General features: G+C 72.7%; 68 protein-coding genes and 5 pseudogenes (2 of these 73 only partly in view). 40 read left to right on the plus strand and 33 right to left on the minus strand.

Features of this window, described 5'->3' with window-relative positions; genetic code table 11:
* Positions 1–294: the 5' portion of a DUF4232 domain-containing protein gene (locus tag ACH427_RS15685; RefSeq protein WP_398870106.1), read on the minus strand. It extends 222 nt beyond the left edge of the window; only the first 294 of its 516 coding nucleotides appear in the window; it begins with the start codon at positions 292–294; its stop codon lies off the left edge, out of view.
* Between the two features lie 507 nt (positions 295–801).
* On the opposite strand from ACH427_RS15685, the gene ACH427_RS15690 reads away from it, so the two are divergent.
* Positions 802–1,773 carry an alpha/beta hydrolase gene (locus ACH427_RS15690; RefSeq protein ID WP_398870004.1) on the plus strand — a complete coding sequence of 324 codons (972 nt, stop codon included), beginning with the start codon at positions 802–804 and terminating at the stop codon, positions 1,771–1,773.
* A gap of 105 nt (positions 1,774–1,878) precedes the next feature.
* On the opposite strand, the gene ACH427_RS15695 is transcribed toward ACH427_RS15690, so the two are convergent.
* The 4 genes from ACH427_RS15695 to ACH427_RS15710 form a co-directional block, all read right to left on the minus strand.
* A complete protein-coding gene (locus ACH427_RS15695) occupies positions 1,879–2,130 on the minus strand; it encodes a 1-deoxy-D-xylulose-5-phosphate synthase N-terminal domain-containing protein (RefSeq protein ID WP_398870005.1) in 252 nt (83 codons plus the stop codon).
* 503 nt (positions 2,131–2,633) lie between these two features.
* Complete coding sequence (locus ACH427_RS15700) at positions 2,634–3,095, minus strand: DUF2267 domain-containing protein (RefSeq protein ID WP_398870006.1); 462 nt, start codon at positions 3,093–3,095, stop codon at positions 2,634–2,636.
* Positions 3,096–3,127: 32 nt separating this feature from the next.
* Positions 3,128–3,523 carry a DUF2267 domain-containing protein gene (locus ACH427_RS15705; protein ID WP_398870007.1) on the minus strand — a complete coding sequence of 132 codons (396 nt, stop codon included), beginning with the start codon at positions 3,521–3,523 and terminating at the stop codon, positions 3,128–3,130.
* Between the two features lie 103 nt (positions 3,524–3,626).
* Positions 3,627–4,058: an Hsp20/alpha crystallin family protein gene (locus ACH427_RS15710; RefSeq protein WP_398870008.1), complete on the minus strand. Its 432-nt coding sequence runs from the start codon at positions 4,056–4,058 to the stop codon at positions 3,627–3,629.
* 128 nt (positions 4,059–4,186) lie between these two features.
* On the opposite strand from ACH427_RS15710, the gene ACH427_RS15715 reads away from it, so the two are divergent.
* Both ACH427_RS15715 and ACH427_RS15720 read left to right on the plus strand, forming a co-directional pair.
* Complete coding sequence (locus tag ACH427_RS15715) at positions 4,187–4,819, plus strand: type III effector protein (protein WP_398870009.1); 633 nt, start codon at positions 4,187–4,189, stop codon at positions 4,817–4,819.
* A 66-nt stretch (positions 4,820–4,885) separates the two neighbouring features.
* Positions 4,886–5,043, plus strand: a pseudogene (locus ACH427_RS15720) (IS701 family transposase); the annotation flags it as partial.
* 101 nt (positions 5,044–5,144) lie between these two features.
* Here the strand turns inward: ACH427_RS15720 and ACH427_RS15725 are convergent.
* Positions 5,145–5,411 (minus strand): annotated as a pseudogene (locus ACH427_RS15725) (macro domain-containing protein); the annotation flags it as partial.
* A gap of 293 nt (positions 5,412–5,704) precedes the next feature.
* Between ACH427_RS15725 and ACH427_RS15730 the strand changes: the two are divergent.
* Positions 5,705–6,133 carry an OsmC family protein gene (locus ACH427_RS15730; RefSeq protein ID WP_398870010.1) on the plus strand — a complete coding sequence of 143 codons (429 nt, stop codon included), beginning with the start codon at positions 5,705–5,707 and terminating at the stop codon, positions 6,131–6,133.
* 27 nt (positions 6,134–6,160) lie between these two features.
* On the plus strand, positions 6,161–6,493 hold the full coding sequence (locus ACH427_RS15735; RefSeq protein ID WP_398870012.1) for a hypothetical protein: 333 nt from the start codon (positions 6,161–6,163) through the stop codon (positions 6,491–6,493).
* A gap of 322 nt (positions 6,494–6,815) precedes the next feature.
* Here ACH427_RS15735 and ACH427_RS15740 read toward each other — a convergent pair whose 3' ends face one another.
* Positions 6,816–7,622, minus strand: a complete 807-nt coding sequence (locus ACH427_RS15740; protein ID WP_398870013.1) for a condensation domain-containing protein — start codon at positions 7,620–7,622, stop codon at positions 6,816–6,818.
* Between ACH427_RS15740 and ACH427_RS15745 the strand changes: the two genes are divergently transcribed.
* Both ACH427_RS15745 and ACH427_RS15750 read left to right on the plus strand, forming a co-directional pair.
* Positions 7,609–8,361 carry an asparagine synthase C-terminal domain-containing protein gene (locus tag ACH427_RS15745; RefSeq protein WP_398870014.1) on the plus strand — a complete coding sequence of 251 codons (753 nt, stop codon included), beginning with the start codon at positions 7,609–7,611 and terminating at the stop codon, positions 8,359–8,361. The two genes, ACH427_RS15740 and ACH427_RS15745, sit on opposite strands and share 14 nt — an antisense overlap.
* A 60-nt stretch (positions 8,362–8,421) precedes the next feature.
* Positions 8,422–9,231 carry a phosphotransferase enzyme family protein gene (locus ACH427_RS15750; protein WP_398870015.1) on the plus strand — a complete coding sequence of 270 codons (810 nt, stop codon included), beginning with the start codon at positions 8,422–8,424 and terminating at the stop codon, positions 9,229–9,231.
* A 59-nt stretch (positions 9,232–9,290) separates the two neighbouring features.
* On the opposite strand, the gene ACH427_RS15755 is transcribed toward ACH427_RS15750, so the two are convergent.
* Complete coding sequence (locus ACH427_RS15755; protein ID WP_398870016.1) at positions 9,291–9,800, minus strand: O-acetyl-ADP-ribose deacetylase; 510 nt, start codon at positions 9,798–9,800, stop codon at positions 9,291–9,293.
* A 53-nt stretch (positions 9,801–9,853) separates the two neighbouring features.
* Entirely contained in the window at positions 9,854–10,024 is a 171-nt protein-coding gene (locus ACH427_RS15760) for a hypothetical protein (RefSeq protein ID WP_398870017.1), read from the minus strand.
* 151 nt (positions 10,025–10,175) lie between these two features.
* Here ACH427_RS15760 and ACH427_RS15765 point away from each other — a divergent pair, with 151 nt between their 5' ends.
* The gene (locus ACH427_RS15765; RefSeq protein ID WP_398870018.1) at positions 10,176–11,117 is read left to right on the plus strand and encodes an NAD-dependent epimerase/dehydratase family protein; all 942 of its coding nucleotides are present in this window, start codon (positions 10,176–10,178) and stop codon (positions 11,115–11,117) included.
* A gap of 482 nt (positions 11,118–11,599) precedes the next feature.
* Positions 11,600–12,769, plus strand: coding sequence for a Cmx/CmrA family chloramphenicol efflux MFS transporter (locus ACH427_RS15770; protein ID WP_398870019.1), 1,170 nt, complete (start codon positions 11,600–11,602; stop codon positions 12,767–12,769).
* A 185-nt stretch (positions 12,770–12,954) separates the two neighbouring features.
* On the opposite strand, the gene ACH427_RS15775 is transcribed toward ACH427_RS15770, so the two are convergent.
* The 5 genes from ACH427_RS15775 to ACH427_RS15795 form a co-directional block, all read right to left on the minus strand.
* Entirely contained in the window at positions 12,955–13,680 is a 726-nt protein-coding gene (locus tag ACH427_RS15775) for a class I SAM-dependent methyltransferase (protein ID WP_398870020.1), read from the minus strand.
* A gap of 43 nt (positions 13,681–13,723) precedes the next feature.
* Positions 13,724–14,449, minus strand: coding sequence for a tRNA-dependent cyclodipeptide synthase (locus ACH427_RS15780; RefSeq protein ID WP_398870021.1), 726 nt, complete (start codon positions 14,447–14,449; stop codon positions 13,724–13,726).
* A gap of 22 nt (positions 14,450–14,471) precedes the next feature.
* Positions 14,472–14,792: a DUF6092 family protein gene (locus ACH427_RS15785; protein ID WP_398870023.1), complete on the minus strand. Its 321-nt coding sequence runs from the start codon at positions 14,790–14,792 to the stop codon at positions 14,472–14,474.
* Positions 14,761–15,303: a nitroreductase family protein gene (locus ACH427_RS15790; RefSeq protein WP_398870024.1), complete on the minus strand. Its 543-nt coding sequence runs from the start codon at positions 15,301–15,303 to the stop codon at positions 14,761–14,763. Before ACH427_RS15790 ends, ACH427_RS15785 begins: the two co-directional genes overlap by 32 nt.
* A gap of 487 nt (positions 15,304–15,790) precedes the next feature.
* Entirely contained in the window at positions 15,791–16,144 is a 354-nt protein-coding gene (locus ACH427_RS15795) for a putative quinol monooxygenase (RefSeq protein WP_398870025.1), read from the minus strand.
* Positions 16,145–16,272: 128 nt separating this feature from the next.
* Here ACH427_RS15795 and ACH427_RS15800 point away from each other — a divergent pair, with 128 nt between their 5' ends.
* Together ACH427_RS15800 and ACH427_RS15805 are read left to right on the plus strand one after the other, a co-directional pair.
* The gene (locus tag ACH427_RS15800; protein WP_398870026.1) at positions 16,273–17,466 is read left to right on the plus strand and encodes a saccharopine dehydrogenase family protein; all 1,194 of its coding nucleotides are present in this window, start codon (positions 16,273–16,275) and stop codon (positions 17,464–17,466) included.
* Positions 17,467–17,766: 300 nt separating this feature from the next.
* The gene (locus ACH427_RS15805; protein WP_398870027.1) at positions 17,767–18,273 is read left to right on the plus strand and encodes a carboxymuconolactone decarboxylase family protein; all 507 of its coding nucleotides are present in this window, start codon (positions 17,767–17,769) and stop codon (positions 18,271–18,273) included.
* Positions 18,274–18,416: 143 nt separating this feature from the next.
* Here ACH427_RS15805 and ACH427_RS15810 read toward each other — a convergent pair whose 3' ends face one another.
* Positions 18,417–18,719: a GNAT family N-acetyltransferase gene (locus ACH427_RS15810; protein ID WP_398870028.1), complete on the minus strand. Its 303-nt coding sequence runs from the start codon at positions 18,717–18,719 to the stop codon at positions 18,417–18,419.
* Between the two features lie 82 nt (positions 18,720–18,801).
* Positions 18,802–19,353: a GNAT family N-acetyltransferase gene (locus ACH427_RS15815; RefSeq protein WP_398870107.1), complete on the minus strand. Its 552-nt coding sequence runs from the start codon at positions 19,351–19,353 to the stop codon at positions 18,802–18,804.
* Between the two features lie 48 nt (positions 19,354–19,401).
* Here ACH427_RS15815 and ACH427_RS15820 point away from each other — a divergent pair, with 48 nt between their 5' ends.
* The 4 genes from ACH427_RS15820 to ACH427_RS15835 all read left to right on the plus strand — a co-directional run bounded on the left by ACH427_RS15820 (position 19,402) and on the right by ACH427_RS15835 (position 24,742).
* Positions 19,402–20,007: a TetR/AcrR family transcriptional regulator gene (locus tag ACH427_RS15820; protein WP_398870029.1), complete on the plus strand. Its 606-nt coding sequence runs from the start codon at positions 19,402–19,404 to the stop codon at positions 20,005–20,007.
* Positions 20,008–20,473: 466 nt separating this feature from the next.
* Complete coding sequence (locus tag ACH427_RS15825; protein ID WP_398870030.1) at positions 20,474–20,641, plus strand: hypothetical protein; 168 nt, start codon at positions 20,474–20,476, stop codon at positions 20,639–20,641.
* Positions 20,642–21,001: 360 nt separating this feature from the next.
* Positions 21,002–21,589 (plus strand): ALF repeat-containing protein, encoded by a 588-nt coding sequence (locus ACH427_RS15830; RefSeq protein WP_398870031.1) that lies wholly within the window; start codon positions 21,002–21,004, stop codon positions 21,587–21,589.
* Positions 21,590–23,191: 1,602 nt separating this feature from the next.
* Positions 23,192–24,742 (plus strand): FAD-binding oxidoreductase, encoded by a 1,551-nt coding sequence (locus ACH427_RS15835; protein WP_398870032.1) that lies wholly within the window; start codon positions 23,192–23,194, stop codon positions 24,740–24,742.
* 171 nt (positions 24,743–24,913) lie between these two features.
* Here the strand turns inward: ACH427_RS15835 and ACH427_RS15840 are convergent.
* A pseudogene (locus tag ACH427_RS15840) lies at positions 24,914–25,294 on the minus strand (SAM-dependent methyltransferase); the annotation flags it as partial.
* A gap of 162 nt (positions 25,295–25,456) precedes the next feature.
* Here ACH427_RS15840 and ACH427_RS15845 point away from each other — a divergent pair.
* On the plus strand, positions 25,457–26,236 hold the full coding sequence (locus ACH427_RS15845; RefSeq protein ID WP_398870033.1) for a type 1 glutamine amidotransferase: 780 nt from the start codon (positions 25,457–25,459) through the stop codon (positions 26,234–26,236).
* The gene (locus ACH427_RS15850) at positions 26,233–26,670 is read left to right on the plus strand and encodes a hypothetical protein (protein WP_398870034.1); all 438 of its coding nucleotides are present in this window, start codon (positions 26,233–26,235) and stop codon (positions 26,668–26,670) included. The genes ACH427_RS15845 and ACH427_RS15850 overlap by 4 nt, the downstream gene beginning before the upstream one ends.
* A gap of 272 nt (positions 26,671–26,942) precedes the next feature.
* On the opposite strand, the gene ACH427_RS15855 is transcribed toward ACH427_RS15850, so the two are convergent.
* Positions 26,943–27,176: a hypothetical protein gene (locus tag ACH427_RS15855; RefSeq protein WP_398870035.1), complete on the minus strand. Its 234-nt coding sequence runs from the start codon at positions 27,174–27,176 to the stop codon at positions 26,943–26,945.
* Positions 27,177–27,341: 165 nt separating this feature from the next.
* Entirely contained in the window at positions 27,342–27,752 is a 411-nt protein-coding gene (locus ACH427_RS15860; RefSeq protein WP_398870036.1) for an SRPBCC family protein, read from the minus strand.
* 1,511 nt (positions 27,753–29,263) lie between these two features.
* Here ACH427_RS15860 and ACH427_RS15865 point away from each other — a divergent pair.
* Positions 29,264–30,391, plus strand: a complete 1,128-nt coding sequence (locus ACH427_RS15865) for an FAD-dependent oxidoreductase (protein WP_398870037.1) — start codon at positions 29,264–29,266, stop codon at positions 30,389–30,391.
* Between the two features lie 133 nt (positions 30,392–30,524).
* On the opposite strand, the gene ACH427_RS15870 is transcribed toward ACH427_RS15865, so the two are convergent.
* Positions 30,525–31,790, minus strand: a complete 1,266-nt coding sequence (locus tag ACH427_RS15870; RefSeq protein ID WP_398870038.1) for an MFS transporter — start codon at positions 31,788–31,790, stop codon at positions 30,525–30,527.
* A 95-nt stretch (positions 31,791–31,885) separates the two neighbouring features.
* Here ACH427_RS15870 and ACH427_RS15875 point away from each other — a divergent pair, with 95 nt between their 5' ends.
* Complete coding sequence (locus tag ACH427_RS15875) at positions 31,886–32,338, plus strand: winged helix-turn-helix transcriptional regulator (RefSeq protein WP_398870039.1); 453 nt, start codon at positions 31,886–31,888, stop codon at positions 32,336–32,338.
* A 99-nt stretch (positions 32,339–32,437) separates the two neighbouring features.
* On the opposite strand, the gene ACH427_RS15880 is transcribed toward ACH427_RS15875, so the two are convergent.
* Both ACH427_RS15880 and ACH427_RS15885 read right to left on the minus strand, forming a co-directional pair.
* Positions 32,438–33,130, minus strand: a complete 693-nt coding sequence (locus tag ACH427_RS15880; protein ID WP_398870040.1) for an SDR family NAD(P)-dependent oxidoreductase — start codon at positions 33,128–33,130, stop codon at positions 32,438–32,440.
* Complete coding sequence (locus ACH427_RS15885; protein WP_398870041.1) at positions 33,127–34,026, minus strand: NAD(P)H-binding protein; 900 nt, start codon at positions 34,024–34,026, stop codon at positions 33,127–33,129. The genes ACH427_RS15880 and ACH427_RS15885 overlap by 4 nt, the downstream gene beginning before the upstream one ends.
* A 68-nt stretch (positions 34,027–34,094) precedes the next feature.
* Here ACH427_RS15885 and ACH427_RS15890 point away from each other — a divergent pair, with 68 nt between their 5' ends.
* The gene (locus tag ACH427_RS15890) at positions 34,095–34,904 is read left to right on the plus strand and encodes a LysR family transcriptional regulator (RefSeq protein ID WP_398870042.1); all 810 of its coding nucleotides are present in this window, start codon (positions 34,095–34,097) and stop codon (positions 34,902–34,904) included.
* Positions 34,905–34,978: 74 nt separating this feature from the next.
* Here ACH427_RS15890 and ACH427_RS15895 read toward each other — a convergent pair whose 3' ends face one another.
* Entirely contained in the window at positions 34,979–36,172 is a 1,194-nt protein-coding gene (locus ACH427_RS15895) for an FAD-dependent monooxygenase (RefSeq protein WP_398870043.1), read from the minus strand.
* A 162-nt stretch (positions 36,173–36,334) separates the two neighbouring features.
* Positions 36,335–36,526 (minus strand): hypothetical protein, encoded by a 192-nt coding sequence (locus tag ACH427_RS15900; protein ID WP_398870044.1) that lies wholly within the window; start codon positions 36,524–36,526, stop codon positions 36,335–36,337.
* 656 nt (positions 36,527–37,182) lie between these two features.
* On the opposite strand from ACH427_RS15900, the gene ACH427_RS15905 reads away from it, so the two are divergent.
* A complete protein-coding gene (locus ACH427_RS15905; protein WP_398870045.1) occupies positions 37,183–39,165 on the plus strand; it encodes an ATP-binding cassette domain-containing protein in 1,983 nt (660 codons plus the stop codon).
* Positions 39,166–39,283: 118 nt separating this feature from the next.
* Positions 39,284–40,468, plus strand: coding sequence for a bifunctional class I SAM-dependent methyltransferase/NUDIX hydrolase (locus tag ACH427_RS15910; RefSeq protein ID WP_398870046.1), 1,185 nt, complete (start codon positions 39,284–39,286; stop codon positions 40,466–40,468).
* Positions 40,469–40,687: 219 nt separating this feature from the next.
* Here the strand turns inward: ACH427_RS15910 and ACH427_RS15915 are convergent, their stop codons facing one another.
* Positions 40,688–41,581 (minus strand): NADP-dependent oxidoreductase, encoded by an 894-nt coding sequence (locus ACH427_RS15915; protein ID WP_398870048.1) that lies wholly within the window; start codon positions 41,579–41,581, stop codon positions 40,688–40,690.
* Positions 41,582–41,651: 70 nt separating this feature from the next.
* On the opposite strand from ACH427_RS15915, the gene ACH427_RS15920 reads away from it, so the two are divergent.
* Both ACH427_RS15920 and ACH427_RS15925 read left to right on the plus strand, forming a co-directional pair.
* A complete protein-coding gene (locus ACH427_RS15920; protein ID WP_398870049.1) occupies positions 41,652–42,245 on the plus strand; it encodes a TetR/AcrR family transcriptional regulator in 594 nt (197 codons plus the stop codon).
* Positions 42,246–42,382: 137 nt separating this feature from the next.
* Positions 42,383–42,745: a cupin domain-containing protein gene (locus tag ACH427_RS15925; RefSeq protein WP_398870050.1), complete on the plus strand. Its 363-nt coding sequence runs from the start codon at positions 42,383–42,385 to the stop codon at positions 42,743–42,745.
* 558 nt (positions 42,746–43,303) lie between these two features.
* On the opposite strand, the gene ACH427_RS15930 is transcribed toward ACH427_RS15925, so the two are convergent.
* Both ACH427_RS15930 and ACH427_RS15935 read right to left on the minus strand, forming a co-directional pair.
* A complete protein-coding gene (locus ACH427_RS15930; RefSeq protein ID WP_398870051.1) occupies positions 43,304–44,965 on the minus strand; it encodes an L-lactate permease in 1,662 nt (553 codons plus the stop codon).
* Positions 44,966–45,175: 210 nt separating this feature from the next.
* Positions 45,176–45,919 carry an IclR family transcriptional regulator gene (locus ACH427_RS15935; protein ID WP_398870052.1) on the minus strand — a complete coding sequence of 248 codons (744 nt, stop codon included), beginning with the start codon at positions 45,917–45,919 and terminating at the stop codon, positions 45,176–45,178.
* A 97-nt stretch (positions 45,920–46,016) separates the two neighbouring features.
* Here ACH427_RS15935 and ACH427_RS15940 point away from each other — a divergent pair, with 97 nt between their 5' ends.
* The 4 genes and pseudogenes from ACH427_RS15940 (at position 46,017) to ACH427_RS15955 (ending at position 50,105) form a co-directional block, all read left to right on the plus strand.
* The gene (locus ACH427_RS15940; protein ID WP_398870053.1) at positions 46,017–47,183 is read left to right on the plus strand and encodes a pyridoxal-phosphate-dependent aminotransferase family protein; all 1,167 of its coding nucleotides are present in this window, start codon (positions 46,017–46,019) and stop codon (positions 47,181–47,183) included.
* A gap of 138 nt (positions 47,184–47,321) precedes the next feature.
* Positions 47,322–47,732, plus strand: a pseudogene (locus tag ACH427_RS15945) (FAD-binding oxidoreductase); the annotation flags it as partial.
* A gap of 339 nt (positions 47,733–48,071) precedes the next feature.
* Positions 48,072–49,097, plus strand: a pseudogene (locus ACH427_RS15950) (FAD-binding and (Fe-S)-binding domain-containing protein); the annotation flags it as partial.
* Between the two features lie 12 nt (positions 49,098–49,109).
* Positions 49,110–50,105 carry a heterodisulfide reductase-related iron-sulfur binding cluster gene (locus ACH427_RS15955; protein WP_398870108.1) on the plus strand — a complete coding sequence of 332 codons (996 nt, stop codon included), beginning with the start codon at positions 49,110–49,112 and terminating at the stop codon, positions 50,103–50,105.
* A gap of 321 nt (positions 50,106–50,426) precedes the next feature.
* On the opposite strand, the gene ACH427_RS15960 is transcribed toward ACH427_RS15955, so the two are convergent.
* Positions 50,427–51,014, minus strand: a complete 588-nt coding sequence (locus tag ACH427_RS15960) for a TetR/AcrR family transcriptional regulator (RefSeq protein WP_398870054.1) — start codon at positions 51,012–51,014, stop codon at positions 50,427–50,429.
* Positions 51,015–51,109: 95 nt separating this feature from the next.
* On the opposite strand from ACH427_RS15960, the gene ACH427_RS15965 reads away from it, so the two are divergent.
* Positions 51,110–51,853 carry an SDR family oxidoreductase gene (locus ACH427_RS15965; protein WP_398870055.1) on the plus strand — a complete coding sequence of 248 codons (744 nt, stop codon included), beginning with the start codon at positions 51,110–51,112 and terminating at the stop codon, positions 51,851–51,853.
* A 265-nt stretch (positions 51,854–52,118) separates the two neighbouring features.
* Positions 52,119–52,256, plus strand: a complete 138-nt coding sequence (locus ACH427_RS15970) for a hypothetical protein (protein WP_398870056.1) — start codon at positions 52,119–52,121, stop codon at positions 52,254–52,256.
* A gap of 92 nt (positions 52,257–52,348) precedes the next feature.
* Here ACH427_RS15970 and ACH427_RS15975 read toward each other — a convergent pair whose 3' ends face one another.
* Positions 52,349–53,806, minus strand: a complete 1,458-nt coding sequence (locus tag ACH427_RS15975; RefSeq protein ID WP_398870057.1) for an RICIN domain-containing protein — start codon at positions 53,804–53,806, stop codon at positions 52,349–52,351.
* Between the two features lie 253 nt (positions 53,807–54,059).
* Positions 54,060–54,692: an HD domain-containing protein gene (locus ACH427_RS15980; protein WP_398870058.1), complete on the minus strand. Its 633-nt coding sequence runs from the start codon at positions 54,690–54,692 to the stop codon at positions 54,060–54,062.
* 70 nt (positions 54,693–54,762) lie between these two features.
* Here ACH427_RS15980 and ACH427_RS15985 point away from each other — a divergent pair, with 70 nt between their 5' ends.
* A complete protein-coding gene (locus tag ACH427_RS15985) occupies positions 54,763–55,704 on the plus strand; it encodes a GlxA family transcriptional regulator (RefSeq protein WP_398870059.1) in 942 nt (313 codons plus the stop codon).
* A 118-nt stretch (positions 55,705–55,822) separates the two neighbouring features.
* Here ACH427_RS15985 and ACH427_RS15990 read toward each other — a convergent pair whose 3' ends face one another.
* Together ACH427_RS15990 and ACH427_RS15995 are read right to left on the minus strand one after the other, a co-directional pair.
* A complete protein-coding gene (locus ACH427_RS15990) occupies positions 55,823–56,152 on the minus strand; it encodes a hypothetical protein (RefSeq protein WP_398870060.1) in 330 nt (109 codons plus the stop codon).
* 110 nt (positions 56,153–56,262) lie between these two features.
* Positions 56,263–56,613 carry a hypothetical protein gene (locus ACH427_RS15995; RefSeq protein ID WP_398870061.1) on the minus strand — a complete coding sequence of 117 codons (351 nt, stop codon included), beginning with the start codon at positions 56,611–56,613 and terminating at the stop codon, positions 56,263–56,265.
* 216 nt (positions 56,614–56,829) lie between these two features.
* Between ACH427_RS15995 and ACH427_RS16000 the strand changes: the two genes are divergently transcribed.
* The 3 genes from ACH427_RS16000 (at position 56,830) to ACH427_RS16010 (ending at position 59,151) form a co-directional block, all read left to right on the plus strand.
* Entirely contained in the window at positions 56,830–57,378 is a 549-nt protein-coding gene (locus ACH427_RS16000) for a hypothetical protein (protein WP_398870062.1), read from the plus strand.
* 87 nt (positions 57,379–57,465) lie between these two features.
* Positions 57,466–58,812: an FAD-binding oxidoreductase gene (locus ACH427_RS16005; protein ID WP_398870063.1), complete on the plus strand. Its 1,347-nt coding sequence runs from the start codon at positions 57,466–57,468 to the stop codon at positions 58,810–58,812.
* Between the two features lie 48 nt (positions 58,813–58,860).
* Entirely contained in the window at positions 58,861–59,151 is a 291-nt protein-coding gene (locus tag ACH427_RS16010; RefSeq protein WP_398870065.1) for a helix-hairpin-helix domain-containing protein, read from the plus strand.
* A 55-nt stretch (positions 59,152–59,206) separates the two neighbouring features.
* Here ACH427_RS16010 and ACH427_RS16015 read toward each other — a convergent pair whose 3' ends face one another.
* On the minus strand, positions 59,207–59,905 hold the full coding sequence (locus ACH427_RS16015) for a helix-turn-helix domain-containing protein (RefSeq protein ID WP_398870066.1): 699 nt from the start codon (positions 59,903–59,905) through the stop codon (positions 59,207–59,209).
* A 375-nt stretch (positions 59,906–60,280) separates the two neighbouring features.
* Here ACH427_RS16015 and ACH427_RS16020 point away from each other — a divergent pair, with 375 nt between their 5' ends.
* The 6 genes from ACH427_RS16020 to ACH427_RS16045 all read left to right on the plus strand — a co-directional run.
* The gene (locus tag ACH427_RS16020; RefSeq protein WP_398870067.1) at positions 60,281–61,318 is read left to right on the plus strand and encodes a GDP-mannose 4,6-dehydratase; all 1,038 of its coding nucleotides are present in this window, start codon (positions 60,281–60,283) and stop codon (positions 61,316–61,318) included.
* Positions 61,319–61,559: 241 nt separating this feature from the next.
* Complete coding sequence (locus ACH427_RS16025; protein WP_398870068.1) at positions 61,560–90,059, plus strand: type I polyketide synthase; 28,500 nt, start codon at positions 61,560–61,562, stop codon at positions 90,057–90,059.
* Positions 90,060–90,070: 11 nt separating this feature from the next.
* A complete protein-coding gene (locus tag ACH427_RS16030; protein WP_398870069.1) occupies positions 90,071–95,419 on the plus strand; it encodes a type I polyketide synthase in 5,349 nt (1,782 codons plus the stop codon).
* A gap of 37 nt (positions 95,420–95,456) precedes the next feature.
* On the plus strand, positions 95,457–107,573 hold the full coding sequence (locus ACH427_RS16035) for an SDR family NAD(P)-dependent oxidoreductase (RefSeq protein WP_398870070.1): 12,117 nt from the start codon (positions 95,457–95,459) through the stop codon (positions 107,571–107,573).
* A gap of 94 nt (positions 107,574–107,667) precedes the next feature.
* Positions 107,668–108,858: a cytochrome P450 gene (locus ACH427_RS16040; protein WP_398870071.1), complete on the plus strand. Its 1,191-nt coding sequence runs from the start codon at positions 107,668–107,670 to the stop codon at positions 108,856–108,858.
* A gap of 209 nt (positions 108,859–109,067) precedes the next feature.
* Positions 109,068–115,343, plus strand: the start of a protein-coding gene (locus ACH427_RS16045) for a type I polyketide synthase (RefSeq protein WP_398870072.1). The gene runs 19,140 nt beyond the window's last position; only the first 6,276 of its 25,416 coding nucleotides appear in the window; it begins with the start codon at positions 109,068–109,070; its stop codon lies off the right edge, out of view.

Here is a 115,343-nt window from a genome sequence, read left to right on the forward strand (position 1 = left end):
GGTGACGCCTTCCGGAGAACCGTGGTGGTAGAACCGCACATCGGTCGGTGATCCCGCCAGCCTGCACGGCTCGTACCCGGGCGCCGCGGTCAGGGTGACGCGGTAGTGGCGATGGCCCGAGGTCGCGGGGCCTGTGGTGATCTTGGCGATGTGGTTCGCCGGGCGGCACGACGAGGGCGCCGTGCCGCCGTGGGGCGACGACGCGGAAGCCTGCGCCGGCCCTCCTCCCAGCGCGGTCGCCAGCACGGCGACGGCAGCGGTGGTGGCGGCCTTCCCAGCGGTCGTACGCATCATGAACTCTCCCTTGTCGCTCACCGGTTCACGGTCACCTCCACTCCTCCCCGCACCGGCCTGCCGCATGCCACGAGACCGTCATGCGAATGCCCCGTTCTTCCTTCTCCTCACGCTGGTTCGAGCGGCGTCGGCCGGTTGGGCGCTGATGCCGTCGGCGAGGCGGCGCGCGATCGGCCCCTACTCCGGGCGGGGGAGGGCGAGGGCGAACCGGGCGATGAGGCGGGCGGTGGGGCGCCCCGCCGGGACGCGTCGGGTCCGTGCTGTGCGCGGCAGGGCCTCGGGCGGCTCGCCGAGCGGGCGCCAGGGAGCGGCCGCCCGCCCCGGATCCGGCCGTGCCGGGCTCCGGGGCGGTGACGACGCGCGCGCCGTGGGTCAGCAGAGTGCGGAGGCACGCCGGACCGAGGCCGGGACCGGGGTGGGCCGACTGACCGAAGTGACACCGGAGGGCACCGCGCCGGTACTACCATCAAGCGTCGGAAATCCGGTTGGGCTCAGATCGGGGGTCGGATGCCAGTGATGAGACGCCTGTTTCGAGCACTGCCCCTGCTGGGCATCACCGCCGCCCTCTCACTGTCCGCCCTGCCCGCCCACGCCCAGGGCGGTCAGGCCCGGGTGGTGGCCGAGCGGCGGATCACCGCACGTCAGCTCGATCTGACCGTCGCTTCCCCCGCGCTCGGCCGCTCCGTCAAGGTCCGGCTGCTCACCCCCGACGGCTGGACGCCCCGGCCGCACCGCGCTTGGCCCACGCTGTGGCTGCTGCACGGTTGCTGCGACGACTACACCAGCTGGATCGCGAACACCGACATGGCGAGCATCCCGGCGCTGCGCCGGGTACTGGTGGTGATGCCGGAAGCGGGCGCGGCCGGCTTCTACAGCGACTGGTGGAACCACGGAGCCGGCGGCGCGCCACGCTGGGAGACCTTCCACCTCACCGAGCTGCGGCGGCTTCTGGAGCGCTCCTACGGTGCCGGGCAGGACCGGGCGGTCGCCGGACTGTCGATGGGCGGTTTCGGAGCGCTGTCCTACGCCGCCCGGCACGCGGGCATGTTCCGCGGCGTCGCCTCCTACAGCGGGGTCGCCGATCCGCTCTATCAGCAGGGCGGTCCGGCCAACGTGCTGGCCATCGCGCGCGGCCAGGGCGCCGATCCGTACGCGTTGTGGGGTGACCCGCTGGCCGACCGGAGGATCTGGGCGGAGCACGATCCGTACGTGCTCGCCGGGGCGCTGCGGCGGCTGCCGGTCTTCCTGTCCTGCGGGGACGGCACCGCGGGCCCGTTCGACCCGCCGGGCGAGACCAGCTCGTACGAGACCCTCTTCCTGGCCGAGAGCCGCCATGTGGCCGACCGGCTGCACGCGCTCGGCGACCACCGCCTGGTCACCGACTTCTACGGCCACGGCACGCACAGCTGGCCGTACTGGCAGCGTGAGCTGCACCGTTCGCTGCCGCTGTTGCTCGGTGCGATGGGTGTGCGGAGCTGAGGCCGGCCGCCGGGCGTGGTGGATGGCGGTGCCTTCGCCTCGTGTCGTCTTCGCCAGATGCCGTCGGGGCTGCTCACTCCGGAGCCCCGGTCCGCCGGATCGCGGCTACGCCCTGATCGATGGATCGACGCCCGGTACCAAGGGCTGCTCCACGACGCCGAGATTCGGCCCCAGGCGTCCGCCTGTGGCACTCACCTTCGCGATCAGGAATGCCCGTATCTGCCCTGCCGGCGCCGGTAGTTCGCCCGGGGCGAGCTCACGCAGCACCTGCGGAGAGGTGACATCGTGCAGCGACATCGGAGAGGACGGGGAGGCGGTTCCTGTGGGAGTGCTCATGGGATCCCGCCAGGGGATCATCCAGAGGGGGCGTCCCGCCGGAAAGAGAGCGGGCGGGACCGGTCCGCAGCCTCACACAGGCGGGGGGAGCGCCTCACACCACGTTCCCGGGTTGCGGCGGCCTAGGGCTGCTTCTGGCCATTGTGCAACGCCCCAGGCTTGAAATCGCCTCCTGGGCGGAGGGCGCGCGGAGTGTGGAACTCTGCTCGGTGGCACAGCCTTCACCACTGCACGCCGCAGGAGCAGTCTCTGCGAAAACCTTGAGGAGCATGGGGCGTGTTTTCCGGACCAACTCGATACTGTCTCCTGCGCACAGCCGGGGCGCGGTGGACTTCGCCGGTGCTGGAGTCGCAGGTGCGGCGAGCGGTGATGGACGCCGGCAACGCGCCGTCAGCTCCGTGGCTCGACAGGGGGCCGGCCGGTGGCCGTCATGCGTCCCGGCGGCGCCGGCAAGGGCGCCGGGCGCGTGGGGCGGGCGGCGACGCGGCGGTCGTCGTTCCCGCCCTGAGCACGCACGTCTCCGGCTACGCGGCCTGGGTGAGTTCCGCGCGGCCGAACAGCAGGGCGTAGCCGGTGGGGAGTTGGTGGAGGATGCGGGTGATCAGGTCGGTGTCGGCATAGGCGGCGACGGCGGAGAAGACGGAGCCGGTGTCCCAGCGGGTGGTGGCCAGGGAAGCGCCGGTGCGGGCGGCGAGGTCCTTGACGAAGGCCCAGCCGGTCAGCGGCTGGGTGTCGGGGATCTGCGCGGTCAGCACGCGTGCGGCTTCCAAGGGCAGGCAGCCGGCCAGGTCGACACGTTCGTCGCCGGTCAGCTGGCGCCCCAGTCCGGCCAGAACCAGGCGGATGGCTTGGTCGGCTCTCTCGCGGGTGGGGTAGGCGCCCTCGTAGCGGACCTTCTCCAGCATCTGCTCGTATGCCGTCCCGTACGGCTGCTGGGGCAGTGCGTGCCGGTCGGAGATCACTTGGGTGGTTGCCTTTCTTGCCATGGCCGGTGTGCGGGCACCGGCGTGCGGGATGGTCAGGTGGCTTGGGGGCGGCCGAAGAGCAGGTCGTAGCCGACGGGGAGCTGGAGCAGGATCTGGCCCAGCAGGTCCTCGCCGGCCGCATCGGCGGCAGTGGACAGCACGGCGCTGACGTCCCAGGCCGCGGTCTGCTCGGTGGCCCCCTCGACCCACGCGGCGGTCGCGCGGACGAACCGCTGCGGGGACAGCGGCTCGGCGCTCTGCAGCGGGTTGAGCAGGATCAGGGCGAACGCCTCCGGCAGACGCGCCGCCAGCTGGGCGCGGACGTCGCCGACCAGGTGTGCGCCGAGGAGGGCGAGCACGACACGGGCCGCGCGCTCGGCTTCCTCCAGAGTGCCGTACTCGCCGCGTTCCTTCACGTGGCCGAGGAACGCTTCACGTCGCAGAGTCATGCCGGCCGCCACCCCTCATCTTCATCGGACTGCCCACGGGGGTGCGGAGAGCAGAGCGAGGGGGGAGATCAGGTGCCCGCCCTCCGCACCCGTCCGGCCGGTGTCAGCCGGAGATCTCCTTACGGCCGGAGCCGACGCCGATGGAGATCTTGCGGGGCTTGGCGCGCTCGGCGATCGGGATGCGCAGGGTGAGCACGCCCGCGTCGTAGTCGGCCTTGATGTGCTCGGTGTCGAGGGTGTCGGCGAGCACGATCTGGCGGGAGAAGACACCCAGCGGCCGCTCGGACAGCTCCATCTGCACGTCGTCGGCCTTCGCCACCGGCCGGCGCTCGGCCTTGACGGTGAGCATGTTCCGCTCGACGTCGACGTCGATCGCGTCCGCGGCGACGCCCGGAAGGTCGAAGGCCACCACGTACTCGTCGCCCTCGCGGTAGGCGTCCATCGGCATCGCCGACGGCTTCGACCAGGTGCCCGGACCCATCAGCTGCTGTGCCAGCCGGTCCAGCTCACGGAAGGGGTCAGTGCGCATCAACATCGTGAAAACACCTCCAGCGAGTTCAGGCAGTCTCTGCCAATGCGCCTTGCTGCTACCGTTGTAACATGTCATCCAATGGATGACAAACATGATGTCGTCCGCCTGATGACAACCAGAGGGAGGTGCCCGTGACCGCAGCCGATCAGCCGTCCACGACCAGCACGAATACCCACGTCCCGGCGTCGTTTCCCGCCGCCTCGGCGGCGCTGCGCGCCATAGACGACGCCCTCCGCGACGCCCAGGGAAAGTCCCCGGAGGCCCGGGATGCGCCCGGCCCCGGGCCGGAGCAGGCGCTGGCCTCCCTGATGCTGCTGCGGCAGGTGCGCGAACAGCTCGCCGGATGGGAGACCGGCCTGATCGAAACCGCCCGCGACGCGGGAGCCAGCTGGGCCGACCTCGCCCACCCTCTCGGCGTCGCCAGCCGCCAGGCCGCCGAGCGCCGCTACCTGCGCGGCCGCCCGGGCCCCGCCGGAACCACCGGCGAACAACGCGTCCAGGCCACCCGCGAACGCCGCGCCGCCGAGCGCACCACCGCCATCTGGGCCCGCGACAACGCCGCCGACCTGCGCCGCATCGCCGGCCGGATCACGGCCCTCACCGACCTGCCCGCCACGGCCCGCCTCCCACTCAGCCAGCTCCACACCGCCCTCGGCCATGACGACCCCGCCGCCCTCATCCACCCCCTCAACGCCACCCGCCCCCACCTGACCGCCACCCACCCCGACCTCGCCGCTCAACTCGACACCCTCACCCCACCCTGACCCCACCGGTTGTCCCAGGACGTGGGCGTTCCACTCGCGCGCGAGCCCATGACAACCGGCGTGCCCTCCGACGTCTGCCACGCCATGGCCGCCACCCGGCACGACACCGTCGTCACGCGCTGGTCCGTCGGCCACCCCGTCCACGACTGTGCCCCGGCCTGCCACGGCAGAAGCGGAAACGCCACTCGTGCGGCCAGGGCGCACCCGGCCCAAGCGTCTATGACCGGGACCATGCCGGCACCGCAGGTGTGCGATTCGCAGAGGGCAGGACTTCGCACTTGGCTGAGCTGCCCTTCGACGGTCTCACCGATTCGGGGCTCGCTGTTCAGCGGTTTCGCGCGGTGAAGGCCGCGTAGGCGCGTTCGTCGAAGAGGACGAAGCGCACCTCTTCGACCGCTGTCTCCGTCGCTTCGACCGTCTCGACGGCGATGCGCGCGGCGTCGTCCACGGGCCAGCGGTAGATGCCGGTGGAGATGGCCGGGAAGGCCACCGTCCTGGCTCCCAGCTCGTCCGCCACCCGCAGGGATTCGCGGTGGCAGGATGCCAGCAGGTCGGAGCGGTCCTCGTCCTGGGAGAAGACCGGTCCCACGGTCTGAAGCGTTGACCCACTCCTGGGTCCCCGTCTGTGAACCGGCGCCCGCCGCTCCTTGGGTCGCGGCGGCCGCCTCGCAGCCGTGGATGTGGGGAGTCGGGGTCCGATTGGAGGCACCCGGGCTTGCAGGGCGGGTTCCTTCGCCGTATGGCGAGGAGAACCGGTGGGTGCTGTCTCGGGCTGCGGGAGTCTGAACTGACCGGGGTGGCTCGAGACCGCCCCTCACGGCGGCTCGCCGCGGTGCAGGCGCGACATGCGGGGCGCCGGTGCAGCGCGTCGCTACTCTCGTTGCCATGACTTCCGACTTGCTGCGTTCCGTCACCGTCGAGCGGACCGGCGCCGGCCAGTTCACCGCGACCAACGCCCGCGGGGGCGCGGTGGACTTCGGCACCGGCTCGGGCGCTGACTTCACCCCGGTCGAGCTCCTCCTGGCCGCGATCGGCGGCTGCACCGCCGCCGACGTGGACGCTGCCACGAGCCGCCATGCGGAGCCTGCCACGTTTCGGGTGACGGTGACAGGCAACAAGGTCGAAGACGAGCTCGGCAACCGGCTGGCGGACCTCGAGGTCACCTTCACCGTCGAATTCCCCGCCGGGGAGTCCGGCGACCGCGCCCGGGTGATCCTTCCCCGGGCGGTCAAGACCTCCCACGACCGGCTCTGCACGGTCAGCCGCACCATCGAAGCGGGCACACCGGTCACTACGACCGTTACCGATGTCTGACCTGCGTGCAAGGACCGCCGCACCAGCGTGTACTGCACCGGCGGCGTGCGCCAGGAACTGGAGGCATACCTCGGCATCATCAACGTTGCGGGGGTTGTACCGGGCGTCTACCACTACAACATGCTCGAACACAGCCTGGAACTGCTCGCCGAAGGCTTCACCCACGCCGGAGCCCGCAGCCTGCTCCCCGACCAACCCGCCGCCGAACAAGCCGCGTTCGTGGTCTTCGTCACCGCCGTGCTGGACCGAGTGCCGGCCGCGTACGCCGCCAGCCGCGGCCACACCGGGCACGACTCGGTGATGGACGCGGTGGTCTGGCCGGACACCGCGCACCCGTCGATGCCGCCGCTGGTGCGCTGACGGCCCCGAGTAGTAGGAGGGCAGCCGGAATACGCCAGAAATAGGCAGCAGGGGGCTTCACCGCAGCTCAGAAGATGCGGCGTTGGCCGGGTACGAGTCGCCAGCGGCCCGGGTACTCGGCGTTCCGCCGGGTGGGCGCGCAGCAGCACGCCCTCGGTGACGGCCACCAAGTCCTCCTACGGGGCCGGGCGCTGCATACGTCTGGACGGCGAGCGCCACGTTCCCGACCGCAGTCTTTGCTGACGGGTGGTCAGGTTTTTGGTCCGGCCCTGAGCGGATGCCGTAGAGCTCTGTGAGGGCAGGGCGAAGCGGCAGGCGGTGATTACGGAGTGTGACACGGGGGAGGTCGCCTCAGCGCCGTCCCGAGCCGTTCGACCACCTCATCCTGCAGTGCCCGCAGTGTCCCCTCCGCGTACGGGCCGCGCATGATCAGCTCATAGCCGTTCAGCGACTGCTCCACCCAGAGCTCGAGCGTGTCGGCTGACCGGGTGCCCTTGCGCGCCACCCCTCTCACGTCCAGGCCGTCCAGGACGAGCCGGTCCTGCCACGACTCGTTGAGGGCGAAGTACGGCACCTCCGGATCCGCGTCGAGCAGGGGGTGGCTGTCCGGCCACGCAGCCTTCCTGATCCAGGCGTAGGGCAGCCGGCTGCGCTCCAGCGCGTCCCACAACCGCCGCTGCACCGTCAGAGTGGTGTCCAGCGATTCGGCTCCGTCCAGATGCACCGGGATCAGCGTCCGGGACGTCAGGCATCCGACCGTCGCATAGTCGTCCATCGTGAGCCGGTGCCCGAAGCTCGTGGTGACGACGAGATCGTTCTGGTCCCGGTCGCCGCGCAGCGTCGCGGTCAGGAGCAGTGAGTAGCTCGTGACGCGGTCCTTCTGGTGTGCTCGCCGCACTTGTGCGGCGAGGTCGTCCGGCAGCGTGCGCCTTGTCTCGTGCGAGGTGCCGCGTTCCAGGCCGGACAGGACCGACCGGCGCGCGGAGCCGTGGTTCAGCGCGCCCCGCCACCACTCGGCGTCCTCCTCGGCCTCGTCGCTGCGCAGGTACCTGCGCTCCTCGGCGGCCCATGCGGTGAAGTCGGTCGCCTCGCCGAGGCCGGCCCAGGTGCGCGCCGTGACCGTGGCCAACGAGGGCTCGGCGGACCTGGTGTACGCCCGGCGCCTGACGGACGAACTCGGTGTCCCGCTGGACATCGTGCCGGCACCCGAGCCGGAGGAACTCCTCAAGGAGCTCGACGCCATGGTGGCCCGGCTCGAGACGTGGGAGTCGCAGGTGCTGACGCACGCCTTCCCCACGTGGGCCGCCCTGTCGGCCCTCGCGACGCTGCCCGGACGGAGCAGGACAGTACTGACCGGCGAGGGCTCCGACGAGCTCTTCGGCGGGTACCGCAGCGGCACGGAGAGCCCGGCCGACGTGCTGCGCCACCGCCTCCGGGAACTGGGCAACCTGCACCGCACGAGCTGTCAGCGCCTGGACCGGCTCGCCGCGGCCACGGCCATCGAAGTGCGGACCCCGTTCCTCGCCCCGGAGGTGATCCGCGCCGCGCTCGGCTTCGGCCCGCAGGACCTGGTCCGCAACGGCCTGTCGAAGGCCGCACTGCGCGCGGCCATGCGGGACGACCTGCCCGACTACGTGCTCGAACGGGAGAAGATGACCTTTGCCCGGGGTGCCGGTTACCACTACGGTCGGCAGGACGCGGGCCACGGGTTGCTCGGCGAGGGCTTCGACCGGGACGCGGTCGTGCCGCCGGACTGGGACGACACGGTGAGCCGGCTCGCCACCGGTCCGCTGGAGCGCTACACGCTGGCGCGTTTCCTCCAGCTCGGCTATGGCAAGGCGTCCTACCTCCTCTCCCGGACGCTGTGACGGGCCCGCACCCCGGAGCACAGCCCGTGAACGACCCTGGAAGGAAGAACGAGGCCACGCATGACGGATCCGTCGGTACCACAGGGACCGGTACACCAGGAAACCGAGCTGACCGGTGGGGGCACCACCCGGGTGGTGCGGGCCGGAGAAACGGTCCGGCGCCCGGTGCGCCCCTGGACCCCCGCGGTGCACTTGTTGCTGGACCACCTCGCCCGGCGGGGCTTCCCCGGAGCGCCACGCCAGTACGGCGTCGACGAGCAGGACCGGGAAGTGCTGGACTACCTGCCGGGTGAGGTCGGCAACTACCCGCTGTCTCCCGCCGTCCGCGGTGAGACCGCCCTCGTGACTGCCGCCCGCCTGCTGCGGTCGTTCCACGACAGCACCGCCGAACTCGCCGCGCGGCCGACCGCAGGCTGGCAGTTCCCCGCCATGGAGCCGGCCGAAGTCATCTGTCACGGCGACTTCGCCCCGTACAACTGCGTCTTCGGCGACGGTCGCGCCGTAGGAGTGATCGACTTCGACACCGCCCGGCCGGGCCCGCGCCACTGGGATCTCTCCTACGCCCTGTACAGGTTCGCGCCGCTCACCGATCCGTCCAACGGGGACGGCTTCGGCGACGCACCGCAACAGGCCCGCCGCGCGAGGCTGTTCCTGGACGCCTACGGATGCACCGCTCCGGAGCGCGCCGAGGTCGTCGAGTCGGTGCCCGACCGGCTCCGCTGGCTGGTCACGTTCATGCACGAGGCGGCGGACCGGGGCAACACCGACTTCGCCCGGCACATCGAGGAAGGGCACGCAGACCTCTACCTGCGGGATATCGACCACGTCGAACGGCACCGCGACCTCTGGCAACACCGGGTGGTCGACTGAGGTTCCGCCTCTGGAATATCCGCAGCCTGTACGTGTTCTCACACGACGACTCTTTGGTATCAGTGCGCCTGCGCGGTGAAGGCCGCGTAGGCGGCCTCGTCGAAGAGGACGAAGCGGACCTCTTCCACGGTCGTGTCCGTGGTGCGGGCCGTCTCCACGGCGATGCGTGCCGCGTCCTGTATGGGCCATCCGTAGATGCCGGTGGAGATCGCCGGGAAGGCGACCGTCCGGGCGCCCAGTTCGTCGGCGACCCGCAGGGATTCGCGGTAGCAGGAGGCGTGGAGCTCCGAGCGGTCCTCGGTGGCGGACCACACCGGGCCCACCGTGTGGATGACCCACCGGGCCGGCAGCCGGCCCGCCGTCGTGGCGACGGCACGGCCGGTGGGGAGGCCCTTGCCGTAATGGGAGGCGCGCAGGTCGCGGCACGCGCTGAGGATCTCGGGGCCGCCCGCGCGGTGGATGGCGCCGTCGACGCCTCCGCCGCCGAGGAGGGAGGAGTTCGCCGCGTTGACGACGGCGTCCACGGCCTGCCGGGTGATGTCGCCGTGCACAAAGGTGAGAGTGGTCATGGGGCGATCCTCTCCGATGCATAGTGGCCGAAGAGGCGGCGACCGGCTCCTGATCAGTGCGAGCTCGGCACCCTGGTGGTGAAATGCGCGAGCCGGTCCCGCAGTTCCTCGCGCGGTACTCGCTCATGGCGGACGAGGTGTTCGCCGAGGTCGGCCCGGGTGGCGGCGAGCAGCGCATGGGCGGTGAAGCCGCTGTCGGCGAGCCAAGGGAGCCGCTCCAGCACCGCCCGCGGCAGGGCCCGGCATCGCGGAGGGGGCCGAGCGCCGCACCACCGGCACCGTCCAGCGCACGGCTTCCGCACATGGCCGAACGGGAGACGGCACGAAGCAGCTGACGGTCTCGGCGAGGCACCGACTCTCGGCTAGTGTGCGCGCGTGAGCTTCAACGTCGTCATAGGATTCGGGCCCGCAGGGGCGGCCACCGCCCGGCTGCTGGCCGAGCAGGGGCACTCCGTACGGGTCGTCACCAAGTCGGGCCGGAGCCCGGAGCCCGGCATCGAGCACGTCGCGCTGGACGCGACGGACAGCGAGCGGCTGATCGAGGCGGCGCGGGGCGCGACCGCGATCTACAGCTGCGCCGCGCCGCCCTACCACCGCTGGGCCGGTGAATGGCCGCCGCTGGCCTCGTCGCTCTGCGCGGCGGCCGAGACGACCGGGGCCGTCCTGGTCATGCTGGGAAACCTCTACGGCTACGGCCCGGTGGACGGCCCCATGACCGAGGAACTGCCGCTCACCGCGACCGGCCCCAAGGGAAGGGTGCGCTCTGCCGTCTGGGAGCAGGCGCGGAGACTGCACGAGCAGGGCCGTATCAAGGCGGTCGAAGCGCGTGCCTCGGACTTCTTCGGGCCCGGTGTGACCGATGGCGGACATCTGGCCGCGCGGGTCATGCCCCGCCTGCTGCGCGGCAAGCCGGTCTCCACGCTCGGGGACCCGGACGCCCCGCACAGCTGGAGCTACCTCCCCGATGTGGCCAGGTCCCTGGTCGAGCTCGCGGGCGAGGAACGCGCCTGGGGCCGTCCCTGGCACATCCCGACGCAGCCCCCGCTGTCCACCCGTCAGATGATCGACCGCCTTGCCGCCAAGGCGGGCACGGGACCGGTCACGGTGCGCGGTCTGCCGTCGGCCGTGCTGGGCCTCGCGTCGCTCTTCTCGCCGCTGCTCCGTGAACTGAAGGAGATCCGCTACCAGTTCGACCGGCCGTTCGTCGTCGATTCAAGCGCCTACGAAGCCGAGTTCGCGGTACGCGCCACCCCCGTCGACGAACAGGTCGAGGCGACGGTCGACTGGTGGCGCGAGCACTTGGGCGCCAAGCGATGACATCCGGGGCGGCAGCTTCGCCGGACAACGGACGCCACGTCCGGTCGTGAGGTGGGTGACAGGGGAGACACACCGCACGAGACCGGCACATGGCACCAGGGACGCGACCCGTGGCGCCGGGGGACCGGGGTCGTCGGCTGGGCGCTGCTGGGCCTGATCGCGGTCGCGCTCTTCACCCTCGGGCCGGGCTGGCGGGCCGTAAGGCGACCTGCCTCAAATCCGGTTGATCACCGGCGAGGCGATGACTAACCTGCCTCGGGTGACGACCCCTGAATCAGACAGAGCGGAGCCGCCGGTCACTCGGCGGCGGTCCTGCGCCTGACCGGCACCCCCTCGGTTTCCCCGGTCGGCCCCGCTTCCGGTGACCGGACACGATCCGTGTGTCCGGTCCTCTTCGGGTTCTCGTCCCCGTCACTGGCGACGCAGGCCGACGTCCGGCGCGCGGATGCTCCTGTTCGCAGCTGATTGCCGGAGTCGACCTCTTGCCTCTGTTCATCTACGTCCTCGGCCTTGCCGTCTTCGCGCAGGGAACCTCCGAGTTCATGCTGTCCGGCCTCGCCCCGGACATCGCCCACGACCTGTCCGTGCCGATGGGTGCCGCGACGAGCCTGACGTCCGCGTACGCCATCGGGATGATCATCGGTGCGCCGGTGATGGCGGCGCTGAGCGCGCGATGGCCACGTCGGCGGGCACTGGCGGGTTTCCTGGCCGCGTTCGTCGCCGTACACGTCATCGGCGCGGCCGCGACGGACTTCTGGTTGTTGTTCGGCACGCGGATCGTCGCCGCGATCGTCAATGCCGGTTTCCTCGCGGTCGCGATGTCGGTCGCCGTGGCCCTGGTGGGCCCGGCCGCGCAGGCCAGGGCCACGGCGGTCCTGCTGTCCGGGGTGACGCTGTCGTGTCTCGCCGGCGTACCCGCGGGCGCGGTGCTCGGGGACTGCTCCGGCTGGCGGGCGGTGTTCGGGGCCGTCGCCGTCCTGTGCCTGCCCGCGCTGGTATGGGTGTTCAGGGCGGCGCCCGCTGACACGGCCGGCCGTGGCGATGTCTCGGTCAGGCGGGAAGCCCGTGCGCTGAGGTCGCGGACCGTGTGGCTGGCGTTGGTGCTCGCCGCCGTGGTCAACGGCGCGACCTTCGCGACCTTCGCCTATCTCGCCGTCATCGCCACGGATGTCACCCACCTGCCCGGGGGCGCGGTGCCCGGGCTCCTGGCCGCGTTCGGCGCGGGCGCGTTCGCCGGAGTCACCGTGGCGGGTCGCCGTACGGGCGGCGGACAGCTGGGACGGGGAGCGGCCCTCGCTCTGTGCGCCTTGGCCACCGGATGGGCGGTGCTGGCCGCGAGCAGTGCCCACGCGGTTCCGCTGTTCGCCGTGACGGTCGTCCAGGGCGGGCTGTCGTTCGGCATCGGCTCTGCCCTCGCCACCCACGTCCTGCGCGTCGCGACCCAAGCCCCGTCGCTCAGCGGCTCGTTCGCCACCGTCGCGCTGAACGTCGGCGCGTTCCTGGGACCGCTGCTCGCAGGCACCGCGACCGGGGCGACGGGCGACTACCGGGGGGCCGCGTGGGTCAGCGCCGCCCTGGCGGCGACGGCGTTCGCTCTCCTCACCGTCGTACGTACGCGGGCCGCGCTCGGACGTGTGAGGGAAGCCCGTTGAACCACCGCGCCGCCCTCTCTCGCCGAGAGAGGGCGGCGCGGTGTGCGGGAACGCCGGAACCGCGTCAGCCACGCGTTCCCCACGGTGGAGGCGTGGGGGCTCGCGATGGCCGCGCGGTTCCGGCGTACGACGCCGTCGGTGTGGCCTGACAGCCGGCGAGCGGCCAAGCGCGTCCGGCCCCTCGACTACGCCTTGCGCGCGCTCAGGAGAAGGTTGACGGGGTTCTTGGTGCAACGCCGGGCGCGCTCCGGGTCGTCGCCGGTGGGCGAACTCTCCATGGGCTCCCACGTGACGGCGGTGAAACCCGTGGCTTCGAGCACCCTCGCGACCGTCTCGCTGGGCCAGTAGTGCACCTTGAACGAGGTGAGCGGGGTCGTCCGGATCGACATCGTGTAGGGAGCCCCCTCGCACGGCTGGTCAGGGCGGTCGATCAGGAAGCCGCTGGCCTCCTGGGCGTCCTCGCCGGCATGCACGTTGCCCACGAAGGCGAGCAGCCGCCCGCCGGGAGCGAGGTGGGCGAACAACCGCTCGCTCATGTTCTCCAGGCTCGCCCTGCTGTCCGCGTAGTGCAGGACATGGGCGGCCGCGACCACGTCGAACGTGCCCAGCGCGGGCATCGTGGCGACGTCGTGCACGTGATACTCGATGCCGAGCGGCTGCCGGGCCTCGATCTCCCGGGCCCGCCCGACCATGCCGTCGGACAGGTCGACCCCGAGGACTTCCGAGGCACCCTGCCGCTTGATCATGCGGGTGTAGCTGCCTTCACCGCAGCCCACGTCCAGCACCCGCTCGCCTCGCACCGATCCCAAGGCGCGCCGGAACGAGGGGTATTCCACCTGTTCCCGGTAGAAGCGGACGACGTCTTCCGCGTCGTCGTAGCTCTTGGCGACCTCGTCGTACTGCTGCGTCATGCTTTCTCCTCAGTGTCGCCGTGAGTGAATGCCCAGTCCTGTCTCACACCCCGGCGAGCACCATCGAGGACGGTTTGACGACGACGAACGCCTGACCCGGCGCGGCACGGAATCCCGTGGGCTGCTGGGCGAGATATTCGGAGATCGGCGTCTTCATGTGATAAAGGACCACCGAGGTCGAGACCCCGAAAATGCTCGGCGAGTCCGCGAACAGCGGGGCCTCCGCCTGGACATAACTCAACCCCGCGCGCAGGTGCTCCGGAGTGACCTCGCCCTCCGCGCCGGGCCGGCTCTGGACGATCTCCTGGACCATCGCCTCACAGATCGAGGAGAACGTCCGGTCGTCCTCGATGGCCTGGTCCGTCCGGTCCCGTACGGCCTGGTAGACCGGCAGCTCCATGAGCTCGGACAGCGCCCGGACGCGGAACCTCGCGGCCTTCGGACCCAGCCTCTCCAACGCCCGCCGTATTCGGCGGCGCACGTCCTTCAAGGTGGTCTTCACCGACCGCAAGGCACTTTCCGGAGTGCGGCCGTCCGCGATGAGCATCGTGTCTATATGTGTGTCCACATAGACGACATCGATCTCACGGAAGGAATTGCCCGCCCACTCCATCAGCGCGGTGAGGCGCTCCTGGTTGAAATAGCTGTTTCCCGCGCTTATCCCGATGAGGGCGTGCTCCCCACGCTGCCAGATGCGCTGACAGCCGTCGCTGAGCGGTACCGCGTGCATAGCCAGGGGGATGTTCTCCGCAAGCGAATCGGGCTGCATGCCGGATCTCCTTCCACTTCGCTCAGGAGGACTTGGGGTCCTTCAGCGCGCCTGCCATCTTCAGGCACAGCTCGTCGAGAATTTCGGAAATCTTCAGGTCGCCCCCCATCGGGGCGTACATGACGCCGTCCAAGCGCTGGCGGACATCGGAGAGTTCGGGCGTGCTCGCCCCGGCCCGCTCCAGGATTTCCAGCGTCCGGCGAGCGGCATCCGCGCAGCGGTACGGACCGTAGTCCGCCGGCTCGTCCAGCAGCCCTCGCCCACTGCTCAGGAGGTAAGTGGCGAGAAGAGCGATTTCCTCACGCAACTGGTCATGCGGCAGTGCCGTGTCCCCAGACTTCATAGCTGATCACCTCGTTCTTGTTGCGACGGTCGGACGGCGTGGGAGCTTCTGCGGGACGGCCGATGGGCACCAGCAGGACGGGCTCGATCGGCTCCGGCAGATCGAGCAGGACCCGCAGGGCGTCCTCGCGGTAGCTGCTCACCGGGCAGCCGCCCAGGCCGAGGGCGTGCGCGGAGAGCAGCAGGTTCTCCACGGCCATGGCCACGCAGAGCTTGGACGTGTCGTAGATCTTCTGGGAGACCTCGCCGGACAGACCGTCCGTCATCCGCCGGTCGACGCAGGCGATAACGACGAATGACGGAGTTCCGATCATTCCCGGGGAGAACGCCCGGACGCGCCGCACGGTTTCCGGCTTCCGTACCACGACGAAGGACCACGCCTGCTTGTTGGAGGCGGTGGGTGCCGCGAGCATGCACTCCAGCATCTGGTCAATGAGCGAGTCATCGAGCTGCTCGGGCGCGTAGTTCCGGAGAACGGTCCGCGAGCGCAGGACCTGCAATGTCTCGGGCAACGTTTCCGGCAGTGATTTCGACAAGGGGCTGCTTGGCATCACTTACCTTTCTCTTGGCTCTTGGGTCACAAGCGCCACATGTGTACCGCATGGGGTTTTGGCCGTACAAGGCTGTGGCGGAGCAATAACCCTTGACATCCAGCGGAGTTCACCGTTCGGCAATGAGGCGGACGAACGGCCGGATCCGCGCTACTGCTGTCCGTGGACAGCTGGTAGCGCACCCGCGCCACCGGGCGTAACGCCTCAGGAGCCCACGGTCAGGGGCATGACACAAGAGAAAGATGGCCTGCCCTGCGATCCTTTTCGGCCGCGGGGCAGGCTGGATCGACGCCTCCGCCTACGCTGATACGTGTGTATTTGTCAGGCCGTGCGCCCTTCCCGTCTCGGGATGTGGGATTGATCTCGGCGACGGCCGCCCCCCGCTCAGGCCGACGGCGACGACGGTCTTCGGCCTCACGCGGCCGAGCCGCGGGGCCGAGGGCGCCTCTCAGTCCTCGGTGCCGTGACCGGGGAACTCCGGGAACGCGATCGCTTGAGGGTGCGCCTCGACCCATTCCCTGACCTCGGGCCCGAGCGGACCGTACAGTTCCGCGGACACCATCTCCGCGCACTCGTTGAGGTGCGCCAGCAGGTGCGCTCCACGCGCGTTGTGGGCCATGGCCGCGGCGGAGTCGACGTACTCCTCGATCACCAGATAACTGCCGGCACCGGCCGAGAACCACCGGTAGTTGAGCGCCCCGGGCTCCTCGCGGGCCTGGTCGCGCAGGGCGAGCGCCGCTTCCTCGAAGTCATGCTGCCGCTGGTCACGGACCTCGAACCGGGCACGGACAAAGAAACTCATGCTCACCTTCCGATTGATCGCTCGTTCGTTCGGTGCTTACCCTGCACGTCCTTCCTGCAAGCGGGCGGCAGGGCATCAGCCGCCGGGGCAGAGACAACACGGACGCGATCCCAGCAGTCGGAGGCGCCATGAACAGGCAGACAGACCCGCAACGGCCCTATGACGTCGTGCTCTTCGGGGCGACAGGGTTCGTCGGGGAGCTCACAGCCGAATACCTGCTGGCGCACGCGCCGCTAGGGTGCCGGTGGGCCATGGCCGGGCGTGACCGGCGGAAGCTGGAGCGGCTGCGTGACCGGCTCGCCGCGCTCGACCCGGCACGGGCCGCCGAAGTGGCCCTGGTGACCGCGGACGCGAGCGACGGGAGCGCGATGCGCGCGCTGGCGGAGTCGACGCGGGTCGTCGCCTCGACCGTCGGCCCGTACATCTGGTACGGCGAGGAACTGGTGGCCGCGTGCGCGGAGGCCGGTACCGACTACACGGACCTCACCGGCGAGCCGGAGTTCGTGGACCTGACGTATGTGCGCCACGACGCGCGAGCACGGGAGACGGGAGCGCGGCTCGTCCACGCCTGCGGCTTCGACTCGATGCCGCACGACCTCTGCGTGTATTTCACCGTCCGGCACCTGCCCGAAGGGGTGCCGCTGACGGTCGACGGGTTCGTCCGGGCGTCGGGGCTCATCTCCGGCGGCACGCTCAGCACGTCCCTGACGATCGCCGGTCGCCCGCGCCAGGCGCAAGCTGCGGCCCGGGAACGCCGCCGGCGTGAACCGCGGCCGGCCGGGCGCCGGGTCCGGGCTCCGCTGGGGGCACCGCGGTTCAGCAAGGAGACAGGCACCTGGGCGCTGCCGCTGCCGACGCTCGACCCTCAGGTCGTACGCCGCTCGGCCGCCGGTCTGGAGCGGTACGGCCCCGACTTCCGTTACCGCCACTACGCGTCGGTGAAAACACTGCCCATGGCCCTGGCCGGCCCGATCGGCGTGGGCGCACTGGCCGCCGCCGCGCAGGTGCCTCCCCTACGGTCCTGGCTGATGAACCGCTACGAACCGGGCCGGGGCCCGAGCCGCGAGTGGCGGGACCGCTCCTGGTTCCAGGTGCGGGCCGTGGGCGAAGGGGGCGGCCGGCGCGTGTTCGCCGAGGTCTCGGGCGGCGACCCGGGTTATGCCGAGACGGCGAAAATGCTGGCGGAGGCGTCCCTGTGCCTCGCCCTGGACGACCTGCCGCCCACCGCCGGGCAGGTCACGACGGCCATGGCGATGGGCGATGCCCTGATCAGGCGCCTGGACTCCGCGGGCCTTCGCTTCCGCGTCCGTCACGCGGGCTGAGGAGCGGGCATGGTCCTGGATCGCTCCAGGACCATGTTCAGCACTGCGGTCGCTTGCCGTGATTGGCGGCCTTGCGGCTGCGTGCCTTCTTCTTACGACGTCGCTTCGAGGACATGCCGACTCCTCTCTCGTGGGTTCAGCCAATTTATCCCTTATGAGCGTGATGCGCTTGGCGAGCTCGGCACTCCTGACGCCGGGGGGATCGGCGGGCGCGGAACCGGCCCGGGGCCCGCGGTCACACTTCCGTGCCGTGATCCGTCAGTGGAGTGAAAGCACTGCGGAAGCCCATAGGAGATGGCCATGGAAGCACGATCGATCACTGCCGAGATCCCGATGACGCCGCGGATGGCGGACGACCCGGTGGAGCTCGTCCCGGAACTGGCCGACGTGTCGGCGGCGTTGTTCAAGGCCACCGGCAACCACTCCGTGCCGCGGACCACGATCAGCCTGATCCAGCTGCGCGCCGGCCAGATCGTCGGCAACACCTACCTCACCGTCCTGCACACGGGCTTCCTGCGCAAGGCGGGGGAGACCGAGGAGCGGATCACGTCGGTGGCGTCCTGGTGGGACTCGCCGTACTTCACCGGTGCCGAGCGAGCCGCGCTGGCGCTGGCGGAGGCCGTTTTCCAGCCCGCCGCACATGGCGAGAGGGTCTCCGACGAGCTCTACGCCGAGGCGTCCGAGCACTATGACGCCAAGGCGCTTGCCACCCTGATGATCGCCATCGGCCAGGTCGGCTTCTTCATCCCCGTGGCGCTGATCGCCAAGCCGGTCCCCGGCAAGTCGTTCAGCGACCCCTGGAAGTAAGGCGGCACATGCCTGGTCCCGTAGGTGCCTCGCTTCCCTCAACGGTGCGGGAAGCGAGGCACGTCGCGCGTGCCTTCGAGCGCACGGAGGCTGAGCTCACGGCCGCGAGACGGCCATGAGACGTCAGAGCGGAGCGAAGAGCATCAGGACCTCGTCCCGGGTGTCGTCTCGGGCCCGAAGCGGAGAGCTCCGGGCCGGCGGCCGGTCTCGCGCCGGCCGAGCCGCTCGTAGAACTTCTCCAGCCCCTCGCCACCACGGGCCGCGAGACGGAGCTGTTCGAGCCCCAGCTCGTCGCGGGCGATCCTCAGCAGTTCCCGCATGAGGCCGGAGCCGAGGCCGCGGCCGCGGAAGCCGGGGTGGGTCTGGAAATGGTTGGCCGTCCCCCAGTGCCCGGCCAGCCGGCCGGGGATCGCGGGTGAGGACGACCCACCCGGCGAACACCCCACCGGCCTTCGTGGTGACCAGCCGGCTCCGCCGTGGGATGTCATCGACGTCTGACATCGCCCCGCCCCGGCGTGGCCGGTGGTGTCACCGGCGGTGGGCGTGCCACTCGGGGGCGAGGACGGCCCAGACCTGCTTGTCGTGGCGGACGCCGTCGAAGGGCCATGCCTGGCGGCGTACGCCTTCGAGTGTCATGCCGAGCCGTTCGGCGACCGCCGCGCTCCGGTCGTTGTCGGCGCGGCAGTGCCACTCGGCGCGGTGTGCTCCGCGGTCGGTGAAGGCCCAGTCCAGCAGGGTGCGGCAGGCGTGAGTGATCAGGCCGCGGCCCTCGGCGGCCGGTTCGAGCCAGCAGCCGATCTCGCAGGTGCCGGCGGTGGCGTCGAAGTCCGTGAACATCACGCCGCCGACGAGTGTGCCGTCGAGCCAGATGCCGTAGAGGCGGCCGCCGTCCGCGGCCTGGCGCTCGGCGTAACGGCGCAGTGTGCCCCGTGCCCCGTCGAGGCCGTCGGTGACGAACGCGGGCCCGACCCAGGGCCGGATGTGCTCGCGGGCCCTGTCGAGGTGGGCGGCGAACTCTTCGGCATGCCATATCTCGAGCGGGCGGAGGCTGGCGCCGTCCCGCAGGGGGAGCGAGAACATGAGGACCTCATTCACATAACAAGCGTTACGGTTATGTACCGTAGCAGCATGCCACGTACCAAGGGTGATCACGAGGCCCGCCGCCGCGACGTGTCCGAGGCGGTGTGGCGGGTGCTGGCCGCGCACGGCTTCGGCGGGCTGACTATGCGTGCCGTCGCCACCGAACTCGGTGCCACCACCGGCCTGCTCACCCACTACTTCCCCGCCAAGCGCGACCTGGTCACGTATGCCCTGGACCTGCTCGCGGAGCGCACCGCGGCCCGTCCCCGACGCGCCGCGGGGGAGGGCCTGCCCGCCGTGCGGGCCGCCCTGCTCGACATCCTGCCGCTGACGGCCGAGGCCACCGCGAGCAACCGGATCTGGGTGTCGTCCTGGGACACCGCCCTCGCCGACCCCGCCCTGAGCGACGACTACGCCCGCAAGTACGCCCAGAGCCGCGCCAAGCTGCGCGGCCTGGTCGCCGCCGCCCAGCGCCTCGGCGAGCTGCCACCCGGAGACCCGGAGCGCGTCGCGGCCGCCGCCCAGTCGTTCGTGCTCGGCTTGGTGGTACAGGCTCTGTTCAACCCGACGGCGTTCCCACCCCACCGCCAGACCGAGCTCCTCGACGACTACCTGGCGTCATTGGCGTCTGGCGGGCACGCGGTCATGGAGTGAACCGACGTGTTCAGGGCGTCGGCGCGCACTGCCTGGACGTCGGCTGATATCGGCCGATGCTCGGGCGAGCCCGCACTGATGGATCCGGAGGGCGATCACGGTCATCCTTCACTCGGCTTCGACGTCGAGGCCGATCGGGTCGTCGTTCCGGCTGAGCCGATGGTCAGGTGACGGCGAGAATCCCCGGGTGCGCGGGAGGAGACCGACTGGGCGGAGCGGGAACTCGGTGCCAGGGTCCCCGCCGAGCTGAAGGCTCTATGGGGTCCGCGCCGTGGTGTCCGTTCCGGTCCGGGTGCGGCGTTCTCGCACGGCAACGGGAGGCTCATGACCATCGCCGAGACCGTCGACCTCAGCGGTACTGGAGGCAGGTCTACGACGAACTGTGGGACCGCCGTTGGATACCCGTGTGCACGCTCGGCGAACACAGTTGGCCGACCGGCCTCTACTTGGACGCCGGGGCGGGGAAGTGTGGTCGTGGGATGAGCCGGCCAACCGGCAGATCGAGTTCGAGTCCTTGGCCAGCTACCTGGAGGAGATGGCGGATGCCCTTGAGGCGCCGTCCCTTGCCGGGCCGGACAAGCCGGGGGTGGTGGACGGCGCCCTGGTGTGGGGTGCGGGTGACGGTCCGGTCTGACCGCTGGTGGGCTGGTTCGGCTCGGGCGCCGCCGTAGTTGCTGTGTCGAGGATTCCACCGAGCGGGACACGGGTGCTTCGCCGCTGCTCGCCCATGTGACGGGCGCTGTACCTGCGAGCGAGTACCCGCCGCCAGCCCCGGTGGTCGTGCAGTTCTGTGTGTGGGGGTATGCGGCGGCTGCCACTCGAAGCCCGAAGTCCGAAGCCGAGCAGGCCGGAGAACTTCCGGCTCCCTCGCGCGGCATGTCGGTTCCTGCCGAATCCTGACGGGATCCATACGGGGGTGGCCGGTCATGTCGCCCTGGGGGTGTTTACGCTGTCCCAGCATTGTTGATCTTTCTTGCGAAGTAGGTGCGCCTTTATGAAGCCGGTCCGTGTTTCGGCCGTTGCCGTGGCAGCCGTCCTGGCCCCGGTTGTTCTGCTCTCCTCCCCGGCGCTGGCGGCCACGGCCGCCGGCCCGGGAACGGTCGCCTCCGCAACCGCCTCCCCGGCGGCGAAGGACTACTCGCACATGTCGATGGACGATCTGCGGGTCGAGGTCCTCTCCCTCATGGCCAAGAGCCCCCAGAACTCCTCGATGCGCTCCTACGGCGACGCCGCCCTCAAGCAGGGCACGGCCGCGGCCCTCATCGAGTTCCTGCAGGTGACCCAGTACAAGGCGCAGGAGGAGGACGACCGCGTGGCGGTCCTCGTCATCCTGGGCAAGCACCCCGGTCGTGGGGTGACGGATGCGGCCAACGAGGCCCTGAACGGCAGCGCCGCCGATGTGCGTCACTTCCTGGAGGTCGGCCAGTACCAGGCGCAGGAGGAGGACGACCGCGTCGAGGTGCTGCGCCTGATGGCCAGCCACCCGAGCGAGAAGTTCCGTGCGGCCGGCAGCAAGGCGCTCAACGGCGGCCCCGCCGCCGTGCGCCAGTTCCTCAAGGTCGGCCAGTACCAGGTCCGCTGACCGGCCCTGCCGGCCAGGCATGCCGGGGGGCGGCGCCCGTGGGCGCCGCCCCTGGCGGGCTCGGGCTGTTCCCCACAGGTCTGCCCGGTGGACGGGCGGGGCCGCCGCGAACACCGCCCCGGCGAGGGCCGCTGCCTGATCCCCGCCGTCACCGCCCCCGCTGTCACCCCCGTCATGCCTCCGCCGCCGTCCGCCCCCCAGCCGTCGCCCCCGCCGGGGTCGTTGTCCTCGCTTCCGCTTCCGAGGTCGCTGAACCAGGGGCGGTCCCAGTCGTCGACGGCGGCCGGCTCGGCCGCGCCTGCCGGGCGCGGCTGCGTACGGAACCGCGCCAGACCCGTTGTGTCCCCGAGCCCGAAGGCGACGGCGAAGACCTGAGCCATGACGGCGTCCAGCGGGTCGGCACTCTCCTACCGCACCGGGGCCAGCGGCAGCAGGACCGCCCCCGGCTCGACCGCAGGCCGGCGCGCGGGACGCGTCAGGAGGGCGACGCGGCCCGTCGCGCAGCAGCCACGAACTCCACGCGTTCTCCCGCCGCGACACCCACTGCTGCCCAGGCACCGCTGCCTCCACCGAACTCCGGGACTTGCGCAGCCTCTTCTTGAGGGTGAGCTGGGCCGTCGCGTCGCCGACGGCCAGGCGCAGGCCGTGGGGCGCGTACGGGGAGTCGCGGTGGAAGCCGTACGGCGCCCGGATCCGTACGACGGGTGCGTGCGGCCCCCACACATCCACGCGTACCAGACCCCGGTCCACGGCGACGGTGACCGGACCGGCGGGTCCCGGCGCGGTGCGCCGCGCGATCCACAGCGGTACGCCTTCGGCGTGAGCCCTGGCCGCCAGAGCGGCGCCCTGCTCCGGGCCGCCGCACTGACGTACGGCCAACTCACCCAGGTTCCGGGCGAATTCGGCGGCCTGACGCACCTTCACCGGTGTGGCCGTTCCGGTCACGTGCGTCACCGGGACGATGCCCGCCTCGTCCGGCAGCCGCTCCAACGGGCGCTCGGCTCCGCCACCCCCGAGCCGGCGGCCGCGCTGGAACGCCTCGGCCATGGCGCCGAGATTCAGCTCGTCCAGCGGCGTGGTCCTGCCACCTCTGCGCAGACCGGCCCCGGTCAGCTCCACGGTCCGTGCCAGCGGATTCCACGACCGCTCGCCATGGAGCACCTGGCTCACTTCAACCCCCATACCTTGTGCGGTTCACCGCGCCCGCCGGACCCGGTGACGTACTACGTGCCGATGGCGAAGCGCATGTGTCTCTGCCCACCGCCCTGCTCGGTCTTCTCTGTCACATGGATCGCTTCGGGCTTCCAAGTGCCCCGGTACGCATGGCCTTGGCGATCGCGTCGCCGTCCCATGTGTTTCGCCGCGGCAGGCTCCCATGGTCGCGCATGGGCCCATGGCCTGACCTGGGGACCAGGCCATGCGGCCCCACCCGAGAGGCGATCGGTCGGGAGGGTGCGGAGGTAGGTGGGACGGGGCGGCGGTGCGCGTATTCCGTCGGGCGTCCGGGAACCGCCTGCCTTTATCGGTCATCTGTGTGATCAGCGGGGGTTTTCGGTAAGGCGCACCGCGTACACGCAAGGGCACCAAAGGGGCGGAATCGGCATGGCTATCGGCAGGCGCACACTACTCGCGGCAGGCACCGGGCTGGCGGCGGCCGCCACCTGGGGCGGCACGGCCTCGACGAGCACGGCGGGGGCCGCCTCGAAGAAGGCCGGCGGCAGTGACTGGACCGCTCTCGGCAAGGGCCTCGCGGGGAGCCTCGTGCGTCCCGATGACGCCGATTACAGCGCTGCCCGCCGGCTGTACAACACGCGTTTCGACGCGCTGCGCCCGGCCGGGATCGCATACGTGGCGGGGAGCGCGGACATCTCCGCGGCCCTGACGTTCGCCCGCCGCTTCTCCATACCCGTCTCCATACGGAACGGCGGTCACAGCTACGCCGGGTGGTCCAGCGGCAACGGCCGGTTGGTCATCGACGTATCGCGGCTGAAAAGCATCCGCACCCCCTCGGCGTCCACCGCCGTCATCGGCGCCGGTGCCAAGCTCATCGACGTCTGCACCGGCCTCGCCGCGCGCGGTGTGACCGTCCCGGCGGGCTCGTGCCCCACTGTCGGTGTGTCCGGGCTGACGCTGGGGGGCGGGCACGGCATCCTCTCCCGTGCCTACGGTCTGACCTGCGACAGCCTCACCGGCGCGTCCCTGGTGACCGCCGACGGCAAGAGCGTCGACTGCGATGCCACCCACAACCCCGATCTGTTCTGGGCCCTGCGGGGCGCGGGCAACGGCAACTTCGGTGTGGTCACCGAACTCCGCTTCCGTACCCACGCCGTGGGCGAGGGAGTGACCGGTTATCTCTCGTTCCCCTGGTCCAAGGCCGCGGCCGTCGTCCAGGTGTGGCAGGAGTGGGGGCCGGGCCTGCCGGACGAGATCTGGTCCGCCTGCGACCTGTCCGCCGCGGCGGGCGGCACTCCCCGGATATCCGTCGCCGCGTTCTCGATCGGCTCGCAGCAGGATCTGGAGAACGCCTATGACCGACTGATCGGCAAAGTGGCCAAGGCGAGCGGCGGCCGTACCGGCATCGGGGCGGTCAGTCTGCGCCGCCACTCCTACCTCGACACCGTTCGTGCCTACGCCGGCTGCGGCGACAAATCCACCGGTCAGTGCCACCTCCCCGGTAGGACACCGGGCCGTGAGCCCGCGGGACAGCTGGAGCGCGAGACGTATGTGGCCCGTTCGGACTTCTTCGACCGCTCCCTAAACGCCGGGGGCATCCGCACCCTGCTCGGACAGGTGGAAGGTTTCGGGCGCGGGGTCAAGGGCGGTGGCGCGTCGGTGCAGCTGACGGCGCTCGGCGGCGCGGTCAACCGCGTACAGCCGCTGGAGACGGCTTTCGTCCACCGGCGCCAGCGCGTCCTGGCGCAGTATCTGACGTCCTGGGCGGCGGGCGGGTCCGGCCAGGCACAGACCGCCTGGCTCGACGGCCTGCACACGGCCATGCGCCCGCACGCCTCAGGGGCCGCGTACCAGAACTACACCGACCCGGGCCTGAAGGACTGGCGCACGGCGTATTACGGGGACGCGGCGGGCCGGCTGGCGAAGCTGAAGCGGCAGTACGACCCCCAGCGCGTCTTCGACTTCCCCCAGGCGCTGTGACACCCACGCCCGGAACGGGGTGTGGCCCACTTGGCCGCGCCACGTGGAGGGCGGGCCACTGACCGGCGTGCCTGCCTTCCCGGCCCGGGCCATATCACCGGCGCCGGGCTCGGTGTTGCACGTGCGATCGTGCGACGGCGGGGGGAGGGGATTCCTCCCCCCGGGCGAGCGTTACGGGCGGCGTCCCCACATGGAGGTCGTCGGGGCGGTGGCCAGGTCCAGGCGTCCGGTGGCGATGTTCGCCAGGTGGCGGTCGATCTCCTCGTCGGTGGCGAGCCCCTCCGCCACCAGGCGGTGCCGCGTCTGCCGCACGGTCGCGGCCTCGAGGGCGGCACACGCCGGCGAGGTGACCGGGAAGTACGCGTCGGCCTGGACGCCCTCCAGCCCGTCCTCGCCCAGCAACCTGGGCAGGGTCTGCCCGTGCGTGAGGTCCGCGCCGCGGGCCGCCATCAAGGCGCGGAAGCCGGCACGCGACCGGTTGGCGAGCCACTGCTCGGGGCCTCACTCGTCCGGACACGGCAGTGGCTGCAACCCGGGGCCGGCATCCTCCAGGTTTCATGGGGTGATTGTGGGGCGATCGGCGGTCCGGTGTGGCCAGGTGCCGTATGGCACGGGGCTCGGGGCGTCCGGGCCCGTCCTCTCTCTGACCCTGGCCCCATTAGGGTCTTCAACGAACCGCCTCCGCAATTCTCGTTCCTCCCAGGAGACCGCCCCATGCCCGCGCGCACCGTTCTGATCCTTCAGCACGTCGAGGTCGAGAAACCCGGCCTGATTCTCGACGCCTTGGACGGGAGCGGGCTGGATGTGGACATCCGGAATCTGATCGGCGCACCGGGTGCCTCACTGGACGATCTGCCGGCGGCGTCGGATCTGGCGGGGCTTGTCGTGATGGGTGGTCCGATGAACGCCGATGACCTGGCCGGCCATCCTGCGCTGAAGGTGGAACGGGACCTCCTGGCCGACGCGTTGCGGGCCGGGACGCCGACGCTGGGCGTGTGCCTCGGTGCCCAACTCCTCGCCCGGGCCCAGGGGCTGACGGTCCGTACCGGTGCGGAACTCGGTCGGGAGAGTGAGATCGGCTGGGCCCCGCTGCGCGACGTGGACCGTGACGATCCGGTCGTCGGCCCGCTGGCTGACGCCCCCGCCGTGCTCCACTGGCACGGTGACCGCATTGTGCCCGGCCCCGGCACCCGCGTGCTGGCCCGTACCGACACCACCGAGTGTCAGGCATTCCGTGCCGGTCCGCTCGCCTGGGGCCTTCAGTTCCACCTGGAGGTCACGCCCGGCCTCCTCGACGACTGGCTCGCCGAGCCCGCATTCGCCACCGAGGCCGGGGAAGCCCTCGGCCCCGACGCCATCGACCGGCTGCGCGGCGAAGCGTGCGCGGCCGCCCCGGCGCTGCGCCCGTTGGCCGAACGGAGCCTGGCCCACCTGCGAAGCCTTTTCGAGGCGCGCGCCAACCGGCATGGTGAGCAGGCTGTGGGAGGTGGGTGAAGGCACTGGTCAGGGTAAGGGCCGATGATGTACCCGGCGGCCCCGGGGAGCCTTCCGTCGCCCTGGCCCATGTCAACGGCGAGTTCGCCGCCGCGGTCACCGAGGGGCTGGGGCTGCCGGCGCCACAGCCCGAGACAGGTATCACCGAAGTTATTTGCCCCGCCCTGAGCCAGGAGAACCTGCGCGGCGACGGCATCCGGACCCGCAAGGTCACGGTGCTGGCCGCCGACGGCTCGGACGCAGCTCAAGTCCCCTCGGTACGTGAGTGGTTGACGGATGCGGGCGCGGTGGTGGAAACCCTGGCCGCCACGCACGGCGAGGTCCGGGGGAGCGGCGGGCCGCCGGTGAAGGTCGACCGGGCGTTGCCCGGCGCACATACAGCGCCGCGAACGGTGCCCGGTGGTCACAGCCCGGCCTGTCACGGACCCCGGTGAGTGCCCGCTCCCCGGACCGCCACACACCCCGCGACCGGCCCGTCGCACGACGCCGGGAGCTGTCCCGTCGCACCGGCCGGTGCGACGGTCCCGGACCGCGGCACGACCGCGGCCACCGCGGTCGCGACCGCCCGAACGGGTTCGCTCCCGCGCATACCGGAACCCTCCGACGCCGGGCGGGGAGGAGCTGAGGTCCGCTCACTTCCTTGCCCAACGAGAGGGCGCCGATGGGCGATGCCCACTGCGGGGGAGCCGTAGGCGCCCGGCGGGGATCAGGCGTGGTCGGCCAGCTCCGAGTAGCCCTTGGCCCGCGCGCAGTGGGCGCAGCAGAAGAACATCCCGTCGGTCTCCAGGCCGTGGCCCAGGATGCGGCACCCGCAGGTGTCGCAGATCGGCGCGAGCTTGTGGGCGGCGCACTCGAAGCTGTCGAAGACGTGCACCGCTCCCGCGGCGCGTACCTCGAAGGCCATCTCGTAGTCGTTGTCGCAGACCTCGCACACGGCCATGTCGTTCATCCCTTTGCTGATCGCCCGCCGCGAACGCGTCGTCCGCTGTCCGGCACTCGGCCGCCAGGATGCAGCACGACGGCCCCCGGTGGTCGGCAGCGCCACGGCCACACGGGCCGATCAGGGCCTGCGCGTCGCCCGCCGGGAGCAACCACCGGCGTCCGTTCAGCCGCCGTTGTCGACGCGCAGCCGCACCTGTTCCTCCAGTCTCGCCAGGCTGTCCTCCAGCGCCGAGCGCACGGTATCGGCGCCGGGGTCGTGGCGCTCGTCGAAGAACGACAGATGGACCGTCACCTCGCTGGAGCCGCTGCCGGCATCGACCACTTGCAGCCAGCCGGCGTAACCATGGCTGTCGCGCGTGCCCCACTCCAGGCGCAGTCGCTCCGGCTGAGCCCGGAACAGCGCGGCCGCGTCCTCGCCGGTGGTGTCCTCGTGCACGGTGACGGCCGGCAGGTCCTCGGCCTTCACATGCAGCTCCGAAGGCAACCAGCTGTCGAGCCGACGCACCTGACTGGCCTGGTCGAAGATGTGCTCCGGCAGCGCGGGCATCGTACGGGAACGCTCGTATTCGCTCATGCGCAAACCCCTCCTCACGTCAATGGCCTGCCTCTGGTGAGCCCCTGCCCGGTGGCGGCGCCCGGCAGCGCACAACCACCCGTTCGCCGCCGGCCGGCTCCGCCCATCGGCCCCAAGCGGCCCGTGCGTCGGCCTCCGGCCGAGTCACCGTCCGCACCGACGGTGCACCCGGCCCACCCTGCGCCCCGCTCGCCACATGGAGGAGTTCGGCGTGTCAGCGCTGACCCGCATCCCGCGGTGCGCTCCGGCCATTTCCCCAGGTCAGCACCCTCATTGGCGGGCCGGCCCAGCTGCGGCCACGCGTGGTGATGCCTTTGACAGTGCCCCGGGGGCGGTGTTTAGTGGCGGTGTCGGAAGACATGTTCCCCTCGTACCGTCCCGGCGGCGGCACGCCCGGGGAAATGCGAGAGCCTCACCCCCTCCGTGCCGGCCAAGCGCTCGGGGATGAGGCCCTCTGCAACTACGGCGGGGCCTCGACCACCGGGTCGGGGCCTTTGCTACAGGCGGTTCGGTCAGGTCAACAGCTCCCGCACGGCTCTGGCAACCGTGTAGAGCGGGCCGACCCAGCGGATCCAGCGGTAGAGCCGGTCCCACCTGTCGCCGTGGTGGCCCTTTGGAGCTCCCTCCATGAGGTCACCTCCCTCCCGGAGCCCGGTGTTGTTCGTGGACCCCATGGGCGACGCCCGCGAAGCACCGAACGGTCCCGGAATGGGAGTTGGTAGTGGTAGGTTACCGGGCCCGCGCGATACCCACATGACCCCGGGATACCCGCGATCCGCCCGAAACCTCGCACAGGCAAGCGATCTGAGGGGCCGCCAGGTTTCGCTTCGCGCCCTGGCTCGCCCGACGTGGATCTCCGCACACCGCTGCCACCAGCGGCTTTCCCCCTGGAGTCGGTCGCGGGGGCGTCGGTGGGGGAGCGGTGTGGCAGGCGGTGACGGCGGCGTGTGCGAGCGCGGTCCGATGGATGAAAAGTCATCCTCTCGTACCAACGGAACGCCGCGCGGAACACCTGCTGGAGGGGCGGAATCCGGGGTTGTGGTAATGACGTCCGGCCGGTGAGCCGGGCGCCGGCCGATCTCCGGAAGTCCCCCCGGAGGGCGTCCAGGGCCGCCTGCCACTCGGGCACGGCGCGCTCCGCCAGGTGGGCGTTGTGGCGTACGACGACCGGGCCTTCCGGCTCACCCGTCGCCCTCGCCCCGTACAGCGCGGCGATTTCCCGCCCGTGGTGCGCGGGCGGCTGCCGTGCCCGGGGGCGTCTATGACGGCGCTGTGGAAACCGCGGTCGGTCTTGAGCCGGTGCGCACGGCCAAATTCTTGTGTGTGCCGCCACCGTGACCCCTCGGAGCCACGTGCGCGCGATCGTCAACACCCATGTCCGCGGTTACGCGGCGATGTGTCGGGAGCCTGTCGGCGGTGTGTCGGTGGGGGCTGCGACCTTGGGTGGACCGGCGCCCCTCATGAGTATGTCACCGCCCCGTATCCGACCCTCCTCCGACAGGAGCCCCATCATGTCCACCACTCCTCGTATCGCGATCGTCGGCGGCGGCCTCGGCGGTCTCGTCTGCGCGCGTGTCCTTCAGCGGCACGGCGTATCCGTCACCGTCTTCGAGCGCGAGGCCACCGCTGACTCCCGCTCGCAGGGCGGCACCCTCGACATCCGTGAGGACACCGGCCAGGTGGGCCTGCGCGCCGCCGGCCTCTTGGATGAGTTCCTCGCGCTCTCCCGGCCCGAGGGGCAGGAATCGCGCCTCATGGACCGCTCGGCCACCCTGCTGCGTCACCACCTGCCCGAGCCCGGAGACACCGGTGCCCCCGAAATCGACCGAGGGCACCTGCGCACCCTCCTCCTCGACTCCCTCACCCCGGGCAGCGTGCGCTGGGACCACGCGGTCGAGAAGGCCGTGCCGCTGCCCGAGGGCACCGCCCGCCTGGAGTTCGCCCACGGCGGCGCTGAGGAATTCGACCTGGTCGTCGGCGCGGACGGCGCCTGGTCGCGGGTGCGTCGCGCGCTCTCGGACGCTCAGCCCGCCTACAGCGGCGTCATGTTCGTCGAGGGCCGCTTCAACGACGTCGACCGGCGCTTCCCCGCCATCGCCGAGCAGGTCGGTCAGGGCATGATGTGGGCCAAGGCGGGGCGCCTGAGCGTGGTGGCCCAGCGCAACGCGGGTGCCCACATACGTGTCTACTCCGCCTTCCGCGGCCCGCTCGACTGGCACGAGGGCCTCGACCTCGCCGACACCGCGGCCGTGCGCGCCCGACTGCTGGGCATGTACGAGGGCTTCGACGAGAGCTTGCTCGACCTGATGCGTGCCAACGACGGCGCGTTCACCCATTGGCCGGTGTACGTCCTCCCGGTCCCGCACACCTGGAACCGCGTCCCCGGCGTCACCCTGCTCGGTGACGCCGCCCACCTGATGCCTCCTGTCGGCGTCGGCGCCAACCTCGCCATGCTCGACGGCGCCGAACTCGCCCAGGCCGTCATCGACCGGCCCGGCATCGACGAGGCGGTCGCCGCGTACGAGAAGGTCATGCTGGCGCGCTCCGCCGACCAGGCCGCCGTGACCGCGGACATGCTCGCGACGCTGGTCCCCGACACCGACTCCACCGAGGCGGACTTCCCGGACTTCCTCGGCTGAGGCAACGCATGCTGCCCAGCTCCCTCGGCCAGGACGCCTTTGGGGCAGGGCAGTTCATCCCTGACGCCGCGGGAGCGGGGCGTGTATTCCGCCCGCCACGCGCAGTGCGGGCGGAAGCCGTGTCACCGGCCGCTCATCCTCCGCTGCGGGCGGCCGCCTTGGCCGTGGGGTCCGGGGTGCTGTGCCGTGTGAACGCCCACAGTGCGAGCCCGAGGCAGCTGAACGTGGCGCCCAGTGCGCATACGGCACCCCAGCCGGCCACTGTGTAGAGGGAGGTCGCGGCGATGGCGCCGGTGGCGCTGCCGATCGAGTAGAAGACCATGTACCCACCGATCAGCCGGCTGCCCGCGTCCGGGTGCAGCGCGTAGATCAGGGTCTGGTTGGTGACATGCACCGCCTGCACGGCGAGGTCGAGGAGGATCACCCCGGCGAACAGGGCCAAGAGCGAGCTGCGGGTGAAGGCCAGGGGCAGCCACGAGACGGCGAGCAGTGTCAGGGCGATGCCGGTGGTCCGACGGGAGAGTCCGCGGTCGTTCAGGCGGCCCGCCACGGTCGCGGCCAGGGCACCGGCGACACCGATCAGTCCCAGCGCCCCGATCGCGCTGTGGGAGAAGAAATACGGGGCTTCGCTGAGCGGGAGCGCGACGCTGCTCCACAACGTGCTGAAAGCGGCGAAGACCAGCAGGCAGAACAGGGCCCGGAGCCGCAGCAGCCGTTCCCGCGCGAACAGGGTGATCGTGGAGCGCAGGAGCTGGCCGTAGCGCAGGGGTGCCGGGGGAGCGGCGTTGTGGCGCGGCAGCACCCTGTACAGGACCAGGGCGAGCAGGGCGGTGAGCGACGCCGACGCGAGGTAGACGGAGCGCCAGCCCGCGAGGTCGGCCATGAGGCCGGACGCGGTGCGGGCGAGCAGGATTCCGATGACGACGCCGCTGGTGACCAGACCGACGACCCGTCCGCGTTCGGCGGGGGCGGCCAGTGATGCCGCGAAGGCCACCAGTGTCTGCGTGACGACCGCGAGCAGCCCTGTCGCGGCCATGCCCGCGAGCAGGACCGCCGCCGTGTGAGCGACGGCGACCACGGTCAGCGCCACGACCAGGAGCAGTAATTGGGCCACGACGATCCGTCGGCGGTCGGCCACGTCGCCCAGCGGTACGAGGAAGAAGAGCCCCAGCCCGTATCCGGCATGCGTGAGGGTGACGACGCTGCCGACGAGCGCCGGGCTCATGGCGAGGTCGTGACCCATGGTCACCAGGAGTGGCTGGGAGAAGTAGACATTGGCCACCGCGGCCCCGCAGGCGACGGCGAACAGCATGACGACACCACGTGACAGGGCGGGCGCGGGCCCCTCCTCGCTGCGGGCCTCGGTCCGTCGCGTCACAGCCTCACCGTTGCCGGGCATCGGCACTCCCTCCGATTATGGTTTCATCTTGCTACCAGTGGTGACGGTAACTTCCTTGGTAGCGTGTTGCAACCGATGTGAGAGTGAGGGACGCCATGGTGACCAGGACGCGCTTCGACGACAGCGAATGCCCCGTCGCCCGGTCGGTGGACGCGATCGGCGACTGGTGGTCCCTGCTGATCGTGCGGGACGCCTTCGACGGAAGCCGCCGCTTCGGGGAGTTCCAGCGCAGCCTCGGCGTGGCCAAGAACATCCTCACCGCGCGTCTGCGCACCCTGGTCGCCGGCGGTGTCCTCGAATCCGTCCCGGCCTCGGACGGCAGCGCCTACCGCGAGTACGTACTGACGCCGAAGGGAAAGGCGCTCTTCCCCGTCATCGTGGCGCTGCGGCAGTGGGGCGAACAGAACTTCTTCGCTCCAGGTGAACCGCACTTGGAACTGGTCGACCGGCGGCAGGGACATCGCCTGCGCACACTGGAGGTGCTGGCCGCGGACGGGCGGCGGCTGGACCCCGACGACACGGCCGTCCACAAGGTCTCCGCTCAGTGATGCCGGCCGGAGACTCGGAAACATCCGCGTGGAGCGGCACCCGAGGGGTGCCGCTCCACGCGGGGTCGGGCAAGGCGAAGCGCTCGCCGCCAGCGGCCGTCACCAGGGCACGCGCTCGTCCAGGTAGTTGAGGAATTGCAGGCCGGGTTCGCCGCTGTGGCGGTCGATCGTGTCCACCACGCCCGGGATGGACTGATCGATGGTCAGCGGCGCGTCCGGCCCGCCGAGTTCGGTGCGGACATGGCCGGGGTTGATGAGCAGGAGGGTGTGCGCGGCCTCGGCGTACCGGGCGGCGTAGCTGCGCATGAGCTGGTTCAGGGCGGACTTGCTGGCGCGGTAGAGGTCCTGACCGCCCCTGGTGTTCAAGCTGATGCTGCCCTGGCGCGAGGACATGACGCCGATGGTCCCGGTCGGCGTGACCAGCGAGCGGAAGGACTCGACCACGCGCATCGGGCTGAGCGCGTTCGTGACCATGACCTCGGTGAACATCTCCTCCGGGACCTCGCCGATCGGAAGGTCGCCCCGCGTGACGGCGGCGTTGACGAACAGCAGGTCGAGGGTGGTGCGCCCCGCCAAGCGGTCGCGCAGCGCGGTGATCTGTTCCGGCTTGGTCATATCCAGCGACTCGACGGTGACCCGGCCTCCGGACGCCTCGGCCAGGTCGTGGAGGCCGGTGCGGCGACTGCCGCGGACGGTTCCGATGACGTTCCAGCCGCGCCGCGCGTACTCGGTGGCCAGGCCGAGCCCCAGGGCGCGGGATGCCCCGACGATGAGGGCGGTCCTGGTGCTCATGCCTGGACCTCCGGCTTCAGAACCTCTTCACACCATGCGCGGAAGGTCGTCGGGCTCGGGTGATGAGGGGTGCGTCGTACGCCGTCGTCGAGGCCGTTGTCCTTGGAGCGCATCATGTCGACGTAGCCTTCCACGACCGCGTCCCCGAAGCCGTGCCCGGTGAGCGTGGCGCGCAAGTCGCCGAGCGACTGCCGTTCGTAGCGGACCGGGCGGCCGAGGACCTCGGACATGACGCGGGCGACGTCGTTCGCCGAGAGGTCCTCCGGGCCCAGCACCGGGACCTCGCCCGTTCCCGTCCACGAGCGGTCGAGCAACAGGCGGGCGGCGGCAGCGGCGATGTCCCGGGTCGCGGCCAGCGGCGCCTTGCGGCCGGCGGCGACGGTGCCGGTGAACACGCCGTGGTCGCGGATCGAGGCCACCTGCTGCAACAGGTTGTCCATGAAGGTGGGGTTCGCGAGCGCCCGGTAGGCCACGCCTGTACTCGCTATGAGGTCGTCCATCGCCAGCGACGCCGTGACGTGTCCGGCGCGGCCGGCGAGGGGGGTGCCGCGGCCGAGCGCCGAGACGCCGACGACGTGGCCCACTCCGTGGGCCGTGAACGCCTTCGCGGCGGCGCCGGTGAACCCGGAGTACGCCGCGTCCAGGCTCGGTGCCCGCGGCGGAGCCGGCGGGACCAGCCAGAAGACGGCGTCCGCGCCGGCGAAGGCCCGGTCGACGACCGCCGCGTCACCGTGCGAGCCGGTGACGACATCGACGCGATCGCGCACCGCGTCGGGGAGCTTCCCGGGGTCGCGCACGATGACGCGCAGTTCTTCGCCGCGCGTGGGCGCCTCCTCGAGCAGGGTGTTCAGAAGCCGGCCGCCGATCTGGCCGGTTGGGGCGGTGATGACAATCATGCGTGGAGTCTCACGGCGGGCCGTCCACGGCGTCCAATACCCTTCCTGGCGATTGATACCTTGAAGGCATGGACCTCGACCTGCGCAAGCTCCGCTACTTCGCCGCGGTGGCCGAGTGCCGGCACTTCGGCCGCGCGGCGGAACAGCTCTACATCACTCAGCCGGTGCTCAGCCGTCAGATCAAGGCCCTGGAGCAGGAGTTGGAGTGCGCGCTGCTGGTGCGGACCACCCGCAGCGTGGAGCTGACCTTCGCCGGGAAGCAGCTCTACGAGGAGGCGCGGGGGATCCTCGCGGCCGTCGACGCGGTGGTGCGGCGCGTGCACGACGCCGACCGGGGCATCCAGCGGCTGGTCGTCGCCTTCTCTCCCGGGCTGCGTGTGTCGGAGGCGATCCGGGCGTTCGCGGCGCGGCACCCGGACATCGAGACCGACCTCGTCCCCTCACGCTGGTGGGAGAAGGACGCGCCGCTGCGGGACGGCCGGGCCCAGGCCGGCTATCTGCGGCGGCCGTTCGACGACTCCGGGTTGCACACCATCCCCATCGGCCGCGAATCCAGGGTCGCCTGCATGCCCGCGTCGCACCCGCTCGCCTGCCGTGACGAACTCACCTCCGCGGATCTCGCCGACGAGCGGATGCTCGACACACCGACACGGCGCACGTCCTCACTCGAGGAGAAGTTCGAGCTCGTCGCCTCCGGGCACGGCATCGCGCTCGTCCCGCTGAGCGTCGCGCGCTCCTACTCCCGCCCCGACCTCGCCCACCTCCCCGTGACGGACGTCCCGGGGCTCGAGACGTGCCTGGCCGTCCCCGCGGACCGGCGCGAGAAGCTGCTGCGTGACTTCCTGGAGATCGCCACGGCCACGCTGCGCCACGCCTGAGCGGCCCGACGGCACCCGCGTCGCCCCGCCGTGGGGGGGAGAGGCGGGTGACGGCCGGATCAGCCGACGCTCGCTCATGCCGAACGGCGGGCGTGTGGTGTGTGGTTCGGCGCCTGGGTGCCGCTGTCGCGGCGTCGGGCGTGGCCGGTGTAGTCCTCGAGCGAGATGGCGCCGGCCGCGTGGGCGATGTCGGCGGGCGTGACCGTCCTGCCCTCGGACCTGTCCTGCGCGAGTCGCTGGTTGGTGCGGACGTAGCCCCGCATGACCTGCTCGTAGCGTGCGAAGGCTCGGCGGTGGTCGCCGTGGCTCTTCGCGAGTTCACCGACGAGTACGTAGGCGCCGACAAGGGCCAGGCTGGTGCCCTGGCCGGAGCGCGGCGAAGCGCAGTAACCCGCGTCGCCCACGAGGACCACCCGCCCCTTCGACCAGCGATCGAGGCGGATCTGGCTCATCGAGTCGAAGTAGAAGTCCGGCGCGTCCCACATGTCCGCCAGCAGGCGGGGCGTTTCCCACCCGACATCGGCGAAGCGCCCGGCCAGGATGCTCTTCTGCTGCTCCAGGTCCCGATGGCTGTAGTCGAGCGCCGGGGAGTGGAACATCAGCATCGCCCGCGCCTCGGTGTTCTGCCGCGCGCTGTAGACGCCGACCAGGCGGTCGCCGGGAGTGTGGTACATCTGCCAGCGGTCGAGGCCGAGAAAGTTCTCCACGCTGAAGATCGCGAGATAGCTGCCGAGGAAGTGGACGAACTCCGACTCCGGACCGAAGACCAGGTGGCGGACGCCGGAGTGCAGGCCGTCCGCGCCGATCACCAGGTCGAAACGGCGCGGAGAGTTGCTCCGGAAGCCGACCCGCACGGTGTCGTCTTCCTGCGCGATGGAGGTGATGACATCGTCGAAGAGATACTCGGTTCTGGAGCGGCTCGTGGTGAACAACAGGTCTGCCAGGTCGTCGCGCATGATCTCAACGTCATCATTGTCGATCAACCCGCCGGTCAGGGTGGCCTCGGTGGACCTGGACAACTCCTCACCCCGGCTGTCCACGAATGACATCCCGCGTATGTCGGTCTTCGCGGCCCGGATCTCGTCGAGCAACCCCATCCGCTCCACGACCTGTAACGCGGCGCCGCGGATGTCGATCGCCTGCCCACCCTTGCGCAGGCCGGGCGCCCGTTCCACGACCGTCGGCTGGAAACCCGCGCGCCGCAACCAGTAGGCCAGCGCCAGCCCCGTCACACTCGCTCCGGAGATCAGAACACTCTTGTTTTGCACGACACTCTCCCAGTACTGCCGACGTGTGTCTCGGTGACCGCGTTGTCCGCGCTCGCGGACAGGTCGAGTCTCGACAGGGGGAGCCGGGACGGCAATGCAAAGTTCGGCACGCAATCATTGCGTTCTGAGCAATACCTGGGAAGCGGCTGATCGCCCGGGAGTTCAGCTGATGATGTTGTCGGGGGTGCCGAGCCGGACGTGCTGCCCCTCGGAGGTGACCGTCAGCCCGGCCCGGTCGCGTTCCGCCCGTCCCCGCTCCTCCCGGGGCCGGAATGCCGCTTCCACCTCGTCCCCCAGGCAACGCGGCCCGTACTGCTCGACGGTGAAGGTGTCGCATCCGGGCACGTAGTCCACTGACGCCCACGGTTGCCGGTCGTCGCCGAGGAGCCACAGGGCGGCCTCGTCGCTGCCGTCGTCGGCTTCCGCGGCGAGAAGCTACAAGGAAAGCCGTGGGCGGTGCCAGGCCACGTAAGGGGCCAGTCGCATGTCACGCTCAGGTCGCGGCCCTCCCGGCATCGATCATCCCGCCGATGACTCGGCACCCTCCGCGCTTCGTGATGCGAGGACGGCGGCGGGGGAGGGCCATTTCCTATGGCAACGCAACCCCCGGAACGGGTGACGGGCCACGGCCGGGTGAATCGCACAAGACCGCCGCGAGCCCCCTGCCCTGTGCGGACAGGCGGATTGACGCGATGTCGAACTTCCACGCGACAAAGCGCCCTCTGGGGGCCGTGACAAACCCGATCGGGGGTCGTTTTTCCGATCGCCCGTCCGATCCACGCGTCAAAGAGGAGGCGCAGTGCCTCACCGTCACGCCCGCCGTGCCCCCGGGACGAGGACGGCCGTGCCGTTCGAACCCGGTACCTCTGCGGCCCCCTTGGGAAGGCACGCATGAACCATGGGGCCCGCTACCGGGGGTGTGGTCGACGGCGACCGGAGAGCGCGAGTGAACGAAGCACCGTAAACCAAGCCCACTGCCCATCATGCGAATTTCTCCTTCCGGAGGTGTGGTGTTCAACCGATTCGGAAAACCGGCCGGCAAGCCGGCCCTCTCCCGCAGTGAACAGCTGCTGTTCAGCGGGGCGTTGAGGCATGACAAGTCATGGGCGCAGTACGAGAACCCGTTGCTGCGAGTGTCGTTCTGGTCGATGGCGAAGCAGTTCCCGGCGATGATGGCGATCGTCGCGCGGGCCGCGTGGCGTGAGGACCGCCGGGCTCTGCTGGTGCTGCTCGGGGCGGAGCTGGGCATCGGGCTGATGCGGGCCTTCACGCTCGTGGCCACCAACCAGATCCTCGTAGCGATCTTCTCCGCCGGTCCCACCGCCGACCGGCTCATGGACGCCGCCCCCGCACTCGGCGCGGCGGCCGCGGTGACGGTGGCGTCCTCGGCGCTGTCCGCGGTGAGCGTGGCGGCGTCCGGGCGTCTGGAGCCGAAGATCGAGCGGGCCTGCACGGCGCGGTACTACCGGGGCCTGGCCCGGGTGGAGCTCGCGACGCTGGAGAACAAGGAGACCCAGCGGGCCCTGGACGCCGGCCGGTACGGCATCCGCTCCATCCGCTCGATGCTCGGCTCGGCCATCCAGGTCATCAACACCGTCATCGGTCTGCTGGCGGCGGCCGGGGTGCTGGTGCTCCTGCATCCCGTCCTCGTGGCCGCGCTGCTGCTGATCGCGGCGCCCAAGGCATGGGGCGCGGTGGCGGTCGTCCGCCGGAACTACGCCTCGCGCCGGGTCTGGCTCGACCACGTCCGGGCGACCGACATGATCACCTATCAGCTCTCCCGCCCCGAGGCCGGCCCGGAGATCAAGGCCCACAAGGCCGGTGATCTGCTGGCGGGAGCCTACGAGGACATGGCCGCCACCTCGGCTCTGGAGAAACAGCGCCTGGCCTACGCCGAAGCCGGTACCGACCTCGCGGCCTCGGCACTCTCCGGTGTGGCCGCGCTCATCTCCTACGGCGCCCTGTGGGCGTTGCTGTGGTACGGCCAGATCCCACTGGCGGCCGCCGGTACCGCCGTGCTCGCGGTGCGTACCTCGAGCCAGAACCTCACCGGGCTGGTGATGACCATGAACCGGCTCTACGAGGAGTCGATGTACCTGTCCGACCTGGAGACCTCCTACGAGCTGGCCGACCGCCACGCCATCCCCGCCGGCGGGCTGTCCCTGCCCGACGGCCCGGTCGAAGTGCGCTGCGAGAAAGTCACCTTCTCCTACCCGGAGGCCAAGCTGCCGGCCCTCGAAGAGGTCTCCTTGACGATCCCCGCGGGGAAGGTGGTGGCCCTGGTCGGCGAGAACGGCAGCGGCAAGACGACGCTGTCCAAGCTCGTGGCCGGTCTGTATCTGCCCTCACAGGGCCAGGTCTTCTTCAACGGCATCGACGTGCGCGAGGCCGACCGCGACGCCGTCTTCGGCCAAGTGGGTCTGCTGTGCCAGGACTTCCCCCACTGGTCCATGACCGCCCGGGCCAACATCCACATCGGCCGCTCCGACCAGGACCTCGACCAGAGCCGGATCGAGCAGGCCGCCGCCGACGCCGACGCTCTCGACGTCGTCGACTCGCTGCCCGACCGGTGGGACAGCATCGTCGTCAGCGGGTTCGAGCGCAGCACCCAGCTCTCCGGCGGGCAGTGGCAGCGCCTGGGCAGCGCCCGGGCCCGCTACCGCCGAGCCCCACTGATGATCGTCGACGAGCCGACCTCCGCCCTGGACCCTAAGGCCGAGATCGAAGCCTTCCAGGCCCTGCGGTCCCTGACCGACGACGGCACGACCGTGCTGCTCATCACCCACCGGCTCGCGGCCACCGCGACCGCCGACCTGATCTACGTCCTCCACGACGGGCGCCTGATCGAACACGGCAGCCACGCCGACCTGATGGCCCTCGACCAAGGCCATTACCGGACGCTGTACGAGTTGCAGGCCCGGCAGTACCAGGATGCCCCGGTGCCGGGGCCGCGACGGCCGGGCGACGCGGTGAAGAACGGCGGTGAGCGGTGAACGGCGCTCCGGCGGAGCCGTGTCGGAGGGCCGAGGCCCGCATCGCAGGTGTCGGCACCGTGCCCCACCACGCCCTGCGAGCCTGGGGCGGCATCAGTACCGAGACGAGGGGATGTCGATGAACGACATGACCGCCGAGCGCCAGGTGTGGACGGACTTCGGGCGCTTCCACCTCGACCGGGGGACCAACCCGCCCGAACCCGCGCGCGTGGACTGGGGGTTCTGGGGCGGGGGGCCCGGCGATGAGGTCCTCGGCGACCTCGCCGGCCGCCGGGTGCTCGACATCGGCAGCGGCACGGGCCGTTACGCCGTGCACCTGGCCCGCGCGTACGGCGCGGTCGTCGACGCGGTCGACGGCTCGCCCACGCAGCACCGGCGGGCACTCGACCGCTACGGCGTGGAAGAGCCGGGCGTGCGCTTCGTCCTGGCCGACATCCTCGATCACCTCCAGCGGGAAGCGGAGCCGTACGACGTCGCGTACGCGACGCACGCCTTCGGCTTCATCGACCCGCACCGGCTCCTCCCGGCCCTCGCCCCTCGTATCCGTCCGGGCGGCCGCCTGGTGTTCTCGGTGCTGCACACCAACCGGGACGGCCTCGGCCCGTCCCCGACGGTCGGTTCGCGCCCCGAAGACGTGCGCCTGGCCGACGAGGGCATGCTCACGACCCCGATGTGGGTCCTCACCCCCGCGCTGTGGGAGGACCTGCTCGTCGAGGCCGGCTTCCTCGTCGAGAACGTCACCCTGCTGCCGTCGCCCGTGGCAGACGACCCGGTGGTCTGCCTGTTGATCACCGCGCGCCGTCGGCAGGCCGTTCCGCGCGCCCGGGTGGCAAGCCGGCCGCGCGGTACGAACCCGCCCGTCGCCCAGACCGCTCTGGGGGTGTGCGTGATCGTCACCGACGACGCCGGGCGGGTTCTGCTGGGCCTGCACCGGTCCGGGGTCTGGGAGTGCCCTGGCGGGAAGGTCGACCCGGGGGAGTCCATCGAGGAGACCGCGGTACGTGAGCTGAAGGAGGAGACCTCGCTGTCCGCGCGAGCGGAGGACGTGGAGGTGGTCGCGCTGCTGCTGGACGAGGTCGGTGGCACGAACCGGGTGACAGCCGTCGCCGTCGTCGCCGCTCACACGGGGAGTCCGGTGGCAGCGGAACCGGAGCTGGTGGGCCGGTGGGAGTGGGCGGAGTTGAACACGCTGCCGAGCCCGCTCTTCGTCCCGTCGGCCCAGGGCCTCCGCGCGTGGCGGCCGGAGCTGCCTGTCGACCACCCGCGTGCCCACGTCTACCGGATCGGGTCGACGCGGGCATAGCCGGGGCCGGCGGCCATGTCTCCAAGGCCCCCGTGATCCAGTGGGGCTGCGACTGCGGGCCCGAGCGGACCGTGTACCAGCCGTAGCTCCGATCTTTCGTGACGGCCCGTCTGATGGGGCGAATCCGGACGGGCCGTTTCGACTCGCTCACGGGTGGGCCCGGCAGGCTCTGGAAGAAATGCGGCGCCTGCCGGGCCGTACGACTCCGCGCGAAACGGCTCAGATGACCAGGACGCGGCGTCCGCGCGTATGGCCGGCCTGGCTGTCGATGTGTGCCGCCGCGGCCTCGGCGAGCGTGTACGACTTCTCGACCGGGATGTGGAGCTTTCCCCGGGCGATGAGGCCGACGGCCTCGGCGAGCGCCTCCGGCACATTCCCGGTCACCCCGGCGAACCGGACACCGAGCTCCGGCGCGCCGAGATCGGCGATGGAGATCACCTTCCGCGGATCCCCGGTCAGTTCGACGAGGTCGCGGATCACGCCCGAGCCGGCCAGATCGAGAGCCGCGTCGACTCGGCCGAGCTGCCGCACCCGCTCGGCCCACCCCTCGCCGTACGTCGTGGCGAGGGCACCCAGGCCGCGCAGATAGTCCTGGTTCGCGGCCCCGGCCGTGCCGATCACCGTGATGCCACGGTCGCGGGCGATCTGCAGCACCGCGGATCCGACTCCCCCGGAGGCGCCGCTGACCAGCAGTGTCTGCCCGGGCCGCACGCCGACCAGGCCGATGACGCGCAGCGCGGTCTCCACCACGGAGGGGTAACCGGCTGCCTCTTCGAATGTCAGGCCCTCGGGCATGCGGGCCCAGGCCGACAGCACGGCGAACTCGGCGTAGGTGCTCGAACCTCTGCCGAATACGTGGTCGCCGACCTCGATCCCGTCGACGCCCTCGCCGACCTCGTCCACCACCCCGGAGGCGTCCTGCCCGACTCCGGCGGGCAGTTCGACCGGATGGGCCTTCAGGGATTGGCCTTCGCGGACTCTCCAGTCGACGGGATTCACGCCCGCCGCCCGTACCGCGACACGTATCCGGCCGGGGCCCGCGTGGGGCTCCTCGGCATCCAGGAGTCGCAGAACGTCCGGACCGCCGAACTCGGCGAAGCTCACCTTCTTCATGCGGCCGACCGTAGCACTAACGGTTAGTGTTTTGAATCGGTTATTGATTTGCACCTGGTAGCGTGAGGGCATGACCGTGCCGCCCGGACGCCGTGAACGCAAGAAGGCCGCGACCCGCCAGAAGATCGCTGACACCGCGCTGCGGCTCTTCCTGGAACGCGGGTACGGCGCGGTGGGCATCCGTGACGTGGCCGCCGAGGCCGATGTGGCTGTCACCACGCTCTTCTCCCACTTCGCCTCGAAAGAGGCCCTGGTGTTCGAGCAGGACGAGGACTTCGAGCAACGCCTCACGCGGGCGGTGACCGGCCGGGCGCCGCACGAGCCGCTCATCCCCGCGCTGCGCCGCGAGATCCAGGCCCTGGTGCGCCATTGCACGGGGGACGGCGCTGCCCCGATCTGGAGCATGATCGTCGAAACGCCCGCCCTGCGGGAGTACGAGGAATCGATGAGGCTGCGTCATGCGGAGTCGCTGGCGACGGCCCTCGCCGCCGACCCCGGCCTGCCGCAGACCGCGACGGCCTGCCGGGCGATCGCGAGGTTCGCGGTCGACGCCTATTCGCTGGCCCGTGAGGCGGCCGATCCGGAGGCCGCGGTGGATGAGATCTTCGAGATGATCGATGCGGCCTGGGAGGCCGCCACTCCCGCCTCGGCCACTCGGGCCTGAAGCCATCTGTTTCACAGAGCCCCGGTGCTCCGGTTGTGTGCCACGGGCGATTACGTAACGTAGTCGAACCTGGTGAGTGTCACCATCCGCGACTAAAATGGGGGATTGCTGACCCCTGACACCGCACTGGAGGAGCCATGTCTGGTCTGGTCCGGGTGAGCTTCGACAGCCCCGACGAAACGCGGCCGTTCGAAGAGGGGAAAGGGGAGCTCCAGGTCATCAATTCCGAGACCGGCCCGGTGGGCCGGGCGACATTCGAGCCTGGCTGGCAGTGGTCCAAGCACGTCAAGCCCATCGCCGGGACCGACAGCTGCCAGGCCGCGCATGCCGCGTACTTCGTCACCGGCCGTATGAAGGTCGTCATGGACGACGGTGAGGAGAGCGAGTTCGGGCCGGGAGACCTGATGGTCTGCCCGCCTGGTCACGATGCCTGGGTCCTCGGTGACGAACGGTGCGTCGTCGTCGACTGGCAGGGCTACGGCGCTTACGCCAAGAGGTAGGAGCTCCGGGGGCGGCGGCCCCCGTCGAGCCGCTGCCCGGCCGGCACGAGAGGGATCGCCGCCCGGGTTCAAGGCAGCATTGGGTCAATCCATGCCGGTGAGCCCGTAGTTGACTCCATTGAGGAGAGCGTTGACCCCCCTGCCCAAAGAGCCGCCGATGACGCCGTCAGCCTCAGCAGGTGCGGCTAGAACGACGAGCGTCAAAGCAGCGATCACACTTGCTGCGAACGCGGTAACGGCCCGTCGGACACCTGTCATTGCGCCTCCTGGATCGAGCTCAGCGGCTGACCGCCTTTGCGTTGGAGGCATGCTTCCCCGCCATCGGGTCTGTAGGCACAAACCACCCGTACGACTGACTTGTCTCGGGGTGTGCGCCGGATCGAGCAGGCCGCCGCCGACGCTCTCGACGTCGTCGACTCGCTGCCCGACGCGTGTGCTCCGGTGCTGCTCGCCCTGGCCGGCTGCGCCGGTCACGCCGGGTACCTGGCCGTGATCGCCGCAGGAGCCATGGCACCCCCTTCCGGGGCGACCGCCCCACGGCCCCGGCTCCCGGTCCGTTCACCCGCCCGGCACCATCCAGCCCAGGACCGATGTCGACTGCAGCCACGCGAGCAGGCACAGCGCGGCCAGTACGCCCAGGCTCCAGCCGATCACCTTGCGGAGGATCTCGCCCTCGCGGCCGGAGATGCCCAGCGCGCCGGCGGCGATCACCAGGTTCTGCATGGCGGCGGCCTTGCCCTGGACGCCGCCGGTGCTGTTGGTGGCGGCCATGAGCAGAGGGGAGAGGCCCGCTTGCCGGGCGGCGGATGTCTGCATGGCGCCGAACAGGGCGTTGGACGAGGTGTCCGAACCGGTCAGGGCCACGCCGAACCAGCCGAGTAAGCCGGAGAGCAGGGCGAACGCGCGGCCGAGGCCCGCCAGCCAGGTGCCCAGGGATACGGCCATGCCCGAGAGGTTCATGACGTAGGACAGGGCGAGCACGCACGCGATGGTGAGCGCGGCCCGGCGCAGCCCGTACAGCGTCTGCGCGTAGCAGCGCACGGCCTGCCCGGCCGGTACCCGCAGGATGGCGGCGGTCAGGACTCCGGCGATCAGCAGCAGGGTGCCGGAGGCGCCCAGCCAGCCGAAGTCGAAGACGGTGACGGTGGCCGGGCGCCCGTCGGCGCCGAGGACCCTGAGGCCGGGCCAGGAGAAGGTCACCTCCCGGGATGCGAGGAGGCGCTGTACGGGGCCGTGGTACGAGGTCAGGGCGAACAGGACGATCAGGAGCGCGTACGGGGAGAAGGCCCGGACGACCTCCAGGGGGTGGTCGCGGTGCGCGGCGGTCTCCACCGCGTCCGTCTCCCCGGCACCCCTGGTCACCGACCCGGCCGCCACGGCTGCCGCCGGGACCGCCACGGCGGCGGCCCGCCGTGGCCGCCACACTCGCAGGAGGGCGATCAGCGCGGCCGTCGAGACAAGGGCCGCGACGATGTCGGTGAGTTGGTAGGCGAAGTAGTTCGAGCACAGGAACTGCCCCGCTCCGAAGCCCGCCCCGGCGGTCAACGCCGCGGGCCATGCCTCCCGGAGGCCCCTGCGGCCGTCGATCATGAGCAACAGGACGCACGGTACGAGCGCCGCGATGACGGCGGACTGCCGGCCGACCATGGCGCCGAGGTCGTGTGCGGGGTAGGCGGTCACCTTGGCCAGGGCCTGGATGGGGTTGCCGGCCGAACCGAAGGCCGCGGGCGCGGTGTTGGCGAAGGTGGCGACCGCCGCCGCCTTGAGCGGGCTCAGCCCGAGGGTGAGCAGCAGCAGGGACGTGATGGCGATCGGGGTGCCGAACCCGGAGAGCGACTCGACCAGGGCGCCGAAGCAGTAGGCGATGAGGATCGCCTGGACACGAGAGTCGCCGGAGAGCGAGGAGAACGTCCTGCCGACGACGTCGAAGTGGCCGCCGACGCGCTGCAGTCGGTTGATCCACACGGCGTTGAGGACGATCCAGACGATGGGGAACAAGCCGAAGGCCGCTCCCTCGGCCGCGCCGTCGGCGACCTGGTCGAGTGGCATGCGATAGACGGTGACGGCGATCAGGGCGGCCGTGCTGAGACCGCCGAGGGCGGCGCGGTGGGAGGCGGTGCGCAGGACTCCGAGGAGGGTCAGGAGCACCAGCAGGGGGAGGGCGGCGAGGAGCGCGGTGAGGGCCGGATGTCCGAGGGGGTCGGTGACTTGTCGGAACACGGATGCGTCTCGCTTTCTCCGGTGTACCGAGGGGTGCGGGATGGTCGTCCGCGAGTCGGCGAACCCATGGGGCGAGCGGGGCCGAAGCGGCCTGAGCGACAGAGTAGTTCCGTCATGCGGAAGGGGGATTTCTGTAGTCGGCAGGATGCGTCGCCGGTGTGCCGCCGTCAAGAGCCCCGGCGCGCGGGATCGACGAGGCCGCGCTCGCTGTCAGCGGTCCCGCAGCGCGGAGCCCAGCTTCTTCGCCGCTTCCGCGACCAGCGCGCCGAAGGTGGTGCGCGAGGTCGCGCTCATCCGGCTCGTGGGGACGTTGACGCTGATGCCGGCCACCGGCAGCCCCGACGCGGCGAGCACCGCCGCCGCCACCGCCGAGACATCCGAACGCCACTCGCCGCCGTTGGTCGCGTAGCCCCGCCCCCGGATGACGGCCAGTTCCGCCCGCAGCCGTTCCGGGTCGGTGATCGTGGTGCCGGTGAAGCGGGGGAGGCCCTCCGCGAGATAGCGCTCGACCGTCTCCGGCGGGCTCGCGGCGAGTACGGCCTTGCCGTTCGAGGAAGCGTGCAACGGCAGGTGCTGCCCCAGCGGCAGGACGATGCGTACGGGCTGCGCCGTCTCCAGTCGCTCGATCAGCACGACCTTGCCGCCCTCCGGCACGGTCAGATGGACCGTTTCGCCGGTGCGGCGGCGCAGCTCTTCCAGGACGGGAAGGGCCACGTCCCGCAGGCCCAGTTCACCGGTGGCGCTCCGGCCCACCCGCAGTGCCTTCGTGGTGATCACCCAGCGGGTGACCGCCTCGCCGGCGGGCCGGATCCAGCCGGCGGCGTGGAGGGTGACCAGCGCGCGCTGCACGGAGCTCTTGGGCAGGCCGAGCGCCCTGGCGAGCTCGGCGACGCCGACGGGCTGGCGGGCGGCGACCTCCTCCAGCGTCCGCAGCGCGTTGAGGACGTTCCGCATCCATTGACTCCTTCCGCTTCCCGTGCCTACGCTCCGGCATGCCTCATCACGGTACGGCGTGCCGTAACACGGCACAATACCCGGGGAGTTGACCGTCATGGCCTCCCGCATCGGACAGCACTTCCTCCAGATCCCCGGCCCCACCAACGTCCCCGACCAGGTGCTGCGCGCCATCGCGGCGCCGACGATCGACCATCGGGGCCCGGAGTTCGCCGCCCTCACCCTGCGGCTGCTCGACGGGCTCAAGCCGGTGTTCGGCACCGAGGGCCCCGTCGTCATCCACCCCGCCTCCGGCACCGGCGCCTGGGAAGCCGCCCTGGTCAACACCCTCAGTCCCGGTGACCGCGTGCTCTTCTGCGAGACCGGCCACTTCGCCACCCTCTGGCAGCGGATGGCCCGCTCCCTCGGCCTCGACGTGGTCTTCCTGCCCGGAGACTGGCGGCACGGCGCCGACCCGGACGCCGTGCGCCACGAACTCGACGCCGACACCGACCGGTTGATCAAAGCCGTGTGCGTCGTGCACAACGAGACCTCCACCGGAGTCACCAGCCGCGTCCCCGAGATCCGCCGGGCCGTCGACGACGCGGACCACCCCGCGCTGCTGCTCGTCGACGTCGTCTCCTCGCTCGCCTCGATCGACTACCGCCACGACGCCTGGGGCGTCGACGTCACGGTGGCCGGCTCGCAGAAGGGCCTCATGCTCCCGCCCGGACTGGGCTTCAACGCCGTCAGCCGCAAAGCGCTCGACGCGGCGCGCACCGCCCGGCTGCCCAAGTCCTTCTGGGACTGGCGCCCCGTCATCGAGGCCAACCGCCACGGTCACTTCCCCAGCACCCCCGCCACCAACCTCCTCTACGGGCTGGAGGAGGCCCTGTACATGCTCCAGGCCGAGGGCCTGCCGCAGGTCTTCGCCCGGCACACCCGCCACGGCGCCGCCACCCGGGCCGCCGTACGCGGCTGGGGACTCGACGTGCTGTGCGCCGACGAACGCGAGCACTCCGCCACCCTCACCGCCGTCGTCCTGCCCGAGGGCCACGACGCCGACCGGGCCCGCGCCATCATCCTGGACCGCTTCGGCATGTCCTTGGGCGCGGGCCTGGGCAAGCTCTCCGGCCGTGTGCTGCGCATCGGACACCTCGGCCGCCTCGGCGACCTCACGCTCTCCGGCACCCTCGCCGGAGTGCAGATGGGCCTCCAGCTCGCCGGTGTACCCCTCGACCCGCGCGGGCTCGACGCCGCACTCGACCTGCTCCGCGCCCCCTGAAGGGAAGCACGCGTGCCGACACCCTCAACCCCCGGCGACAGCACGGCCGATGACCTGCTCCGCCGGCTGCGGCGCGACCTCGACGGCGAGGCCCGCTTCGACGACTACACCCGCCACCTGTACTCCCGCGACGCCAGCATGTACGCCATCACCCCGCTCGGCGTCGCCTTCCCCCGCCACGCCGACGACGTCCGGGCCGCCGTGGCCGCGGCCGCCGAACACGGTGTGTCCGTCACCGCCCGCGGCGCGGGCACCAGCCTCGCCGGGCAGACCGTCGGCCCCGGCCTCATCCTCGACCTCTCCCGGCACATGCACCGCATCATCGACCTCGACCCCACGGCCCGCACCGCCCTCGTGGAACCCGGAGTCGTACAGGACCAGCTCAACCGCGCCGCCGCCGCACACGGGCTGATGTTCGGACCCGACACCTCCACCAGCAGCCGGGCCACCATCGGCGGGATGATCGGCAACAACTCCGCCGGCAGCGGCTCCCTGCGCCACGGCATGACCATCGACCACGTCCGCGCCCTGGACGTCGTCCTCTCCGACGCGACCAGCACCCGCCTCGCCCCCGTCACCGGGACCGAACGCGCGCGCCGCGCCGCCCTGCCCACCCTCGACGGCCGCATCCACCGCGACCTGCCCCGCCTCCTCGCCGCCAACTCCCAGGCGATCGCCGAGGACTTCCCCTCCTTCTGGCGGCGCGCCTGCGGATACCGGCTCGACCGCCTCGCCTGCGGTGCCTCTTTCAATCCCGCCCACCTCGTCGTCGGCTCCGAAGGCACCCTCGCCCTCACCACCCGCGCCGAAGTCGCCCTCGTACCCGCACCCGCCCGGACCGCCATCGCCGTCGGGCACTTCACCTCCGTGGCCGCCGCCGTCGAGGCCACCGAGGACGCCCTGGCCTGCGACCCGGCCACCGTCGAGCTCCTGGACCGCACCATCCTCGACCTCTCCCGGCAGAAGATCGAATACGCCTCGCTGAGCACCGTCCTCGAAGGCGACCCCGGCGCCCTGCTCTTCGTCGCCTTCACCGGCGACGACGAGGGCGAACTCCGCGGCCGCCTCGACCGGCTCACCGCCCTCTGGGCCCGCCACGGCCATGGCTACCACACGCTGCACGCCACCACCCCCGACCGGCAGGCCGCGCTCCTCAAGGTCCGCAAGGCCGGACTCGGCCTGCTCATGTCCGCCGGCGAAGGCACCCGACGCCCCCTGGCCTTCGTCGAGGACACCGCCGTCCACCCCTCCCACCTCGCCGCGTACACCCGGCGCTTCCGCGCCGTCCTCGACCGGCACGGCCTCACCGCGGGCTTCTACGGCCACTGCTCCGTCGGCTGCCTGCACATCCGGCCCTTCGTCGACCTCGCCGACCCCGCACAGGTCCGTACCATGCGCGCCGTCGCCGAGGAGATCAAAGACCTGGTCACCGAGTACGGCGGCGTCAACTCCAGCGAACACGGGGACGGCCTGGCCCGCAGCGAGTTCAACCGGGAGATCTTCGGCCCCCGCCTCTACGCGGCCATGCGCGAGGTCAAACGCCTCTTCGACCCCGACAACCGGCTCAACCCCGGCAAGATCGTCGACGCCCCCGCCATGACCGACCACCTCCGCGACGCCGCCCTCACCCCCGCCCCACCGCTGCGCACCCACCTCTCCTTCTCCGTGGTGGACGGCATGCGGGGCGCCGCCGACCGCTGCATGAACATCGGCGCCTGCCGCAAGTCCGGCACCGGCACCATGTGCCCGTCCTACATGGCCACCCGGGAGGAACACGACTCCACGCGCGGCCGCGCGGGTGCCCTGGTCAAGGCGCTCTCGTCCCCGGACCCCCACCGCGCCCTGGGCGACGAACGCCTCCACGAGATCCTCGACCTGTGCCTGATGTGCAAGGCGTGCAAGAGCGAATGCCCCCTCGGCGTCGACATGGCCACCCTGAAGGCCGAGACCCTCGCCCACCACCACGACCTGCACGGCGTCCCGGTCCGCTCCCGCGTCTTCGCCGGCGCGCGCACCCTCAACCGCCTCGGCTCCGCCACCGCGCCCCTGTCCAACCTCCCCGGCCGGATCCCCCTGCTGCGCACCCTGCTCGACCGGGCCCTGGGCATCACCCCGCACCGGCCGTTGCCCGCCTTCGCCCGGGGCAACCTCGTACGCTGGTCCCGACGGCGGAACCGCACGGTGCGGCCCGCGCCCCAGGGGCAACTCACCTTCCTCGCCGACTCATTCACCACCTACACCGAGCCGGACATCGGCCGGGCGGCCGTGGAACTGCTGGAACACTGCGGCTGGGAGGTCCGCCTGGAGAGCGGTGGCTGCTGCGGCCGCGCGGCCCTCTCCAAGGGCCTGGCCGACGTCGCCAAGAACCAGGCCCGCACCCTCGCCCACCGCATCTGGGCGTCCTCGCCGCCGGGTTCACCGGTCGTCGGCTGCGAGCCGTCCTGCCTGATGACCCTGCGGGACGAGCACCTGGCCATGCACCCCGACGACCCCGTGGTCAAGGACCTCGCCGGACGGGTCCGCCAGGTCGAGGAGCTGCTCCTCGACGCGATCGCCGACGGCCGCCTCCGACTGCGCGCCGACTCCTGGCCGGCCGGGCGACGTCTCCTCTACCACGGCCACTGCCACCAGAAGGCCGAGGTCGGCACCGAGGCCACCGTAGCCCTGCTCCGGTCGGTCCCCGGCGCCGAGGTCACCGAGCCGGACGCGGGCTGCTGCGGCATGGCGGGCTCCTTCGGCTACGAATCGGAGCACTACGAACTGTCCATGACGGTAGGAGCCGACCGGCTCTTCCCTGCGGTGGAGGCCCAGCCGGACGACACGGTCATCGTGGCCACGGGCACCTCGTGCCGCCAGCAGATCCTGCACGGGACCGGGCGGCGGGCCTGGCATCCGCTGGAGGTGGTGCGTGCGGCGCTGTGAGCGACGGCTCGTCCGAGGGCGGCGAACTGCCGACTCGTGAGCCCGGCCACGCCCGGAAAGGCGTGGGCCGAGAGCATGTGGGAGCCGGCCGCTCCCGAACTGTCCTGGGCCGTCGACTTGCGGCGTCGACGGATCGAGACACCCAACGATTTCTGGGACGCGGTCTGCGATGGCTTCGTAGGCGGGAGCGGCCACCACTTGTCGACGGGTTCGGGCAGCAACTGTCGATCACCGAGCAGTGAAATGCCGATGAGAACCGACACCGCTCGGTGGCGGATCCGACGTCTCGCCTCCGCTATTTGGTGATGCTGTGGCTGTTGTTCAGGGTGTCTTCGGGGTTTGCTGCCCTCGCCGGTCCGCGCCCTGTCGGCAGAGGCCCTCGAGGATGACGTTCATCAGAGGCCGTGCTTGGGGTTCCCATTCATCTCGGTCCAGTCGGCCGAGGTAGGCGATGAGCAGGAGGACCCCGCGGGCGTCCACGTCCGTGCGGATGGAACCGGCTGCTTTCCCGGCGTCCAGCAGGTGGCTGAGAGCGCTTTCGATGGGGTTCTGGCTGTGGGTGACAAGGTCTTGCCACGCTGCCGGCTCGAGCACTGCCAGGACGCCGTATTTGATCTCGGCGTAGTCGATCACTCGGTCGAGCCAGTGACGCAAGGCTTCCACGGGCTCGTGTTCCGCCAGCAGGGCGGAGGCGGCGGTCACGAGTTCTTCGACGTCGCGCCGGTAGACCTCGGCGAGGAGCGCTTCGCGGTTGGGGAAGTTCCGGTAGAGCGTTCCCTGTCCGACACCTGCGCGCTTGGCGATTTCGTTGAGGTGGACGTGGTGGGACTCGGCGAGGGCTGCGCGAGCAGCCTCAACGATGCGGGTCCGGTTCTGCACCGCATCCGGACGGCGTGCCGGCGCACTCATGGGGCCTCTCCTGATGTTCCGGCTCTGGCAAGTGGACACGTGTCCGGTAGGCTGCGCATACAGCGGACACGTGTCCACTTTACTTGGGGGCAGTAGTGCTTTCTCTTCACGGCAAGATCGTCGCTATCACCGGAGCGAGTGGCGGTATCGGCGAAGCCACGGCCCGGCTGCTCGCCCAGCGCGGCGCTACGGTCGTCCTCGCAGCCCGCCGTAGCGAGCGCATCGACGCCATAGCGCAGGAGATCCGTGAGCAGGGCGGCCGTGCCGCCACGTGCGTCGTCGACGTCACCAAGGCCGGGGACCTGCAGCGCCTGGTCGCCACCACCACCGACCAGTACCGCCGTATCGACGTACTGGTGAACAACGCCGGCATCGCCCCGATCAGTCCGCTGGCCGACCTCGACACCGAGAGTTGGTCGGCCATGATCGATGTCAACCTTCGCGGCATGCTCAACGGCGTCGCCGCCGCGCTGCCCGCCTTCCGCGAGCAAGGCTCGGGCCACCTGGTGAGCATCGTCTCCGTGGCCGGCCTGTCCGGCGTGTCCCCCTCGATGGCTGTCTACGCCGCGACCAAGAACGCGGTGCGCACCGTCCACGAGGGGCTGCGCAGGGAGTCCACCGACGGGGTGGTGCGCACGACAGCCATCTCCCCGGGATACGTCCGCACCGATCTCGCCGACTCCATGGCAGACCCGAACATGCGCGAGCAGACGCGCAAGAACATGGACGCGGTGGGCATCCCTCCGGCGGCGGTCGCCCGCGCGGTGGCCTTCGCCATCGAGCAGCCCAGTGACGTCGAGATCGGCGAGATCAACGTTCGCCCCACCGTCCAGGCGTGACACTTGCCGTCACCGGTCAGCGGCAACGGCCGCAGCAGCGGCCGTTCGGCGGCGAAGTACTCGCCGATCGTCCCGGGCCGCGACCGGTTTGCGGCGGTCGTCGTCCTCGGCGTCCTCCCTCTCGACCATCGCGTTGAGTTGGGCAGGGGAGTCGACATCCGGGATGGGGACCAGGTGGTTTCGCCCGAACTGCGGGCCGCCGGAGTGGTTCGGGCGGAATCCGGATGCCTGGCCGGACACCAGCCGGACCCGCGGGATATCGGATGTGATCGACAGGTACGACGTCCTGGTCGTGCACGTCGATCAGCGCGGACCCTTCAAGGGCGGTCGGTGGGAAGGCGCGGTCCTGGCCGGCATCTTCGACGGGGAGCGCAACTGGCTTGTGGGCCAGTCACCGAGCTGACCTCTGGTCGGCGGCCCGGAGAACAGCGCGTCCCCCTGCCGGTCCGCAGGCAGGGGGACGCGGTCGTTCAGGCGGTCAGCTCGCGTGCTCGGTCAGCACTCTATGACGCCGGTGGCAATGCCCTTGAACGCGCCGAAGAGCATGCCGGTGGCGACGCCTTCGGGGCCGGCCAGGGCGCCCTTGAGGCCGCCGATGACGATGTCTTTGCCGATCTTCTTGGCCATGCACTTGTCGTGCTCGTCGCTGCTGGAAGCGGCTGCGGCCATGAAGGAGTTCGCCGCCGTCATCATCTTGACGGCCTCCTTCGCGGCGGGGGTGTCGCTGCCCAGGGAGTAGGTCGGGGGCGAGATCGTTCCGGTGATGGTGTCGCCGGTGACGCCTTCGATGGTCTGGGTGACCGTGTTGCCGCTGACGGAGAGGTCGACCTTGTGGGTGGTGCCGCCGGTGTCCGTGACGGTGCCTGGGTGCACCGTGGCGATCGTGCTGCCGTCGGCGGCGTTGACCTGGACACCGCCCTTGAAGGCGGCCAGTTTGGCTCCCGCGGGCAGGTCCGCGGTGCCCGAGGCGGTCTTCGCGATGGCGGCAGGCTTGACGTCGGCGCCGCCGGAGCCACTGCCGGGCGCGTCCGTGCTGGTGCGGGCGACGTACATCGTGGACCCGGCCGCCGAGTTGATGACGGGGACGGTCACGGTCGCGTCAGCCGTCCACGGCTGGTTGTCGGTGTCGAAGGTCCATGTGCCGGTGACCTTCTTGCCGACGGCGGCGAAGTCGACCCATCCGTAGTTCTTGGACGGGACGTCGATCGCGATGCCGTTCACGGTCGTCTCGTCCGAGGTGTAGGTCTGCGTCGAGCTGAGCTGGCTGGAGATCATCGCCTGCACCGGGACGGAGACACCGACGGAGGTCGACAGGCCCGCGGAGTAGGACTGCGCCCAGCCGGAGTGGTAGATGGTGGTGAAGACCTGCTTCATCGTGGCGCCGGTGTCGTTGTACCAGACCGACGAGGCGGGCTGACGGGGCAGGACTTCGGGCTGCCCTTCGGACTTCTCGGTCCACGGACAGGTGGAGGTCTTCTTCGCGCACAGGTCGGCGTAGTAGTCGAGGGCGAGGCTCTTCGCCTCGGCGGCCTTCGAGGCGGGGATCGTCCATTCCTGGCTCGCGCTGCCGTTGCAGACGTTGGGCTGGGCGAGGATGCCCCACAGGTGGAGGCCACCCCGGTTGTCCATGCACCACTCGGTGCCGCTGCTGTCGTCGCGGCGGACGATGCCGATGCTGTTGGGCTTGCCGTCGACGGGGCGGAAGTGCCACTGCTCGCCGTCCTTGCCGCAGGACTGCTGGACGGCGGGCTGGGTGGCGTAGATGCACTTCCCGGAGGACGTGCTGGCGATGTTGAACGTGCCGGGGGCGCCGAGCTTGATCAGGCGCCAGTTCGTGTAGTTGGTGCCGTCGGGGGTGACGGAGATCTGGTTTCCGTCACCGTTGCCGGTCGCGTTGGGGGTGCCGTCGGTGTTGGTGAAGGTGTAGGCGGCGGCCGCGGGAGTCGCGGCCACGGCGAGGACGGGTAAGAGGAGGGTCAGGGCGACGGCCGGCGCGGCGAGAAGCTTCGCGGCTCTCTTGACGGTCTGTTCATGCTTCCTCTCTGTGGTGAGTGTGTGTCGATTCTGTGGATCTCCTGTCGCGTTCGGTGAGCGTAGGGCGGTGCGAGCCGGAATAGCAGATTCCCGACAGAACTGGCCTGAGTGATCTGGGACACCTCACGCACCGGCGGCAGAGGCGCTCCCCGCGTCGGTGCGGACAGGGCCGTTACTCTCCCCAGGGGCAGGAGGCGGCCGCGCGCTCCAGGCGGGTCACGCCCTCGGTCCGGCGCTCGCGGAGCAGTTCGGCGCCGAGCGAGTTGAGCGGAGCCGCGGCGTCCGACCGGGCGGCGCGTTCCACGATCGCGTCGACGAGCGAGCGGACCATGGCCAGGCGGGGATAGGCGGCGTGGATCTGCTTCTCCCAGGGAGAGACGATCTCCGCGTTGTGCCCGAAGTCGATGCCGACGCCCTCGCGGGTGAGGTAGGTCAGCAGGTCGCGGCGCTCGGCGCTGCCGGCAGAGGTGTGCAGGACGATCGCCTCCCACACGCGGCCGACGTCCGCCTCGGGGACCTTGTGCCGGCGCAGCAGATCCGCCGCCAGGTCCGCGCCTTCCACCTCGAAACGGGCTTTGCCCTTGGCGAGTTCGCCCACGCCCAGATCGTGCAGGACGGTCGCGGCGAACAGCAGGTCCCGGTCATAGGCGGCGTCCTCCAGGCAGCCTTCGTGGGCGGCGAGGAGCTGGGCGAAGAAGAAGCTGCGCACACTGTGATTGGCCAGCGACGGGGTCTCGGAGGTCCGTACGGCGGAGAGGATGGCCTCGGCCAGGGGGCCGGTGGGCAGTTCGAGCGAGAAGTCCATGGACGCAGGTTATGAACCGGACTTCGCCCTCGACAGTGGCACGCGGGCCGTGCACCGCTAGGATCGTGCCATGTCGACCACTGACGAACACCGGGTCGCGGTGCTGGCGCTGCCCGGAGTCCTTCCGCTCGACCTCGGCATACCCGTGCAGACCTTCGGGACGGACCCGCACTACCAGGTCACCGTCTGCGCCGATCCGTCAGCCGGCCCGGTCCGCAGTGGCGGGTTCATCGTTGCCGCACCGGCCGGGCTGGAGGCGCTGCGGGAAGCCGACACCGTCGTGGTCCCCGGCTACGAGGACCCGGAGGCCCCGCTTCCCGCCGCGGCGCTATCGGCCATCCGCTCGGCGCACGCGCGCGGAGCGCGGCTGGTGTCGATCTGTACGGGCGCGTTCGCGCTGGCCGAGGCGGGGCTGCTGGACGGGCGTCCCGCGACGACGCATTGGCAGAACACGGCCGCGTTGCGACGCCGGTACCCGCGGATCGAGGTCCGGCCCAACCAGCTCTACGTCGACGACGGCGACGTCCTCACCTCGGCCGGCGTGACCGCGGGCGTCGACCTGTGCCTGCACCTCATCCGCCGGGACTTCGGTGCCGCGGCCGCCGGCACCCGCGCCCGGGTGCTCGTCGCCCCGCCCCAGCGCTCCGGTGGCCAGGCGCAGTACATCGCACGCTTCCGGCCGGCCGCGTGCGGCACGGACCTCGCACCACTGCGCGGCTGGATGCTCGACAACCTGTCCCGCCGTCAGTCCGTGGACGAGCTGGCCCACCGCGCGCACATGTCCCGCCGGACGTTCATCCGCCGCTTCCAGCAGGAGACGGACACCTCACCGATGGCCTGGCTGACCGCGGCCCGCATCGACTGGGCACGCGAACTCCTGGAGACGACCACAGCCCCCGTCGAACAGGTCGCCCGCCTCAGTGGGTTGGGCAGTCCCGCGGCCTTCCGGGCGGCTTTCCATCGCCACGTCGGCACGTCCCCCGCGGACTACCGGGCCACTTTTCGGACGTAGTGCTGGTGCGGTCCGGCCAGGGCCTCCCCGAGGGCGTGGTCAGCTCGGACTCTGTCAAGGCCGCGAGGGCATCCCGGCCGGCGTGGTGAATCCTTGAATCCCCCTGAACCGCCCCATATCACCCCGCGATGGTGACCGTCATGTGCGGGGAGACGCTCCACCTGCCGTCCGGGTGGCCGACGGCATAGCTGACCCGGACCCTGCCGGGCGCGGGCCGGGGCAGGTGGAAGAGGGCGCTCGCTCCCACCCCGGAGGCGACGATGAGCCGGGTGTCGACCAGTGAGGTGCGCGGGACTCCGGTGTCCCAGCGCAGCCGCACTTCGTCACCGGCGGACATGCCCGTGTACGGGCCGATCCGCACGACGAGCCGCGGTGCGCCGGCGTGTGCGGTGATCACGCCGTTCTCCGTCCCTTCCACCTCGGGTGGGGCGAGCGGCTGTACGTCCATCCTTCGGAACCTCCCACGGCTGTCATCCGTCCGCCGGGCACCGGCGGCCCCGGCCCCGGGGCCATAGTCCCCTTTCCGGCTGATCCGTACGCATCCGGTTTTTCTTGTGTTCATGCTCGATTCAGGAACGGTGTCACAGCCGTGGCGTCGCCCTGGGCGGAGAAGGCCGCCCATGACGATGTGCTGTCGTTGAGCCAGACGTTGATTCCGTCGTCATCGACGGCGCTGGTGATGTGCACATCCGGCAGAAGGACGCGCGACGCGAACCGCAGGTGCCAGTCCGCGTGCAGCGGGGACAGGTCGAGGCGCGCCTGGTGTTCGTGCTCGGGTTCCCGTCCGGCGTGTATCCGCGAGAAGTCTCCATGCGAGCCCCCGGAGCTCCCTCGGGCAGGCATGACCTGGGCGAGCCCTTGGATGTACCCGCGCGCGGATCCGCCGTCGTCGGCCACGGTCAGGGCCACGAGACGGGTGCGTACGCGCGGCCGTCCCACTGCCACAGCCGGTCGGGGGCGGGGCATCCTGCCACAGCGGCCGGGCAGGGCGCCAGAGCGCGTATGGCCCCCGCGCAGGAGCCGGCCCGGCGCTTCTGAGGCGCCCCCGCCCTGCCGGAGAGCGGTTTCCGCACGCTTCCCCGGGCGCAGTATCGAGAAGGGCGGCACAGCAGAGGGGAGCGCTTCATGACCGTGATCGCCGGGCTCGTACACGATGGACGGGTGCACCTCGGCGGGGACGCGGCCGGTGTGTCCGGCCTCGACCTCACCGTCCGCCGGGATCCGAAGATCTTCCGCAACGGCCCCTACGTCATGGGCTTCACCACCAGCTTCCGTATGGGACAGCTGCTGCACCACGCGCTGAAAGCGCCCAGTCCCAAGGGCGACCTGGACCGGTTCATGACCACCGTCTTCGTGGACAAGCTGCGCGAGTGCCTCAAGGACGGCGGCTGGGCGAGCAAGGACTCCGAACAGGAGAAGGCCGGGACGTTCCTCGTCGGTGTGCACGGCCGCCTGTTCGCCGTCTACGACGACTACCAGATAGCCGAGCCCGCCGACGGATACGCGGCCGTGGGCTGCGGGGGACGGTTCGCACTCGGCGCTCTGCACGCCACCGCGGGCATGGGCCTGAAACCACGCAGGCGGCTGGCCCTGGCCCTGACGGCCGCCGGTCACCACAGCGCCGGGGTCTCCGCGCCCTTCAGCTACGTCACCGCACGGAAGCGCCCCGCCTGATCAGGGACGATCACCCGCTCGGCGGGCGAGGAGGCATGTCCGATTCCTTCAAGATGCCGCACTGAGCCGCTTGATTACATGGCGAGCATGAGCACGCACATGGAATGGGCCCTTCAGCCCGGTCAGCCGGGATACGACGACGCCCGGCGGGGACTGAACCGGGCAGCTGAATCGCGGCCGGCCTATGTGGTCGAGGCGGCCACCGAGCAGGATGTGGTGGCCGCGGTGAGGCTGGCCGCCGAGCAGAAACGGCCCCTGGGAGTGATGGCCACCGGTCACGGCCCCTCCCTGTCGGCCGACGACGCCGTGCTGGTGAACACGCGGCGGATGGACGGCGTACGCGTCGACGCGGCCCGGGCGACGGCGTGGATCGAAGCCGGGGCGCGCTGGCGGCAGGTGCTGGAGTGCACCGCTCCGCACGGGATGGCGCCGCTGAACGGCTCGAGTCCCAACGTGGGCGCGGTCGGCTATCTGGTGGGCGGGGGCGCGGGGTTGCTGGGCCGCCGTTTCGGCTACGCCGCCGACCATGTGCGGCGGCTGCGCATGGTCACCGCCGACGGCCGGTTACGTGAGGTGACGGCCGAGGCCGACCCCGACCTGTTCTGGGCGGTCCGCGGCGGCAAGGACAACTTCGGCCTGGTCGTGGGCATGGAAGTCGACCTGTTCCCGGTCTCACGGCTGTACGGCGGAGGGCTCTACTTCCCGGGCGAGGCCACCGCCGAGGTGCTGCACGCCTACGCCGAATGGGTCCGGCACGTACCCGAGGAGATGGCCTCCTCGGTGCTGCTGGTCCACAACCCCGACCTGCCCGACGTCCCCGAACCGCTACGCGGGCGCTTCATCACCCACCTCCGCGTCGCCTACAGCGGTGACACGGCGGACGGCGAGCACCTGGTGCGACCGCTGCGCGAACTCGGTCCGGCACTCCTGGACACCGTACGGGACATGCCCTACGCCGAGGTCGGCACGATTCACCACGAGCCCACGTCCATGCCGTATGTCTCCTACGACCGCAACGTGCTGCTGAGTGACCTGACGGACGACGCCGTCGACACCATCATCGCCCTGGCCGGACCGGACGCGGGGGCGCCGTTCGTCACCGAACTGCGGCACTTCGGCGGCGCCTACGCCCGTCCGCCGAAGGTCCCCAACTGTGTGGGCGGGCGCGACGCGGCCTTCTCGTTCTTCACGGGTGCCGTTCCGGAAGGCGACAGTCTGCGGCGCCGCGCCGACCTGCTCGACCGGCTGCGCCCGTGGAGCACCGGCGGGGTGAGCCTCAATTTCGCCGGCGTCGAGGACACCGACCTCGCCAGTGTGCGCGCCGTCTACACCCCGGCTGATTTCGACCGGTTGAGGGCCGTCAAGGCCACATACGACCCCGACAACCTGTTCCGCGTCAATTTCAACATTCCGCCCGCGGAGCCGTGGGCGTGAGGGGGCGACCGCGCCCGCTCGGCATCACGACGGAGGGAAGGAGTCCGGGTGGCTTCCGCTGAGGGATCGGACCTCACCGAGCTGGTCAACGTGGGCCGGTCCGTGGCGAGGTATTTCGCACGCATCGGCATCACCGAGATCGCGCAGCTGAGGAACCAGGATCCGGTCGAGCTGTACGAGCGGATGTCAGCCGCTCATGGCGAGCGGCTCGATCCCTGCCTGCTCGACACCGTGATGTCCGCCGTGGACCAGGCCGAGGGGCAACCTGGCCGCCCCTGGTGGCACTACACCCCTGAGCGCAAACGGCTGCTGGCCGACGAAGGCCGCGAGGAAGGGTGACAGCGCGGAGGCGCGGTGGTTGAGCACACGGGAGATGGCGGCCGCTGCCGGCGGTTCACTTCTCGACCAGTTCGCCGAGCGGCCTCCCCGCCATCTCCCGCACGTCGCGCGCCAGATGAGCCTGGTCCGCGAAGCCCGCCAGGGCCGCCGTCTCCGCGAACGGAACACCACGGCGGGCCAGGCCCAGGGCGCGCTGCAAGCGCAGGACCCGGGCCAGGGTCTTGGGTCCGTAGCCGAAGGCGGTCAGGGAACGGCGGTGGAGCTGCCGCGCGCCGAGGCCCACCGAGTCGGCGGTCGCCGTGACGGACCGGCCGGCTTCCAAGGACGCCACGACGGCTCGCAGGAGCGGGTCGACTGGTTCCGCGTCGGCCGCGAGGCGTAACGCCAGCTCCTCCAGGGCGGCGGCCGGATCGGCCGCCGCGTCGACGCGTTCGGTGAGGCGGCGCGCCCTGGCGCCGGGCCAGAGGCAGGCGAGATCCACTCGCTGGTCCCGCAGCTCGTGCGCGGGGATGCCGAGCAGCGCGGGTGCGATACCGGGGGAGAAGCGGACACCCGCCCAGTGGCCCCGGCCGGGCCGGTAGGCGCTGGTGTCGGGCCCGGAGACGAGGAGACGGCCCGCCGTCCACAGCAGGTCGATGCAGCCGTCCGGCAATACGGACGTCGCCTCGCCGGGACCCGCGCACCCAGGCGCTCCCTGCACCCAGACGACCGCACCCGGCAGCCGGGACGCGCGCTCTACGTACTCGGGGGACACACCGGGAATTTTACGCACGAGCGCCTCACCTGTGCGGGACAGGTGCCGGTTCAACGCCGGCCTTCTGTGCGGAATCCGCATCTCGCGCCATTCGTGGCCATCCCCCCTGCCCCTCTGCCACCTTCGCCGAAGAACCCCGCACGCTCCGAGAACACGGGAGGAACGCTCCCCCTCAGCCGTATACAGCGCGAACACGCCATCCCCGATGCCCTCCTGGCGATCCGCCGACTGCGAAGAGCGGGGGGTTTGAGGCCAGCGCCTCCCGAAGACTCGGAAATTCCGTAGCCCGCTCCGTGATTCCGTGAGCCTGCCGACCGTTGGGTGAGGACTTGCGGCCCTCGACCGGCTTTGTCCGTGGCAGTGAAAGGGGACCGAATGTCCAAGCGCGCGCTGATCACCGGAATCACCGGGCAGGACGGCTCGTATCTCGCCGAGCATCTGCTCGCCGAGGGCTACCAGGTGTGGGGGCTGACCCGAGGTCAGGCCAACCCGCGCAAGGACCGGGTGGCCAAGCTCATACCCGACCTCGCCTTCGTGGACGGGGATTTGATGGACCAGGGGAGTCTGGTCTCGGCCATGGACCTGGTGCAGCCGGACGAGGTCTACAACCTCGGGGCCGTGTCCTTCGTGCCCATGTCCTGGCAGCAGCCGGAGCTCGTCACCGAGGTCAACGGCACCGGAGTGCTGCGCATGCTCGAAGCGATCCGGATGGTGAGCGGGCTGGGCAAGTCCGTGGGCGGAGGCGACGGCCACGGCCACATCCGCTTCTACCAGGCATCCTCCTCGGAGATGTTCGGGAAGGTGGTGGAGTCGCCGCAGAGCGAGCAGACCTCCTTCCACCCGCGCAGCCCCTACGGGGTGGCCAAGGCGTACGGCCACTACATCACCCAGAACTACCGTGAGTCCTACGGGGTGTTCGGGGTCTCGGGGATCCTCTTCAACCACGAATCACCCCGCCGTGGCGCGGAGTTCGTGACCCGGAAGATCTCCCTCGCGGTGGCGCAGATCAAGCTGGGGCTGCAGGAGAAGCTGCTGCTCGGCAACCTCGACGCGGTGCGCGACTGGGGTTTCGCGGGGGACTACGTCCGCGCGATGCACCTGATGCTCCAGCAGGACAAGCCCCGGGACTACGTGGTGGGCACCGGCCGGATGCACTCGGTGCGGGACGCGGCGCGCATCGCCTTCGAGGCCGCGGGCCTGGACTGGGAGGAGCACGTCGTGGTGGACCCGGCGCTGGTGCGGCCCGCCGAGGTCGAGACGCTGTGTGCCGACTACGGCGACGCCAGCCGGGAGCTGGGCTGGGAGCCCGAGGTCGGCTTCGAGCAACTGATGCGGATGATGGTGGAGTCGGACCTCCGTCAGGCCGGCCTCGAGCGTGACCACGGCGAGCTCCTCGCCGCGGCGAGCTGGTAGGGCTCGCCGGTAAAACACCTGCTCACCCCCCTCGTGGAGCCGGGACCGGCCGACTCTACGGGTTTTCGTGGCCACACCCGCCGACACTGAGCGCGTGGTGTGCGGGAGGTGGAGCAGTGCCCCGTGCGGGGCCTCCAGATGACTCGTTCGCTGTGGAACGCCTTACCGGGTGCCGGATGTCCACATCGAAATCCTCTGCTGTCCGTCGGTCTTGAGATGGGTTGAGTTGAACGTGGCGAAGATGGACCAGGAACAGAAGCTCCGCGACTACCTGAAGCGGGCGAGCGCGGATCTGCGGCGTTCCCGGCAGCGGGTGGGCGAACTGGAGGCCGCGGCCCGTGAGCCCATCGCGATCGTGGGCATGAGCTGTCGCTTCCCCGGGGGTGTGACGACTCCCGAGGAACTCTGGTCCATGCTCGTCGCCGGCGAGGAGGGCATCACGGGGTTCCCCGCCGACCGCGGCTGGGAACTGCTGACGGAGGACGCGGGCGACACCCGGAAGTTCTCCGGTGGGTTCCTGCACGACGCGGCCGAGTTCGACGCCGGATTCTTCGGGATCTCCCCGCGCGAGGCGCTCTCGATGGACCCCCAGCAGCGGGTGCTGCTGGAGTCCTCCTGGGAGGCATTCGAGCGGGCCGGCATCGACCCGGCCGCGGTCCGGGGCACCAAGACAGGTGTGTTCGTCGGGGCCATGCCCCAGGAGTACCGGGTGGGCCCGGACGACGACGCCCAGGGCTTCGTCCTGACGGGCGGTGCCACCAGCGTCCTGTCGGGCCGGCTCTCCTATTTCTACGGGGCCGTGGGCCCGGCGGTGACGGTGGACACCGCCTGCTCGTCCTCCCTGGTGGCCCTGCACCTGGCCGCCCACTCCCTGCGCCAGGGCGAGTGCTCCCTGGCGCTGGCCGCGGGCGTCACGGTGATGTCCGCACCCACGACGTTCGTGGAGTTCAGCCGCCAGGGCGGGCTGGCCGCCGACGGGCGCTGCCGCTCCTTCGCCGACTCCGCCGACGGCACCGGCTGGGCCGAGGGCGTGGGCGTACTGGTCCTGGAACGGCTCTCGGAGGCCCGGCGCAACGGGCACGAGGTGCTGGCCGTCATCCGGGGTTCCGCCGTCAACCAGGACGGCGCATCCAACGGCCTGACCGCGCCCAACGGCCCCTCCCAGCAGCGGGTGATCGAGCAGGCACTGGTCAACGCCCGGTTGTCGGCCGACGAGGTCGACGTCGTCGAGGCGCACGGCACGGGCACCACCCTGGGCGACCCGGTCGAGGCCCAGGCGCTGATCGCGACCTACGGACGCAATCGCGCCGAGGACCGCCCGCTTCTGCTGGGATCCGTCAAGTCCAACCTCGGGCACACCCAGGCTGCGGCCGGCATGGCCGGCGTCATCAAGATGGTGCTGGCCATGCGGCACGGCGCCCTGCCCCGCACGCTGCACGTCGACACGCCGTCCTCGCACGTCGACTGGACGGCGGGGACCGTACGCCTGCTGACCGAGCAAGTGGCGTGGCCGCAGGGCGAGCAACCGCGCCGGGCGGGCATCTCCTCGTTCGGGCTCAGCGGCACCAACGCGCACACCATCCTGGAGGAGGCGCCGGCCGAACCGGGACCGGAGGCGGGGGAGACGCCCGAGGGCGGCGAACCCGCCGGGACCGTCACCGCCGGTGCCCTCCCGTGGCTGCTCTCCGGCCGTACCCGCGAGGCTCTGAGCGCCCAGGCCGCCCGGGTGCTCGACCTCCTCGCCACCCGCCCGGGCCTCGCGCCCGCGGACGTGGCGTACTCGCTGGCCACGACCCGCTCCGGCTTCGAGCACCGCGCCGCGTTCACCGCCGCCGACCGCGACGGGGCCCTCGAAGCCCTCACCGCGCTGGCATCCGGCGAACCGGCGCCGAGCGTGACGCAGGGCACCGTGCAGGGCCGTGCCAAGCTCGCCTTCCTCTTCGCCGGCCAGGGCTCCCAGCGGCCGGGCATGGGGCGGGAACTCCACGCCCGCTTCCCCGTCTTCGCCGCCGCGCTCGACGAGGTCCTCGGCCACTTCGACCAGGGCCTCGAACGTCCCCTGAAGGACGTGCTGTTCGCCGCCGAGGGCACGCCCGAGGCCGCGCTGCTGAACGAGACCGGCTACGCGCAGCCCGCCCTCTTCGCGATCGAGGTCGCGCTGTACCGGCTGGCCGAATCCCTCGGCCTCAAACCGGACTTCCTCGCCGGGCACTCCATCGGCGAGATCGCCGCCGCGCACGTGGCCGGGGTCTTCTCCGTGGCCGACGCCGCGGCCCTGGTGCTCGCCCGCGGCCGGCTCATGCAGGCGCTGCCCGCGGGCGGCGTCATGATCTCGCTGGAAGCGACGGAGGACGAGGTCCTTCCGCTGCTCCAGGACCGGCAGGACCGCGTCTCGGTCGCGGCGGTCAACGGGCCCGCCGCCATTGTCGTGGCGGGCGAGGAGGGCGAAGCCGGCGCCGTCGCCGCGCACTTCGCCGCGCTGGGCCGCAAGACCAAGCGGCTGACGGTCAGTCATGCCTTCCACTCCCCGCTCATGGAACCCATGCTCGAGGAGTTCCGCGCCGTCGTCTCCGGCCTCGCGCCGCAGGCACCCGTCGTCCCGGTCGTCTCCGGCCTGACCGGCACGCTCGCCACGGTCGAGCAGCTGACCTCCCCCGACTACTGGGTGGACCACGCCCGCCACGCGGTCCGGTTCGCCGACACCGTGGCCTGGCTCAGCGGCCACGGCACCGGCACCTTCCTCGAACTGGGCCCCGACGGCGTCCTGTCCGCCATGACGCGGGCCTGCCTCGACGCCACCGGTGACGCCGCCGCCGACGGCACCTCCGGGCCCGTCCCCGCCACGCTCGCCGTACTGCGCCCGGGCCGCCCCGAGGCCGAGACGCTCACCACCGCGCTCGCGGGCCTGCACGTCCGGGGCGTGGCCGTCCAGTGGGAGCCCTGGTTCGCGGGCACCGGTGCCCAGCGCACGGACCTGCCCACCTACGCCTTCCAGCGCCGCCGCTACTGGCCCAAGGGCCTGGCCGCACAGGGCGCCGACGTCCGCGCCGCGGGCCTGGGCGCCGCCCGCCACCCGCTGCTCGCGGCGGCCGTGTCGGTCGCCAACTCCGACGGCCTGCTGCTGACCGGCCGCCTGTCGCTGCGCACCCACCCCTGGCTCGCCGACCACGCGGTGCGCGGCACGGTGCTGCTCCCGGGCACCGCCTTCCTGGAGCTCGCCGTCCGCGCCGGTGACGAGACCGGCTGCGGCCGCGTCGAGGAACTCACCCTGGCCGCACCCCTGGTCCTGCCCGCCGAGGGCGGCGTCCAGGTGCAGGTGTGGGCCGGCAGCCCGGACGAGTCCGGCCGCCGTGCCCTGAGCATCCACTCCCGCCCCGACGGGCCCGAGGAACTCCCCTGGACGCAGCACGCCGCAGGCACCCTCGTCGCCGGTGAGCAGCGCGCCGACTTCGACGCCACCGCCTGGCCCCCGGCCGGCGCCCAGCCGCTCGACCTCGACGGTTTCTACGACCGCCTCACGGACGGCGGTTTCGAGTACGGCCCCCTCTTCCGGGGCCTGCGCGCCGCCTGGCGCAGCGGCGACGACGTCTACGCCGAGGTGACGCTGCCGGAGACGGGCGCCCCGGACTCCGCGTCCGCCGCCGGGTCCTTCGGCATCCACCCGGCCCTGCTGGACGCCGCGCTGCACGCCTCGGCCTTCGCCGGCCTCGGCGAGCAGGGCCACGGCGGCCTGCCCTTCTCGTGGCAGGACGTGACCCTGCACGCGAGCGGGGCGACGACGGTGCGGGTGCGGCTGACCCGGGCCGACGAGGACGCGGTGGCGATCGCCGTCGCCGACACCACGGGCGCCCTGGTGGCCTCCGTCGGTTCGCTCGTCCTGCGGACGATGCCGGACGAGCAGCTGTCCGCCGCCGCTTCCCTGGTGCGCGACGCCTTGTTCGAGGTGCGCTGGACCCCGCTGCCGGAGCCCGCCGTGACCGGGCCCGCCGCGGTCGCCGTCCTCGGCCCGGACCTCTTCGGTCTCGCCGAGGCCCTGACCGCGCCGGACCGCACGGTCACCGCCCTGGCCGGCCCGGACACAGCCGACGTCCCGGACATCGTGCTCGCCCCCGTCGCCGGCACCACCGGTGACGAACCCGTCGCCTCCGCGCACGCCCTTACCGCCCATGTGCTGGAACAGCTGCGGAGCTGGCTGGAGAGCGAGCGGTGCGCCGGCTCGCGGCTGGTCTTCGTCACCCGCGGCGCCGTCACCACCGACGGTGGCCGGGCGCCGGACCCGGCGGCCGCCGCCGTCTGGGGCCTGGTGCGTGCCGCGCAGGCCGAACACCCCGGCCGCTTCGGCCTGGTGGACCTCGACCCGGCCGGCCCCTCCGCGCCGCGGCTCGCCCGGGCCCTGGCCACGGACGAGCCGCAGACCGCCCTCCGCGGCGGCGCCGTGCTCGGCGCCCGGCTCGCCCGCGCCCGGGTGGCGGAGAGCGACACACGCTGGAACCCCGAAGGCACCGTGCTGCTCACCGGCGCCACCGGCGGCCTGGGCCGCGTACTGGCCCGGCACCTGGTCGCCGAGCGCGGCATACGGCACCTGCTGCTCGTCAGCCGCCGGGGCGCCGCCGCCGAGGGCGCCGACGAGCTCGTCGCCGAACTGACCGGGCACGGTGCGCGGGTCACCGTGGCGGCCTGCGACCTCGCCGACCGTGCCGCCGTGGAGCGGCTGCTGGCCGAGGTGCCCGCCGAACACCCCGTCACCGCCGTCGTGCACAGCGCGGGCACGCTCGACGACGGTGTCGTCGAGTCGCTGACCCCCGAGCGGATCAGCGCCGTCCTGCGGCCCAAGGCCGACGCGGTGTGGCACCTCCACGAAGCCACCCGGGGGCTCGGCCTGGCCGCCTTCGTCGTCTTCTCCTCCCTCGCCGGCACCGTGGGCACCGCGGGCCAGGGCAACTACGCCGCCGCGAACGCCTTCATCGACGCCGTCGCCCAACTGCGCCGCGCCGAAGGGCTGCCGGGGCTCTCCCTGGGCTGGGGCCCGTGGGCGCCCACCGGTGGCATGACCGGCGGGATGACCGACACCGACCTCGAGCGCCTGGCCCGCATGGGCACGCCCGCGCTCACCGAGGAACAGGGCGTCGCGCTCTTCGACGCCGCGACCGCCTCGACGGCCGCCGTCCTGCTGCCGGTCCGGCTGGACCTGTCCGTCCTGCGGGCGCGGGGCGAGGTACCGGCGCTGATGCGCGGGCTCGTCCGCACCCCCGTCCGCCGCTCGGTGGTCTCCGGCTCGGAGACGGCCGTGAGCCTCGTGCAGCAGCTGTCCCGGCTGGAGGAGGCCGACCGCGCCGAGGTGGTGCGCGACCTCGTGGCCGGCCAAGTGGCGGCCGTGCTCGGCCACTCCGGCGCCGCCGAGGTCGACGCGGAGCGCCCGTTCAGGGAGCTGGGCCTCGACTCGCTCACCGCCGTGGAGCTGCGCAACCGGCTCCGCACGGCCACCGGGCTGCGCACCGCGGCCACGGCGATCTTCGACTACCCCACCGTCGCCGCGCTCGCCGCGCACGTCCTCGGCGAGCTCATGGGCTCCGAAGCCGCCGTCACGGCGGCCGCCCCCCGCGCCGCCGCCGACCAGGACCCCATCGTCGTCGTCGGCATGAGCTGCCGCTACCCGGGCGGCGTCGCCTCGCCCGAGGACCTGTGGCGGCTTGTCAGCGAGGGCACCGACGCGGTCTCGGGCCTGCCCACGGACCGCGGCTGGGACCTGGAGGCCCTCTACGACCCGGACCCGGACCACCTCGGCACCTCGTACTCCCGCTTCGGCGGATTCCTGCACGAGGCGCCCGAGTTCGACCCCGCCTTCTTCGGCATGAGCCCCCGCGAGGCGCTGGCCACCGACTCGCAGCAGCGACTGCTCCTGGAGGCGTCCTGGGAGGCATTCGAGCGCGCCGGTATCGACCCGGTGTCCCTGCGGGGCAGCCGCACCGGCGTGTTCGCCGGTGTGATGTACAACGACTACGCCGCGACCCTCGCCGGCGGGCAGTTCGAGGGCCACCAGGGCAGCGGCACCTCGCCGAGCATCGCCTCCGGCCGCGTCTCCTACACCCTCGGCCTCGAAGGCCCCGCCGTCACCGTCGACACCGCGTGCTCGTCCTCGCTCGTCGCCATGCACTGGGCGATGCAGGCGCTGCGCTCGGGGGAGTGCTCCCTCGCCCTGGCAGGCGGTGTCACGGTGATGTCCACGCCGGGCGCCCTCATCGAGTTCTCCCGGCAGCGCGGCCTGTCGCCGGACGGCCGCTGCAAGGCATTCTCCGACAGCGCCGACGGCGTCGGCTGGGCCGAGGGCGTGGGCATGCTCGTCCTCGAGCGGCTCTCCGACGCCCAGCGCAACGGGCACCGGGTCCTGGCCGTCGTCCGGGGCTCCGCCGTCAACCAGGACGGCGCGTCCAACGGTCTGACCGCGCCCAACGGCCCGTCCCAGCAGCGGGTCATCCGCCAGGCGCTGGCCGGCGCCGGCCTGTCCGTCGCGGACGTCGACGCGGTCGAGGCGCACGGCACCGGCACCACGCTCGGCGACCCCATCGAGGCCCAGGCCCTGCTCGCCACCTACGGACAGGACCGCGACCCGGCACGACCGCTGCTGCTGGGCTCCGTGAAGTCCAACATCGGCCACACCCAGGCCGCGGCCGGCGTCGCCGGCATCATCAAGATGGTCATGGCCATGGAACACGGCGTGCTGCCCCGCACCCTGCACGCCGACGAGCCGTCCTCGCACGTCGAGTGGGACGCCGGGGCCGTACGGCTGCTCACCGAGGAGACCCCCTGGCCGCAGACGGGCCGGCCGCGCCGCGCCGCCGTCTCGTCCTTCGGATTCAGCGGTACGAACGCGCACCTCATCATCGAGGAGCCGGCGGCCGTCGCCGAGCAGCGCGAGGAGCCGGCGCTCACCCCGGCCGTCGTGCCCTGGACGCTGTCGGGCAAGAGCCGGGCCGCGCTGCGCGACCAGGCCGCCCGCCTGCGGTCCTTCGTGGAGGAGCGCCCGGCCCTCGACCCGGCCGATGTCGCGCTCTCCCTGGCCACCACCCGCTCGGCCTTCGACCAGCGCGCCGTCGTCGTCGGCGACCGCGACGAACTGCTGCGCGCCCTCGCCGACCTGGCCGCCGACCGGCCGGGCTCCGCGCTCACCGAGGGCGAGGTCGGCGGCGCGGGCAAGCTGGCCGTGGTGTTCTCCGGGCAGGGCAGCCAGCGCCCCGGCGCCGGCCGTGAACTCGCCGCCCGCTTCCCCGCGTTCGCCGAGGCCCTCGACGAGGTGACCGCCGCCCTCGATGCGCACCTGGACCGCCCCCTCAAGGACGTCCTGTTCGCCCCGGAGGGCAGCCCCGAGGCGGCGCTGCTGGACCGCACCGGGTGGACCCAGCCCGCGTTGTTCGCCATCGGGGTCGCGCTCCACCGGCTGCTCGGCACCTGGGGCATCCGCCCCGCCGTGCTGCTGGGCCACTCCATCGGCGAGATCACCGCCGCGCACGTCGCGGGCGTCCTCTCGCTGCCCGACGCGGCCCGCCTGGTGACCGCGCGGGGACGGCTCATGGAGGCGCTGCCCGCGGGCGGCGCGATGATCTCCCTTCAGGCCGGCGAGGACGAGGTCGCGCCGCTGCTCGCCGGGCGCGAGCACGAGGTCTCCCTCGCCGCCGTCAACGGCCCCCGCAGCGTCGTGGTCGCCGGAGAGCTGGCCGCCGCCGAGGAGATCGCCGCCCACTTCGCCGCCCAGGGCCGCAAGACCAAGCGCCTGACGGTCAGCCACGCCTTCCACTCGCCGCTCATGGAGCCCGCGCTCGACGGGCTGCGCGAGGTCGCGGCCGAACTCACCTACCACGCGCCGGACGTGACCGTCATCTCCGGCCTGACCGGGCGGCCCGCCACCGGCGACGAACTGTGCTCCGCGGACTACTGGGTCGCGCACGCCCGCGGCGCCGTCCGCTTCGCCGACACCATGCGCGCGGCGCACGACCACGGCGCCGGCACCTTCCTCGAAGTCGGCCCCGACAGCGTGCTGTCGGCCGTCGCCCAGGAGGCCCTCGGCGACGCGGCGGACGCGCACATCGTCCCGCTGCTGCGCTCCGGGCGCGGCGAGGAGCGCTGCGCGGCCACCGCGCTGGCCCGCCTGCACGTCCACGGCCTGGCCGTCGACTGGACCGCGTACCTCGCGGGCACCGGCGCCCGTGCGGTCGACCTGCCCACCTATGCCTTCCAGCGCGAGCGCTACTGGCCCGAGGCCGCACCGGCCCGCGCGCCGCAGGCCGCCGCAGACCCCGCGGACGCCGAGCTGTGGAGCGCCGTCGAACGCGGCGACGCCGCAGGGCTCGCCGGCCTGCTGGGCCTGCGCGACGAGCAGCACGCCTCCCTCTACGCGCTGCTGCCCGCCCTGTCGTCCTGGCGTCAGCTCCGGCAGGAGAAAGCGCTGCTGGACTCCACCCGTTACCAGGTCGCCTGGCGGCCCGTCCGGGCCTCCGCCGCGCCTGTCCTCGACGGCACCTGGCTGGTCGTCACCGCCGAGGGGACCGACGGCGACGAGATCCTGGACGCGCTGCGCGGCCACGGCGCCCAGTTCGAGACCCTCGTCCTGGAGCGGCGCACCGATCGCGCCGGGCTCGCCGCCCGGCTCGAGGCCGCGCGCGGCGAGGACCGGACCTTCTCCGGTGTCCTGTCCCTCCTCCCGCTCGCCGACCGGGCCGACGGGCCCGCTCTGCCGCTCGGTGCCGAGCCGCCGACCGGGCTCGCCCTCACTCTCGTCCTGATCCAGGCCCTCGCCGACACCGGATCCGCCGCCCCCCTCTGGACGCTGACCCGGGGCGCGGTCTCCACCGGCCCCGCCGACCCGCTCACCGACCCCCTCCAGGCGGCGGCCTGGGGGCTGGGCCGCGTCGCCGCCCTGGAACACCCGCAGCTGTGGCGGGGCTTGATCGACCTGCCGGCCGTCCTCGACGCGCCCGCCGTCCAGCACCTCGTGAGCGCCCTCGCCGCACGCGGCGGCGAGGACCAGATCGCGATCCGCACGGCCGGAGCGTACGGCCGGCGCCTCGTGCGCCACGCCCTCGCCGAGCTGCCCCCGGCCGACGCCTTCACCGCCCGCGGCACCGTGCTCGTCACCGGCGGCACCGGGGCGCTGGGCGCCGAGGTCGCCCGCTGGCTCGCCCGCAGCGGTGCCGAGCACCTCCTGCTCACCAGCCGCCGCGGCCCCGACGCCCCCGGCGCCGGCGAACTGGCCGCCGAACTGGAGGACCTGGGCGCCCGGGTCACCCTCGCCGCCTGCGACACCGCCGACCGCGACGCGCTCGCCGCCCTGCTGGCCTCCGTGCCCGACGAGCACCCGCTGACCGGCGTCGTGCACGCGGCCGGTGTCGGCCAGGACGCCCCGCTCACGGAGACCTCCCTGGACGACGCCGCGGCGGCGATGGCAGCGAAGCTGCTCGGCGCCGCCCACCTGGACGCCCTCCTCGACGGCCACGACCTCGACTTCTTCGTCCTGGTCTCCTCGATCGCCGGAGTCTGGGGCAGCGCCGGACAGAGCGCCTACGGCGCCGCCAACGCCTACCTCGACGCCCTCGCCGAGCACCGGCGCGCCCGCGGCCTGGCCGCGACCTCCGTGGCCTGGGGCCCCTGGGCCGAGGCCGGCATGGCCACGCACGAGGGCTTCGCCGACCAGCTCCGCAAGCGCGGACTGCGCCTGCTCGCCCCCGCCACGGCCATCGCCGAACTGCGGCGCGCGGTCGTCCAGGAGGACGTCGCCGTCACGGTCGCCGACATCGACTGGGAGCGCTACCACCCCGTCTTCACCTCCGCCCGTCCCAGCGCCCTCTTCGACGAGCTGGCCGAGGTCCGCGCCCTGGCGCAGGCCGAAGGGGAGAGCGCCGCGCCGGAGTTCGCCGCGCGCCTGCGGGGCCTGGACGAGGCCGGCCAGGAGCGGCTGCTGACCGACCTGGTGCGCGCCGAGGCGGCCGTGGTCCTCGGCCACGCCTCCGCCGAGGGCGTCACGGAGCGGCGCGCGTTCCGCGAGGCGGGCTTCGACTCGCTGACCGCCGTCGAGCTGCGCAAGCGGCTGGCCGCGCTCACCGGCCTGCCCCTGCCCGCCACCCTGGTCTTCGACTACCCCACCCCCGCCGCCCTCGCCCGTCACCTGCGCGCCGAACTCCTCGGCGCACAGGGCGCGGTGGCGGCTCCCGCGGTCGTCCCCGCGGCGAGTCTCGACGAGCCCATCGCCATCGTCGGCATGAGCTGCCGCTTCCCCGGCGGCGTGCGCTCCCCGCAGCAGTTCTGGGAGCTCGTCTCCGAAGGCACCGACGCCATCACCGACTTCCCCGTCAACCGCGGCTGGGACACCGGCCTCTTCCACCCCGACCCCGACAACCCCGGCACGACGTACTCCACCCAGGGCGGCTTCCTGCACGACGCGGGCGAGTTCGACGCGGGCTTCTTCGGCATCTCGCCGCGCGAGGCGGTCTCCATGGACCCTCAGCAGCGGCTGCTGCTGGAGACCACCTGGGAGGCGTTCGAGCAGGCCGGCATCGACCCGACCGGCCTGCACGGCAGCCCGACCGGGGCCTTCATCGGCTCCACCTACCAGGAGTACGGGTTCGGCGTCGACGACAGCTCCGCCGGTCACCTGGTGACCGGCACCAGCCCGAGCGTGCTCTCCGGCCGGCTCGCGTACCTCTTCGGGCTGGAAGGCCCGGCGGTCACCGTCGACACGGCCTGCTCCTCGTCCCTGGTCGCCCTCCACCTGGCCTGCCAGTCGCTGCGCAACGGCGAGAGCTCCCTGGCCCTGGCCGGCGGCGCGACCGTGATGACCAACCCGAACCCGTTCGTCGCCTTCAGCCGGCAGCGGGCCCTCGCGGGCGACGGCCGCTGCAAGGCGTTCGCCGACGGCGCCGACGGCATGACGCTCGCCGAAGGCGTGGGAATCCTCGTCCTGGAGCGGCTCTCCGACGCCCGCCGCAACGGGCACGAGGTCCTCGCCGTCGTGCGGGGCTCGGCCATCAACCAGGACGGCGCGTCCAACGGCCTGTCCGCGCCCAACGGCCCGGCACAGCAGCGGGTGATCCGCCAGGCCCTCGCCAACGCCGGACTCGCCCCCGCCGACATCGACGCCGTCGAGGCCCACGGCACCGGCACCGCCCTCGGTGACCCCATCGAGGCCCAGGCGCTGCTCGCCACCTACGGCCGCGGCCGCGACACCGCACAGCCGCTGCTGCTGGGCTCCGTGAAGTCCAACATCGGCCACACCCAGTCGGCGGCCGGCGTCGCCGGCGTCATCAAGATGGTCATGGCCCTGCGCCACGGCCAACTGCCCCGCACCCTGCACGCGGAGGCGCCCTCCACACACGTCGACTGGACGTCCGGCACGGTCTCCCTGCTGACCGACGGGGCCGCGTGGCCCGAGGGCGAGCGCACGCGCCGCTGCGCGGTCTCCTCCTTCGGCATCAGCGGGACCAACGCCCACACGGTCCTCGAAGAGGCGCCCCGGGAGCAGGAGAGCGCCCCCGCGCCGGAGACCGCGCCGGTGCCCCCGGCCGGCGGCGTCATCCCCTGGGTGCTGTCCGCCCGTACCCCCGGCGCCCTGCGCGCCCAGGCCGCCCAGCTCGCCGCGCACCTCGACGGCCAAGCCGTGGCCGCTCTCGACACCGGTCACTCCCTGCTGACCTCCCGCACCCTCTTCGAGCACCGCGCCGTCGTCGTCGGCACCGGTGACGACGAGGCGAGGGCCGCCCTGGGCGCCCTCGGCGAGGGGCGCTCGCTCCCGGGCGTCGTCCAGGGCGTCGCCGACACCGACGGCAAGACCGTGTTCGTCTTCCCCGGCCAGGGCTCGCAGTGGGCCGGCATGGGGGCCCGGCTGCTGGAGGAGTCCCCGGTCTTCGCCGAGCGCCTGGCCGAGTGCGCCACGGCCCTGTCCGCGTTCACCGACTGGTCGCTCCTCGACGTCATCCGCCAGACCGAGGGCGCGCCCACCCTGGACCGCGTCGACGTCGTCCAGCCCGCCTCGTGGGCCGTCATGGTCTCGCTGGCCGAGATGTGGCGCGCCCACGGCATCACCCCCGACGCCGTCGCCGGCCACTCGCAGGGCGAGATCGCCGCGGCCGCCGTCGCCGGTGCCCTGTCGCTGGAGGACGCCGCCCGCGTGGTGGCGCTGCGCAGCCAGGCCATCGGCCGCGTGCTGGCCGGATCCGGCGGCATGATGTCCGTCCCGCTGCCCGTGGCCGACGTCGAGCGGCGCCTTCGCGCCTACGAGGGCCTGTCCGTCGCCGCCGTCAACGGGCCCCGGGCCGTCGTCGTCTCCGGCGCCCCCGCCCCGCTGGACGCCCTGCAGGCCGAGCTGGCCGCCGAGGACGTCCGTGCCAAGCGCGTCGCCGTGGACTACGCCTCGCACTCCGCGCAGGTCGAGCTGCTGCGCGACGAGCTGAGCACCGCCCTCGCGCCCGTCCGCCCCCGCTCCCCGCAGGTGCCCTTCTTCTCCACCGTCACCGGCGACTGGCTGGAGGGGACCACCGGCACCGACGCCGACTACTGGTACACCAACCTCCGCGGGACCGTCCGCTTCGAGCCCGCCATGCGGGAACTCCTCGCCCAGGACCACCGCTTCTTCATCGAGGTCAGCTCCCACCCCGTGCTGTCCATGGCCGTCCAGGAGACGGCCGAGGACGCCGGCCGCCCGGCGGTCGTGCTCGGCACGCTCCGGCGCGACGCCGGCGGCACCGACCGCTTCCTGACCTCCCTGGCCGAGGCGTTCGTCCGGGGCGCCACCGTCGACTGGTCCCGCGTCTTCGACGGTACCGGCGCCCGCCGGGTGCCCCTGCCCACGTACGCCTTCCAGCGCGAACACCTGTGGGCCATCCCGGCCAAGCCGCGGCAGACGCACGAGGAGGCCCCGGCCGACGCCGAGTTCTGGACGGCGGTCGAGGACGAGGACGTCGACTCCCTCGCCTCCAGCCTGCGCCTCGACCGCGCCCAGCTGGCCCCGGTGCTCCCGGCCCTGTCGCACTGGCGCAAGCACCGCCGCGACCTGTCGACCGTGGACTCCTGGCGCTACCGCGCCACATGGAAGCCGCTCACCGGCCTGCCCCAGGCGGCCCTGACCGGCACCTGGCTGGTCGTCACCGCCGAGGGCGTCGCCACCGACGAGGTCGCGGAGACCCTCGCCGCCCATGGCGCGGACCCGCGCACGCTCGTCCTGGACGGGACCTGCGCCGACCGCGCGGTCCTGGCCGCGCGCCTGGCCGGGCTCGACGCCGCGGACCTCACGGGAGTGGTGTCCCTGCTGGCCGGCGCCGAGGACCCGGACACCGAGCACCCGGCGCTCACCTCCGGACTCGCCCTGACCGTCTCGCTCGTCCAGGCGCTCGGCGACGCCGGGATCGAGGCACCCCTGTGGTGCCTGACCCGCGGTGCCGTCTCCACCGGCCGCGCCGACCGGCTGACCCGCCCGGACCAGGCCCAGATACTCGGCCTCGGCTGGACGGCCGCCCTCGAACACCCGCAGCGCTGGGGCGGCCTCGTCGACCTGCCCGGACAGCTCGACCGGCGCGCCGGTGAACGCCTGGCCGCCGTCCTCACCGGCCGCACCGGCGAGGACCAGCTCGCCGTGCGCGCCTCGGGCGTCCTCGCCCGCCGCGTCGTGCGCGCCACCCCCGCGGACGCCGCCCCGGCCGAGCCCTGGACGCCTCGCGGCACCACGCTCGTCACCGGCGGCACCGGCACCCTCGCACCTCACCTGGCCCGCTGGCTGGCCGGCCAGGGCGCCGAGCACATCGTGCTCACGAGCCGCCGCGGCCCGGCCGCGCCCGGCGCGGCGGACCTCGTCCGGGAACTGGCCGAGCTCGGCTGCGAGGCCACCGCCGTCGCCTGCGACCTGACCGACCGCGGCGCGGTCGCCGGGATGCTCGACGCGCTCAAGGCCGAAGGACGCACCGTCCGCACGGTCGTGCACACCGCCGTGAACATCGAACTCGCCCCGCTCGCCGAGACGACCCTCGACGACTTCGCACGGGTCATGGACGCGAAGGTCACCGGCGCCCGCCACCTCGATGAACTCCTCGACGACGACGAGCTCGACGCCTTCGTCCTGTATTCCTCCACCGCCGGCATGTGGGGCAGCGGCGCGCACGCCGCCTACGTCGCGGGCAACGCCTACCTCAACGCCCTCGCCGAGCACCGCCGCGCCCGCGGGGCCCGCGCCACCGCCGTCTCCTGGGGCATCTGGGCCGACGACATGAAGCTCGGCCGCGTCGACCCCGGGCAGATCCGCCGCAGCGGACTCGTCTTCATGGACCCGCAGTTGGCCCTCACCGGGCTGCGGCAGGCGCTCGACGACGGCGAGACGGTCCTCGCGATCGCCGACGTGGACTGGGAGCGCTACCACCCCGTCTTCACCTCCGCGCGGCCCACCGCGCTCTTCGCGGACGTGCCCGAGGTCCAGCGCCTGGAGGAGGACCGGGACCAGGCCCCGGTCTCCGGCGGCGAGTTCGCCGCCCGGCTCCTCGGGCTGACCGCCGCCGAGCAGGACCGCCTCCTGCTGGACCTCGTCCGCGATGAGGCGGCCACCGCGCTGGGCCACGCCTCACCCGACGTGCTGTCCGAGCAGCGGGCCTTCCGCGAGGTCGGTTTCGACTCGCTCACCGCCGTCGACCTGCGCAACCGCATCGCCGCCGCCACCGGCCTCGCCCTGCCGAGCACCATGGTCTTCGACCACCCCAACCCGCTCGCACTCGCCGCCTTCCTGCGCGAGGCCCTCGCGGGCACCCGCACCGGGGACGCCGGAGCCACTCGCACCACCACCGCCCCGGCCGCCGACGAGCCCATCGCCATCATCGGCATGAGCTGCCGCTACCCCGGCGGCGTCAGCTCGCCCGAGGAACTGTGGCGGCTCATCACCGAAGGCGGCGACGCCACCGGCGAGTTCCCCACCGACCGCGGCTGGGACACCGACGGCCTCTACGACCCCGACCCCGACCGGCCGGGCCACACCTACTCGACCCGTGGCGGCTTCCTCCACGACGCGGCCGACTTCGACGCCTCCTTCTTCGGCATCTCGCCGCGCGAGGCCCTCGCCATGGACCCCCAGCAGCGCCTGCTGCTGGAGACCTCCTGGGAGGCCATGGAGCGCGCCGGCATCGACCCCGCCACCCTGCGCGGCAGCAGCACCGGCACCTTCATCGGCGCCAGCTACCAGCACTACGCCGCGGGCAGCACCGGCCCCGAGGGCGCCGAGGGGCACCTGATCACCGGCACCATCGCCAGCGTCCTGTCCGGCCGCCTGTCCTACACCTACGGCTTCGAGGGCCCGGCCGTCACGCTCGACACCGCCTGCTCCTCCTCGCTCGTCGCCCTGCACCTCGCCTGCCAGTCGCTGCGCAACGGCGAGAGCTCGCTGGCTCTCGCCGGCGGCGTCAGCGTCATGTCCACCCCGGGCGCCTTCATCGGCTTCAGCCGGCAGCGGGCGATGGCCGCCGACGGGCGCTGCAAGGCGTACTCCGACCAGGCCGACGGCATGAGCCTGGCCGAGGGCGTCGGTCTCGTCCTCGTCGAGCGCCTCTCCGACGCCCGGCGCAACGGGCACGAGGTCCTGGCCGTCATCCGGGGCTCCGCCGTCAACCAGGACGGCGCCTCCAACGGCCTGACCGCGCCCAACGGCCCCTCCCAGCAGCGGGTCATCCGCCAGGCGCTCGCCGACGCCGGCGTGGCCGCCGCGGAGGTCGACGTCGTCGACGGCCACGGCACCGGCACCGCCCTCGGCGACCCCATCGAGGCCCAGGCCCTGCTCGCCACCTACGGCCAGGGCCGCGACCACGGACACCCACTGCTGCTGGGCTCCGTCAAGTCCAACATCGGCCACGCGCAGATGGCGTCCGGCGTCGCCAGCGTCATCAAGATGGTCATGGCCCTGCGCCACCGGACCGCCCCGCAGACCCTGCACGTCGACCGGCCCTCCTCGCACGTCGACTGGGACGCGGGGGCCGTGCGGCTGCTCACCGAGCCGCTGGCCTGGCCGAGCACCGGACACCCGCGCCGCGCGGCCGTCTCCTCCTTCGGCCTCAGCGGCACCAACGCCCACACCATCCTCGAACAGGCGCCGGACGAGACGCCCGAGGAGGCACCCGAGCAGGACACCACCACCCCGGCCGCACCCACCGCCGTTCCCCTGACCCTCTCCGGGCGCACCGAAGCGGGTCTGCGCGCCCAGGCCGGCCGCCTCCTGTCCCACCTCACCGAGCGGCCCGGAACACCGCTCACCGACCTCGCCTTCTCCCTCGCCACCTCCCGGGCCGCCCTGGAGCACCGCGCGGCCGTCGTCACCGACGACCACGACGCGCTCGTCCACGCCCTGACCGCCCTGCGCGACGGCACCCCCGACGGCGGCCTGCTCACCGGCGAGCGGAGCCACGGCCGCCTGGCCTTCCTCTTCACCGGCCAGGGCAGCCAGCGCCCGGGGATGGGACGCGAGCTCTACGACCGCCACCCCGTCTACGCCGAGGCCCTGGACGCCGTACTGGCCCGCTTCGACCTCGAACTCGACCGCCCGCTGCGGGAGATCCTCTTCGCCGCCCCGGACACCCCCGAGGCCGCGCTGCTCGACGACACCGGCTACACCCAGCCGGCCCTCTTCGCCCTCGAAGTGGCCCTGTTCCGGCTCGCCGAGTCCTGGGGCCTGCGCCCCGACCACGTCGCCGGTCACTCCATCGGTGAGTTCGCCGCCGCGCACGCGGCCGGAGTCCTCTCCCTGGAGGACGCCTGCACCCTTGTCGCGGCACGCGGCCGGCTGATGGCCGCCCTGCCCACGGGCGGCGCCATGGCCTCCGTCGAGGCCACCGAGGACGAGGTGCTGCCCCTGCTCGACGCCTACGACGGGCGCGTCTCCGTCGCCGCCCTCAACACCCCCGCGTCCCTGGTCGTCGCGGGCGACGAGGACGCCGTGCTCGCCCTCGCGGCCGGCTTCGAGGAGCGCGGCCGCCGCACCAGGCGACTGCGCGTCAGCCACGCCTTCCACTCGCCGCACATGGACGCGATGCTGGAGGACTTCGGCCGCGTCGCCGCCGGCATCACCTACGGCGCCCCCACGCTGCCGTTCGTGTCCACCGTCACCGGCGCGCTCGTCTCCGCCGACGAACTTTGCTCGCCGGAGTACTGGACCCGCCAGGTCCGCGCCACCGTCCGCTTCGCCGACGCCGTACGCGAGCTCACCGAGCACGGCGTGACCACCTTCCTGGAGCTCGGCCCCGACGGGGTGCTCAGCGGCGCCGTCCGCGGCACCGCGGGCGAGGACACCCCCGTCGAGGCGATCCCGGCGCTGCGCCGCGACCGCCCCGAGGCCCCGGCGCTCACCACGGCCCTCGCCCGGCTGCACGTCCGCGGCGTACGGGTCGACTGGGACACCGTGTTCGCCGGTGCCGGCGCCCGCCGGACCGACCTGCCCACCTACGCCTTCCAGCGCGAGCGCTTCTGGCTCGACCCCGCCGCCCCGGCCACCGCGCCGGCGGGCCCGGCGGACGAGGCGGACAGCGAGTTCTGGTCGGCCGTCGAGCGCGCGGACATCACCTCCCTGAGCTCGTCCCTGCAACTGGACGACGCCACCCTCACCGCCGTCGTGCCCGCCCTGTCGTCCTGGCGCCGCAAGCGCCGCGAGCGCTCCACCGTCGACGGCTGGCGCTACCGCGCCACGTGGAAGCCCCTGACCGGCGCCTCGGCACCCGGCACCGCACGCCCGGCCGGCACCTGGCTGGTGCTCGCACCGGCCGACGCCACCGATCCGGCCTGGCTCGACGCGGCCGTCGGCGCCCTCGCCACGGACACCGTCCGGGTCGAGGCCACCACCCCGCAGCGCGAGGCCCTGGCCGAGCGCCTGCGCGAACTGACCGCAGCTGGAGCCGAGTTCACAGGCGTACTGTCCCTGCTGGCCGTGGACGACGAGGACGGGCGGGACGCCTCCGGCGCGCCCACCGGCCTGCTCCTGACGGCGGCCGCCGTCCAGGCCCTGGGCGACGCCGGCATCGAGGCGCCCCTGTGGTGCGTCACGCGCGGCGCCGTGGCGGCGAGCCGCTCCGAGCGGCTCGCCCGCCCCGCCCAGGCAGCCGTCTGGGGCCTCGGCCGGGTGATCGCCCTGGAGCACCCCGAGCGCTGGGGCGGCCTCGTCGACCTCCCCGACGAGCTCGCCGGCACCACCCTGCGCCGGCTGGCCGCCGTCCTCACGGGCGGCACCGGCGAGGACCAGGTCGCCGTACGCGCCACCGCGACGTTCGCCCGGCGCCTGGCGCACCACCCCGTCGAGGACGCCCCCGCGCCGGCCGAGTTCCGGCCCACCGGCACCGTGCTCGTCACCGGCGGCACCGGAGCCCTGGGCGGCCACGTCGCCCGCTGGCTTGCCGCACGCGGCGCCCGGCACCTGCTGCTCGTCAGCCGCCGCGGCGCCGACGCGCCCGGCGCCGCGGAACTGAGCGCCGAACTCACCGCGCTCGGCACCCGCGTCACCCTGGCCGCCTGCGACACCGCCGACCGCGACGCGCTCGACGCCGTACTCGCCACGATCCCCGAGGAGCACCCGCTCACCGCGGTGTTCCACACCGCGGGCACCGTCGACGACGGCACCGTGGACGCCCTCACCCCCGAGAAGTTCACCGCGGTCCTGCGCGCCAAGCTCACCGCCACCCTCAACCTGCACGAGGCGACACGGGACCACGGCCTGAGCGCCTTCGTCCTCTTCTCCTCCGTCGCCGGCACCCTCGGCGCACCCGGCCAGGGCAACTACGCCGCCGCCAACGCCTTCCTCGACGCCTTCGCCGAGCACCGCCGCGCGCACGGCCTGCCCGCGACCTCCCTCGGCTGGGGCCCCTGGGCCCAGGCCGGCATGGCCGCCGACGGACACGGCATCGAGAACCGCGTCCGCCGCGGCGGCTTCACGCCCCTGGCGCCCGAACTCGCCCTCGCGGCGATGCGCCACGCGATCGAGCACGGCGACACCGCCACCACCCTCGCCGACGTCGACTGGGAGCGCTACGCGGACGCGTTCACCGCACTGCGCCCCAACCCCTTCGTCGGCGACCTCCCCGAACTGCGCCGCACCGAGGCCACGACCCCGGCCGGGACACCGGGCGCCGCCCCGCGGGAACCGGCGCTGCGCCAGCGGCTCGCCGGACTCTCCCCGGCCGCGCGCCCCGGCGCCGTCCTGGACATCCTGCGCGGCCAGGTGGCCGCGGTCCTCGGCCACTCCGGCACCGGCGCCATCGGCGCCGACCAGGCGTTCAGCGACCTCGGCTTCGACTCGCTGACCATCGTCGAACTGCGCAACGCCCTGACCGCCGCCACCGGGCTGAAGCTGCCCGCGACCCTCGTCTACGACCACCCGACCCCGCGCGCCCTCGCCGCCTTCCTGCTCACCGAGCTCCTGGGGGCACTCCCCGAATCCGGCCCGGCCGCCCCGGCCACGGCCGGCCGGGCGGCCGACGACGACCCCATCGCCATCGTCGGCATGAACTGCCGCTTCCCCGGCGGCATCCGGTCCCCCGAGGACCTCTGGCAGCTGCTGATCCGCGGCGAGGATGCGATCTCCGGATTCCCCGCGGACCGCGGCTGGGACCTCACCGCACTCGCCCGCGGCGCCTCGGCGACCCTCGAAGGCGGCTTCCTCGACGGCGTCGGCCTCTTCGACTCCTCCTTCTTCGGGATCTCGCCGCGCGAGGCCCTCGCCATGGACCCCCAGCAGCGCCTGCTGCTGGAGACCACCTGGGAGGTCTTCGAGCGCGCCGGGATCGACGCGACCACCCTGCGCGGCAGCCGCACCGGCGTCTTCGTCGGCACCAACGGCCAGGACTACGTCACACTCCTGCGCCAGGGCACCGCCGACGTCCGCGGCCACGTCGCCACCGGGAACACCGCCAGCGTCATGTCCGGCCGGCTCTCCTACGCCTTCGGCTTCGAGGGCCCCGCCGTCACCGTCGACACCGCCTGCTCCTCCTCGCTCGTCGCCCTGCACATGGCCGCGCAGTCCCTGCGCAGCGGCGAGTGCACGATGGCGCTGGCCGGCGGCGTCTCGGTCATGTCCAGCCCCGACGCCTTCACCGAGTTCACGATCCAGGGCGGCCTCGCCCCCGACGGCCGCTGCAAGGCATTCGCCGACTCGGCCGACGGCACGAGCTGGTCCGAGGGCGTGGGCGTCCTCGTCCTGGAGCGGCTCTCCGACGCCCGCCGCAACGGCCATGAGGTCCTGGGCGTCGTCAGCGGCACCGCCGTCAACCAGGACGGCGCCTCCAACGGCCTGACGGCCCCCAACGGCCGGGCCCAGCAGCGCGTCATCCGCCAGGCCCTCACCGACGCCGACCTGGCCCCCGCCGACGTCGACGTCGTCGAGGCCCACGGCACCGGCACCAAGCTCGGCGACCCCATCGAGGCCCAGGCCCTGATCGCCGCCTACGGCCAGGACCGGAGCCTCCCGCTGCTCCTCGGGGCGGTCAAGTCGAACCTGGGCCACACCCAGGCCGCCGCCGGTGTCGCCGGCGTCATCAAGATGCTCCTGGCGATGCGCCACGGCGCCCTGCCCAGGACCCTGCACATCGACGCCCCCTCCGCGCACGTCGACTGGGCGGACGGCACCGTCTCGCTCCTCACCCAGGAGCAGGCGTGGCCGGAGACCGGGCGCGCCCGGCGGGCCGGTGTCTCCGCCTTCGGCGTCAGCGGCACGAACGCCCACGTCATCGTCGAGCAGGCGCCGAAGACGGAGCCCGCGGCGGACGAGCCCGCCACGGCGCCGGGCCTGGTGCCCTGGCCGGTCTCGGGAAGGTCCGAGGCCGCCCTGGCGGCACAGCTGGAGCAGCTCTCCGCGCTGACCGGCAACTCGCCGGCCGACGTGGGGTACTCCCTGGCCACCGGCAGGGCGGCGTTCGCCCACCGCGCGGTGCTGCTGGCCGACGGCGAGCGGATCCATGAGCTCGCCCGCGGCAACGCCCAGGACGACACCGGGAAACTCGCGGTGCTCTTCTCGGGCCAGGGCTCGCAGCGCGTGGGCATGGGCCGGGAACTCTACGCACGCTTCCCGGTGTTCGCCGAGGCCCTCGACGCGGTGGCGGCCCACTTCGGCACCGAGCTGGACCGGCCGTTGCAGGACGTGATCTCGGGCGCCGCGGACGGCCTGGACGAGACCGGGTACACGCAGCCCGCGCTGTTCGCGATCGAGGTCGCGCTGTTCCGGCTGGCCGAGTCCTTCGGCATCCGCCCGGACTTCGTCGCGGGGCACTCGATCGGTGAGATCGCGGCGGCACACGTGGCGGGGGTGTTCTCCCTGGAGGACGCCTGCCGTCTGGTGGCCGCGCGGGCACGGCTGATGCAGGCGCTGCCCGCGGGCGGCGCGATGGTCGCCGTCCAGGCCACCGAGGAAGAGGTGACCCGGCGGCTGACGGACGGCGTCTCGATCGCCGCGGTCAACGGGCCCGAGTCGGTCGTCCTCGCCGGTGGTGAGAGCGAAGCGCTGCGTATCGCCGAGGGTTTCGCCGCCGAGGGCCGCAAGACCCAGCGGCTGTCAGTGAGCCACGCCTTCCACTCACCGCTGATGGATCCGATGCTGGAGGAGTTCCGCCGCGTCGCGGAGGGCCTGGCCTACGAGACGCCGCGGATCCCCGTGGTCTCGAACGTCACGGGCGAACTGGCCGCGGACCTGACCTCGCCCGCGTACTGGGTGCGCCACGTCCGTGAGACCGTCCGCTTCGCCGACGGCGTCCGCACGCTCGCGGCCGAAGGCGCTTCCGCCTTCCTGGAGCTGGGCCCGGACGGCGTGCTGACGGCCATGGCCCAGCACATCCTGGACGGCACCAGTGTGGCCGTACCGGTCCTGCGCAAGGACCGTCCCGAGGAGACCGTCCTCCTCACGGCCCTCGCGCGCCTTTACGCCGCGGGGACGGACGTGGACTGGGCGGCTCTCTTCGAGGGCACCGGCGCCCGCCGCGTCGACCTGCCCACCTACCCCTTCCAGCGCGAGTGGTTCTGGCCGGAGAGCGCGCCCGCCGGGCAGGGCCGGGCCGGCGCCGAGGACTCCCTGGACGCCGAGTTCTGGGCGGCGGTGGAGAACGAGGACCTGGCGTCGCTCTCGGCCGGCCTCGGCCTCGACGACGACACGCTCTCGGCCCTCGTGCCCGCGCTGTCCGCCTGGCGGCGCGAGCGCGCCGACCGCCAGACCGTCGACGGCTGGCTCTACCACGTGAGCTGGAAGCCCCTCGCCGGAGCCGCGCGGGGCACGCTCGCCGGACCGTGGCTGGCGCTCGTCCCGGAGGGCACCGCCGCCGACGAGTGGACCGCCGCCGTGCTCGCGGCCCTCGGTGACGGCACCGTCGTCGCCGAGGCCCGTACGACCGACTCCGCCGCGCTGACCGCACGCCTCGCCGAACTCGCCCCTGAGGGAGCCGGGTTCGCGGGAGTCGTCTCCCTGCTCGCCGCCACGGCCACCGACGGCGTCCCCGTCGGCCTGGCACAGCCGGGCGAGACGGTCCGGGCGCTGGCGGACGCCGGTGTCGACGCCCCGCTGTGGTGCGTCACCCGGGGCGCCGTCCCGGTGGGCCGCTCGGACCGGCCGGAGGACGACGCGGCCGCCGCCGTGTGGGGCCTCGGCAGGGTGACGGCCCTGGAACACCCGGACCGCTGGGGCGGCCTCGTCGACGTACCGGACGTGCTCGATGGGCGCTCGGCCGACCGGTTCCGCGCCGTGCTGTCCGGTGCGGACGGCGAGGACCAGGTGGCGCTGCGGCCCTCGGGCGCCTTCGGGCGCCGGCTCGTGCGCGCCGAGGCCACTGCCACGGCGACCCCGTGGCAGCCCTCCGGCACCGTCCTCGTCGTCGGCGAGGCGACCGGCTCCGCCGGACACGTCGCCCGCTGGCTCGCCACCCAGGGCGCCGAGCACGTCCTGCTCGCCGGACCCGCCGCGCAGGACGCCGCGGAGCTGCGCGCCGAACTCGACGCGCTGGGCGCCGGCCTGACGACCGTCACCTGCGCACCGGCCGACGGTGCGGCACTGCCCGCCGCGCTCGCCTCCCTCCCCGAGGCGCGGCCGCTGACCGCGGTGGTGTACGCCCGCGAGGACGAGCCGTCCTCCACCGGTGACCCGGCCGCCGCCCTGGCCGCCCTCCACGCGAGCCTCGGCGACGTGGCGGCCGCGGCCGACGCGGCCACCGGCGACCGGCCCCTGGACGCGTTCGTCCTCTTCTCCTCGATCGCCGGGACCTGGGGTGCCGCCGGCCGGGGCACGGCCGCGGCGACCGGCGCCCACCTGGACGCCGTGGCCCGGCGCTACCGGGCACGCGGGGTGCGCGCCCTCTCCGTCTCGTGGGGCGCCTGGGCGGACACCACCGCCGACAGCCTGGCCGCGCACCTGCGCGCCAACGGGCTGCCCGCGATGGACGCCCAGCGGGCGCTGACCGCGCTCCTGCGGGCCACCGGTGACGACGCCTTCGCGGTGACGGTCGCCGACGTGCGGTGGGACGTGTTCGCCCCGGCCTTCACCCGCACCCGGCACAGCGCCCTCTTCACGGAGCTGCCCGAGGTCCGCGAGGCCCTGCGGGGCTCCGGCGGCACCGGCTCGGACACGGCGGCCGCCGTGTCCGGACTCCGGGCCCGCCTCGCGGCCCGCCCGGCCGACGAGCGCACCGAGGCGCTGCTGGCCGTGGTCCGCGCCGAGGTGGCCTCGGTGCTCGGGTTCGCCGACGTGGACGCCGTCCCGACCGGAGTGCCCTTCAGGGACCTCGGCTTCGACTCGCTGACCGCGGTCGACCTCCGCAACCAGCTCGCCGCCGCGACGGGCCTGTCCTTGCCCGCCACGCTCGTCTTCGACTACCCGACCGCCGAGGTGCTGGCCGCCCATCTGATGGCCGAACTCCACGGCGAGGACGGCGAGGAGGACACCCGCGCGGTCGCCGTACGGTCGCGCGGCGCCGACACGGCCGACGACCCGATCGTGATCGTCGGCATGAGCTGCCGCTACCCGGGCGGGGTCCGCTCGCCCGAGGACCTCTGGGACCTGGTCATGGGCGGTGGGGACGCGATCGGCGGCTTCCCGGCCGACCGCGGCTGGGACCTGGACCGCCTCCTGCACGGCGACGCCGACGGCCGCGGCGCGACCGTGGCCCGGGGCGGCGGGTTCCTCCACGGCGTCACGGACTTCGATCCCGGCTTCTTCGGGATCTCGCCGCGCGAGGCCATGGTGATGGACCCCCAGCAGCGCATCCTGCTCGAAGCCTCCTGGGAGGCCCTGGAGCGCACCGGCATCGACCCCGCGGAGCTGCGCGGCGGTGACACCGGCGTGTTCATCGGCGGCGGCTCCGGCGACTACCGGCCCGAGGCCGGCCAGTTCGGCCACGCCCAGACCGCGCAGTCGGCGAGCCTGCTCTCCGGCCGGGTGTCCTACACCCTCGGCCTGGAAGGCCCGTCCGTCAGCGTCGACACGGCCTGCTCGTCCTCGCTGGTCGCACTCCACCTCGCCGCCCAGGCCCTGCGCAACGGCGAGTGCTCCCTCGCCCTCACCGGCGGTGTGACGGTGATGTCCACCCCGGTGAACTTCGTCGAGTTCGGGGAGATGGGGGCACTCTCGGCCGACGGGCGCTGCCGCGCCTTCTCGTCCTCCGCGGGCGGCACGGGCTGGTCCGAGGGCGTCGGCGTCCTCGTCCTGGAGCGGCTCTCGGACGCGCTGGCCCACGGGCACGAGGTGCTGGCGGTCCTGCGCGGCTCCGCGATCAACCAGGACGGTGCCAGCAACGGCATCACCGCGCCCAACGGCCCCTCGCAGCGCCGTGTCATCCGCCGGGCCCTGGCCGACGCCGGGCTCGCGCCGGCCGACGTGGACGCGGTGGAGGCGCACGGCACCGGTACCACGCTGGGCGACCCCATCGAGGCCCAGGCGCTGCTGGCCACCTACGGCCAGGACCGCGAGCAGCCGCTGCTGCTGGGATCGTTGAAGTCCAACATCGGCCACACCCAGGCCGCCGCCGGTGTCGCCGGAGTGATCAAGATGGTCCTGGCGATGCGCCACGGCGTCCTGCCCAGGTCCCTGCACCTGGACGAGCCGTCGACGCACGTCGACTGGACCGCCGGCGCGATCGAGCTGCTGGCCGACGAGGCCGCCTGGCCGGAGACCGGCCGCCCGCGCCGGGCCGGCATCTCGGCCTTCGGCGCCAGCGGCACCAACTCCCACGTGATCATCGAACAGCCCGCGCCGCCGACCGCGGACGCCGTCGACGCGGCCGGTTACGACGGCCTGCTGCCCGTGCCCGTGTCGGCCGCCGCACCGGAAGCCCTGCGGGCCCAGGCGGGGCAGCTGCACTCCTACGTGGCCGCCCGGCCCGAACTCACCGTCGGTGAGCTCGCCCTCTCCCTGGCCACGACCCGCTCGGCCTTCGCGCACCGCGCCGCGGTCCTCGCCGCCGACCGCGACGAGCTGCTCCAGGGCCTGGCCGCACTCGCCGACGGCCGCACCCCGCCCCAGGTCGTCCTGGGCGACGAGGCGGCGCGCCGGGGCAAGCTCGCGGTGCTGTTCTCCGGCCAGGGCTCACAGCGGCTGGGCATGGGCCGGGAACTCCACGCACGCTTCCCGGCGTTCGCCGAGGCCCTCGACGCCGTGACGGCACACCTGGACACGGAACTGGAACAGCCCCTGCGGAAGGTGATGTTCGAGGACGCGGAGCGGCTGGACGAGACGGGCTTCACCCAGCCCGCCCTGTTCGCCCTGGAGGTGGCGCTGTTCCGGCTCGTCGAATCCTGGGGCATCCGCCCGGACTTCGCCGCCGGGCACTCCGTCGGCGAGATCGCGGCAGCACACGTCGCCGGTGTGTTCTCCCTGGAGGACGCCTGCCGGCTCGTGGCCGCCCGGGCACGGCTGATGAACTCCCTCCCCGCGGGCGGCGCCATGGTCGCCGTCCAGGCCACCGAGGAGGAGGCACTCGCCCACCTGACCAGTGGCGTCTCCCTCGCCGCGGTCAACGGCCCGGAATCGGTCGTCCTCTCCGGCGACGAGGCCGCCGTACTCGGCGTCGCGGAGAAATTCACCGCCGACGGACGAAGGACTAGGCGTTTGCGGGTCAGCCATGCATTTCACTCTCTGCACATGGACGCCATTCTCGAGGACTTCCGACGGGTCGCCCGGAGCATCGCCTACGACGCCCCGGCCATCCCGCTCGTGTCCCACCTGACCGGCGAGGCGGCCACCGGCGAGCAGATGTGCTCCCCGGACTACTGGGTGCGCCACGTCCGCGAAGCCGTCCGCTTCGGCGACGGCGTACGCACGCTCGCCGAGCGCGGCGTGACCTTCTTCCTGGAGCTCGGCCCCGGCGGCGCGCTGTGCGCCATGGCCCAGGACACCCTCGACACCCTCTCCTCCCGGGCGGTGACCGTACCGGCCCTGCGCAAGGACCGCGGTGAGGAGGAGTCCCTGCTCACGGCGCTCGCCCGGCTGCACGTCGGGGGAGTGAGCCCGAGCTGGCACGCCGTGCTGGACGGGGCCGCGACCGCGTCCCGCCGCACCGACCTGCCCACCTACCCCTTCCAGCACCAGCGGTTCTGGCCGGAGACCCGCCCGGCCGCCGGTCCCGCCACGGCGGGCAGCGCGGACGACGGCTTCTGGACGGCGGTGCGCGAGGAGGACTTCGCCGCACTGGAAACGACACTGAACGTCGACGGCGACGCCCTGGCCAAGGTGCTCCCCGCCCTCGCCGACTGGCGCCGCCGGCGCGGCGACCTGGGCACCGTCGACGGCTGGCGGCAGCACATCACCTGGCAGCCCCTGACCGTCGCGCCCTCCGGCACCCCGGCGGGCACCTGGCTCGCCGTGGTCCCCGCGGCACACGCCGACGACCCCTGGGCCGCCGACGCCCTCGCCGCCCTGGGGCCGGACACCGTACGCCTGGAGACCGACGGCCTCGGACGTGCCGAACTCGCCGCCCGGCTGCGGGAGGAGACCGCCCGCGGACACGCCTTCACCGGCGTGCTCTCCCTGCTCGCCCTCGCCACCGCGCCCGCCGACGGGGCGGACGCCCCGCAGGGGCTGGCGCTCACCACCACCCTGATCCAGGCGCTCGGCGACGCGGACGTCAGCGCACCCCTGTGGTGCGTCACCCGCGGCGCGGTCGCGGCCTCGCCCGCCGAGGCAGTGCCCGGCGCCGCCCAGGCCACCGTGTGGGGACTGGGTCGCGTCGCCGCCCTCGAACACCCGCAGCGCTGGGGCGGCCTGATCGACCTGCCCGAGACCCTCGACGACCGGACCACGGCCCGGTTCGCCGCGGCCCTCACGGCCTCCGGCGGCGAGGACCAGATCGCGGTACGCCCCTTTGCCACCTTCGGCCGCCGGCTGGTCCCCGTACCGGCCGGGGGAATGCCCGCGGACAGGGAGTGGAACCCCACGGGCACCGTCCTGATCACCGGCGGCACCGGCGTCCTGGGCGCCCGGGTGGCACGCGAACTGGCCCGGGCGGGAGCGCGCAACCTGCTGCTCCTCAGCCGCCGGGGCCCCGACGCCCCCGGCGCCGCCGAACTGCGGGCCGACCTGGCCGCCTTGGGCGCGGAGGCCACCCTCACCGCCTGTGACGCGGCCGACCGCGACGCGCTCGCCGCCGTCCTCGCCGGCATCCCCGCCGAGGCACCCCTCACCGGGATCGTCCACACCGCGGGCGTCCTCGACGACGGAGTGCTCGACGGCCTCACGCCGGACCGGTTCGAGGCCGTCTTCCGGGCCAAGGCCGCCTCGGCCCTCGCCCTGCACGACCTCACCCGCGACCTGGACCTGGCCGTGTTCGCCCTGTTCTCCTCGACGTCCGCCGCGGTCGGCAACCCCGGACAGGCCAACTACGCCGCTGCCAACGCCTTCCTGGACGCCCTCGCCGAGCGGCGCCGGGCCGAGGGCCTCGCGGCGACCTCGATCGCCTGGGGCGCCTGGGGCGGCGGCGGAATGGCCGACGACGACCGCGCGGCCGCTGCGGCCCGGCGCACCGGCATCCGCCCCCTGGACCCGGACCTCGCCGTCACGGCGCTGCGCCGGGTGGTCATGGACGGGCGGCCCACCGAGGTCGTCGCCGACGTCGAACACGAGCGGTTCGTCCGGTCGTTCACCACCGTCCGGCCCAGCCCGCTCCTCGGGCAGCCGGCCGCCGGCGCCGAGTCCCACCCGGCCGGGCACCCGGACGGGGAGACCACCGGCACCGCCCTGCGCGAGCGGCTGGCGGGCCTGCCTCCGGCGAAGCGCCCCGCGGCCGTACTGGACCTGGTGCGCAGCCGGGCCGCCGCCACGCTGGGACACGCCTCCGCCGACGCCGTCGGCGCCGACCGGGCGTTCCGGGACCTCGGCTTCGACTCCCTCAGCGCGGTCGAGCTGCGCAACCAGCTCAACTCCGCGACGGGGCTCGCTCTCACCGCCACGCTCGTCTTCGACCACCCGAGCCCCGCGGACCTGGCCGACCACATCCTGCGCCTGCTGGCGCTCGACGAGGAGGCCGGGGGCGCGGCCGGTGAGGGGGCCGGTGACGGCGACCTCGACCAGGCCGGGATCAGGGCCCTGCTCGCCTCCGTCTCCGTGGCCCAGCTCCGGGAGATCGGCGTCCTCGAACCGCTGCTGAAGCTCGCGGCCGAGCAGAGCGCCGCGCCCGACGGCGAGGCCACCGCGGAGGAGGCGCACGCCTACGAGGAGTCGATCGACGCGATGGACGTCGACGACCTGGTGCGGGCGGCACTCGACGGCAATTCCCACCACGAGCGCTGAAAGAGCGGACCATGACCACATCCAGCGAAAACGTCGTCGCGGCTCTTCGCGCCTCGCTGAAGGAGGCCGAGCACCTGCGCCGGCAGAACCACAAGCTCGTCGCCGCGGCCAGGGAACCGATCGCGATCGTCGCCATGAGCTGCCGCTACCCCGGAGGCGTGAGCTCGCCCGAGGACCTGTGGGAGCTCGTGGCCTCCGGCAAGGACGCCATCTCCGGCTTCCCCACGGACCGCGGCTGGGACCTCGACGCCCTGCGGGACGCCGGGGTCGACCGGCGCGGCAACGCCGTCAGCCAGGAAGGCGGCTTCGTCGACGGTGTCGGGGACTTCGACGCCGGCTTCTTCGGGATCTCGCCGCGCGAGGCCGTGGCGATGGACCCTCAGCAGCGGCTGCTGCTGGAGACCTCCTGGGAGGCGATCGAGCGGGCCGGCATCGACCCGGTGTCCCTGCGCGGCAGCCGCACCGGTGTCTTCGTCGGCACGAACGGGCAGGACTACGCCTACCTCCTCGTACGGTCCCTGGCCGACGCCACCGGTGACATCGGCACCGGCATCGCCGCGAGCGCCGTCTCCGGCCGGCTCTCCTACGCGCTGGGCCTGGAGGGCCCGGCGGTCACCGTCGACACCGCGTGCTCCTCCTCGCTCGTGGCCCTGCACACGGCGAGCCAGGCCCTCAGGGCCGGCGAGTGCTCGCTGGCCCTGGTCGGCGGGGTGAACGTCATGTCGTCCCCCGGGTCCCTGATGGAGTTCAGCAGACAGGGCGGCCTCGCGGCGGACGGCCGGTGCAAGGCGTTCGCGGACGCGGCCGACGGCACGGGCTGGTCCGAGGGCGCCGGTGTCCTCCTCGTCGAGCGCCTCTCCGACGCCCGCCGCAACGGGCACCCGGTCCTGGCCGTCGTGCGCGGTTCCGCCGTCAACCAGGACGGCGCCTCTAACGGCTTCACCGCGCCCAGCGGACCTTCGCAGCAGCGGGTGATCCGGCAGGCGTTGGCGGCTGCCGGGCTGTCGGCGTCCGAGGTGGATGTGGTCGAGGCGCACGGTACGGGCACGGCGCTGGGTGATCCGATCGAGGCGCAGGCGCTGCTTGCTACGTATGGTCAGGACCGTGACTCCGGGCGGCCGTTGTGGTTGGGTTCGGTGAAGTCGAATATCGGGCATACGCAGGCGGCTGCGGGTGTGGCGGGGATCATCAAGATGGTCTTGGCGTTGCGGCATGGTGTGTTGCCGAAGACGTTGCATGTGGATGCGCCGTCGTCGCATGTGGACTGGTCGTCGGGTGCGGTGGAGTTGCTGACGGATGCTGTGGGGTGGCCGGAGGTGGACCGGCCGTGGCGCGCGGGTGTGTCGTCCTTCGGCATCAGCGGCACCAACGCCCACGTGATCGTGGAGCAGGCCGAACAGCCCGAACAGGCCGAGCGGGCTGAGGAAGAGCAGGGAAACCTGCCCGCCGTCGTGCCGTGGGTGCTGTCGGCCAGGTCCGAGCAGGCGCTCACGGCACAGGTGGAGCGGATCTCGTCGCTCACGGGGTCGCCGTCACCGCTGGACGTGGGGTTCTCGCTGGCTACGGGCCGTTCGGCGTTCGAACACCGCGCGGTGCTGCTGGCCGGGTACCCCGACGGCGGGCTCTCCGAGGCGGCCCGGGGACGCGCGGACACGGGCCGTTCCCTGGCGGTGTTGTTCTCGGGGCAGGGGTCGCAGCGGGTGGGGATGGGCCGTGAGTTGTACGGGCGGTTCCCGGTGTTCGCGGAGGCGTTGGACGCGGTGCTGGCGCACTTCGATGGTGAGCTGCGGGAGGTGATGTTCACCGATGCGGAGCGTCTGGAGGAGACGGGGTGGACGCAGCCGGCGTTGTTCGCGGTCGAGGTGGCGTTGTTCCGGCTGGTCGAGTCCTGGGGTGTTCGCCCGGACTTCGTCGCGGGGCATTCGATCGGTGAGATCGTCGCGGCGTATGTGGCGGGGGTGTTCTCTTTGGAGGATGCCTGCACGCTGGTGGCGGCGCGTGCGCGGTTGATGGGTGCGCTGCCCGCGGGTGGTGCGATGGTGGCGCTCCGGGCCGGTGAGAGCGAGGTGACTGAGCGGCTGGTCGAGGGTGTGTCGCTGGCGGCGGTCAACGGTCCCGAGGCGGTTGTCATCGCGGGGGACGAGAAGCAGGTCCTGCGTCTTGCTGAGGGGTTTGTGGTCGAGGGCCGTAAGACGCAGCGGTTGTCGGTGAGTCATGCGTTCCATTCGCCGTTGATGGAGCCGATGCTGGCGGAGTTCCGCCGGGTCGTGGAAGGTCTCACGTTCCAGGCACCGGAGATCCCGCTGGTGTCGAATGTGACGGGCGAGCTCGCTTCGGACGCGTCGGTGTGCTCGGCCGATTACTGGGTGCGGCATGTCCGTGAGACCGTGCGCTTCGCTGACGGTATCCAGGCTCTGGCTGCCGAAGGCGCCTCCGTCTTCCTGGAGTTGGGCCCGGACGGTGTGCTGACCGCCATGGCCCAGCACATTCTGGAGAACGCGGTCGCGGTTGCGGCCCTCCGCAAGGACCGTCCGGAAGAGACGGCCCTCCTGACCGCCCTGGCACACCTCCACGTGGCAGGTGTCGAGACCGACTGGGCCAAGCTCTTCGACGGTACCGGCGCCCGCCGTGTCGACCTGCCCACCTACCCCTTCCAGCACGAGTGCTACTGGCCGAAGCCGGCCGCCTCGGCCGGCGACGTGTCCGCCGCGGGCCTGATGCCCGCCGGACATCCACTGCTGGGTGCGGCGGTGACGTTGGCCGACTCCGACGGGATGCTCTTCACGAGCCGACTGTCGGCACGGACCCACCCTTGGCTGCTGGACCACGTGATCGACGGCGTGTCCGTCTTCCCCACCGCCGGGTTCCTCGAACTGGCCGTCCGCGCGGGCGACCACGTCGGCTGCGACCGGGTCGGCGAGCTCACCTTCGCCGAGCCCCTCGTGCTGGCCGGGGACGACGTGCTCCTCCAGGTGCGGGTCGGTGCCCCCGACGCGGAGGGCGCGCGCCCGGTGCGCATCCACGCACGGGCCGCGGGCTCCACGGACGAGGTGTGGACGGAGCATGCCGACGGCGTACTGCTGGAATCCCCGCTGCCGGCAGTGGAGTTCGACGCCTCGGTGTGGCCGCCGAGCGGCGCCGTGGCCGTCGCCCCGGAGGACTCCACCGAGGAGCACGGCCCGGTCTTCCGCACCGTACGCGCGCTCTGGAGCCGGGGTGACGAGACCTTCGTCGAGGCCGCGCTCCCGGACGGAGCGGACGATGCCGGGGCCTTCGGGCTGCACCCGGCGCTGCTGGAGGCGGTGACCCGGGCGACCGGGGGCGACGAGGGCATGGGGCCGTCGTCGTGGAGCGGGGTGTCGCTGCACGCGAGTGGCGCTTCGGCCGTGCGGATACGCATCGTCAAGTCCGGAGAGGACACCTTCTCCGTCGCCGTCGCGGACGCCGAGGGCGCGCCGGTCCTCTCGGCCGACTCGCTGGTCCTGGAGGCCCGGAAGACGGTACGGCAGTCCGACCGGCAGGGTTCGCTGCTACGGCTGGAGTGGGTGGCGGCCCCGGAGGCGCGGGCTTCCGAAGAGGTGCGGAGCGCGGCGCTCGGCCCGGCGGGCCTGGCAGGGCTGGCGGAGGTCCCGGACCTGGTCGTCGTCCGGGTGTCGGGTACGGCGGAGGACGTGCCCGCCTCCGTGCACGAACTCACGGCACGCGTCCTGGGGCTGGTGCAGGAGTGGCTGGCGGAGGAGCGGTTCGCCGCGTCGCGGCTGGTGTTCGTGACCCGCGGCGCGGTGTCCGGCGACGATCTCGCCGGTGCCGCGGTGTGGGGTCTGGTGGGGTCGGCGCAGTCGGAACATCCGGGCCGGTTCGTCCTGGTGGACGCCGAGGCCGGGGACGTCCCGGCCGTGCTCCCGGCCCTGCCCGGCCTCTCGGCCTCGGGCGACGACCGGTTCCTCGTACGCGAAGGCGCCGTGCACGTGGGCAGGTTGGCACGGTCAGTGACACAGGACGAGGGGGCCGCCGCGGCGCCCGCCTGGGCCCCGGACGGCACGGTGCTGATCACCGGCGGCACCGGTGGCCTGGGCGCTGTGCTGGCCCGGCACCTGGTGGCCGAGCGCGGCGTGAAACACCTGATGCTGGTGAGCCGGCGGGGCGAGGCCGCCCCGGGCGCGCCCCTGCTGCGCGAGGAGCTGACCGCCCTCGGCGCCGATGTCACCGTCGTGGCCTGCGACATGGCCGACCGCAACGCGGTCAGCTGGCTGCTGGACACCCTGGACCGCCCGCTGACCGCGATCGTCCACACGGCAGGCGTGCTGGACGACGGCGTGGTCACGGCCCTGTCCGCGGAACGCCTGTCGGACGTGCTGCGGCCGAAGGCGGACGCGGCCTGGCACCTGCACGAGCTCACCCAGGGGATGGAGCTCGCCGCCTTCGTCATGTACTCCTCGATCTCGGGCGTCATGGGCAGCGCCGGCCAGGGCAACTACGCCGCGGGCAACGTCTTCCTCGACGCGCTGGCCCGCCACCGTGCGGCCCGCGGGCTGCCCGCACAGTCCCTGGCCTGGGGCGCGTGGGCGCAGGGCAGCGGCATGACGGGCACCCTGTCCGAGGCGGACATGCGCCGCATCGCCTCCTCCGGAGTGCCGCCGCTGTCGGCCGGGCAGGGGCTCGCGCTGTTCGACGCCGCCACCGCGTCGGGCGAGACGCACCTCGTGCCGGTCGGGCCGGTCGCCGCGGGCACGCGCGTCCGCGGCGAGGTGCCGCCGCTGCTCCGCGGCCTCCTCAAGGGCACCCGGCGCACGGCGGCGGCCGCCACGGGCGGCACCGAAGCCGCCACGACGCTCGTCCGCCAGCTGCGCGAGGCGCGGCCGGAGGAGCGCACGCGCCTGATGACCGACCTGGTGCGGACCGAGACCGCGGCCGTACTGGGCCACGCCTCGGCCAAGGGCGTCGACGCGCGGCGGGAGTTCCGCGACCTGGGTCTCGACTCGCTGACCGCCGTCGAGCTGCGCAACCGGCTCACCGCCGCGACGGGCCTGCGGCTGTCCGCGACCCTCGTCTTCGACTACCCCAGCCCCACCGTGCTCGCCGCCCATCTCGTCCCGCGGCTCGTGGACGAGGCCGTGACCGACACGGGCTCGGCACTCCTCGCGGAACTCGCACGTCTCGACTCCGCGCTCGCCGCCGGCGAGCCGGACGCCCGCACCAGGTCGGCCGTCTCCGGCCGACTGCTCCAGATGCTGGAGAAGTGGCGGGGAACCGAAGTGGAGGACACCGGCGACGAGGTCGCCGAAAGGATCGAAGCCGCCGATACGGCTGAGATCTTGGCCTTCATCGACAACGAGCTCGGCCGTCACAGCGCTCGCTGAGCCCGGCCTCCACATTTCACAGGGAAGGTTTCTCGTCATGCCCGATGACAGCAAGCTCGTTGACTACCTCAAGTGGGTCACGGCCGATCTGCACCGGACCCGCCAACGGCTGGCGGAGGCCGAGTCCGGCAAGCAGGAGCCCATCGCCATTGTCGGCATGTCCTGCCGTTTCCCGGGCGGCGTGCGGTCGCCGGAAGAATTCTGGCAGTTGCTGCACGAGGGCCGTGACGGCATCTCGCCGTTCCCCACGGACCGCAGCTGGGACCTCGGCCTTCTGGCGGGCGACGGCGACGGTATGCGCACGGCGGCCGAGGGCGGCTTCGTCGACGCCGCCGCGTTCGACGCCGGCTTCTTCGGTATCTCGCCGCGCGAGGCCGTGGCCATGGACCCCCAGCAGCGGCTGCTGCTGGAGACCTCCTGGGAAGCCCTGGAGCGGTCCGGCATCGACCCCGCTTCCCTGCGGGGCAGTGAGACCGGTGTGTTCGTCGGTACGAACGGCGTCGACTACGTCGGCGTCGTCATGAACTCCCGCGAGGACGTCGAAGGCCACGCCAGCACCGGACTCGCGGGCAGCGTCCTCTCCGGACGCGTCTCGTACAGCTTCGGTCTGGAGGGGCCGGCGGTCACCGTCGACACCGCGTGCTCGTCCTCCCTCGTCTCGCTGCACCTCGCGGCCCACGCGCTGCGCACCGGCGAGTGCTCGCTGGCGCTGGCCGGCGGTGTGACGGTGCTGTCGAGCCCGATGAGCTTCGCGGGGTTCGCCCGGCAGGGCGGGCTGGCGACGGACGGCCGGTGCAAGGCGTTCGCGGACGCGGCCGACGGCACGGGCTGGTCCGAGGGCGTCGGCGTCCTCGTCCTGGAGCGCCTCTCCGACGCACAGCGCAACGGCCACGAGATCCTCGCCGTCGTCCGCGGCTCTGCGGTGAACCAGGACGGCGCGTCCAACGGCCTGACCGCGCCCAACGGCCCGTCCCAGCAGCGGGTGATCCGGCAGGCGCTGGCGGCCGCCGGGCTGTCGGCGTCCGAGGTGGACGTGGTCGAGGCGCACGGTACGGGCACGACCCTCGGCGATCCGATCGAGGCGCAGGCGTTGCTTGCCACGTATGGTCAGGACCGTGATTCCGGGCGGCCGTTGTGGTTGGGTTCGGTGAAGTCGAATATCGGGCATACGCAGGCGGCTGCGGGTGTGGCGGGGATCATCAAGATGGTCCTGGCGTTGCGGCATGGTGTGTTGCCGAAGACGTTGCATGTGGATGCGCCGTCGTCGCATGTGGACTGGTCGTCGGGTGCGGTGGAGTTGCTGACGGATGCTGTGGGGTGGCCGGAGGTGGACCGGCCGTGGCGTGCGGGTGTGTCGTCCTTCGGCATCAGCGGCACCAACGCCCACGTCATCATCGAGCAGGCGCCGACCGCCGAGGAGTCCGACGCCGACGACGAGCCGAAGATCTCGCCGTCGTCCGTGCCCTGGCTGGTCTCGGCGAAATCCGAGCGAGCGCTGACAGCACAGCTGGAGCAGATCACCGCGCTCACCGGCGTGTCACCGCTCGACGCGGGCTTCTCGCTGGCCACTTCCCGCGCGCACCTCGAACACCGCGCGGTGCTGCTGGCGTCGGAGGACGGCGCTGTGGCCGAGATCGCGCGCGGGTCCGCCGAGGACATGGCCGGGAAGCTCGCGGTGTTGTTCTCGGGTCAGGGTTCGCAGCGGGTGGGGATGGGCCGTGAGTTGTACGGGCGGTTCCCGGTGTTCGCGGAGGCGTTGGACGCGGTGCTGGCGCACTTCGATGGTGAGCTGCGGGAGGTGATGTTCACCGATGCGGAGCGTCTGGAGGAGACGGGGTGGACGCAGCCGGCGTTGTTCGCGGTCGAGGTGGCGTTGTTCCGGCTGGTGGAGTCCTGGGGCGTGCGTCCGGACTTCGTGGCCGGTCATTCGATCGGTGAGATCGTCGCGGCGTATGTGGCGGGGGTGTTCTCTTTGGAGGATGCCTGCACGCTGGTGGCGGCGCGTGCGCGGTTGATGGGTGCGCTGCCCGCGGGTGGTGCGATGGTGGCGGTCCGGGCCGGTGAGAGCGAGGTGACTGAGCGGCTGGTCGAGGGTGTGTCGCTGGCGGCGGTCAACGGTCCTGAGGCGGTTGTCATTGCGGGGGACGAGAAGCAGGTCCTGCGTCTTGCTGAGGGGTTTGTGGTCGAGGGCCGTAAGACGCAGCGGTTGTCGGTGAGTCATGCGTTTCATTCGCCGTTGATGGAGCCGATGCTGGCGGAGTTCCGCCGGGTCGTGGAAGGTCTCACGTTCCAGGCACCGGAGATCCCGCTGGTGTCGAATGTGACGGGCGAGCTTGCTTCGGACGCGTCGGTGTGCTCGGCCGATTACTGGGTGCGGCACGTCCGTGAGACCGTGCGCTTCGCCGACGGTATCCAGGCTCTGGCTGCCGAAGGCGCCTCCGTCTTCCTGGAGTTGGGCCCGGACGGTGTGCTGACCGCCATGGCCCAGCACATTCTGGAGAACGCGGTCGCGGTCGCGGCCCTCCGCAAGGACCGTCCGGAAGAGACGGCCCTCCTGACCGCCCTGGCACACCTCCACGTGGCAGGTGTCGAGACCGACTGGGCCAAGCTCTTCGACGGTACCGGCGCCCGCCGTGTCGACCTGCCCACCTACCCCTTCCAGCACGAGCGCTACTGGCCCAGGCCCGGCGCGCTCACCGGAAACGTGACCGGCGCGGGCCTGGCGCCGGCGGAACACCCGCTGCTGGGCGCGATGCTCGCCCTCGCGGAATCCGATGAAGTGGTGTTCACCGGCCGGCTCTCACTGGAGACCCACCCGTGGCTCACCGACCACGCCATCGGCGAGCACGTCCTCTTCCCGGGCACGGGCTTCCTGGAACTGGCCCTGCGTGCCGCGGACCAGGTCGGGTGCGACCGGGTCGAGGAATTCGTCCTCCTCACCCCGCTCGTCCTGCCCGCGGAGGGCGGCGCGCTGGTCCAGGTGCTGGTCGGAACCCCTGACGAGGCGGGCACCCGGACGATCTCCGTGCACTCGCGCGCCGACGGCGCGCCCGACGGCGAGTGGATCCAGCACGTCACCGGCCGGCTGACCGTCGGGGAGCGGACCGAGGACTTCGGCTCGAAGGAGTGGCCGCCCCGGAACGCGGTGGTCGTCGACCTGGAGGGTTTCTACGAGGGCACCGGGTACGGTCCCGCCTTCCAGGGGCTGCGCTCGGTCTGGCAGCGTGAGAACGAGGTCTATCTGGAAGCCGTGCTCCCGGGCGACGCCGCCGGTGAGGCCGGGACGTTCGGAATCCACCCGGCGCTGCTGGACGCGGTGATCCAGTCCCACAGGATGGCCGGTGTCGGCGCCGACGACCAGCTCCTCATGCCGTTCGCCTGGCGCGGTGTGTCCCTGCACGCGGGCGGGGCCGCGGTCGTGCGGGCGCGTGTCACGAGGACGGGCGACGACAGCGTGTCGATCGCGGCCGTCGACGTCGAGGGCGCGCCCGTGCTGTCGGCGGAGGCGCTGGTCCTGCGCGGCACGTCGTCGTCGGCGGTCGCGGCCGCGCGCGGCGCGGAGTACGACGCGCTGCTGTCGCTGGACTGGGTGCCCGCCCCCGAGACGCCCGCCGCCGAGGTCCGGTATGTGACCCTGGGCGCCGACCGGCTCGGCGCGGGCACGCGGGTAGCGTCCCTGGACGACCTCACCGGCGACGAGGACCTGGTGCTGGTGCCCGTCTCCGGCACGGACGATGACGTACCCGCTTCCGTGCACGGGCTGACGGCCCGGGTCCTGAGCCCGCTCCAGGACTGGACGGCGGGGGAGCGGCCCGCCTCCTCGCGCCTGGTGTTCGTCACCCGTGGCGCCGTCTCCGCCGGTGAGGGCGAGACCGTGACGGACCCGGCCGCCGCCGCGGTGTGGGGTCTCGTACGGTCGGCGCAGTCGGAGAACCCCGGCCGGTTCGCGCTGGTGGACGCGGAGCCGGATGACATCCCGGCCCTGCTGCCGGTCCTGCCGGGCCTGCTGGCCACCGGGGACGAGCAGTTCGTGGTGCGCGACGGCGCCGTCCGGCTGGCCCGGCTGGCTCGGCTCGGCGGCGGCGCCGGGCTGCTGCCGCCCGTCGAGGGACCCTGGCGGCTGGACATCGCCACCAAGGGCAGCCTTGACGATCTGCTGCTCGCGCCCTGCCCGGACGTCCTGGAGCCGCTCGGGCCGGGGCAGGTCCGGATCGCGGTCCAGGCCGCGGGCGTGAACTTCCGCGACGTGCTGAACGCCCTGGGCATGTACCCCGGCGAGGCCGGACGGCTCGGCGCCGAGGGCGCGGGCGTGGTGACCGAGACCGGGCCCGGGGTGACCGGACTGCGCCCGGGCGACCGCGTGATGGGCATGCTGTTCGGCGGTTTCGGCCCGGTGGCCGTGGCCGACGAGCGGCTCCTCGCCAGGCTGCCCGAAAGCTGGTCGCCGGCCACCGCCGCGTCCGTGCCGCTCGTCTTCCTGACCGCCCTCTACGCCCTGAAGGACCTCGCGGACCTGAAGCCCGGCGAGAAGATCCTCGTGCACGCCGGCGCCGGCGGCGTGGGCATGGCGGCGATCCAGCTCGCGAAGCACCTGGGCGCCGAGGTGTTCGCCACGGCGAGCGAGGGCAAGTGGGACACCCTCCGCGAACTGGGCGTCCCCGACGACCACATCGCCTCGTCCCGCACCACCGACTTCGAGCAGCGGTTCCTGGAGGTCACCGGCGGCCGCGGTGTGGACGTGGTGCTCAACGCCCTCGCCGGTGAATTCGTGGACGCCTCGCTGCGGTTGACCGCTCCTGGCGGCCGGTTCCTGGAGATGGGCAAGACCGACATCCGCGAGCCCGAGTCGGTCGCCGGGGCGCACTACCGCGCGTTCGATCTCGCGGAGGCGGGTCCGGAGCGGACCCAGGAGATGCTGCTGGAGCTGCTGGAGCTGTTCGCCGCGGACGTGCTGCGGCCGCTGCCGGTCGCGACGTGGGACGTGCGGCGGGCCCCGGAAGCCTTCCGCCACATGAGCCGGGCCCGGCACATCGGGAAGATCGTGCTGACCATGCCGCGGGCCTGGGCGCCGGAGGGCACCGTACTGATCACCGGTGGCACCGGCGGCCTGGCCCGGGAACTCGCCCGGCACCTGGTGACGGAGCGCGGCGTGCGGCACCTCCTGCTCGCCGGCCGGAGCGGGCCCGGCGCGCCCGGCGCGTCCGAGCTGCGCGACGAACTGACCGGCCTCGGAGCCGAGGTCACGCTCGTCGCCTGTGACGTGGCCGACCGGGCGGCCGTGGCCGGGCTGGTGGCCGGTGTGCCGGTGGAGCATCCGCTGACGGCCGTCATCCACACGGCCGGTGTGCTCGACGACGGTGTGGTCACCTCGCTGACCCCCGAGCGGCTGTCGTCCGTGCTGCGGCCCAAGGTGGACGGGGCCTGGCACCTGCACGAGGCCACGAAGGACCTCGACCTGGCCGCGTTCGTCCTGTTCTCGTCCATCTCGGGCGTGACCGGCACCCCCGGCCAGGGCAACTACGCCGCCGGCAACGTCTTCCTCGACGCGCTCGCCCGGCACCGTACGGCGCGGGGCCTGCCCGCGCAGTCCCTGTCGTGGGGAGCCTGGGCCCAGGGCAGCGGGATGACCGCCACGCTCTCCGAGGCGGACATGCGGCGCGCCGCCGCGCAGGGGTCCTCGCCCCTCTCCGTCGCCCAGGGGCTGGCCCTGTTCGACGCGGCGCAGCAGTGCGACGCGGCCCATCTCGTCGCGCTCGGCCGGGCCTCCGGGCCGGTACGGGCCACGGGCCCGGTGCCGCCCGTACTGCGCGGCCTGATCAAGAGCGGCCGCCGCGCCGCCGCGACCACCGTCGGCGGCGCCGGCACGGCCGTCCAGCTCGCCGGGCGGCTGGCGGGGCTGGGCGAGGAGGAGCGCGCCCGCCTCGTGACCGACCTGGTGCGGACCGAGGCGGCGGCCGTGCTCGGGCACGCGTCGGCCGAAGCCGTCGACGCGCGGCGGGAGTTCCAGGACCTGGGCTTCGATTCCCTGACGTCCGTGGAGCTGCGCAACCGGCTCTCCACCGCGACCGGCCTGCGGCTGCCCGCCACGATGGTCTTCGACTACCCCAGCCCCGCCGCGCTCGCGGGGCACCTCGTCGCCCTGCTGCTCGACGAGCAGCCGGACGCGCCGGTCCCGGCCGCCGTCACCGCCGCGACCGACGACGACCCGGTCGCCATCGTGGGCATGGCCTGCCGGATGCCCGGAGGCGTGCGGTCGCCGGAAGACCTGTGGGAGCTCGTCCTCGCGGGCCGCGAAGGCATCACGGACTTCCCGACCGACCGTGGATGGGACCTGGACGCGCTGCTGGGCGGGGCGGAGGGCGACCGTGGCCGCAGTGCCACGGCCAAGGGCGGATTCCTCGACGGCATCGGGGACTTCGACGCCGAATTCTTCGGGATCTCCCCGCGCGAGGCCGTCACCATGGACCCCCAGCAGCGGCTGCTGCTGGAGACCTCGTGGGAGGCGATCGAGCGGGCCGGCATCGACCCGCTGTCGCTGCACGGCAGCCGCACCGGTGTCTTCGTCGGCAGCAGCGGCCAGGACTACACGATGCTCGTGATGAACTCCCGCGAGGACCTGGAGGGTCACGGCAGCACGGGTCTCGTCGGCAGTGTCGTCTCGGGCCGTGTCTCGTACACCTTCGGCCTGGAGGGCCCGGCCGTCACCCTCGACACCGCGTGCTCGTCGTCCCTGGTGGCCCTGCACCTGGCCGCGCAGTCCCTGCGCTCCGGCGAGTGCTCGCTCGCCCTGGCCAGCGGTGTGACGGTCCTGTCGACCCCGATGAGCTTTCCCAGCTTCACCCGGCAGGGCGTGCTGGCGACGGACGGGCGGTGCAAGGCGTTCTCGGACGAGGCCGACGGCACCGGCTGGTCCGAGGGCGTCGGTGTCCTCGTCCTGGAACGGCTTTCCGACGCGCGGCGCAACGGGCACGAGGTCCTCGCCGTGGTGCGCGGCTCGGCCATCAACCAGGACGGTGCCTCCAACGGTCTCACCGCGCCGAACGGACCGTCCCAGCAGCGCGTCATCCGCCAGGCCCTGGCGAACGCCGGGCTGTCGGGCGCCGACGTGGACGCCGTCGAGGCCCACGGCACCGGTACCGCGCTCGGTGACCCCATCGAGGCACAGGCCCTGCTCGCCACGTACGGGCAGGACCGGGCCGAAGGGCGGCCGCTGCTCCTGGGCTCGCTCAAGTCGAACATCGGCCACACCATGTCGGCGGCCGGCGTCGCCGGTGTCATCAAGACGGTCATGGCGTTGCGGCACGGAGTGCTGCCCCGCACCCTCCACGTCGCGACGCCCACGACGCACGTCGACTGGACGGCCGGTGACGTCGAACTCCTGACGGAGACGACCGACTGGCCGGACACCGGCCGCCCCCGCCGCGCGGCCGTGTCCGCCTTCGGCATCAGCGGCACGAACGCGCACGCCATCCTGGAGCAGCCGGCGGAGCAGCCCGCCGCCGGGCCCGCTCCGGACCCCCGCCCGGTGAGCGCGGGAACCGTCCCGTGGCTCCTCTCGGGCAAGTCCCCCGAAGCGCTGGACGCCCAGGCCGGGCTGGTGCGCGAGTGGGCCGGTGCGCATCCGGAGCTCTCGCCGGCCGACGTGGGCCTCTCGCTCGTCACGAGCCGGTCCGCCTTCGAGCACCGCGCGGTGCTGCTGGCAGGGGAGGACGGCGTCGTCGAGGCCGCGCGGGGCAGGGCCGTGGACCGTTCGCTCGCCCTGCTCTTCCCCGGCCAGGGCGGACAGCGCGCGGGAATGGGCCGGGAGCTGTACGACCGGTTCCCGGTGTTCGCCGAGGCCCTCGACGCGGCGCTGGCGCACTTCGACGGCGAGCTGCGCGAGCTGCGGGAGGTGATGTTCACCGACGCCGAGCGCCTGGACCGGACGGGCTTCACCCAGCCCGCGATGTTCGTCATCGAGGTGGCGCTGTTCCGGCTGGTCGAGTCCTGGGGGATCCGCCCGGACTTCGTCGCCGGGCACTCGTTCGGTGAGATCGCCGCGGCCCATGTGGCCGGAGTGCTCTCCCTGGCGGACGCCGCCACCCTGGTGGCGGCCCGGGCGCGGCTGATGCAGGCGCTGCCCGTGGGCGGTGCGATGGTCGCCGTCCAAGCGGCCGAGGACGAGGTGACCCCGCGGCTGACCGCCGGTGTCTCGATCGCGGCGGTCAACGGCCCGGAGTCGGTCGTCGTCGCCGGTGACGAGGCCCAGGTCCTGCGCATCGCCCGGGAGTTCACCGCCGAGGGCCGCAAGACGCACCGGCTGGCGGTGAGCCACGCCTCCCACTCCCCGGTGATGGACCCGGTGCTGGACGACTTCCGGAAGGTCGCCGAGGGCCTGGAGTACCGGCCGCCCCGGATCCCCGTCATCTCGACGGTGACCGGTGAGCCGGCGTCCCCGGAGCTGCTGTGCTCCGCCGACTACTGGGTGCGCAACGTCCGCGAAACCGTCCGCTTCGCCGACGCCGTGCGCGCCCTGGCGGCCGCGGGTGCCTCGGCCTTCCTGGAGCTGGGTCCCGACGGTGTGCTGACGGGGATGGCCTCGCACAGCCTGGACGGCACGCCGGTCGTGGTCCCCGCCCTGCGCAAGGACCGCCCCGAGGAGACGGCCCTGCTGACCGCCCTCGCGCACCTCCACGTGGCAGGTGTCGGGGCCGACTGGACCGGGGTCTTCGCCGGCACCGGTGCCCGCCGTGTCGACCTGCCCACCTACCCCTTCCAGCGCCGGCGCTTCTGGCCCCAGCCCGCCGCGACGGTGGGAGACGTCGAGTCGGCGGGACTGGAGCCGGTCGGACACCCCCTGCTGGGTGCGGCGACGCACCTGGCGGACTCGGGCGAGCTGCTGTTCACGAGCCGGCTGTCGGGCCACGCGCACCCCTGGCTGAAGGACCGCTCGACGGACGGGGCGACAACCGTTCCGGCCGCGGCCTTCGTCGAACTCGCCATCCGGGCCGGCGATCAGGCCGGCTGCGATCACCTCGCCGCACTGACGCTCGGCGCGCCCCTGGAGCTCACCGACGGCACGGCACGCGTGATGCAGGTGCGGCTCAGTGCCCCGGACGACTCGGACAGCCGTGAGATCCGGTTCTTCTCGCGTCCCGCCGACGGGCCGACCGAGACGTGGACGGAGCACGCCACCGGCACGCTCACCACGGACGCGCCGGCCACGGACGCCGACCTGTCCGTCTGGCCGCCCCACGGCGCGTCCCCTGTCGACCTGGACGACTTCCACGCCGGGAGGCCCGACACCACCCTCCACGGGGTGCGGGCGGCCTGGAGCCTCGGCGACGAGGTGTTCGTCGAAGCCGGGCTCCCGGACGGCATCGCCTCCGACGCCCAGGACTTCGGGCTGCACCCCGCGCTGCTCGACACGGTCGTGCGCGCGGTCGCACTCTGCGAGGCGGGCGACGAGGACGGCATTCCGCACGCCGCCTCCTGGAGCGGGGTGTCCCTGTACGCCTCCGGCGCGTCGTCGCTGCGGGCACGGATCGTGCGGACGGGCGAGGAGACCGTCTCCGTCCTGGCGGCCGACGCCTCCGGCGCCCCGGTGCTGGCGGCGGAAACCGTCGGCCTGAGCGCTCCTTCGCACGCTCCGCGGTCCGGCGGCGCACGTGAACCCCTGCTGCGCCTGGAATGGGTTCAGGCACCGGAGCCCGAGGCAGTGCCGGACGTACGGAGCGTGGTCCTGGCTCCCCTCGGGGCCGCGGATCCGAGCGGTGTCGCCGACGCCCCGGAACTGGTCGTGGTCCCCGTGGACCCGGCGGAGGGCGACGTGCCGGCGGCCACGCACGAACTGACGGCACAGGCCCTGCGCCTGGTGCAGGACTGGCTCGGTGACGACCGCTTCGCCACGTCGCGGCTGGTGTTCGTGACGCGCGACGCGGTCTCCGGCGGCGATCCCGCGGCCGCCGCCCTCTGGGGGCTCCTGCGCTCGGCACAGGCGGAGCACCCCGGCCGGTTCGTCCTGGCCGACCTCGACGAAAGCGGTGACCTGACGGCGTTCCTCACACAGTTGCCGGGCCTGCTGGCCTCCGGCGACGACCAGTTCGCCGTGCGCGACACAGAGGTGCGCGTCGCCCGGCTGGCCCGGCTGCCGCGCGGCGCGGACGCCCGGCGGCCGGAGTGGGACCCCGAGGGGACCGTCCTCATCACCGGCGGCACCGGCGGGCTGGGCAGCCACCTCGCCCGGTGGCTGGCCGCCTCCGGCACACGGCACCTGCTGCTGGCCGGCCGCCGCGGTCCGCAGGCGCCCGGAGCGGCCGAACTGGCCGACGATCTCCGGGCCCTGGGGGCGCTGCCCACGATCGTGTCCTGTGACATCGCGGACCAGGACGCGCTCGCCGGCCTCCTGGACCGAATCCCCGCCGAACACCCGCTGACGGCGGTCGTCCACCTCGCCAGTGTCCTCGACGACGGCATGGTGACCTCGCTGGACCCCGAGCGGCTGACGTCCGTGCTGCGGCCCAAGGCGGACGCGGCCTGGCACCTGCACGAGGCCACCAAGGACCTCGGTCTCGCGGCGTTCGTCATGTTCTCGTCCGTCTCCGGGGTGCTCGGCGCACCGGGCGTGGCCAACTACGCGGCGGCGAACGCCTTCCTGGACGGCCTGGCCCGGTACCGGGCCGCCCAGGGCCTGCCAGGACAGTCGGTCGTGTGGGGCCACTGGACCGGCGGTACCGGCATGGCCGGTGAGCTGAGCGACACCGCCATGGCCCGCATGCGGGCCAGCGGCCTGGCGCCGGTGACCGTCGAACAGGGCCTGGCGCTGTTCGAGACCGCCCTCGGCGAGGACGAGCCCGTGGTGGTGGCGCTGGGCTCGGTCTCCGGAGCCACGGCGTCGCAGGCCGATGTGCCCCCGCTCTTCCGCGGCCTGGCCCGCCGGAGCAGGCGGGCCGCCGCGCACACGTCCGGCGCCCCGGTCTCCTTCACCCAACGGCTCACCGCCCTGCCGGAGTCGGACCGTCTCCGGCACACCGTCGACCTCGTCCGTACCGAGGCCGCCGCCGTCCTCGGCCACGCGTCGTTCCAGGACATCGAGGCCGACAGGGACTTCTTCGAGCTGGGATTCGACTCGCTGACGTCGGTGGAGCTCCGTAACCGGATCGCCGCGGCCACCGCGCTGCAACTGCCCGCGACCGCGGTCTTCGACAACAGGAACCCCGAGAACCTCGCCGCCTGGCTGCTCGGCGAACTCGCCGCACAGCCCGGCCCGGATGGGGCCCCGTCCGGTGCGGGTCTGCGGGGCCCGGCGGCCGGGCAGGAGGTCGATTCGCTGGAGCGGATGTTCACCGCCGCCCTGGAGAACGGCAGGGTCGCCGAGGCGCAGCAGATGGTCCGGGCCCTGGGCGCGCTCCGCGAGACCTTCGAGAACGCGGCCGAACTGGAGGACCTGCCCCTGCCCACCACCCTCGCCGAGGGCACCGGCACTCCCCGGCTGATCTGTGTCAGCACACCCACCGCCAACGGCGGTGTCCACGAGTACGCCAGGTTCGCGGCACCCTTCCGGGGGCAGCGGCACGTCAGTGCGGTGCCGCTGGTCGGCTTCGCGGCGGGGGAGCGGCTGCCGGCCACGCCCGAGAGCGCGGTGCGGGTCATCGCGGAGAGCGCGCTGCGCGCGAGCGACGGAGAACCCTTCGTCCTCGCCGGGCACTCCTCCGGCGGCGCGTTCGCCTACGCGGCCGCCGGGCTGCTGGAGAGCACCTGGGGCATCAAGCCGACGGCCGTGGTGCTGCTGGACACCCTCAGCCTCCGGCACGAGAACAGGGAGGACGTCGACTACGCCGGCCTGATGCGGCGGAACTTCATGGTCGACGAGGTCTCCCCGGTGCGGATGACCAATTCGAGGCTGTCCGCGATGGGCCGGTGGATGGGGCTGCTCAGCCGGCTCGACGTCCAGCACCCGACCGTCCCCGTGCTGAGCCTCCAGGCGGCGCGGCAGGCCCCTGGACTCCAGTTCCTCGCGAACGCGCCGGAGGGCGCCGGCGGCGAGGGCCCGAGCGCCTTCCCCTCGGCCCAGGTCCGCAGCATCGACGCCGACCACTTCTCCCTCGTCAAGGCGGACGCCGCGGCGGCGGCGGAGGCCGTGGAGAGCTGGCTCGGCTCCATCGGCGGGGCCTGACGGCACCGGAGCGCCGCGGTCGCGGCCGGTCGTGCGCGCGACCGCGGCGTGTTTCCGGATTTCCTACACAGCTATACAGAAGGCAGGACATGACATGACCGTTTCTTCCCAGGACGTGCCCGCACTCGGCCTGGAGGCGCCCGGCCGGCTCCGGCTGAGCCCCCTGCTGCGCCGCCTCCAGGACGATGCGCCGGTCGTCCGGGTGCGCACCCCCGCGGGGGACGAAGGGTGGCTGGTGACCCGCCACGCCGAGCTCAAGGAGCTGCTGCACGACGAGCGCGTCGGCCACTCGCACCCCGACCCGGACAACGCGCCCCGTTACGTCAAGAGCCCTTTCCTGGACCTGATGATCACGGACACCGACGCCGAGGCGGGGCACCGGACGCACACCGAGATCCGCCGCGCGCTCACACCGATGTTCTCCGCCCGGCGGGTGCGCGAGATGGAGCCGCGGGTGGCGGCGGTCGTCGACGACGTCCTGGACCGGTTCATCGCCCAGGGCCCGCCCGGAGACCTGCACAGCGGCGTCTCCGTGCCGGTCGCCCTGACAGTGCTCTGCGACATCATCGGCATACCGCCGCACAGCCGTGAGGAGCTGACCACGAGGCTTGGCCAGATGGCCCTCCTGGGTGACAAGGAGAGCGTGGAGCACGGCCGGGACGACCTCTTCGCCTTCGTCGAGGGGCTGGTCGAGCAGAAGCGCACCGAGCCCGGCGCCGACATCCTCACCCGGCTGTCCCAAGGCGGACTTCCGGAGGAGCGTGTGGCACCGCTGGCGGTGGGCCTGCTGTTCGCCGGCCTGGACAGCGTCGTGACCTTCCTCGACCACGGCGTGATGCTCCTGGCCGACTACCCCGAGCAGCGCGCCGCCGCGCTGGCGGACCCGGCCGCGATGACGCTCGCCGTGGAGGAAATACTGCGGTCCGCCAAGGCCGGCGGGTCGATCCTGCCGCGCTACGCCAACGCGGACGTCGAGATCGGCGGCGTGACGATACGGTCCGGTGACCTGGTCCTGTTCGACTTCAGCCTCCCCAACTTCGACGAGCGGGCCTTCGACGAGCCGGGGCGGTTCGACATCACCAGGACACCCAACCCGCACCTGACCTTCGCCCACGGCATGTGGCACTGCATCGGCGCCCCGCTGGCCCGCATCGAGCTGAGGACGGTGTACACCCAGCTGTTCACCCGTCTGCCCGGCCTGCGCCTGGTCCACGGTGAGGACGAACTGCGCTTGGTCGACGGCCAGTTGTCCGGTGGTCTCACCGAGCTGCCCGTGACCTGGTAGGTCCGGACACCCGCCGTTCCCGGCAACCTCGCCCGTACCCACGCCCCTCACCGCACCACCGGGGCCGTGTGTACGGGCGTCGTGCTGTGCGCGTGCTCTACGGAATCCCGCAGTCGGCGTTGAGCAGGATGGCCCTGGATAGTGGGTCAGGCGTGAGTGTCGACGTCCTGTGGCCCGGAACCGGCATTCCACGAGGGGTTGGCGTTCTGATGTCGAACGAGGCGAAGCTGCGCGAGTACCTCAAGCGCGCGATCGCGGATCTCCAGGAGACCCGCCAGCAGTTGGGCGAGACGGAGCGGCAGCAGCGCGAGCCCATCGCGATCGTCTCCATGGCCTGCCGCTTCCCCGGCGGCGTCCGCTCGCCGGAGGAGCTGTGGGAGCTGCTCCGGGACGGCGTCGACGCGGTCTCCTCCCTCCCCGGCAACCGCGGCTGGGACCTCGACGCGCTCTACCACCCGGACCCCGAGCACCAGGGCACCAGCTACACCCGCGAGGGCGGATTCCTCTACGACGCCGGTGAGTTCGACCCCGGATTCTTCGGCATCCCACCGCGCGAGGCCCTCGCAATGGACCCCCAGCAGCGCCTGCTGCTGGAGACCGCGTGGGAAACCCTCGAACGGGCCGGCATCGACCCCGAGTCCCTCGCGGGCAGCCGCACCGGCGTGTTCGTCGGCACCGGCTACGCCGGGTACGACGCCGCCGGCCGCCGGCAGCCGGACGAGGTCGCCGGCCACCTGATGACCGGCAACTTCATCAGCATCGCCTCCGGCCGCATCTCCTACGCCCTCGGCCTGGAGGGCCCCGCGCTGACCGTCGACACGGCCTGCTCCTCGTCGCTGGTCGCCCTGCACCTGGCGGCACAGTCGCTGCGGCGGGGCGAGTGCTCCCTCGCTCTGGTCGGCGGCGCGACCGTGCTGTCCACCCCGCAGCTGTTCGTGGACTTCTCCCGCCAGCGCGGCCTGGCCCCCGACGGCCGCTGCAAGCCGTTCGCGGCGGCCGCCGACGGCACGGCCTGGGGCGAGGGCGTCGGGCTGCTGCTGGTCGAGCGGCTCTCCGACGCGCTGCGCGAAGGTCACCCCGTGCTCGCGGTGCTGAAGGGTTCGTCCGTCAACCAGGACGGCGCCTCCAACGGCCTCACCGCCCCCAACGGCCCCTCCCAGCAACGCGTCATCCGCCAGGCGCTGGCCGACGCCGGGCTCGCCGCCACGGATATCGACGCCGTCGAGGCACACGGCACGGGCACGAGGCTGGGCGACCCCATCGAGGCCCAGGCCCTGCTCGCCACGTACGGACAGCGCCCCGCCGACCGGCCCGTACTCATCGGCTCCATGAAGTCCAACATCGGCCACACCCAGTCCGCCGCCGGTGTCGCCGGTGTCATGAAGATGGTCCTGGCGATGCGGCACGGCGAGCTGCCCCGGACCCTGCACCTCGACGAGCCCACCCCCCACGTCGACTGGAGCGAGGGCAGCGCCCGGCTCCTCGCCGACGCCGAACCCTGGCCCGCGGCCGACCGGGTGCGCCGCGCGGCCGTCTCGTCCTTCGGCATCAGCGGCACCAACGCCCACGTCATCCTGGAACAGGCACCACCGCGCGAGGCCGGTTCCGCGCCCGCGCCCGCGCCGGCGACCCGGCCCGGCGCGCTGCCCTGGATCCTGTCCGCCCGGACCGGCGAGGCCCTGCGGGCCCAGGCGGCGCGGCTCGCCCGCCACGTCCGCGCCCACGCCGGCCTCGGAGCGGCCGACGTCGCCCACTCCCTCACGGCGACGAGGCCCCTCATGGAGCACCGCGCCGCCGTGGTCGCCGACGACCGGGACGCGTTCCTCACCGGCCTGGACGCCCTGGCCGAGGGCCGCGCCGCGGCCGGTCTCGTGAGCGGCGCCGCCGCCAAGGCGCCCACCGCCTTCCTCTTCGCCGGGCAGGGCTCCCAGCGCCTGGGCATGGGGCGCGAACTGTACGGTTCCCACCCGGAGTTCGCCAAGGAGTTCGACGCGGTGTGCGCCGAGCTCGACCCGTACCTGGACCGGCCCGTCCGCGATGTCGTCTTCGCCGAGGACGGCACGGACGAGGCCGCCCTGCTCGACCGGACCGCCTGCACCCAGGCGGCACTCTTCGCCCTGGAGACCGCCCTCTTCCGGCTCGTCGAGTCCTGGGGCGTGACGCCGCGGTTCGTCGCCGGTCACTCCATCGGCGAGCTCACCGCCGCCCACGTGGCCGGAGTCCTCTCCCTCCAGGACGCCGCACGGCTGGTCGCGGCGCGCGGCACCCTGATGCAGGCGCTGCCCGAAGGCGGCGCCATGGTGGCCGTCGAGGCCACCGAGGAGGAGATCCTCGCGTCCCTCGCCGATGAGGACCGCGCCGCCCTCGCGGCGGTCAACGGGCCCACTGCCACGGTCGTCTCGGGCGACGAGGACGCCGTGTCCCGTATCGCCGCACACTGGGAGGCGCGGGGGCGGCGCACCAAGCGGCTCCGGGTGAGCCACGCCTTCCACTCCCCGCACATGGACGGCATGCTGGAGGACTTCCGGCGCGTCGCCGAGGACCTGGAGTTCCACACCCCCCGCATCCCCGTGGTGTCCACCGTGACCGGAGCGCTCGCCGACGGCGGGGAACTGTGCTCGCCCGACTACTGGGTCCGGCAGGTCCGGGAGGCCGTCCGGTTCCACACCGCCGTGCGCACCCTCGAAGCCGAGGGTGTCACCACCTTCGTGGAGATCGGTCCCGGCGGTGTGCTCGTGCCGATGGTCGAGGACTCCCTGACCACCCTCGAACAGTCCCTCGTCATCAGCCTCCTGCACACCGGCCGGCCCGAAGGGCAGACCCTCGCCGAGGCAGTCGCCACGGCCTCCGTCCACGGCACCCACGTCGACTGGTCCGCGTGGCTCGGCACGCTCGGTGCCGCCCGCGTCGAGCTGCCGACCTACGCCTTCCAACGCGAGTGGTACTGGCTGGAGCCGGGCGCCACGGCCGACGCGGGACCGGGCGGCGAAGCGGGCGAAGCCGGATTCTGGGAAGCCGTCGAACACGAGGACCTCGAAGGGCTGTCGGCCGTCCTGGCCCTCGACGGGAACGAGGCGGACTCGCTCGGCAGCATCCTTCCCACGCTCTCGTCGTGGCGCCGGCAGCGCAGGGTCCAGGCCGAGGCGGACAGGTGGAGCTACCGGGTGCACTGGACACCCCTCGCCGCCCCGGCCGGCCCCACGGCCACCGGGAACTGGCTCGTCGTCCTCCCCGAGGACGCCACCGGCGACCCATGGGTCGCCCAACTCCTCGACACCCTGCGCGACCAGGGCCTGAGCGCCGAATCCTTCGTCCTCCCCGGCACCGGCGCCTTCGAGCTGCCGGCCGGGCCCGTCGACGGAGTGCTCTCGCTGCTCGCCCTCGACGAACGCCCCCACCCGCACCTCGCTTCGGTGCCGCGTGGCGTCACCGCCACCACCGCCCTGGTGCGCGCCCTGGAGGCATCCGGCCTCCAGGCCCCGCTGTGGTGCGTGACCCGCGGCGCCGTCGCCGTGGACGAGCGGGACACGCTCACCAGCCCCCTCCAGGCCCAGACATGGGGCCTCGGGCGGGTGGTCGCGCTGGAGTCCCCGCAGAGCTGGGGCGGACTCGTCGACCTCCCCGGGAAGGTGGACGGGCGCGTCGTCTCCGGGCTCCTCGGGGCCCTCGCCGGCGCCGAGGACCAGCTCGCGATCCGGCCGGCCGGGACCTTCGCCCGCCGCCTGGGACGGATCACACCCGGCGGCGGCACCGGCGCCCGGTGGACCGCACGCGGTACGGTCCTGGTCACCGGCGGCACCGGCGCGCTGGGCGCCCACGTCGCGCACTGGCTGGCGGACGCCGGGGCCGAGCACCTGGTGCTCACCGGCCGCCGCGGCCTGGAAGCCCCCGGCGCGCGGGAGCTCGCCGCCGCCCTCACCGACCGGGGCACCCGGGTGACCGTCGCCGCCTGCGACGCCGCCGACCGCGACGCCCTGGCCGCCGTCCTCGCGGGCATCCCCGAGGACCTTCCCCTGACCGGCGTCGTGCACGCCGCCGGTGTGCTGGACGACGGCGTGCTGGAGGCCCTCACCCCCGAGCGCTTCGAGGCCGTCCTGCGTCCGAAGGCCACCGCCGCTCTGCACCTGCACGAACTCACCCGGGACCTCGGCCTGGAGATGTTCGTCCTGTTCTCCTCGGTCACCGGCGTCCTGGGCAACGCCGGCCAGGCCAACTACGCCGCCGCCAACGCCTTCCTCGACGCCCTCGCCGAGCAGCGCCGCCGCACGGGCCTGCCCGCCACCTCGGTCGCCTGGGGCCCCTGGGCCGACTCCGGCATGGCCACGGACAGCGAGGCCGCCGACCGGCTGCGCCGCGACGGACTGCTCCCCATGGCCCCGGCCCCCGCGCTCGCCGCACTCCGCCAGGCCCTCGCCCAGGGGGCCGCGAACGTGACCGTGGCCGACGTGGACTGGGCGGCGTACGCCCCGGCCCTGACCGCCGTCCGCCCCAGCCCCCTCCTCGCCGGCCTCCCCGAGGCGCGCCACGCCCTCACCGGCGGCGACCGGCCGCGCGAGGAGCGCTCCCCGCTGCGCGACCGGATCGGCGCACTGCCGCCCGCCGAGCAGGAGCGGGCCCTGCTGCACCTGGTCCGGGAGGAGGCCGCGCAGACCCTCGGGCACACCTCGCCGGACACCGTCGACGCCCAACGCCCCTTCCGCGACCTGGGATTCGACTCGATGATGGCGGTCGCCCTGCGCAACCGCCTGTCCGCCGCGGCCGGCCTGCGGCTGCCCGCCACCCTCCTCTTCGACCACCCCACGCCCACCGCGGTCGCCGGCTACCTGCGCTCCGAGGTCCTGGGCACGGCCGGGGCCACGGCCGTCGTGGAACGGGCGGCCGCCGTACTCGACGAGCCGGTGGCGATCGTGGGCATGGCCTGCCGGCTGCCCGGCGGCGTCGGCTCACCGGAGGAGCTCTGGCAACTGCTGGCCGAAGGCCGGGACGCCATCTCCCCCCTCCCCGGCGACCGGGGCTGGGACCTCGACCGGCTCTACCACCCGGACCCCGACCACCAGGGGACGAGCTACGCCCGCGGCGGCGGCTTCCTCGACGACGTGGCCGGTTTCGACGCGGACTTCTTCGGGATCTCGCCGCGCGAGGCCCTCGCCATGGACCCCCAGCAGCGCCTGCTGCTGGAGACCACCTGGGAGGTCCTCGAACGGGCCGGCATCGACCCCGAGTCCCTGCGGGGCAGCAGCACCGGTGTCTTCGCGGGCACCAACGCCCAGGACTACCGCACCGTCCTGGACGCGGCACAGGACGAGGTCGCCGGACACGCGCTCACCGGCAACGCGCTGAGCGTCATCTCCGGCCGGGTGTCGTACACCTTCGGCTTCGAGGGCCCGGCGGTCACGGTCGACACGGCCTGCTCGTCCTCGCTGGTGGCGCTCCACATGGCGGCGCAGTCGCTGCGGTCGGGGGAGTGTTCGCTGGCGCTCGCCGGCGGCGTGACGGTGATGGCGACCCCGTCCTCCTTCGTGGAGTTCGCCCGCCAGCGCGGGCTGGCGGCCGACGGACGCTGCAAGCCCTTCGCGGCGGGCGCGGACGGAACCGGCTGGAGCGAAGGCGTCGGACTGCTCCTCGTGGAGCGGCTGTCGGACGCCCGGCGCAACGGCCACCAGGTGCTCGCCGTCGTGCGCGGCTCCGCGGTGAACCAGGACGGCGCGTCGAACGGTCTGACGGCCCCCAACGGTCCGGCGCAGCAGCGGGTGATCCGGCAGGCGCTGGCGAGCGCCGGGCTGTCGGCGGCGGATGTGGACGCGGTGGAGGCGCACGGCACGGGCACGACGCTGGGCGACCCCATCGAGGCCCAGGCGCTGCTCGCCACCTACGGACAGGACCGGCCGCGGGAAAGGCCGTTGCTGCTGGGGTCGGTGAAGTCCAACCTCGGGCACACACAGGCAGCCGCCGGCGTGGCCGGTGTGATGAAGATGGTCCTGGCGATGCAGCACGGCGTGCTGCCCGAGAGCCTGCACGTGGACGAGCCCACCGCGCACGTCGACTGGAGCACGGGCGCGGTCGAACTGCTCACGGCAAGGACCGAGTGGCCCGCCACGGACCGCCCGAGGCGCGCTGCCGTCTCCGCGTTCGGGATCAGCGGCACCAACGCACATGTCGTCCTCGAACAGGCCGAGGACGAGCCCACGCCCACCGAAGCCCCCGCCACCGCGCCGGAGATCCGGACGCCCGTGCCCCTGCTGCTGTCGGGCAGGAGCGAGCGCGCCCTGAAGGGCCAGGCCGCCCGGCTGCTGACCCACCTCCTCCGCGACCCCGCGCCGAGGCTCGGCGACAGCGCGTACACCCTCGCGACGCGCACGGCCTTCGACCACCGCGCGGCCGTCCTGGCCGACAGCCACGACACCGCGGTCCGCGCCCTGACCGCCCTGGCCGCGGGCGAGGACGACTCAGCCCTGAGCGCGGGCGCCACACACGAAGGCAAGGAC

This window comes from Streptomyces sp. NPDC020379 (assembly GCF_044387105.1).
Lineage (GTDB): Bacteria > Actinomycetota > Actinomycetes > Streptomycetales > Streptomycetaceae > Streptomyces.

Bases quoted from the DNA above. Each gene is read 5' to 3' on its own strand.
- ACH427_RS15980 (WP_398870058.1), bottom strand. From the start codon at position 54,692: ATGGACTTCTCGCTCGAACTGCCCACCGGCCCCCTGGCCGAGGCCATC.
- ACH427_RS15795 (WP_398870025.1), bottom strand. From the start codon at position 16,144: ATGAGTTTCTTTGTCCGTGCCCGGTTCGAGGTCCGTGACCAGCGGCAG.
- ACH427_RS15885 (WP_398870041.1), bottom strand. From the start codon at position 34,026: ATGATTGTCATCACCGCCCCAACCGGCCAGATCGGCGGCCGGCTTCTG.
- ACH427_RS15820 (WP_398870029.1), top strand. From the start codon at position 19,402: ATGCCACGTACCAAGGGTGATCACGAGGCCCGCCGCCGCGACGTGTCC.
- ACH427_RS15815 (WP_398870107.1), bottom strand. From the start codon at position 19,353: ATGTTCTCGCTCCCCCTGCGGGACGGCGCCAGCCTCCGCCCGCTCGAG.
- ACH427_RS15690 (WP_398870004.1), top strand. From the start codon at position 802: ATGCCAGTGATGAGACGCCTGTTTCGAGCACTGCCCCTGCTGGGCATC.
- ACH427_RS15865 (WP_398870037.1), top strand. From the start codon at position 29,264: ATGTCCACCACTCCTCGTATCGCGATCGTCGGCGGCGGCCTCGGCGGT.
- ACH427_RS15730 (WP_398870010.1), top strand. From the start codon at position 5,705: ATGACTTCCGACTTGCTGCGTTCCGTCACCGTCGAGCGGACCGGCGCC.
- ACH427_RS15960 (WP_398870054.1), bottom strand. From the start codon at position 51,014: ATGAGTGCGCCGGCACGCCGTCCGGATGCGGTGCAGAACCGGACCCGC.
- ACH427_RS15755 (WP_398870016.1), bottom strand. From the start codon at position 9,800: ATGACCACTCTCACCTTTGTGCACGGCGACATCACCCGGCAGGCCGTG.
- ACH427_RS15750 (WP_398870015.1), top strand. From the start codon at position 8,422: ATGACGGATCCGTCGGTACCACAGGGACCGGTACACCAGGAAACCGAG.
- ACH427_RS15855 (WP_398870035.1), bottom strand. From the start codon at position 27,176: ATGGCCGTGTGCGAGGTCTGCGACAACGACTACGAGATGGCCTTCGAG.
- ACH427_RS15870 (WP_398870038.1), bottom strand. From the start codon at position 31,790: ATGCCCGGCAACGGTGAGGCTGTGACGCGACGGACCGAGGCCCGCAGC.
- ACH427_RS16040 (WP_398870071.1), top strand. From the start codon at position 107,668: ATGACCGTTTCTTCCCAGGACGTGCCCGCACTCGGCCTGGAGGCGCCC.
- ACH427_RS15805 (WP_398870027.1), top strand. From the start codon at position 17,767: ATGGAAGCACGATCGATCACTGCCGAGATCCCGATGACGCCGCGGATG.
- ACH427_RS15830 (WP_398870031.1), top strand. From the start codon at position 21,002: ATGAAGCCGGTCCGTGTTTCGGCCGTTGCCGTGGCAGCCGTCCTGGCC.
- ACH427_RS15695 (WP_398870005.1), bottom strand. From the start codon at position 2,130: ATGATCCCCTGGCGGGATCCCATGAGCACTCCCACAGGAACCGCCTCC.
- ACH427_RS16000 (WP_398870062.1), top strand. From the start codon at position 56,830: ATGACCGTGATCGCCGGGCTCGTACACGATGGACGGGTGCACCTCGGC.
- ACH427_RS15710 (WP_398870008.1), bottom strand. From the start codon at position 4,058: ATGTTGATGCGCACTGACCCCTTCCGTGAGCTGGACCGGCTGGCACAG.
- ACH427_RS15940 (WP_398870053.1), top strand. From the start codon at position 46,017: ATGGCCTCCCGCATCGGACAGCACTTCCTCCAGATCCCCGGCCCCACC.
- ACH427_RS15775 (WP_398870020.1), bottom strand. From the start codon at position 13,680: ATGACGCAGCAGTACGACGAGGTCGCCAAGAGCTACGACGACGCGGAA.
- ACH427_RS15875 (WP_398870039.1), top strand. From the start codon at position 31,886: ATGGTGACCAGGACGCGCTTCGACGACAGCGAATGCCCCGTCGCCCGG.
- ACH427_RS15785 (WP_398870023.1), bottom strand. From the start codon at position 14,792: ATGAAGTCTGGGGACACGGCACTGCCGCATGACCAGTTGCGTGAGGAA.
- ACH427_RS15915 (WP_398870048.1), bottom strand. From the start codon at position 41,581: ATGAAGAAGGTGAGCTTCGCCGAGTTCGGCGGTCCGGACGTTCTGCGA.
- ACH427_RS15910 (WP_398870046.1), top strand. From the start codon at position 39,284: ATGAACGACATGACCGCCGAGCGCCAGGTGTGGACGGACTTCGGGCGC.
- ACH427_RS15955 (WP_398870108.1), top strand. From the start codon at position 49,110: ATGGCCACCCTGAAGGCCGAGACCCTCGCCCACCACCACGACCTGCAC.
- ACH427_RS15920 (WP_398870049.1), top strand. From the start codon at position 41,652: ATGACCGTGCCGCCCGGACGCCGTGAACGCAAGAAGGCCGCGACCCGC.
- ACH427_RS16020 (WP_398870067.1), top strand. From the start codon at position 60,281: ATGTCCAAGCGCGCGCTGATCACCGGAATCACCGGGCAGGACGGCTCG.
- ACH427_RS15890 (WP_398870042.1), top strand. From the start codon at position 34,095: ATGGACCTCGACCTGCGCAAGCTCCGCTACTTCGCCGCGGTGGCCGAG.
- ACH427_RS16025 (WP_398870068.1), top strand. From the start codon at position 61,560: ATGGACCAGGAACAGAAGCTCCGCGACTACCTGAAGCGGGCGAGCGCG.
- ACH427_RS15705 (WP_398870007.1), bottom strand. From the start codon at position 3,523: ATGACTCTGCGACGTGAAGCGTTCCTCGGCCACGTGAAGGAACGCGGC.
- ACH427_RS15780 (WP_398870021.1), bottom strand. From the start codon at position 14,449: ATGCAGCCCGATTCGCTTGCGGAGAACATCCCCCTGGCTATGCACGCG.
- ACH427_RS15880 (WP_398870040.1), bottom strand. From the start codon at position 33,130: ATGAGCACCAGGACCGCCCTCATCGTCGGGGCATCCCGCGCCCTGGGG.
- ACH427_RS15800 (WP_398870026.1), top strand. From the start codon at position 16,273: ATGAACAGGCAGACAGACCCGCAACGGCCCTATGACGTCGTGCTCTTC.
- ACH427_RS15845 (WP_398870033.1), top strand. From the start codon at position 25,457: ATGCCCGCGCGCACCGTTCTGATCCTTCAGCACGTCGAGGTCGAGAAA.
- ACH427_RS16030 (WP_398870069.1), top strand. From the start codon at position 90,071: ATGACCACATCCAGCGAAAACGTCGTCGCGGCTCTTCGCGCCTCGCTG.
- ACH427_RS15925 (WP_398870050.1), top strand. From the start codon at position 42,383: ATGTCTGGTCTGGTCCGGGTGAGCTTCGACAGCCCCGACGAAACGCGG.
- ACH427_RS15860 (WP_398870036.1), bottom strand. From the start codon at position 27,752: ATGAGCGAATACGAGCGTTCCCGTACGATGCCCGCGCTGCCGGAGCAC.
- ACH427_RS16035 (WP_398870070.1), top strand. From the start codon at position 95,457: ATGCCCGATGACAGCAAGCTCGTTGACTACCTCAAGTGGGTCACGGCC.
- ACH427_RS16005 (WP_398870063.1), top strand. From the start codon at position 57,466: ATGAGCACGCACATGGAATGGGCCCTTCAGCCCGGTCAGCCGGGATAC.
- ACH427_RS15935 (WP_398870052.1), bottom strand. From the start codon at position 45,919: ATGCGGAACGTCCTCAACGCGCTGCGGACGCTGGAGGAGGTCGCCGCC.
- ACH427_RS15985 (WP_398870059.1), top strand. From the start codon at position 54,763: ATGTCGACCACTGACGAACACCGGGTCGCGGTGCTGGCGCTGCCCGGA.
- ACH427_RS15700 (WP_398870006.1), bottom strand. From the start codon at position 3,095: ATGGCAAGAAAGGCAACCACCCAAGTGATCTCCGACCGGCACGCACTG.
- ACH427_RS15835 (WP_398870032.1), top strand. From the start codon at position 23,192: ATGGCTATCGGCAGGCGCACACTACTCGCGGCAGGCACCGGGCTGGCG.
- ACH427_RS15990 (WP_398870060.1), bottom strand. From the start codon at position 56,152: ATGGACGTACAGCCGCTCGCCCCACCCGAGGTGGAAGGGACGGAGAAC.